Origin of the sequence: Kitasatospora sp. A2-31 (genome assembly GCF_022288725.1) — a bacterium.
Classification (GTDB): domain Bacteria; phylum Actinomycetota; class Actinomycetes; order Streptomycetales; family Streptomycetaceae; genus Kitasatospora.
In genome coordinates this window covers 33400-123315 of sequence record NZ_JAKNTA010000009.1, presented here as the reverse complement: position 1 = coordinate 123315, position 89916 = coordinate 33400, and the positions used below count along the sequence as shown (strand labels likewise).

Genomic DNA, 89916 nt, shown 5'->3' with positions numbered 1-89916 from the left:
CCTGAGGGAACGGCCGTATGGCTGTTGTCTCGGTGCCGGTCCTACTTGAGGTGGTCCGTTGGGGCTGCTGAGGGTGGGTGACTGGTCGTTGTTTGAGAACTGCACAGTGGACGCGAGCATCTGTGGCCAAGTTTTTAAGGGCGCACGGTGGATGCCTTGGCACCAGGAACCGATGAAGGACGTGGGAGGCCGCGATAGGCCCCGGGGAGCTGTCAACCGAGCTTTGATCCGGGGGTGTCCGAATGGGGAAACCCGGCAGTCGTCATGGGCTGTCACCCGCTGCTGAACACATAGAAACAGCCCAGAACACCGACTAAGGTCCCTAAGCGTGTGCTAAGTGGGAAAGGATGTGGAGTCGCAGAGACAACCAGGAGGTTGGCTTAGAAGCAGCCACCCTTGAAAGAGTGCGTAATAGCTCACTGGTCAAGTGATTCCGCGCCGACAATGTAGCGGGGCTCAAGCACACCACCGAAGTCGTGTCATTGCAGCATGAAGGGCTAACGCCTGCTGTGATGGGTAGGGGAGCGTCGTGTGCCGGGTGAAGCGGCGGTGGAAACCAGTCGTGGACGGTATACGAGTGAGAATGCAGGCATGAGTAGCGATACAAGAGTGGGAAACTCTTGCGCCGATTGACCAAGGGTTCCTGGGTCAAGCTGATCTGCCCAGGGTAAGTCGGGACCTAAGGCGAGGCCGACAGGCGTAGTCGATGGACAACGGGTTGATATTCCCGTACCCGCTTTGAAGCGCCAACGCTGAACCTCTTGATGCTAAGCCCGTGAAGCCGGCCCGGAGTCTTCGGACGATGGGACGTGGTGGAGCCGGTGACCCAACGGGGTAGTAGGTGAGCGATGGGGTGACGCAGGAAGGTAGTCCAGCCCGGGCGGTGGTTGTCCCGGGGTAAGGGTGTAGGCCGTGAGGTAGGCAAATCCGCCTCACATTAAGGCTGAGACCTGATGCCGAGCCGATTGTGGTGAAGTGGATGATCCTATGCTGTCGAGAAAAGCCTCTAGCGAGTTTCATGGCGGCCCGTACCCCAAACCGACTCAGGTGGTCAGGTAGAGAATACCGAGGCGTTCGGGTGAACTATGGTTAAGGAACTCGGCAAAATGCCCCCGTAACTTCGGGAGAAGGGGGGCCATTCCTGGTGACGAGTCTTGCACTCTGAGCTGGGGGTGGCCGCAGAGACCAGCGAGAAGCGACTGTTTACTAAAAACACAGGTCCGTGCGAAGCCGTAAGGCGATGTATACGGACTGACGCCTGCCCGGTGCTGGAACGTTAAGGGGACCGGTTAGCTAGAGTTCGCTCTGGCGAAGCTGAGAACTTAAGCGCCAGTAAACGGCGGTGGTAACTATAACCATCCTAAGGTAGCGAAATTCCTTGTCGGGTAAGTTCCGACCTGCACGAATGGCGTAACGACTTCTCGACTGTCTCAACCATAGGCCCGGTGAAATTGCATTACGAGTAAAGATGCTCGTTTCGCGCAGCAGGACGGAAAGACCCCGGGACCTTTACTATAGCTTGATATTGGTGTTCGGTTCGGCTTGTGTAGGATAGGTGGGAGACTGTGAAGCAGCAACGCCAGTTGTTGTGGAGTCGTCGTTGAAATACCACTCTGGTCGTGCTGGATGTCTAACCTGGGTCCGTGATCCGGATCAGGGACAGTGTCTGGTGGGTAGTTTAACTGGGGCGGTTGCCTCCTAAAGGGTAACGGAGGGCCCAAAGGTTCCCTCAGCCTGGTTGGCAATCAGGTGTTGAGTGTAAGTGCACAAGGGAGCTTGACTGTGAGACTGACGGGTCGAGCAGGTACGAAAGTAGGGACTAGTGATCCGGCGGTGGCTTGTGGAAGCGCCGTCGCTCAACGGATAAAAGGTACCCCGGGGATAACAGGCTGATCTTCCCCAAGAGTCCATATCGACGGGATGGTTTGGCACCTCGATGTCGGCTCGTCGCATCCTGGGGCTGGAGTAGGTCCCAAGGGTTGGGCTGTTCGCCCATTAAAGCGGTACGCGAGCTGGGTTTAGAACGTCGTGAGACAGTTCGGTCCCTATCCGCTGTGCGCGTAGGAGTGTTGAGAAGGGCTGTCCCTAGTACGAGAGGACCGGGACGGACGAACCTCTGGTGTGCCAGTTGTTCTGCCAAGGGCATGGCTGGTTGGCTACGTTCGGGAGGGATAACCGCTGAAAGCATCTAAGCGGGAAGCCTGCTTCGAGATGAGCACTCCCACCTCCTTGAGAGGGTAAGGCTCCCAGTAGACGACTGGGTTGATAGGCCGGATATGGAAGCCCTGTGAGGGGTGGAGTTGACCGGTACTAATAGGCCGAGGGCTTGTCCTCAGTTGCTCGCGTCCACTGTGTTGTTCTGAAACAACGACCCCCTACCGCTCTGCGGGTGGGTGGCGGATAGTTTCATAGTGTTTCGGTGGTCATAGCGTGAGGGAAACGCCCGGTTACATTCCGAACCCGGAAGCTAAGCCTCACAGCGCCGATGGTACTGCAGGGGGGACCCTGTGGGAGAGTAGGACGCCGCCGAACAATTCTTCTGAAGAACCCCCATCCGGATTCCCGGATGGGGGTTCTTCGCATTTCTGGACGATCGGGGCTCCGGGTCAGAGCTTGAGTTTGAATCCGAGGTGCGAGGCGACGAATCCGAGGCGCTCGTAGAAGCGGTGGGCGTCGGTGCGGGTCGCGTCGGAGGTGAGCTGGACGAGATCGGCGTCGAGCTCGCGGGAGCGGTCGATCGCCCAGCGGATCAGCTCGGTCCCGAGCCCGCTTCCGCGTTCGTCTGCGTGGATCCGGACCGCCTCGATGATCGTGCGGGTCGAGCCCTTGCGGGAGAGGCCGGGGACGACGGTGAGCTGGAGGGTGCCCACGGCCCGGCCGGCGCGCTCGGCGACGACGAGGTGCTGGTGCGGGTCGGCTTCGATCCGGGCGAAGGCCGTCCGATAGGGGGTCAGGTCGTCGGGGCTCTCGCGGGTGGCGCCCAGGGGGTCGTCGGCGAGCATGGCCACTATCGCCGGCAGGTCGTCGGCGCTGGCCCGGCGGATCGTCAGGTCGGTCATGATCACAGCCTAGGCGGAACCGCGGGCGCCGCTGCAGCCCGCTACCGGCACCCGCACGGCCCGCTCGGACCCTCCCTGCCCGCCCCGAGGGCCCCGCCGGCGCCTGGGTGCCCCTGACGGCCCTCCAGGCCCCGCGAGCCGGGCTGGACGAGGGGCCGAGCGGGTGACCTCCTGTCATCCGCTCGGCGGCGCACTGGTGATGACGGCGAACACGGCACCGTACGGGTCGGCGAGCTGGGCGAGCCGGCCCACGCCGTGCACGTCCGTCGGCGCCGTCCGGACGGTCGCGCGGAGCCGCTCCGCGAGGGCGACGGCCGCGTCCACGTTGGGGACTTCGAAGTAGGGGAGCCAGTGCGAGCCGGTGCCCGCGGCGGTGCGCTCGGGGCTGAGCTGCAGCAGGCCGCCATGGGCGTCGTCGGTGCCGCCGCCGGCCGGGGTCAGGACCGTGTACACCCCCTCGCCGAACGGGACGTCCTGCTCCTGCCAGGCGAAGACGGCGCGGTAGAAGGCCTTGGCCGCCTCGGCGTCGACGCTGTAGCACTCGGCCCAGCAGAACGTGCCGGGCTCGGTGACGGCCTCCAGGCCGGGGGTCCGGCCGGGCTGCCGGACGGCGAACCGGGCCCCGGTGGGGTCGGTGCAGTGGATCGTCCGGGCCTCGGCCAGCGTGGCGAGCGGGACGGCGGCCGCGGCGGCGGTCGCCGCGGCGTCCGACGCGGTGGTGTGGACGAGACCGCCGGCGGCCTCGACCAACTCGGCGGTCCGGTCGACGTCGAGGCTGCAGAAGGAGATCGTCCATGCCGGGTCGCCGTCGTCGGAGCCGACCGGGCCGACGGCGGCGACGGTGCGGCCCTGCTGCCGGAAGAGTCCGTGGCTGCCGTCCTCGAGGTCGGTGGCGACGAAGGTCCAGCCGAGCACGGTGGCATAGAAGGTGGCGGAGTCGGCGGTGTCCGGGCTGGTGAGGTCGAGCCAGTTGGGCGACCCGGGGGTGACGGCGGTGGTGAGCATGGCGGCACGGCTCCTTGGGCGGGCCCGTCGCCGCGGGGGTCGCGGGCCGGGGCGGAGAGATCCCCCTCTACCGGTACCAGCCTGGCATCCGGTCACCGGCTGTCGCACCCGGGCGGTACGGTGCGTAGCGGAAGTGCACCCGTACTGGTAAAGGGGGCCGGGTGGCCGGGCAGTCGCAGCAGCAGTCGCCGGCGGGCCGGGCGGATCAGCCGCGTCAGCTCGCGCAGGTCGAGGGGGTGCTGGAGCGCATCACCTACGCGAACGAGGAGACGGGCTACACGGTGGCCCGGGTGGACACGGGGCGCGGGGGCAACGACCTGCTCACGGTGGTCGGCGCGCTGCTGGGTGCGCAGCCGGGCGAGTCGCTGAGGCTGCACGGGCGCTGGGGGTCGCACCCGCAGTACGGGCGCCAGTTCGTGGTGGAGAACTACACGACGGTGCTGCCGGCCACCGTCCAGGGGATCCGGCGCTACCTCGGCTCGGGCCTGATCAAGGGCATCGGGCCGCGGTTCGCCGAGCGGATCGTGGAGCGGTTCGGGGTGGACACCCTGGAGGTGATCGAGAACGAGCCGGGGCGGCTGATCGAGGTGCCGGGGCTCGGGCCGAAGCGGACGAAGAAGATCGCGGCGGCCTGGGAGGAGCAGAAGTCCATCAAGGAGGTGATGGTCTTCCTCCAGGGCGTCGGTGTGTCGACGTCGCTCGCGGTGCGGATCTACAAGCAGTACGGGGACGGCTCGATCGGGGTGGTGAAGCAGGAGCCGTACCGGCTGGCGTCGGACGTGTGGGGCATCGGTTTCCTGACGGCGGACCGGATCGCGCAGGCGGTCGGCATCCCGCACGACAGTCCGGAGCGGGTGAAGGCGGGGCTGCAGTACGCGCTGTCGCAGAGCAGCGACCAGGGGCACTGCTACCTGCCGGAGGAACGGCTGATCGCGGACGGGGTGAAGCTGCTCCAGGTGGACGTGGGGCTGGTGATCGACTGCCTGGCCGAGCTGGTGGCGGCGGAGGGGGTGGTGCGGGAGACGGTCCCGGCGGACGACGGCGAGCCGATCACGGCGGTGTACCTGGTTCCGTTCCACCGGGCGGAGATCTCGCTGTCCAACCAGCTGCTGCGGCTGCTGCGGGCGGACGCGGACCGGATGCCGTGGTTCGCGGACGTGGACTGGCCGGTGGCGCTCGGCTGGTTGGCGAAGCAGACCGGGGCGGAGCTGGCGCCCGAGCAGGAGCAGTCGGTGCGGCTGGCGCTGACCGAGAAGGTCGCGGTGCTGACGGGGGGCCCGGGCTGCGGGAAGTCGTTCACGGTGAAGTCGATCGTGACGCTGGCGCTGGCGAAGCGGGCGAAGGTGGTGCTGGCGGCGCCGACCGGCCGGGCGGCGAAGCGGCTGTCGGAGCTGACGGGGGTGGAGGCGTCCACGGTGCACCGGCTGCTGGAGCTGAAGCCGGGCGGGGACGCTGCGTACGACCGGGACCGGCCGCTGGATGCGGACCTGGTGGTGGTGGACGAGGCCTCGATGCTGGACCTGATCCTGGCGAACAAGCTGGTCAAGGCGGTGGCGCCGGGGGCGCACCTGCTGTTCGTGGGGGACGTGGACCAGCTGCCCTCGGTCGGTGCCGGCGAGGTGCTGCGGGACCTGCTGGCGGAAGGGAGCCCGATCCCGTCGGTGCGGCTGACCAGGATCTTCCGGCAGGCGCAGCAGTCCGGCGTGGTGACCAACGCGCACCGGATCAACGAGGGGCTGCCGCCGCTGACGGAGGGGATGGCGGACTTCTTCCTGTTCGTGGAGGACGACGCCGAGCGGGCGGCGGGGCTGACGGTGGACGTGGTGGCGCGGCGGATCCCGCAGCGGTTCGGCTACGACGCCCGGCGGGACGTGCAGGTGCTGGCGCCGATGCACCGGGGGCCGGCGGGGGCGGGGAACCTGAACACGCTGCTGCAGGCGGCGGTGACGCCGGCCCGGGAGGGGCTGGCCGAGCGGCGGTTCGGCGGGCGCACGTTCCGGGTGGGGGACAAGGTCACCCAGATCCGCAACAACTACGACAAGGGGCGGAACGGGGTCTTCAACGGCACAGTGGGAGTGGTGACGGCGCTCAGCGTGGACGACCAGCGGTTGACCGTGCTGACCGACGAGGACGAGGAGGTGCCGTACGACTTCGACGAGTTGGACGAGCTGGCGCACGCGTACGCGGTGACGATCCACCGGTCGCAGGGGAGCGAGTATCCGGTGGTGGTGATTCCGGTCACCACGTCCGCGTGGACGATGCTCCAGCGGAACCTGCTCTACACGGCTGTGACCAGGGCGAGGAAACTGGTGGTGCTGGTGGGGTCACGCAAGGCGATCGGGCAGGCCGTTCGGGCCGTCAGCGCAGGTCGGAGGCATGCCGCGCTGGATCATCGGCTGGCCACTGGGTGATTCTCCAACGGATGGTTGCCTCTATTGTTCTCTTGACGTGAAGAGATTTACGGCAGAGCCTGGGGTGGTGCCGATCTTGTCCGGTTCGTACCGGCTGGGGCGGCAGGTTTTGTAGGGGTGGTCCCTTTCGGGCCACCCCGGGTGCGCGGCTGTCCTCCAGATGGGGGATGGTAGAGACAGTCAGGGCACCTTGGAAGAGGATTCATTTCGTCGGTGAGGAAGACGTGAGCGACAACTCGGTAGTACTGCGGTACCAGGACGGCGAGTACGAGTACCCCGTCGTCGAGAGCACTGCGGGCAACGCCGGCTTCGACATCTCGAAGCTGCTCCCGCAGACCGGCCTGGTCACCCTGGACAACGGCTTCGGTAACACCGCCGCGTACAAGTCCGCGATCACCTTCGTGGACGGTGACAACGGCATCCTGCGGTACCGCGGCTACCCGATCGAGCAGCTCGCCGAGCGGGGCAGCTTCATCGAGACCGCGTACCTCCTGATCAACGGCGAGCTCCCGAGGGCCGACCAGCTGTCGGAGTTCAGCCGCGAGATCACCCAGCACACCCTGCTGCACGAGGACGTCAAGCGCTTCTTCCAGGGCTTCCCGCGGGACGCCCACCCGATGGCGATGCTGTCCTCGGTGGTCGGCGCGCTGTCCACCTTCTACCCGGAGAGCCACAACCCGTTCGACGCCGCCCAGCGGCACCTGTCGACGGTCCGCCTGCTGGCGAAGCTCCCCACCATCGCGGCCTACGCGTACAAGAAGGCGATGGGCCAGCCCTTCGTCTACCCGCGCAACGACCTGAGCTACGTCGAGAACCTGCTGCGGATGACGTTCGCCGTCCCCGCGGAGGACTACGAGCTCAACCCGGTCGTGGTCAACGCCCTCGACAAGCTGCTGATCCTGCACGCGGACCACGAGCAGAACTGCTCGACGTCCACCGTGCGCCTGGTCGGCTCCAGCCACGCCAACCTGTTCGCCTCGATCTCGGCCGGTATCTCGGCGCTCTGGGGCCCGCTGCACGGCGGCGCCAACCAGGCGGTGCTGGAGATGCTGGAGAGCATCCAGAAGGACGGCGGCGACGTCGACGCGTTCATCCGCAAGGTGAAGAACCGCGAGGACGGCGTCAAGCTGATGGGCTTCGGCCACCGCGTGTACAAGGCGTTCGACCCGCGCGCCGCGCAGGTCAAGCAGCTGGCGCACGAGGTCCTGAGCCAGCTCGGCAAGTCCGACGAACTGCTGGAGATCGCGCTCAAGCTGGAGGAGCACGCGCTCAAGGACGACTTCTTCGTCTCGCGCAAGCTCTACCCGAACGTGGACTTCTACACCGGCCTGATCTACCGCGCCATGGGCTTCCCGACCAGCATGTTCACGGTGCTGTTCGCCCTCGGCCGGCTGCCGGGCTGGATCGCCCACTGGCACGAGATGATCAACGACCCGACCAGCCGGATCGGCCGTCCGCGCCAGATCTACACGGGCACCGCGATCCGCGACTACGTCGAGCTCGGCGACCGCTGATCCGCGACCGGTCACTGGCGCCTGACCGGTCGCTGACCAGACCCCGCTGAGCGGGGACCGCCGACGTGGGACCACGAAGGGCCCGGCCGCACTGCGCGGCCGGGCCCTTCGCCGTCCCGTCGCGAGGACGGGAGACAGACGGCGCACGACTCCGGGGCGGCCGCAGCCCGGGACGGCCGCTCAAAGCGTCCCAGACCCGCCACACCCCGGCGCCGTGCGCGAAGGCCGCCGAGAGTCGGCGACCGTCCCGGGGCCCGCCGGAGCCCCGTCGGCGGCAGCGGTGGCCGTGCGGTGACGTGAAGCCGTTCACCACGCCGCCGCCCACCGAAAACTGCCGCACTACCAACCTAAGACGTATCAGGGTGCGAGAAGTTACGCCCGGGGGGTGTGAGCTGCCTCTCGCCACGCTCCGTGTGCGCGTGGTGTCCCGCCCATACCACACCTTCCGGCGGCGGCGACGTCACCCTCCCCGCAGTCACGGCAACCGAGCGTGATAGGAATCGTGGCATTCCGGTACGGACCGCCCCGCACCCTCGCAGCGTGGCGGCGGAACTGGGGAGGGAGTGCGCAGATGGCCAGGAACGTGGTTGTCACCGGCGGTGGCACGGGGATCGGGTACGAGGTGGCGCGCCGCTTCGCCGACGCGGGCGAACGGGTCGTGATCGTGGGCCGCCGGCGAGCGGTGCTCGAACAGGCCGCGGCCGACCTGGGGCCCCACGTCACCCCGCTGGTCTGTGACCTCGCGGATCCGGACGCCGTCGAGGCGGCACTCGGCGAACTGCCCGAGCAGATCGACGTCCTGGTCAACAACGCCGGCAGCCGGGAGACCGTGATCGGCGGCGGCCCGCACGCCCTGCTGGCCCGCTGGCGCGGCGACTTCGAGCGCAACGTGCTGACCGTGGTACTGCTCACCGAGTCCATCCGCGACCGGCTCACCCCGGGCTCCGGCCGGGTGGTCACCATCAGTTCGATCGCGGCCCTGCGCGGGGCCGGCTCGTTCGGGGCCGCCAAGGCCTCGCTGCACGCCTGGAACCACTTCCTCGCCGCCCAGCTCGGCACCTCCGGCATCACGGCGAACATCGTCGCCCCGGGCACGGTGGCCGGCACCGAGTTCTTCGGCCCGCGGCTGGACGAGGCGGAGGTCTCCCGCCGGGCGGCCCGGACGCTGCTCGGCCGGATAGGGGAGACCGGCGAGGTCGCGGCGGCGGTCCACTTCCTGGCCTCGCCGGAGGCCGGGTTCATCACCGGCGAGATCCTGCACTGCAACGGCGGTGAGCTGCTCGGCCGCTGAGCCCCGAGCCCCGGACGCGCGGGCCCTGAGACGGGGGCCCTGAGAAGCGGGCCCCGAGGCGTGGGCCCCGAGGCGTGGCCCGACCTCCGAAACCTGGACCCCGAGCCCTGAGCCCGTCATGGCGAAGGCCCGCACCGCGCGGTACGGGCCCTCGCCATGACGGGCTCACGACGGCTGGAAGCGGCGCAGCCGGAGGCTGTTGGTGACCACGAAGACCGAGGAGAAGGCCATCGCCGCGCCGGCGATCATCGGGTTGAGCAGGCCCGCGGCGGCGAGCGGGATCGCTGCGACGTTGTAGCCGAAGGCCCAGAAGAGGTTGCCCTTGATGGTGGCGAGGGTGCGGCGGGAGAGCCGGATGGCGTCGGCGGCGGCGCGCAGGTCGCCGCGGACGAGGGTGAGGTCGCCGGCCTCGATGGCGGCGTCGGTGCCGGTGCCCATGGCCAGGCCGAGGTCGGCCTGGGCGAGTGCGGCCGCGTCGTTGACGCCGTCGCCGACCATCGCGACGACCCGGCCCTGGGCCTGCAGCCGCCGGACGGCGTCGACCTTCTGCTCGGGCAGCACCTCGGCGATCACGTCCTCCGGGGCGATGCCGACCTCGGCGGCGACCGCCTCGGCCACGACGGTGTTGTCGCCGGTGAGCAGCACCGGCCGCAGACCGAGCTTTCGCAGTTGGGCGATGGCCTCGGCGCTGGTCTCCTTGACGGCGTCGGCGACCTCCAGGACAGCACGCGCTACGCCGTCCCAGCCGACCGCGACGGCGGTCCGGCCGGCGGCCTCCGCGGCCCGCTTGGCCTCGGCGAGCGACTCGGGCAGGTACTGCGCCCAGTCGGCGAGCAGTGCCTCGCGGCCGGCGACCACCGCGTGGCCGTCCACCACGCCTTGGACGCCGAGGCCGGGCACGTTCTCGAAGTCCTCGACGGCGGGCAGGGTGCCGGTGCGCTCGGCGGCGGCAGCGGAGATCGCGGCGGCGATGGGGTGTTCGGAGGCGTGCTCCAGCGCGCCGGCCAGCCGCAGCGCCTCGTGCTCGGTGACGCCCTCGGCGGTGCGGACGGCGAGCAGGGTCATCCGGCCGGTGGTGACGGTGCCGGTCTTGTCGAGGACGACGGTGTCGACGCGGCGGGTGTGCTCGAGGACTTCGGGGCCCTTGATCAGGACGCCGAGCTGGGCGCCGCGCCCGGTGCCGACCATCAGCGCGGTCGGGGTGGCCAGGCCGAGGGCGCACGGGCAGGCGATGATCAGCACGGCCACGGCCGCGGTGAACGCCTCGGTGGGGCTGTCGGTGACCAGCAGCCAGCCGACCAGCGTGCCGAGCGCGATCAGGATCACCACGGGCACGAACACGGCGGAGATGCGGTCGGCGAGGCGCTGGGCGGCGGCCTTGCCGTTCTGGGCGTCCTCCACCAGCTGAGCCATCCGGGCGAGCTGGGTGTCCGCGCCGACCCGGGTGGCGGCGACCACCAGCCGGCCGCCGGCGTTCACGGTGGCACCCGTGACGGCGTCGCCCACCGCGACCTCGACCGGGACGGACTCGCCGGTCAGCATCGAGGCGTCCACGGCCGAGGCGCCCTCGACCACCGTGCCGTCCGTGGCGATCTTCTCGCCGGGACGCACCACGAAGCGCATGCCGACGGTCAACCGGTCGACCGGCAGCCGGACCTCGCGGCCGTTCTCCAGGACCGAGACGTCCTTGGCGCCGAGGTCGAGCAGCGCGTGCAGGGCGGCGCCGGCCCGGCGCTTGGAGCGGGCCTCCAGGTGTCGGCCGAGCAGGATCAGCACGGTGACGGCGGCGGCCGTCTCCAGGTACAGGGCGGACGAGGCGTCGGTGGCGCCGATCGAGAGCGAGAACTCGTGCTGCATCCCCGGCATGCCGGCGTGGCCCCAGAACAGGGCCCAGGAGGACCAGCCGAAGGCCGCCAGGGTGCCGAGCGAGACCAGGGTGTCCATGGTCGCCGCGCCGTGCCGGAGATTGGTCCAGGCGGCGCGGTGGAAGGGCAGCCCGCCGTAGACGACCACCGGACCGGTGAGCGAGAAGGCCAGCCACTGCCAGTTGGTGAACTGCAGGGCGGGGACCATCGAGAGCAGGACCACCGGGATGCTGAGCACCGCGCTGATCAGCAGCCGGTCCAGCAGCGGGTCGGCCGGGCGCTGCTCCGCGGCGGGGTCGGCCGCGGTGGCCGGTGCACTCGGCGCCGTGGCGGGCGGCGGGGGGAGCTCCGCGGTGTAGCCGGCGTTCTCGACGGTGGCGATCAGGTCGGCGATCCCCACCCCGGGCCCGAAGTCGATCCGGGCCTTCTCGGTGGCGAAGTTGACGGTGGCCTCGACGCCGTCCATCCGGTTGAGCTTCTTCTCGATCCGGGCCGCGCAGGAGGCGCAGGTCATACCGCCGATCGAGAGCTCGACGCGGTCCCGGACACCCGACCGGCCGTCGCCGTCGGCCGCGGCGTCGGGGGCGGTGGTGCCCGGAGTGGAGGTGCTCATGGCGGATCAGCTCCTTGGTGAGGGCGAAGGGCGGAGGGCGGGAGCCCGGGGTGCGGACCCCCGCCGCGCGGCGCGACCCGGGCTCAGGCGGCCCGGCCGACGAGCTCGTAGCCGGCCTCGTCGACGGCGGCGCGGACCAGCTCCTCGTCGAGCGGGGCGGCGGAGGAGACCGTCACGGTACCGGCCTTCGCGTCGGCCGCCACCTCGGTGACGCCGGCCAGGGCGGAGAGCTCCTTGGAGACCGAGCTCTCGCAGTGGCCGCAGCTCATGCCGGTCACGGTGTAGGTGATGGTGCTGGACATCGGGGCCTCCGGTCTGTGCCGCCCCGGGCGGACTGCCCGGGCACTTTCTTCCTCTGATAACACCATACCCCTGCGGGGTATCACCACGAGGAGGGGGCCGTGTGTTCCGGATCACCGGGCCTGCCGTGCCGCCGCCTGGGCCCCGAGAGCAGAGCGTATGCGGCTGAACACGCGGCGCTCGAATCCGCCGCCGGGTGGCGGGCGGATTCCCTCCTCGCGCAGCCGCTCGGGTCGCGCTGTACGGCCGGGCGGGCGTTCCGGTGCGGGTCGCAGCGGTGGGGAGGCGGCGGACCGGCGCCCGGGGTCGGCGCCTGGTCGGGCGGACGTGCGCGGTCGGGCGGACGTGCGCGGGTGGGCGGACGTGCGCGGGTGGGCGCGCTGAATGTCCGTTATGTTCGATATGTGTTCTCGATCCGCCGGCTCCGGTCGCCCGCGCTCCCCACGGTCGCGGGGCTGTCGCCGGAGCGGCGCCGCGGCGCGCTGCTGGCCACCGACCTCCAGGACGTCCCGTTCTGGCGCCGGGCCACCCCCGCGCTGCTCGCGATCGCCCTGGTCGGCACGGCCGACCTGCTCTCGGGCAAGGACCGCTACCTCGCGCCGCTGATGACTGTGGTGCCCGCCATCGCCGCACTCACCCTGCGGCCGGTCGAGCTGCTGCTCGTCTGCTCGCTCGGCTTCCTCGCGGTCTTCGGCCTCAGCCACTACGACGAGGTCGACAACGTCAACGACGAGCGCTTCCTCTACGGCGCCCTGGTCAGCTACGTGCTGCTGACCCTCTTCTCCGCCTGGGTCGCCAAGATCAGAATGCGCCGCGCGGCGGCCTTCGCGGCCGTCAGCTCGGTCGCCGAGGCCGCCCAGCGGGCGCTGCTCCGGCTCCCCGGCCCGGAGGTCGGACCGCTGCGCCTCGCCGTCCGGTACGTCTCCGCGGCCGACGCCTCGCGGATCGGAGGGGACCTCTACTCCGTGCTGGAGACCCCGCACGGCACCCGGGTGGCGGTCGGGGACGTGCGCGGCAAGGGGCTCGGCGCGGTGCAGACCGCCGCCGTGGTGCTCGGCGCGTTTCGCGAGGCGGCCTACGACGAGGCCGGGCTGCGCGGGGTGGCCGCCCGGATCGAGGCCAGCGTCGAGCGGCACGCCCCCGACGGCGAGTTCACCACCGCGCTGTTCGCCGAGTTCCGCACGCCCGGGGTGATGGAGCTGCTCCAGTACGGACACGTCGCGCCGATCCGGGTGGGCCCGGACGGCGGCGTGCACGTCCTGGACGCGCCCGACCCCTGGGTGCCGCTCGGACTCGGGCGGCTGGCCACGGGCGAGCCGACCGCCTGGGACCAGCCGTTCGGGCACGAGGACGTGCTGGTGCTCTGCACCGACGGCGTGATCGAGGCCCGGCACCGGAAGAACGGGGAGTTCTACCCGCTGGCGGAGCGGGTCGGCCCGCTGGTCCGGGACGCGGCCCGCTCCTCGGCGGAGCTGGAGGCGGCGGTCGGCCGGATCTACGCCGATCTGCTGGAGCACACCGGCGGGGAGCTGCGGGACGACGCCCTGCTGCTCCTGATCACCCGGACCGATCGGGCCTGACGCCGGCCGGGGCTCGACGCGCGCCGGCAGCATGCGGTCGTGCCCCCGGGTCAGGACGCGGTGACGTCGGCGAGAGCCCGGAAGAGCAGGGCGGTGGAGGTCGCGCCCGGATCCTGGTGGCCCACGCTGCGCGGGCCGAGGTAGGAGGCGCGGCCCTTGCGGGCCTGGAGCGGCACGGTGTCCCTGGCACCCTGCTCGGCCGCGTCCGCCGCTGCGGCGGCGGCCCGGGGCAGGTCGGCGCCGGCCGCCACCGCCGCGCGGAAGGCGGCGAGGGCCGGGGTGTAGGCGTCCACGATGGTCTTGTCCCCGGGCTCGGCCTTGCCGAGATCCCGGACCGCCTGCAGGCCGGCCGCCAGTGCGTCGCCGACCCCGGCCGGGTCGGCGGGCCCGGGCAGGGCCGCGCCCAGGGCGCGGAAGGCCTTCCCGTACAGCGGGCCGGCGGCGCCGCCGACCTTGGAGATCAGCGTGGTGCCGGTCCTGGTCAGCACCGCGCCGGGACCGGCCGGGTCGAGCCCGTCCAGCGCCGCCAGCACGGCCGTGAACCCGCGCTGCATGTTGCTGCCGTGGTCGCCGTCGCCGATCGCCGAGTCCAGCTCGGTGAGCCGTTCCTGTTCCTCGCCGACGGCGGCCGCCGCCGCACGGACCCACGCCTCCGCGAGGCGGGTGTCGAAGTCCATGCCCTCTCCTTCCTGCGTTCCTGCGTTCCCGCGTTCCCGCGATCGGCCCCGGCGGCTCGACCGCGGTCAGGCCCGCTTGAGCGCGGGGGTGTCCGCCGGGGCGTCCCAGAGCTCCAGCAGCCGGCTGTCGGCCTTGGCCAGGGTGAGTGAGAAGCCCGCCATGTCCAGGCTGGTCACGTAGTTGCCGACCAGGTTCCTGGCCACCCTGATGCCGCGCTCGGCCAGCCGCGCCGCCACCTCGCCGAAGACGATGTACAGCTCCAGCAGCGGGGTGCCGCCGAGGCCGTTGACCAGGGCGATCACCTCGTCGCCTCGGGTCAGGTGGTGGTCGGCAAGGACGGTCTCCACCACCTCCGCGGCCAGGTCGCAGGCGGGGCGGAGCTTCTCGCGGCGGCGGCCGGGTTCCCCGTGGATGCCGACGCCGACCTCGATCTCGTCCTCCGGCAGGTCGAAGCCGGGCTTGCCGGCGGCCGGGACGGTCGCGGCGGTCAGCGCGATCGCGAAGGACCGGGAGGCGGCGTTCACCTCCTCGCCCAGGGCGACGACCTCGTCCAGCGTGGCGCCGCGCTCGGCCAGGGCGCCGGCGATCTTCTCCACCAGCACGGTCGCGCCGGTGCCGCGGCGCCCGGCCGTCCAGGTCGAGTCCTCGACGGCGACGTCGTCGTCGACCAGCACCGTGCGGACCTCGATGCCCTCCTCGGCGGCCAGCTCGGCGGCCAGTTCGAAGTTCATCACGTCGCCGGTGTAGTTCTTGACCACGAAGACCACGCCGGCACCGGAGTCCACGGCCTTGGCGGCGGCCAGCATCTGGTCCGGCACCGGGGAGGTGAACACCTCGCCCGGACAGGCGGCGTCCAGCATGCCCCGGCCGACGAAGCCGCCGTGCAGTGGCTCGTGGCCCGAACCGCCGCCGGAGACGAGGGCGACCTTCGGCGTGCTCGGGCGGACCGCGCGGGTGATCACCCGGTTGGCGAGGTCCACCGTCAACTCGGGGTGTGCGGCGGCGACTCCGGCCAGCGCGTCCTCCAGGACGCTCTCCGGGGTGTTGATCAGCTTCTTCAAAGCGCTTCGCTCCCTCGGCAGACGCTGCTGACCCGACGCTACGCCAGACGGGGGGCGGAGGGAGGTGCTGCGACACGCGGGCGGGCCGGACGTGGCGGAGGTGGCGGACGTGGCGGGTGCCGGGCCGCGCCGGGAGGCCCGGGCGGCGGGGACACGCCGTCGGGTCACCCTTGCGGAGCAGCCGGTGGGCCGTAGGGTCGGCGGTATGAGCGACTACGTGGGCATCGTCCTGGTCTCGCACAGCCCGCAGTTGGCCGCCGGCCTGCGCCAGCTGCTGGGGCAGCTCGCCTCCGACACGGTGCGGGTGGTGGTGGCGGCGGGGACCGAGGACGGCGGGCTCGGCACGAGCTACGACCTGATCGCCGGAGCGGTCGCGGAGGCGGACGGCGGGGCGGGCGTCGTGGTCGTCCCCGACCTCGGCAGCTCGGTGCTGACCGCCGTCACGGTGCTGGAGGACGAGCCCCGGCCCGGGGTGGTGCTGGTGGACGCGCCGTTCGTGGAGGGCGCGGTCTCGGCCGCGGTCACCGCCGCGACCGGGGCGGGGCTGGCGGAGGTGGTGGCGGCCGCCGAGGAGGCCCGCGGCTTCCGCAAGCTGTAGCGCCTGCGCCGCCGGTGCGCCTGCGCCACCGGTGCGCCTGCCCGCCGGTGCGCCTGGCCGCCCGCCGGCCGGCTGCCCCGCCGCGCCTACTTGGCGTCTGCGTAGCAGTCCACCACCGCGGTGGTCAGCGGGAAGCGGACCGGGGTGTCCCCGAAGACCAGCAGCCGGGCCTCGTCGGCCGCGGCGGCGACGGCGGCGGCCACCTCGTCCGCGAGGTTGGCCGGAGTGTGCACCATCACCTCGTCGTGCTGGAAGAAGACCAGGTGCGGGCGGTCGGCGGGGCCCGCCACCGGCAGGGTGTTCAGCCGGCGGCGCAGCGCGGCGAGCAGGGCGAGGGCCCAGTCGGCGGCACTGGCCTGGATCACGAAGTTGCGGGTGAAGCGCCCCCGGGCGCGGGCCGATCGCCCGCCGGCGTCGCCGGCCGTCTCCGGTGCCTCGGTGAGGTCGAGCCAGTCGGCGGAGGGCGGCGGGCAGACCCGGCCCAGTCGGGAGGCGACCACGCCGCCGTCCTCGCCGGTGCGGGCGGCCGCCTCGACGTAGCCCATGGCGGCCGGATAGCGGTGGCGCAGGGTGTTCAGCAGCGGGCCGATGTCGCCGCTGGTCTGGCCGTACATGGCGCCGAGCAGGCCGAGCTTGGCCTTGTCGCGGTCGCCGTGGAATGCGGTGGCGGCCAGCGCCTCGTACAGGTCGCCGCCGGCGGCGGTGCGGGCCAGGCCGGCGTCCTGGGACAGGGCGGCGAGGACGCGCGGCTCCAGCTGGGCGGCGTCGGCGACGACCAGCAGCCAGCCCGGGTCGGCGACCACGGCGCGGCGCAGGATGCGCGGGATCTGCAGGGCGCCGCCGCCGCGGCTGGCCCAGCGTCCGGACACGACGCCGCCGACCACGTACTCGGGGCGGAAGCGCCCGCCGCGCGCCCAGGCGTCCTGCCAGGCCCAGCCGTGTGCGGCGTGGATCCGGGAGAGCTCCTTGTAGCGGACCAGCAGCCGGGCGGCCGTGTGGTCCACCCCCTTCAGCTCCCAGGAGCGGGTGGAGCCGAGCTGGATGCCGCGATCGGCGAAGGCGCGCAGCACCTGGGTGTGCGAGTCGGGGTTGAACGGGCGCCCGCCGAGGGCCTGCTGGAGTTCGGCGGCGAGGTCGGCGAGGAGCTTGGGCCGGGCGCCGGGGACACTCGGGCGCGGGCCGAGCAGCTCGGTGAGCAGCCGGTCGTGGACGTCGGCGCGCCACGGCAGGCCGTCGTACGCCATCTCGGCGGCCACCAGGGCGCCGGCGGACTCGGCGGCGACCAGCAGCCGGAACCGGGCGCGGGCGCCGTCGTCCCGGATCGCGGCGAGCCGGCGCTGCTGTTCGGCGTGGACGGCGACCACCGCGGCCAGCGGGTCGGCCCCGGGCGGCAGCTGGAGCCGGTCGGGGGCGAAGAGGGTGTCCTGGCCGTCGTCGGACTCGGTGGAGCCGGGTTCGGGCAGGTCCGGCGGGACGGGCAGGCCGCGGAGCCGGGCCCAGGCGGCGCCGAGCGAGCGCGGCGCGCCGAACCGGCCCTCCTGGGCCAGCAGCAGCGCCTCGACCAGCCGCAGGTCGTGGCAGCGGGCGAGCCGGTCGGGCAGCCGGGGGAGCAGGGGTGCGTAGGCGCTGTCGGCGGCGGCCCAGACCCAGCGGACGGTGCCGTCGCGCTCGGCGGCGGCGACGGCGGCCGCGAGGTCGGGGGCGGTGGCCGGCGGGCCGAGCGGGGTGCCGGCGTCGTCGAGGGGCTGCAGCCGGCCGCCCGGGCCGTGCGGGTCGGGGACGAGGGCGATCCGGGGCGCCACGCGGGCTTCTCCTCTCGGGCGGACGGACGGGGACCTCGACGGTAACCGGTCGGTACGACAGCCGGTCGGCGGCGGGGCGCCGCACGTCGGCCGGGGTCGACGGGGCCGGGCACCGGGCGGGGGCGCGTGAGAGAGGTGTGGCCCGGGCGCGTGGCCCGGGCGCGTGGTCCTGGCGGTGCGCCGGGACCGGCCCGTTGCGCCGTCGAGCCGGCCGGGTGGCGTAGGCAGGGCCGGTGCCAACGCGTAGGGTCGGCCGAATGACGGAGAACCCCTTCTTCAAGCCCAGCACCCTGGTCTACGAACTGCCGCCCTTCGCCGAGATCCGGGAAGAGCACTACCTGCCCGCCTTCGAGCGGGGAATGGCCGAGCAGCTCGCGGAGATCGGTGAGATCACGGCCAACCCGGAGCCGCCGACCTTCGAGAACACGCTGGTCGCGCTGGAACGCTCCGGGGCGCTGCTGCGCCGGGTCCGGGTGGTCTTCGAGAACCAGAGCTCCGCGGACACCACGCCCGGGGTGGACCGGGTGGACGCCGAGATCAGCCCGCTGCTGGCGGCGCACCGGGACGCGATCCATCTGGACGCGGCCCTGTTCGCCCGGGTCGACGAGCTGTACGCGCGCCGTGCCGAGCTGGGGCTGGATCCGGAGTCGCTGCGGCTGCTGGAGCGGCGGCACACGGCTTTCGTCCGGGCCGGCGCCCGGCTGGACGCCGACCGGCAGCAGCGGCTGCGCGAGCTGAACGCCGGACTGGCCACGGCCTCCGCGGTGTTCCGGCAGAACGTGGCGGCCGACTCGAAGGCCCGGGCGCTGGTGGTGGACTCCGCCGAGGAGCTGGCCGGCCTCTCGCCGGACGAGATCGCCGCCGCGGCCGAGAACGGCCGGGCGCTCGGGCACGACGGCAAGTACGTGCTCAGCCTGAAGAACTTCTCCAACCAGAGCGAGCTGGCCTCCCTCACGGACCGGTCGGTGCGCGAGCGCCTGCTGGCGGCCTCGCTGGGCCGCGCCGTCGCGACCAACGGGCCGCTGGCGATCCGGATGTCGGCGCTGCGCGCCGAGCGGGCCCGGCTGCTCGGGTACGACACGCACGCCGCCTACGTGGTGGCGGACGAGACCGCGGGCAGTGTGGACGCGGTGGACGCCCTGCTGGCCAGGCTGGTGCCGCCGGCGGTGGCCAACGCTCGCCGGGAGGCCGCCGAGCTGGCCAGGCTGGCCGCGGCCGACGGGATCGAGGAGATCGCCGCGCACGACTGGGCGTACTACTCGGAGCAGGTCCGCCAGTCCTCGTACCAGGTGGACGCGGGGGCGCTGCGCCCGTACTTCGAGCTGGAGCGGGTGCTGCGGGACGGTGTCTTCTTCGCCGCCAACCTGGCCTACGGGGTGACCTTCACCGAGCGCACCGACCTCGTCGCCTACCACCCCGACGTGCGGGTCTTCGAGGTGTTCGAGGAGGACGGCCGCCCGCTGGGGCTCTTCCTCGGGGACTTCCACGCCCGGGCGTCCAAGCGCGGCGGGGCCTGGATGGACGAACTGGTCACCCAGTCGGGGCTGCTGGGGCAGCGGCCGGTGGTGTACAACAACCTGAACGTCGCCCGCCCCGCGCCCGGTGAGCCGGTGCTGCTCTCCTGGGACGAGGTGCGCACGCTGTTCCACGAGTTCGGGCACGCGCTGCACGGGCTCTTCTCGGACGTGCGCTACCCGTACTTCGCGGGCACCGGCGTGCCGCGGGACTTCGTCGAGTTCCCCTCGCAGGTGAACGAGATGTGGATGGTCCGGCCGGAGGTGCTGGCCAACTACGCCCGGCACCACGTGACGGGCGAGCCGCTGCCGGCCGAGCTGGTCGAGCGGATGGCGGCGGCCGAGGGCTTCGGGCAGGGCTTCCGGACCGTCGAGTACCTGGCGGCCGCGCTGCTGGACTGGGCCTGGCACAGTGTGCCGGAGGGCCAGGAGGTCACGGACGCCGAGGAGTTCGAGGCGGCGGCGCTGGCGAAGGCGGGGCTGGCGGTGGCGGCGATCCCGCCGCGCTACCGGACGGCGTACTTCTCGCACATCTTCTCGGGCGGGTACAGCGCGGGCTACTACGCGTACATCTGGTCCGAGGTGCTGGACGCCGAGACGGTGGACTGGTTCGAGCGGAACGGCCGTAGCGTGCGGGAGAGCGGCGAGGTGTTCCGCCGCGAACTGCTCTCGCGCGGGGACAGCCGGGACGCGCTGGACTCCTTCCGCGCGGTGGTCGGCCGCGACCCGCAGCCCGGCCCGCTGCTGGCCCGCCGCGGCCTGGCGTAGGCCCGCTCCCTCGGATCCCTCCGGGCCTGCGACGCTCGGATCCTTCCGGGCCTGCGAAGCCGGCGGCATCCCGGAGCGCGGACCCGGGTGCTCCGGGGCGGCCCGTCCGCGTGCGGCGGGCGGGCCGCTTCCGGGGGCTCAGCGGGGTGTCAGGGTGACCGTGACCGGGGTGCCCGGGCGGGCGTGCGGGAGGCGGATCCGGGCGGTTCCGGCGCGGTCGCCGGCCGGCTGGTCGATCTCGACCCGGGCTCCGGCCGGCACCACGGTGACCCGCACGCCGGTGGGGAACGCCGAGGCGGGCAGGGTGAGTTCGGTGCTGTGGCCGGTGCCGTCGGCGTGGTAGCGCACGGTGTGGCCGGCCGTGGTGGCCGTGGTGGCCGGGTCCGAGCCGGCGACCGCCACCGGGTAGGGGCCGAAGGCGGGCTCGTTCCCGGGGGCGGGCCGCCCGGCCGGGTCGAGCGCGCAGTACCCGCCGTTGCCGCGGCACCAGTACCACATGGCCCAGCCGGCGGCGAAGCCGTCCATGGCCGCGACCTGGCGGCGGACCAGCTGCGTGTTGCCGGGCCTGCGGGAGTCGGGCGGGCCCCATTCGCCCACCAGCACCGGCAGCCGGTGTTCGGCCGGGTACGCGGTGATCGCGGCGGTGTAGTTCTCGACGAAGCCACCGGCCGGGTCCCAGTCGGCGCCGGATTCGACGGCGGTGTCGTAGAAGTGCGGCGCGTAGCCGATCCGGGCCGCACCGGGGCGCGGGTCGGTGAAGCCGGGCAGCCGGGTGGGCACGCCCTGGCCGACCAGGACGGTGGGCTCGACGAACAGCCAGGCGCGGCTGTCGACCCGGCGCACGGCCCGGATCAGCCGGCGGTACATGTCGGCGAGCCGGCCCTGTTCGAGGGCGGCCGCGGAGGCGGCGAGGACGGCCGGGTCGGTCGGGTCGCCGTCCACCGGGCCGAACGGCTCGTTGAACAGGTCGTAGCCCAACAGCGAACGGTGGTCGCGCAGTTCGCGGGCGAGCCGGGTGTAGAAGTCGGCCTGCCAGGTGCGCAGGTCGCAGTCGTCGTAGAGGTGGCGGAAGGCGGCCTGGACGGCGGGCTGGAAGTACCCGGCGAACCAGTCGTCCGGGTCCGGGGTGAACGGCAGGTCGTCGTCGCGGGTGGCCCAGACCGGGATGCCGCGGTCGCCGCCGCCGAACTTCGGCCCGTAGACGTCCTGGTGGAAGTCGACCAGGGCCAGCACGCCGTACCGGTCGGCCCAGCCGAGGACGCGGTGCAGGCGGCGCAGCTCGGCCTCGTCGAGGTGGCCGCGCTGCGGCTCCAGCCTGGTCCAGGAGACGGCGACCCGGATCAGGGTGAAGCCCCGGTCGGCGAGGGCCTTGACGTCCTGCTCGGTGGCCTCGGCGTACTTGTCGAGGTTGAAGCCGCGTAGTCCGAGGCGGCGGCCGGCGGAGTCGGTGAGGCTGGTGCGGCCGTCGGCGGCGGTGGCCGTGCCGGTCGGGAAGGCGGCTTCACGGGGTGCCGACCGGGCCTCGGCCGGGCCGGCGGTGAGCGGGGTCACGGCGGCGGTGGCGGCGAGCAGGAGGGCAACGGCGGTGCGGCGTAAGCGCATCGGGACCTCGGGGGGATCGCTCGGGCTGGGGGTGGGGCCCGATGATGCCCGGATCGCCGTGTACCGCACAAGAGTGCTGCACCGCAGGGGAGTCCTACCGCAGGGGAGTTGCGGCTTCGGCCGGGGCCCGGCCGCCGGTGCGGCCGCAGGGGCGGTCCGCGCCGGGACGGCTCAGGCCGGCGGGGCCTCCGCGGCCGGGGCCGGCAGGACGGCGGTGGGCAGGTCGGCGGCGGCCGCGAGCCGGCCCCAGAGCAGGTCGGCGAGGGCCTGCACCATCCGGGTCCGCGAGCAGGGCTTGGTCTCCAGCCACCAGTCCCCGGCCGCCAGGACCATGCCGGTGATGCCCCGCCCCCAGGCCTCGGCGAGGAGTTCGCGGTCGGCGCCGAGGTCGACCTGGCTGTCCACGGCCCGGGTGATCTCCTCGGCGATCTGCCGCAACGCCGGGGCGAGCGCGTGCCCGGCCCCGCTCGGGTCGCCCGGCTCGGGGTGGGTGAGCAGCCGGTAGACCTGCGGGCGGGCCTCGATGCCGGACAGGTAGGTGTCCAGCACGTGCTCGACCCGGTCGCGCCGCTCCAGCGGCTCGTTGAGCGCGGCCCGGACGGCGGCCAGCAGGCCGCCGGTGTGGCGCTCGGTCAGGGCCCGGATGAGCCCGTTCCGGTCGCCGAAGTGGCGGTACAGGATCGGCTTGGTGATGCCGGCCTCGGCGGCGATGGCGTTCATGCTGGCGCCCGGGCCGTCCCGCTGGATCACCCGGTCGGCGGCGTTGAGCAGCTGCTCCCGGCGTGGTTCGTCGGCGGGCGGCATGGGGGCTCCTGACGGGTCTGGCCGGCGGTGTCGCGGCTGGGGGGCGCGGTCCGGCGCGGTCCGGGCGGCGTTGCGCGGGGCGTTGCCGGGGCTTTGCCGGGGGCGTTGACATTCCTACCTATGAGTAGCAGACTCCGGCGATGTTACCGCCGGTAACACCTGACCGACACCGTTTCAGCGCCCCTGCCGGACTCCGCGGCGGGGGCCGCCGCTCCCACCGGAGGCATCATGAGCACGTTCTCGCTGGACCCGGGCGCGGACCAGCTCGCCGTACGCGACTGGCTGCACGGCTTCGCCGCCGACGTGATGCGCCCGGCCGCCGCCGAGTGGGACGAGCGGGAGGAGACCCCGTGGCCGGTCATCCAGGAGGCGGCCAAGCTCGGCATCTACTCCCTGGACTTCTACGCCCAGCAGTACTTCGACCCCTCCGGCGTCGGCATCCCGATCGCCATGGAGGAGCTGTTCTGGGGGGACGCCGGCATCGGCCTGTCCATCGTCGGCACCACGCTCGCGGCGGTCGCCGTCCTCGCCAACGGCACCGAGGAGCAGATCGGCACCTGGGCCCCGCAGATGTTCGGCACGCCGGAGGACGTCAAGGTGGCCGCGTTCTGCTCCTCCGAGCCCGACGCCGGCTCGGACGTCTCGGCGCTTCGCACCCGGGCCGTCTACGACGAGGCCAAGGACGAGTGGGTGCTCAACGGCACCAAGACCTGGGCCACCAACGGCGGGATCGCCGCCGTCCACGTGGTGGTGGCCACCGTCGACCCGGCGCTCGGGGCGCGCGGCCAGGCCTCCTTCGTGGTGCCGCCGGGCACGCCCGGGCTGAGCCAGGGCCAGAAGTTCAAGAAGCACGGCATCCGCGCCTCGCACACCGCCGAGGTCGTCCTGGACGGCGTCCGGGTGCCCGGCCACTGCCTGCTCGGCGGCAAGGAGAAGCTGGACGAGCGGCTGGCCCGGGCCCGCGAGGGCGCGAAGCGGACGGCCGGCAAGGGCAACGCCGCGATGGCCACCTTCGAGGCCTCCCGGCCGGCGGTCGGGGCCCAGGCGATCGGCATCGCCCGCGCCGCGTACGAGGTGGCGCTGGACTACGCCAGGACCCGGGTGCAGTTCGGCCGCCCGATCATCGACAACCAGGGCGTGGCCTTCCAGTTGGCCGACATGAAGACCCGGATCGACGCCGCCCGGCTGCTGGTCTGGCGCGCGTCCTGGATGGCGGCCAACAACCAGCCGTTCACCGCGGCCGAGGGCTCGATGTCCAAGCTGTACGCAGGCGAGACGGCCAAGTGGGTCACCGCGCAGGCGATGCAGATCCTCGGCGGCAACGGCTTCACCCGCGAGTACCCGGTGGAGCGGATGCACCGGGACAGCGCGATCTACTCGATCTTCGAGGGCACCAGCGAGATCCAGCGCCTGGTGATCGCCCGCGCCATCTCCGGCATGCCGATCCGCTGACCACCCGGCCGGGCCTGCGACGGCCGGGCTCCCGGCGGCCGGTCCCCGGCGGCCCGGTTCCCGGTTCCCGGCTCCGGCCGGGGCCCGGGCCGTCGCCGTGCGCGGTCCGTGCCCGAGGGGTCAGAAACGGGGTGGGCGGCCTTCGAGGAAGGCGGCGAGGCCCTCGTGGGTGTCGGAGGCCTCGCGGGAGCGGCGCTCCCAGGGGCGCAGGGCCTCGGCCGCCTGCTCCGGGGGGACGGCCAGGGCCGCCTTGACCGCCCCGACGGTCTGCGGCGAGCGCTGGGTCAGCAGGCGGGCGAACTCCAGTGCACCTGCGTCGAGTTCGGCATCCGGCAGGGCGCGCTCGGCGAGGCCGAGCACGACGTTCTCCCGGCCGGTCACCAACTCGCCGGAGAACAGCAGCAGTTTCGCCCGGGCCGGGCCGACCAGCCGGGCCAGTCGCAGGGTCGGCACCGCCGGGTAGACCACGCCGAGCTTGGCCGGGGTGATGCCCATCCGGGCGGTCTCGGCGACGAACCGCAGGTCGCACGCGACGGCCAGCTGGCAGCCGCCGCCGACGCAGGCCCCGTGCACCACCGCGATCGTGGGGTGCGGGAAGGCCGCGAGCGCCTCCTCGGCGGCGACGTTGGTGGCGTGGTAGGCGTCGGCGCGGTCCGGATCGCCGTAGACCTCGGACAGCTCGGTGATGTCCGCGCCGGCGCTGAAGGTGCCGCCGGCGCCGGTGACCAGCAGTGCGCGCACGCCCGGCTGCCCGGCCAGCCGCTGCAGCACCTTCGGCAGGGCCTGCCAGATCGCCAGGGTGATCGCGTTGCGCCGGTGCGGCCGGGCGAACTCCAGCACCGCGACGCCGTCCTCGCCGGTCCAGGCGTTGAGGCCGTCGACGTGCGTGGGCAACGGGGAGCGGTCCCGCGTGAGCAGCGGCTTGTCGTCCATGCGCACCTCCGGTGATCGTGGTGCGCCCACTCTCTCAGGACCGCCCGGCGGCACTCCCCGGCGGTCCGGGTGCCGCCCGGCCGGGTGCCGGGGCGTGCCGCCGGCCTGCTGTGGAGGCGGTCGGGTGCTCGGCTGCGCCGATCGTCAGGCGGTCGGGTGCGCCGGTGCGGCGCCGGACCACACCCCGTAGTCGCGGAGCCCGTGCTCGACCGTGTCGTAGGCGCGCCGGGCGTTCTCGAGCGCCTCCGGCAGGACGTCCGCGGCCCGTTCGCCGGCCAGCATCCGGTCCTGGTTGTGGGAGGTCAGTGCCATGCGGGCGCCGAGCAGTTGGGCGGCGGCGACCCTGGCGCGGATCCGGTCGCCCTCCGGGTCCTGCAGGAGCAGCTCCGCGGCCAGCAGTCGGTTCGACTCGTGGCCGACGGTGGTGAGAGCCCGGAGCGCCAGGGTGGGTGTCCGGTGGATCAGCCGGACCACGGAGAGCGTGAACGGCTCGTCGTTGAGGCCCGTGGCCGGGTCGAACTCGGCCAGGGCGGCGAGGAACTGACCGCGCAGCGCGGCCACCACCGACGTGCCGGGCGCCCGTTCGCGCACCACCCGGGCGGACTCGTCGGTGTGGTGCTCCATCGGGGCCATGACCAGGTCTTCCTTGGTCGGGAAGTAGTTGAAGACGGTCATCTTCGAGACCTCGGCGGCGGCGGCGATCTCGGCCACCGAGACCTCGTCGAAGCCCCGCTCGGTGAACAGCCCGATGGCGCTGCGGTAGATCCGGATGGCGGTCTGCCGCTTCTTGCGCTCGCGCAGGCCCAGCCCGGCGTCGGGGTCGGTGGGGGTCGCGGTGCGCTTCGCCATGGCAGCACTGTACCAGGATCAAAGATGTATCCGATCGAAAGATTGGTTCAGCATAAGAATTGACCGAGTCAAAAAGCCCTGCCATGGTGGTGGCGTGCCGCCGAGCCGCCCGGGCCGGTGCGGCCCGCTCCTGCTCGAACTCCCGAACTCCACCGTCCCAGGGGGGACTTCCATGGCCGCGTCCGCGCCGGCAGCAGCTCTGATGACCGAGTCCCAGCGCAAACTGGGCATGCTGCTCTGCCTGATCACGATCATCCTGGCCGTGCTCGACATGAACATCGTGTCGGCGGCCACCGTGCCGATCGTCCGGGACCTCGACCCGGTCCACGGCGTCGACCGGCTGCCCTGGCTGGTCAGTTCGTTCGCGCTGGCCGCCACCGCGCTGCTGCCGCTCTACGGCAAGCTCTGCGACCTCTACGGCGCCAAGCGGGTGCTGCTCGGGGCGGTCGGCACCTTCCTGCTCGGCTCGGCGCTCTGCGGCGCGGCGCAGTCGATGGAGCAGCTGATCGCCTTCCGGGCCGTCCAGGGGATCGGCGGCGGCGGGCTGATGAGCGTGACCATGGTGGTGATGGCCCAGCTCAAGGACCCGGAGGGGGAGCGGGGCGGCGGAGGCGGCATGGGCGGCATCGTCGGCGGCGCCGGCATGGCCGTCGGTCCGCTGATCGGCGCCCTGCTCGCCGACCACCTCGACTGGCGCTGGATCTTCTACGTCAACCTGCCGCTCGGCCTGCTCGTCCTGGTCGGCTCGGCCCTCGTCCTCAAGCTCCCGAGGTCCGCCGGCCGCCGCGGCCTCGACTTCGCCGGGGCGGCGCTGGCGGCGGCGTTCGCCACCGGACTGCTGCTGGTCACCGAGTGGGGCGGCAAGGACTACGCCTGGACCTCCCCGCAGATCCTCGCCCTGGCGGCGGCGACCCTCGCCGCGCTCGGCCTCTTCGTCTGGCGCCAGGCCACCGCCGCCGAACCGGTGCTGCCGCTCTCGCTGTTCCGCGTGCCCGAGATCCGGATCGGCTTCGCGGTGCAGGGGCTGGTCGGGATCGGTCTGATGGGCGCGATCATGTACGTGATGCTGTACCTCCAGGTGGCCCGCGGCGTCGCCGCGACCTCCGCCAGCCTCTACCTGATCCCGATGGCGGTCGGCATGACCGGCGTCGGCCTGGTGATCGGCCGGCTCACCGCGCGGGGCTGGTCGGTCCGCACGGTGCTGGCCTCCGGCGCGGCCTGCGCATCCGTGGCCCTGCTGCTGCTCGGGCTGAGCGGTCCGCAGACCTCGCTCTGGCTGGTGCGGGCGGAGCTGGTGCTGCTCGGCTGCGGGCTCGGCCAGCTGATCGGACAGCTCGTCGGCGTCGTCCAGGACGCCGCGCCGAAGCACCAGCTGGGCGTGGCCACGACCGGTATCCGGTTCTTCCAGACGCTCGGCGGCGCGCTCGGCGCGGCGCTCTTCGGCACGCTGCTGGCACGGGTCTTCGCGGACGGCGAGCCGGGGATGCCGCTCGGCGCGGTGGGCCGTACGGCCGGCGCGGAGCGGGTGCACGCGGTGCAGAGCTTCGTCGACGCGGTGGACGTGGTCTTCTTCACGGCGTCGGGGGTGATGGCGCTGGCGTTGCTGCTGGCGCTGCGGCTGCGGTCGCGCCCGGTCGCGGAGGCGGCGGGGGACCCGGCCGCCGAGCGGCCGGTGCTCGCCGCCTGAGCGAGGCGCGGGGACGGGGCCCGGCGGACGGTCGTCCGCCGGGCCCTTCGCCGTGCCGGTCGGCCGGGCCCCGTGGGCGGCGCCGTCGTCCCGCAGGGGGGCTGCCGAGTCACGGGTGGCGCGGTGTCAGGCGGCGGCCGCCGGCCACTCGCGGGCCAGGATCGACCAGATCTGCGAGTCGTGGAAGACGCCGTTGTTCAGGTAGGACTCCCGCAGGGTGCCGTCCAGCGTCATGCCCATCCGCCGGGCGAGCGCCTGGCTGCGGACGTTGTCGGGGCTGGTGTGCCACTCCAGCCGGTGCAGGCCGCGGACGGTGAAGGCGTACTCGATCAGGTGGCGGACGGCGGCGCCGACCAGGCCGCGGCCCTCACCGGCGGGCTCCGTCCAGACGCCGATCTCGGCGGTGGAGGTGGTGGTGCTGAAGCTCACGAACATCGTGCCGCCGACCAGCGTGCCGTCCAGCCAGATGCCGAAGAGCCGGCCGGCGTCGGCGGCCTGGCGGTCGGCGAAGCCCTGCAGGGTGGCACGGGCCGACTCCAGGTCGGTGGAGCGCCCGGCCCAGCCGATCCACGGGTCCATGTGGGCGCGGGCCCGCTCGATGTGGGCGAGGAACTCGGGAGCCTGCCACGGCTCCAGCGGACGCAGCTCGGCATTGTCGGCCAGTGGGATGGCGAACATGGGTGGGCCTTTCGGAGGAGCGCGGGTCGGTGGTCCCCGCATCCGTAACAAACGTTTGGTATGTACGATAACCCCATGACGCCTGCCCGGGGAGACCATGCCGCCCGACGCCTGGAGGTCTCCGAGGCGGTGTGGCGGGTGCTCTCGTCGCGCGGCTTCGGCGGGCTGACCCTGCGTGCGGTCGCCGCGGAAATGGGCTCCTCCACCGGCCTGTTGACGCACTACTTCCCCAACAAGCGGGCTCTGGTGGCGTACGCGCTGGACGAGCTCGACCGGCGCTCGCTGGACCGCCCGCGGCGCAACGCCCCGGCGGACGGCGCGCCGCTGCCGCCCGCGGGGCTGCCCCGCCTGCGGGCCGCGCTGCTCGACATCCTCCCGCTGGACGACGCGGCCACGGCCGGCAACCGGATCTGGGTCGGCTCCTGGGACGCCTCGCTGGCCGATCCCGACCTGGCCGCCGCCCATGCCGTCCGGTACGCGCGGGCCAGGGAGATGCTGGCGGAGCACGTGGCGGCCGCCCAGCGGCTCGGGGAGCTGCCCGACCGGCTCGCGCCGGGCGAACTCGCGGCCGGGGCGCAGGCCTTCGTTCTGGGGCTGGTGGTACAGGCGCTGCTCGCCCCGTCGGCGTACCCGCCCGAGCGGCAGACGGAGCTGCTGGACGCGTACCTGGCCGGCCTGGCCGCGACCCCGGCGGAGCGCGGCGCCCCCTGACCGTCACCTGCCGGCCGCTGTCCGCCGGCGGGCGCCTGCCGGCGAGGGAGCCCCGGTCGGTGCGGGACCGGCGGCCCCGGGCCCCCGGCCCCCGCCCGCCGGCGCGGGCGCGGGTGCGGGCGCGGCGACTATGCCAAAGGAATTTGCCCCCGGTGTAGTCGAGCGGTGACGCACCGCAAATCACCGTCGATTATCGCTCGGGGTGTTCGGGTATTCACCGTGGGTTCGCACCGGATTCCGGCCGTCTTGTCACCGGGGAGCGGTCGGGAACGGGCGGGAACTCGGCCGTGGATGCGGCGGTGCGAAGGGGGACGCCCGCTCCGGGCGGGTCGATCCCGCCGATGTGTGCCCCCAGCAGGATTCGAACCTGCGACCTACCGCTTAGAAGGCGGGTGCTCTATCCGCTGAGCTATGGGGGCGGGACGGACGGCGCCCTGATGGGCGTGACCGTTGCCGGGATCGGGTGACGGACGCGTGCCGCGCCCGCTGTCCGGCCCCGTACCTGAGGGTGGGGTTGGGGGTTGGCGGGGCCCTCGCCCTGTCGGGGACAGGATAAGGGTGCCCAGTTCCTCGGCCGGTTGTAACGGCACCGTCGCGGGTGTGTCGGCCTCGGTGGAGCGGTCCGATAATCGCAGGTGAAGACCGTGCGTGCAGCGGTCTGGCGGTCTTCGGGGCCGGACGTTGTGCAGTCGTTACGGGGCTGCCGCCTCACCCGTTATGGATTCGGCACGGAGAAAGCGCCACCCCCGGAGCGGGTGGGGGGCCGTATTCGGGTTCGTTCGGTCGGATGACGTGCGGGGACGTCCGATGGACCCACCCGTGGGGGTGTCGGGACGGGGCGGGAGGCGGGTCGATTGTTGTCATGGCCAGCGCAGATCCGGGTGGAGGGAGTGCCGGAAGGCCGAAATTCACCCCTGGGAGTGACAGTGGTTTTCCACATGTCCGAGTTGTCCACAGGATTTTGGATCCCCCTCGGCAAGGATTTCCCGGGAAGTGCACTCTCAACCCGTGTCGCTCGATTCCGTACGGTGCATTGGGGGGAACGGAGCGTGTTCCGGGAAGCGGACCGAAGCGGCGGGATCGGTAAATCCCGCGACCGGAGCGGCCGGAGCGACCGAAGCGGCCCCGCCCCCGGCAGTCGGGCGAGCCGCCGGCCGACTCCGACCGGAGCCGACGGGGCTGCCGTTGCGATCGGGGGTGGGGTCCGGCCGCGACCGGACGCGGAACCGCGGCCACGACCGGCGCCGGGAGAGGTGGGTGGGTGGTGAAACCCCGGGGGTGGCGGCGTCTGTAGAAGGGTGCCGGCCTGACCCGGAGTCGAGCTCAACTGTCGACAAATATGTTGATCGAGACGGTAGTTGTCTCTGCTTGTGCAATCATCCACGGGTTAAGCGAAAGATCCACACTTTCTGGTCGATCGTCAGCTTGTGTGGATACTGGGGCGGTTGATAACGATACAGATACGGAATCGTCCTGATTTCGCATGGGGGTTTGCGGGCCCGCGGGGCTCAATAGGATTCGTCTGGTTCACACACGTGCAGCGGCGCCACAGGGGGCGCGGCAATGCAAGGCGGGTCGCCCTCCGGTGCGGCCCGGCCCGGAGGGATCCCAGATGTTCCAGATGCAGGGGCGGAGTCTTCCGCGCATATCCACTGTCATGCTCACGACTGGCATCGCGCTGGGCGGAAGCCTGCTCGCGACCGGTGCGGCAGTTGCGGCCGACGCGCCCGGTGCGGGTGTCACGGCAGTGATCCAGCCCACGCTGCTGAGCGAGGAGATCGCCATCGAGGGCAGCCACCCCATCCAGGGCGGCCTGTTCACCCTCAAGACGCCCAACGGCGAGATCAAGACGTACTGCATCGACATCGACCACCCGGTCGACATCACCAGCGGTGTCGAGTACCAGGAGTCCGACTGGAAGTCGAGCTCGCTGGGCGGCAAGGACAAGGCCGAGGCCGCCGCCAAGATCCGCTGGATCCTGGAGAACTCCTACCCGCAGGTCAAGGCCGAGGACCTCCCGAAGCTGGCCAAGGCCGCCGGTGTCCAGGGCGAGCTGACCAAGGAGGACGCCGCCGCGGGCACCCAGGCCGCGATCTGGAAGTTCTCCGACGGCAAGACCGCCATCCCGACCGACCCGCAGGCCAAGCAGCTGCGCGACTACCTCGTCAGCGACGCCAACAAGGGCATCGCCGCCGAGCCCAAGCCCTCGCTGAGCCTCACCCCGGACTCGGTGTCGGGCAAGCCGGGCAACAAGCTCGGTCCGTTCACCATCAACTCCAGCGCCAACGAGGTGAAGCTCGCGGTCGCCGGTGACGCCGCGGACAAGGTGAAGCTGGTCGACAAGGACGGCAAGCCGGTCACCGACCTGACCGGCCCGGTGGCCAAGGACACCCAGCTCTTCCTCGACGTGCCGGCCGGCACCCCGGACGGCGCCGCCACCGTGAAGGCCTCGGCCGAGACCGTCGTGCCCAGCGGCCGCGTCTTCCTGAGCAAGGGGTACACCCCCGCGAAGCACAGCCAGACCATGATCCTGGCCGGCTCCACCAAGCTCAGCGTCGTCGACGCCGCCAAGGCCACCTGGAAGCAGGGCAAGGGCGCGCAGGTCGACAGCATCTCCCAGGTCGAGTGCGACAACAACGGAGTCCGCGTCTCCGTCGCCAACGGCGGCGACGAGGCGGCCAGCGTCACGGTGAAGCCGGGCAAGACCCTCACCGTCCAGCCCGGCAAGGTCGAGAGCGTCCTCGTCCCGGTCGCCGAGGACACCGCCTACGACATCACCGTCACCGGCCCGAACGGGTTCACCAAGGAGTTCAAGGGCATCCTGGACTGCAAGGTGACCAGCGGCACCACGCCGACCGGCACCCCGTCGCCGACCAAGAGCGCCCCGGTCACCCCGGCGCCCACCGGCACCCCGAGCGCCACCCCGTCGGCCTCCGCCACCACCACCGCCGCCCACCCGGCTCCGGCCACCACCACTCCGGCCGGCACCACCGGCCTGGCCCAGACCGGTGGTAACGACGCCACCCCGATCATCGCCGCCGTCGCCGGTGGCCTGGTCGTGGCCGGCGGTGCCGCGGTCTTCGTCCTGCGCCGTCGCGGCCGCCACAGCGGCACCGCCGCCTGAGCACGGTCCGGACCGCACCTGAGGTCCCGGACCACGGGGCCTGAGGCCCCCGGCCCGTGAGCGCCGACCCGGCCCGGCTCCCCGCAGCAAGCGGGGAGCCGGGCCGAGTCGCGTCCGGAGCCGGACGGGGGCGCGGTGGGCGCGGGCCGGGCGCGGGCGTCCGCCCGTGGGGAGCGCGGGGGAGCCGGCCGGATACCCCGGTGGGGCAGGGCGGGCGGTCGGGGCTCCGGGCCGGGTGCGGCACAATGGAACGCTGCAAGCCGAATACTCCCGACGACGCCGGAGCGATCTCACGTGGCGGAATACATCTACACGATGCGCAAGGTGCGCAAGGCGCACGGAGACAAGGTCATCCTTGACGACGTGACGCTCAGCTTCCTCCCCGGAGCGAAGATCGGTGTCGTCGGCCCCAACGGCGCCGGCAAGTCCACCGTGCTGAAGATGATGGCCGGCCTGGAGCAGCCCTCCAACGGCGACGCCTTCCTCTCGCCCGGCTTCACCGTCGGCATGCTGCTCCAGGAGCCGCCGCTCGACGAGACCAAGACCGTCCTGGAGAACGTCGAGGACGGCGTCAAGGAGATCAAGGGGAAGCTCGACCGCTTCAACGAGATCGCCGAGCTGATGGCGACCGACTACTCGGACGCCCTGCTGGACGAGATGGGCAAGCTCCAGGAGGAGCTGGACCACGCCGAGGCCTGGGACCTGGACGCCCAGCTGGAGCAGGCCATGGACGCCCTGGGCTGCCCGCCCGGCGACTGGCCGGTCACCAAGCTCTCCGGTGGTGAGAAGCGCCGCGTCGCGCTCTGCAAGCTGCTGCTGGAGGCGCCCGACCTGCTGCTGCTCGACGAGCCCACCAACCACCTGGACGCCGAGTCGGTGAACTGGCTGGAGCAGCACCTGGAGAAGTACAAGGGCACCGTCGTGGCCGTCACCCACGACCGGTACTTCCTGGACAACGTCGCCCAGTGGATCCTGGAGCTCGACCGCGGTCGCGCCTACCCCTACGAGGGCAACTACTCGACCTACCTGGAGACGAAGCAGTCCCGCCTCAAGGTCGAGGGCCAGAAGGACGCCAAGCGCGCCAAGCGCCTCAAGGAAGAGCTGGAGTGGGTCCGCTCCAACGCCAAGGGCCGCCAGGCCAAGTCCAAGGCCCGTCTCGCCCGTTACGAGGAGATGGCGGCCGAGGCCGACAAGATGCGGAAGCTGGACTTCGAGGAGATCCAGATCCCGCCGGGCCCGCGCCTGGGCAACGTCGTCATCGAGGTCGAGAACCTCAACAAGGCCTTCGGCGAGAAGGTCCTGATCGACGACCTCAGCTTCACCCTGCCGCGCAACGGCATCGTCGGCGTCATCGGCCCGAACGGCGCCGGCAAGACCACGCTGTTCAAGATGCTCCAGGACCTGGAGACCCCGGACAGCGGCACGGTCAAGGTCGGCGAGACCGTCAAGATCAGCTACGTCGACCAGAGCCGCTCCAACATCGACCCGAAGAAGACCCTCTGGGAGGTCGTCTCCGACGGTCTGGACTGGATCAACGTCGGCCAGGTCGAGATGCCGTCCCGCGCCTACGTGTCGGCCTTCGGCTTCAAGGGCCCGGACCAGCAGAAGCCGGCCGGGGTGCTCTCCGGCGGTGAGCGCAACCGCCTGAACCTGGCGCTCACCCTCAAGCAGGGCGGCAACCTGCTGCTCCTCGACGAGCCCACCAACGACCTCGACGTCGAGACCCTGTCCTCGCTGGAGAACGCGCTGCTGGAGTTCCCCGGCTGCGCCGTGGTCATCTCCCACGACCGCTGGTTCCTGGACCGGGTGGCCACCCACATCCTCGCCTACGAGGGCGAGAGCAAGTGGTTCTGGTTCGAGGGCAACTTCGAGTCGTACGAGAAGAACAAGGTCGAGCGGCTGGGCGCCGACGCCGCCCGTCCGCACCGGGCCACCTACAAGAAGCTGACCCGAGGCTGACACCCCACTGTCACGACGGCCCGGCAGACCGCCCTCCGGGGCGGCCTGCCGGGCCGCGGCCCGCCGGCCACCACCGGTCGGCGGGAACCGGACGTCGAGGAGAACCCGTGGCCCGCCACATCTACGCCTGCCCGCTGCGCTGGTCCGACATGGACGCCTTCGGGCACGTCAACAACGTGGTCTTCCTGCGCTACCTGGAGGAGGCCCGCATCGACTTCATGTTCACCCAGGCCGCCGAGGCCGGTGCCGGGGAGTTCGCGGGCGGCTCGGTCGTGGCGCGCCACGAGATCGACTACAAGCGACCGCTGGTGCACCGGCCCGAGCCGGTCACCATCGAGACCTGGGTGACCAAGATCGGCGTCGCCTCGCTGACCGTCGCGTACGAGATCAAGGACATCGCCGAGGACGGCACCGAGACGGTCTACGTCCGGGCGTCCACGGTGGTCGTCCCCTACGACCTGGCGGAGGGCCGGCCGCGCCGGATCAGCGCCGTGGAGCGGGACTTCCTCTCCCGTTACGCGGACGACGCCGGTACTGCCGCCGACGCGGACCGGCCGGCCGGGGCGCGCGCCGTCGCGGCCGTCTGACCACCGGGCGCCGCACCGCCGCCGGGGCACCGCCCCGCGACCCCGGAACCACCACCACCGACCCACGGATTCGAGCTGAACGCGTTGACCGGTACCGCCCCCCTCGCCCTCGCCGACGCCGGGGAGGCCGCCGACCTCGCGGCGTTCCTGGTCCGCCTGCTGCGGTTCGACCGGGCGGCGGCGGTGCGACTGCAGGCGGTGCCGGCGGCGGACGGCTCGGACTCGGGCGTGCTGGCGGTCTTCGGACGGCTCCCGCTGGGCGGGGCCGGCGCGCTGGCGATCCGCACCGCGCGGCTGGCCGGGAGCGTCGAGCCGGCCGACCGGACGGTGTCCGCGGGGCAGCTGCTGGACGGTCTGGACGGCGAGGCCGACACCGTCGCGCTGCCCGCCGCCGTCACCGGACCGGCCTGGGCCGGTCTGCTGCCGCCGCGCGCCGGCTGGCGGCCGGTCGGGGAGCCGCCGGTGGCCGAGGTCTACCCCGAACTGATGGCCGGGGTGCGGGAGTTCCGCGAGCGCAGCGAGGCCGTTCCGGAGCACCACCGCACCCGCGCGGTGCTGGACGCGCTCGCCGACGAGATCTGGTCGCGGCCGGTGACCGCGCTGCCCGAACTGCCGCTGCGCGCCGCGCACGCGGCCTACGTGATCGGCTTCCTGAAGCCGGACGCCCCGCTGACCGTGCACCGGGCGGGCGGCTGGCTGCGGCTGAGCGCCCCGGCCGGGTCGGTGGCGGTCCGTACGACGGCCGCGCCCGGCGCGGGCCTGGGCCTCAGCCCCGTCCGCTAGAGCCCCGTCCGCTAGAGCCCCGTCCGCCGGGCCCCGTCCGGACAGGACGCGGCCGGCGCGTGACCCGGGCGCCGCCCCCCTCAGCCCTCGGTGTTGACCATCGAGGCGGCGGCGTACGTCAGGTAGTCCCAGAGCTGTCGCTCGGCCTCGGCCGGCAGCGCCAGCTCGTCCACCGCCGTCCGCATGTGCCGCAGCCAGGCGTCGTGCGCCGCGCGGTCCACCCGGAACGGCACGTGGCGCATCCGCAGCCGCGGGTGCCCGCGCTCCTCGCTGTAGGTGCGAGGGCCGCCCCAGTACTGCATCAGGAACAGCGCCAGGCGCTCCTCGGCCGGGCCCAGGTCCTCCTCGGGGTACATCGGCCGCAGCAACTCGTCCTCGGCGACCCCCTGGTAGAACCGGTGCACCAGTCGCCGGAAGGTCGGCTCGCCGCCGACCTGGTCGAAGAAGGTCTCCTCGCTGAGCGTGCCACGCCGGATCTCGTTCACCCGACCATGGTCGCAGACGGCGGCTGGGCCGTACACCGGGACCCGGGACCCGGGACCGCGGGCGTACGACCCCGCGCACCTCTCGGCGGCGCGGCCGTCGCTACGCGTCCTCCCAGCGGAAGAACCGCCAGGCGATCGCGGTGACGACGGCGGCGAAGGCCAGCAGCCCGCCCATGGCCGGCAGCGCGTCCATCACGCCGCCGCCCCGGGACAGCACCGACTGCGCGGCGGTGACCAGGTGCTTGAGCGGCAGCGCGTTGGAGATCGCCTTGAGCCAGGCCGGCATGTCGTCGGTGGGGAAGAACGAGCCGGAGAGGAAGGACATCGGCAGCACGATGATCTGCGAGATGCCGTTGGCCGCCTCCTCGGTCTTGGCGAGCGACCCGGCCAGCAGGCCGATCGACATGAAGGCGACGGTCGCGCAGACCACCAGCGGGATGATCAGCCACCAGTCGCCGGTCAGCTTGAGCCCGAAGAACGGGGTGGTGGCGACCACCAGGAAGATCGCGGTCTGGGCCAGTGCCGTGATCACCGAGACGGCGATCCGGGAGGAGACGACGGCCCCGGCGCTCACCGGCGCCAGCCGCAGCCGGCGGAGCACCATCTTCTTCCGCCAGGACACCAGGGTCAGCGAGGCGCTGAACACCGCACCGGTGGCCACCGCCCAGCCCAGCAGACCGGGGGTGAGGAACTGGATCGGCTTCAGCGACTCGTCCTCGACCCGGCTCACGTCCAACGAGAAGGCCGGCGGCTTGCCGGTGGCGGCCTGGTTGGCCTGCTGGACGACCGAGTTGACGATGCCCTGCACGGAGCCGGCGCGGACCTGGTCGGCGGCGCTGAACCGCAGCACCACCCGGCCGTCCGGGCCCTGCGTGATCACGGCGTCGAGGTCGCCCTTGCGGACCTTCTCCACCGCTGCGGCCTCGTCGTCGCTGCGGCTGATGGTCAGGACCTTCTCCAGCTCGGCGCGGCCGTCGCCCTGCACCGCGTCCAGCACCTGGACCGGGCCGACCTGCGCCACCTTGGCGTGCGGGCTGCCGGCGCCCTTGAGGAGGGTGCCGAACAGCATCAGGAACATCAGCGGGAAGAGCAGCACGAAGAAGACGGCGGCCTTGTCGCGGAAGAAGGCGACCAGCATCACCCGGGACAGGCTCGCGAAGGCGCTGACCCGTTCGCGCTCCGGCTGCCCGCCGGGCGAGGCCGGGCCGGAGGCGGCGCGCTGGGCCGGGACGGCCGCTGCGCGGGTGCGTTCGTCGGCGGTCATGCGCGGTACTCCCGTCCGGTGAGCTGGAGGAAGACGTCCTCCAGGGTGGCGCCGCGGACCTCCAGGCCACGTAGGGCGTTCTGTTCGGCCAGCACGGAGAGGACCGGGCCCGGCAGGCGGGTGGAGACGGAGAGCGAGACGCCGTCGTCGTCCACCGCGGAGACCTCGGCGCCGACCGCGGCCAGCAGCTCGCGGGTCCGCTCGGCGGTGATCAGCCCGGACTCCACACTGATCCGCACGGTGTCGTCGATCTCCCGGACCAGCGCGGCCGGTGCGCCGGTGCGCAGGATCCTGCCGTGGTCCATCACCGAGACGCGGTCGCAGAGCACCTCGGCCTCGTCCAGGTAGTGGGTGGTCAGGACGACCGTGCGGCCCTCGGCGTTGATGGTCCGCAGCAGGTCCCAGAGGTTGCGGCGGGCCTGCGGGTCGAGGCCGGTGGTGGGCTCGTCCAGGAAGACCAGCTCCGGGTCGTGGACCAGCGCGCACGCGATGGAGAGCCGCTGGGCCTGGCCGCCGGACATCTTGTCGGTCATCACCCCGGCCGACTCGGTCAGGCCCACCCGCTCCAGCATCGCGTCGGCCCGCTTGGGGCCGACGCCGTAGAAGGAGCCGAAGGAGCGGATGGTCTCACGCGCCGTCAGCTTGTTGAAGAAGGCCGAGGCCTGGAACTGCACGCCGATGCGCGGCAGCAGCTTCTTGTTGCGCGGCCAGGGCGCCAGCCCCAGCAGCTCGATGCGCCCTTCGTCGGGCTTGCGGATCCCTTCCAGGATCTCCAGTGTGGTGGTCTTCCCGGCGCCGTTGGGGCCCAGGATCCCGTAGAACTCGCCGGTCTCGACGGTGAGTGACACGCCGTCGACCGCTTGTACGTCCCCGTACCGCTGACGGATCCCGTCGGCGGATATCGCTGCAGTCATGGACCCTGAGACTAGGGGCGGCGGGCCTGCCGGGGCGGCGGTCCGAGCACGATTTGAAGATCATTTTCCCAAAGCGTGCCCGAGCCGTGCCCGAGCCGTGTCCAGCCGTCCCCGGCGTCGTCCCGGCCGGGCCGGACCGGGCGTGCTGCCCGTCCGGCCCGGCCGCGCGGCGGCTCAGGCGCGGTGCACGCTGATGGTGGTCCAGGCGCCGATGTGGATCCGGTCGCCGTCGTTCAGCGGGATCGCGGTGTGCGGGGTGACCGGCTCGGCACCGCCGTTCACCGTGGTGCCGTTGGTGGAGTCCTGGTCGACCAGCACCCAGCTGCCGTCCGCCTGCTCGGCGAGCAGCGCGTGCTGGTGCGAGGCACCCGGGTCCTCCGGCGGGACGGAGAGGTCGATCTCCGGCACCGTCCCGCGGTGCTGGCTACGCCGCCCGATCCGCAGCTGGCCGCGGCCGGTCAGCGGGATGCGCCGCTCGGGGCAGTACGGCGGGAAGAACAGGCCCGCCGCCTCCGGACCGCTGCGGGCCATCATCTCGGTGAAGTAGTCGCGGTCGGCCGCGACCACCGCGATCCAGTTGGACCGGACCGGCTCCGGCGGAGCGGCCTGGGGCTGCTCGGCCTGCTGCCCGGGCACGGGGGGCTGCTGGGCCTGCGGAGGCATCGGCGGGGCCAGGTTGAACGAGGTGCCGAACTCGCCGCCCCGGCCGGTCGGACCGGGCTGGGCGTAGACCGGGCCGGACTCCTCGCGCGGCTGCTGCTCGTGGTAGGCCGACTCGCCGAACCCGGGCTCGCCGAACCCGGACGCACCGTACCCCGGCTCGCCGACAACGGGCTCGCCGTAACCCGGCTCCTGGTAGGGGGCGCCGGGCGCGGGTGCGGCCGGCGGGTAGCCGTAGCCGGACGGCGCGCCGGCCGGGCCCGGCGCCGGCCGGACGGGCTGCGGCTGGGCGTGCGGCTGTGGCTGGGCGTGCGGCTGCGCCGGCGGCTGGGAGTGCGGGGCCGGCGGCTGCGGCCCGCCGTACGCCGCGGGGATGTTCAGCGGGGCCGGAGCCGGGGCGGGACCGGGCGTCGGGGCACCGGCGGCCGGGGGCTGGCGGCGCGAGGGCGTGGAGAGGTCGTAGTCGTACCCGCACTCCTCGCAGAACCGCCCGGTCTGCGGGCTGCGGCAGATCGGGCAGACCACCAGGCCCTCGGTGAGCTCCGGGTAGGCCGGGGCCGGCGGCGGTACGGCACCCGGCGGCGGTACGGCACCCGGCGGCGGGGGGTACGAACCCCCGACCGGACCGGCGTGGCCGTGGCCGTGGCCGGCGGGCGGGGTACCGGGGCCGGTGGCCGGCGGCGGTGGCATCGGCGGAGCCACCGGTGGCGTCATCGGGAAGCCGCAGAAGTCGCACCAGTCCTCGGCCTGCGACTCGTGGCCCCTCGGGCAGATCGGCATCAGGTCCCCCCTACATTCCAGCCAGCTGGGGCGGTGTCCGGCCGGGCCCCGGCCCGGTCAGCTCTTCAGCGGTCACTTCTTCACACGCACTGTCTTGGTGGACCGGGTCTCGAGGGTCATCGAGTCGGCCTCGCTCACGTTCTTACGGAACCGAACCGTACCCTCCTTGGGGTCGACCACGTCCACCACCTTCTGCAGCAGCCTGAACGTGCCCTCGTTGCCGGTCGCGTGGGCGATCCGAACGGCCGCTCCCAGCTTGGCCGTCGCGCGGTCGACGTCCCCGGCGCGGTGCGCCTCCAGGCCCTCCTGGATGGAGGAGGCCAGCTCGGCCTGCCCGGTGTAGTGGGCGACCTGCGGGCTGATCCGGGTGGACGAGGCCAGGTCGTCCGTCCAGACCGCCTTGACCAGACCCTGGGAGAGCACCTCGGCCGTGGCGCCGGTCCGGGGCGGCAGCACCAGGCTGACCCGGGCGGCGAGCATCTCGTTGCCCACGGCGGCGGCCGGGACCTCGACGCAGACGTGGTAGTCCCGGCTCTCGTCCCCCCAGGAACCGGTCGGGTAGTCTCCGGCCCGCGGGCCGGCCTCGGTGCGGCGGCCGGTGAGGTCCTCCACCGAGGGGGCGACCTGCTTGACGAACCTGACCACCGCGTTGGCCGGCGTCCAGATCCGCAGTGCGACGTCGGCGACCTGCTTGCCCATCGCGCCGGTCATCATCGAGCGGAAGTCGTCGGCCAGGCCGGCGGGCTCGGCGACGATGTCGACGGTGCCGAGCAGCGCGGAGGAGATCTTGCGCAGCTCGTCGACCCGCCAGTCGGTGCCGACCCCCCGGCAGTCGGCGGTGAAGTGGCCGGTGACCAGCTCGATGGCGCGCTCCAGCTCGGTCGCCGACTGGTGCTCGTTGTTGCCGTCGGTGAGCAGGATGGCGTGCCGGATGGCGATGTCGGGGCGGGTCTGGGAGAGCTGGTCGGCCTTGGTGAGCCAGGTGCCCATCGCGGTGCCGCCGGCCGCGGTCAGCCGGCGCAGCGCCTCCTTGGCCCGGGACCGGGTGTCCGGCGAGGCGATCGCGAGGGTGCCGTCGCCGGGAAAGACGTCCCGGGCCTCGTGGGTGCCGGCGACCACGGCGAAGGCGACGCCGTCGCGGACGGTGTCGATGGCGGCTGCGGTGGCCTCCCGGGCGCCGCGCATCTTGCTGGCCGGGTAGTCCATCGAGCCGGAACAGTCCACCATGATCACGACGGCGGCGGACTGCGCGTCCGCACCGAACGGGCCGGCGTCGGCCACCCCGAGCGGGCGGCCGCCGGAGGTGCCGCCGCCCGTGGCGGTGACGGTGACGATGGCGTTCACCTCGCGGGCGCCGTCCGCGAGGAACTCGTTCTGGAAGATCTCGACGTCGAACCTGGGCAGGTTCGGCTTCGCGAGTGTGGCCATGGGCCGATGACTCCCGTCGGGTGGTCGGATGGTGCGAGCGGTCGGTGGCGGCGGGCCTCAGCCCACCGGGGGGTGCGGCGGTCGCGGCGGCGCGGCCGGCGGACCGGGCGGGACCGGCGGGAGCGGGGCGGCGGGCGAGCCGATCACCGGGAGGTCCGGCAGCGTCGGGTCGTGGTCCTCCTCCTCGGCCGCGCCGGCCGCGCCGCCGGGCCGGACGACCGGCAGGTCCACGGCGGTGGCGGTCCTGGCGGCGTCGCCGGCGGCCGGGCGCTCCGCGCCGGCGAGCCCGACCGGCGGGTCGATCGGCAGGACGGCGACGGTGATGTTGTCGTGCCCGCCGGCGGCGACCGCGAACTTCACCAGGCTCTGGGCCGCCGCGAGCGGTTCGGTCCGGGCGTCCGGGCGGACGTAGTACGCCAGGTCGGTGGCGGCCTCGGCGTAGTTCCAGAGGCCGTCGGTGCAGATCAGCAGGACCCCGGGGACGTGCGGGGTGAAGTCCAGCGTGTGCGGGACGACCTCCTCGGCGTCGGCGCCGAGCCAGCCGGTGATGGCGTGGGCGCGGGGGTCCGCGTACGCCTCCGCCTCGCCCATCAGGCCGGCCTCGACCATCCGGGCGGCCCAGGAGTCGTCCTGGGTGAGCCGGAACGGCTCGGCCGACACCCGGTCGTCCGGGATCCAGTACGCCCTGGTGTCGCCGACCCAGCCGATGGTGACCCGGCCGCCGGCGGCGACCGCGCTGACGTAGGTGCAGGCGGGCGCGTTGATGTCGGGCCGGCGCGGCGAGGCGCCGTCGGCGGCCAGGCCGGCCACGGCGGCGGCCGCGTCGGCGATCGCCTGCCGCATCGCCGCGTTGGGGTCGCGGCCGGCCTCCAGCGCGGTGAGCAGCGACTCGGAGGCGGCGTCGACCGCGGTCTCGGAGGCCTCGTCCGGCCGGTCGGAGGAGGAGACCCCGTCGCAGACCACGGCCACCACGACCGGCTCGCCGCCGGGCAGCGAGGTGGCCGCGACGGTGAACGAGTCCTCGTTGCGGTGGTGGCGCACGCCCCGGTCGCTGACCCCGGCGACGCCCGCGAGGGCCTTCTCCATGTGGTCGCGGGGGCGCGGCTGGGCACGGCCGCAGGCCTCGCAGTAGCCGCCGGCGGTGACCTGCGGCACGCCGCAGTGCGCGCAGCCGGGCCCGCTCTGGGCGGGCACGGCGAGCGTCGGCGGGTGGTCGGCCCCGCCCGGGGCGGCCGACCAGCCCGGCGGCATGGCGCCGGCGGCGGGTCGGGCGTCCCGGCTGTGGCCGCAGGAGCCGCAATAGACGTCCTCCGGGTCCAGCGGCTCGGAACAGCTCTGGCACACGGTCTGCTGCGGCATCGGCTACACCCACGTCCTGGGGCGGACGCGGTTGGCCCGCTCCACCATCTCGATCCTGGTCTCGGCCCGGTCGGCCAACCGGGCGAGTACCCGGTAGGACTGCTCCAGCGCGAACCGCAGTTCCCGCTCCACCGCAGGTCGTCCCAGCACGGTGACCTCGCCGGTGGTCCGGCCGAGGCCGGTCTCGCCGGGCGAGCCCGCGGCGACCCAGCCGAGCGCGGCGCCGAGCACCTCGACCGAGAGCTCCTCGCGGCGGCGGTCGTCCAGCCGGAGCGCCGTCAGCTGGTCGGAGCCGGCGCCGAGGTCGGGGCCGAGCGGGTCGGTGGACGGCCGCTCGCGCAGCCGGGCCCGGACGGCGGCGATCCGGGCGGCGGTGTACTGGCTGGAGGTGGCCGGCACCGATTCCAGGACGGCCACCGCGCCCGCCCGGTCCCCGTCGGCGAGGCGGACCCGGGCCAGCCCGAAGGCGGCGCTCAGGTAGGCCTGGTCGGTGGTCCACACCAGCCGGTAGAACTCGGCCGCGTCCGCGCCGTCGCCGAGGAGTTCGGCGCAGATGCCGAGGGCCAGCTTGGGGGCGCACTCGCCGGGGAACGCGTCGTAGACGGCGTCGAAAGCCTCGGCGGCGGTGCGCAGCCCGTCCTCGTCGGTGATCTCGCCGGCGGCCGCGACCAGCGCGGCGAGACCGCGGTACCAGACCACCCGCCAGTCGTCCGGGTGGTCCTTCTGCAGGGCGGTCAGGGCCTCCTCGGCCGGAGCCCCGCCACCGCGTTCGAGGTGGGCGCGCAGCTCGCGCAGCCGGCGCTCGACGGAGTCGGCGGGCGCGCCGGCCAGGGCGGCGAGCGCCTCCTCCGGATCGGTGGCGAGCAGGGTGGCCAGGAAGCCGGCGTTCGGGTCGGCCGGGTCGACCCGCGGGACGGGCAGCGCCAGCGCGGCGGCGGCCGGGTCCAGCGCGGTCACCCGCAGTTCGCCGGGGGTGCGGGGCGGTTGCACCAGTTCGGTGTCCACCACCCGCAGCTCCGGGCCGAACAGGGTGGACAGCGCCGGGCGCGGCCGGCCGTCCTGGAGCGCCAGCACCTCCCGGAGCACGCCGGTCAGCTGGTCGGCCATCTCCTCGGCGGAGGCGAATCGGCGGGCCGGGTCGCGGTCGGTGGCGCGGACCAGCAGGCGGTAGAAGGACTCGTACGCGGCGAAGGCCGGGACGGTCTCCGGGCCGGGGAGCGAGTCGCGGTAGGTGGTGCTATAGCCCTGGAAGTCGAAGCTGAGCACCGCCAGGGTGCGGGCCACGGTGTAGAGGTCGGAGGCGGGGGAGGGGCCGTCGGTGGCGATCTCCGGGGCCTGGTAGCCGATGGTGCCGTAGATCGGGCCCTCGTCGTCGAAGCGGCGGACGGCGCCCATGTCGATGATCTTGAGGGTGTCGCCGCTCTGGATCACGTTGTCGATCTTGAAGTCGCAGTAGACCAGGCCGCGGCCGTGCAGGTAGCCGAGCGCCGGCAGGGCCTCCAGTGCGTACGCGATCGCCTGCTCGACCGGGAGCGGCTCGCGCCGGTCGTCCGGGGTGCGGCGCGCGTTGGCGATGTCCTTGAGCGACTTGCCGCCGACGTACTCCATCACGATGTAGCCGTCGGTGGCGCCGGTGCGCAGGTCCGGGTGCTCGGCGAAGTTGATGATGCGGACGATGTTGGGGTGGTCCACCTCGGCCAGGAACCGCCGCTCGGCGACGGCCGCGGCGAGCGCGTCCTCGTCGCCGGTGTCCAGCAGGCCCTTCAGCACCACCCACTTGTCGTTGACCCGCCGGTCCACCGCCAGGTAGATCCAGCCGAGCCCGCCGTGCGCCAGACAGCCCACCACCTCGTACTGGCCGCCGACGAGGTCGCCCCGGCGGAGCTTGGGCGTGAACGAGTACGGCGTGCCGCACTTGGTGCAGAAGCCGTCCGGGCGGCCCTTCCGCTCGCCCTTGGTCCGGCCCACCGGGGAGTCGCACTTGGAGCAGAACCGCTTGCGTTCCGGCACCTGGGGGTCGGCCATCACCGCCTGCAGCGGGTCGGCGCTCGGGACGGTCGGGACGGTCACCAGGCCGGCGCCGAGCCGGTTGCGGGTGCCGGCGCTGGTGCTGCGGCGGGCGCTGACCACCGACACCGAGCGGCTGCCGTCGGTGCGGGTCGAGCGGTGGTCGCGGGAGCGGCCGGACATGGAGCGGGCCGAGCCGGTGCGGGTGGAGCGGGCCGAGTCCCGGGCGACCCGGGCGGAGGGCACGTGGGGCTGCGTGAGGCCGGTGTCGGCGCCGGGGACGGCGAGGCCGCACTCGTCGCAGTAGCCGTCCGGGTCGATGGTGCCGGAGCACTCGCGCGGGCAGGGGGAGCCGGGGGCCGAGCCCGCGCCGGCGCCGCTGCCGCCGGTGCTGGTGCCCGCGCCCGCGCTCGTGCCCGTGCCCGTGGTGCCGGTGCCCGCCGGTGCGAGCCCGCATTCGTCGCAGTAGCCGTCCGCGTCGATCGTCCCGCCGCCGGTGCACTCCGGCCGCTCGCACGCCTCGCCCATGAACCTCAGCCCCCCAGTCCGTGTTCCCGTGCCTGTCCGTCGAACGGCGCGCCGTCGCCGGGCCGTTCGACCTGCGCCGGCCGCAGCGACTGCTGGAAGCGTGACACCGCCGCCGCGGCCGCCCGCAGGTCGCAGGGTGCGCTCCAGAGCAGCCAGCGCGCCTTCTCGTACCGCTCGACCACTTCCGGGTCCTCGGCCACCCGCAGCCGGGCCGCCATCGCCTTGTACGCGTCCAGCCGCCCGCGCAGCTCGGCCCGGACGGCCAGCGGCTGGGTCACCTCGGTCAGCGACTGCCTCGCCCGGGCCAGCTCCTTGGCGGCCGCGTCCTCCAGCGCGTCCAGCAGCGGCGCCAACCGGTGCCACTGGCCGCCCTGGCGCAACTCCAGCGCCACCACGATCCGTTCGCGCAGCGCCGAGGCGGGGCCCGGCACCGCGGGCACCTCGGTGGCGGCTATCTTGGCCAGCACCTCGCCGCGCGCCCGGCGCGCCTCGGCCAGCGTGGCGTCCGCCCGCTGGAGCAGGTCGCCGACGCCCTGGAGCCGCTCCTCGGCGTCGTCGCGCAGCCGCAGGAGGTCCTCCAGCTCCAGCCGGACGCCGTCCAGCGCCCGGCCGGCCCGGTCGAACCGCTCGGTGTCGACCACGCCGGAGGGCGTGGCCAGCGCGGTGCCGTCCGGGACGGTGCCCCGCTGGGCGGGCACCCTGGCCGGCCGCCAGAGCGCCAGCGGGTCCCCGCGCACCTCGGTCCGCAGTCCGGTCAGATCGCCCTCCAGCCCGGCCAGGTCGTCGCCGAGCGGGTGGCTGCCCGGGTGCACGCCGAGCGAGCCGGCCAGCGTCTGCACCCGGCGCAGCTCGGCCAGCAGCAGGTCGATCCGGGCCGGCAGCGCCGACCAGACCGCGTCCGCGGCGCAGACCACCTCCAGCACGGTGGCGTACCAGGAGTTCATCCGGGCCATCAGCTCGTCCAGGCTGACCCGTTCGACCAGCTTGGCGGGCGCGCCGAGCAGCTGCGGGCCGTCCGGCACCGCGCCGCCGGGCACGGTGACCGCGTCGCCGGTCAGCAGCTCGCTCAGCTCGGCGAGTTCGGCCGCGCCGGGCCGGGCCTTGCGGGCCCGCACCGCGCGGGCCGAGGCGAGCGCCTCCGAGTAGCGGTCGAACAGCGCCCAGAGCAGCGGCAGGCCCTGCCCGGCGACGGCCCAGCGCTCCCGGGTGCGCCCGGTCAGCTCGGCGCCGTCGAGCAGTCGCAGCCCCGCGTGGTCCTGGAGCGAGAGCAGCGCCGACTCGACCGCGTCGCGCTCCGCGCCGAGGCGCGCGAGCGCGCGGTCCACCTCCTCCCGGCTCAGCACCGGGCCAGCAGAAGCCGCCAACGCCGTTTCCCCTTCGTCGTCCTGGTGGTCCGTCCCGGACCGGTTCCCGACCCTAGCCTGCGGCCTCCGGGCCCGCTCCGGGCCGGTCGTCGAGGGGTCGTCGAGGCGCTGCCGGGCGCCCCGGCGGCCCGCCGCTCAGTGCTGCACCGGCCAGTAGTGGTCGGCGTCGTTCAGCAGGTACGGCTTGAGCCAGCGGTCGTACGTGCCACGCCAGGCGCCGCTCCCGTAGTAGTCGGCGAGCACCTGGTTGACCCGGGCGGTCAGGTCGGTGCTGGTCTTGAGCATCGCGACGCCCATCACGCCCGGACGGACCTCGCCGTCGACCACCCGCACGGTCTGGTCCTGGGCCGCCTGGCTGGCCGCCAGGGCGTCGTCGGTCATGGTGGCGTCGACCTTGCCCAGCTGCATCAGCACCAGGCAGTCCAGGTTGTTCTCCGGGGAGACGACCTGCTTGACCGGACGGTTCTTCAGCTCGTCCTGGGCCGAGGAGCCGGCCGCGGCGCAGACGGTCGCGCCGTTCAGCGCCTCGTCGAGGTTGCGCGCCGGGGACGACTTCGGCACCACCACCCGCTGGCTGGTGTTGAAGTACGGTCGGGAGAAGGCCACTTGCTCCAACCGGTCGCAGGTGATCGTCATGGTGCGGACGATCATGTCGACCCTGCCCTCCTGGATGAACTTGATCCGCTCGGCGGTGGGCACCGCCTTGAGGGTCACCTTGTCCGGGTCGCCCATGATCGCGGTACCGATCGCCCGCGCGAGGTCGATGTCGAAGCCCTCGAGCTGGCCGGTGTCCGGGTTGCGCGCGCCCCAGCGGTAGCTGTTCAGGTCGATGCCGATGACCAGGCTGCGCCTGGCCTTGATGGCCTTCACCGCCGGGCCGTCCTCGGCGCTCGGCGGGACGCTCTTGTAGACGTCGCAGTCGCCGCCGGCCTGCTCCTGCTGCCCCCGTTGCGGTGCCTGTGCCGTCCGTTGCGCCTCGGGCAGCACCGCGCCCTGCGGGCTCCCGGCGCCGAGCACCGCCGCGCAGCAGGCCAACAGCGCCACCGCCGCCACCGATCGGGCCCGTCCGTTCCTGCCGCTCATGCCGCGCATCATGTCCGTCCCCCTCTACCGGTACTCGGCCAGCCGCCGGCCGAGGCCGCGGACCGCCGCGGCGGCCGCCACCAGGGCCAGCACCGCGACCGCCACGGCGGCGGTGCGCAGGTCCCCGTCCGTTCCCTCGGCCGCCCGGCGGAACTGCTCGAGCTCCGCCCCGGCCGCCTCCGCCAGCTTCCGGTCGGTGGCACTGAACGAGGCGTCGGCCGTCTTCGCCGCGTCCTCGGGCTTGGCGGCCACCGTGGCGTTCAGCGCCGCCTGGTAGTCCCCGTCGACGGTCTCCAGCTTGCTCGCCGCGGTGTGCTGGTCGCGCCAGTGCCGGTACTGCTCCCCCGCAGCGGCGACGGCGGCGCCCGCCTCGGCAGGGGCCAGCAGCCGGGCCTCGCCCAGGGTGCCGGTCGGCTCGCCCCGGGAGCCGGTACCGGAGAGGTGCTCGGTCGTCCCGGACCAGAGCTCGGCGTACTTGGTGCTGGAGCCGCGGGCGACGAAGTGCAGGTTCTCCGCCAGCCGGGCGGTCAGCACGTCGATCCGGGCCGCGTTGAGCGCCCGCAGCGGGGCGGCGCCGCGCTGCTCGCTCCGCTGCAGGGCCGCGTCGGCGGTGGTGCCGGCCACCGTCAGCCAGAGCACGGCGGACAGCACGGCGGCGGTCGCGGCCACCAGCCCGACGTTGAAGACCCGGTTGGTCCGCCGGAACAGCACCACCTGGACCCAGACCAGCACGGCGAGCGCCAGCGCGCCCAGCCCGTACGCCGCCCACGGCACCGACCGGGCCGCGGCGTAGTCGTCCGCCAGCTCCTGGTTCTCGGCGGCGCCGAGCTGCGCGGCGGCCGGCAGCAGCACGGTGCGCATCTGGTCGGAGGCGTACCGCAGGTAGGCGCCGCCGAGCGGGTAGCCCAGCCGGTTGTCGGCCCGCGCCGTCTCCACCAGGCCGGCGTAGACCGGGACCTGTTGATTGAGGGTGGCGAGCCAGCCCTGGGCGGGGGAGGCGGCGGTGGTCCGCGCCGCCGCCTCGGCGATCAGCCGGGACACCGTCGCGAGGTCCTGCTCGTAGCGCTCCCGGACGGCCTTCGGCTCGGCGCCGGCCAGCAGGAAGCCGGTGGCCGCCGTGGTGTCCGCGTCGGCCAGCGAGCGGTGGATGTCGGCCGCCGCCTGGCTCAGCGGCTGGCTGTACGAGACCACCCGCTCGGCCGCCCGCGCCCGGGCGTCGACCTGCCAGGCCGTGAGCGCTCCGAACGCGACGGTGACCACCGCCAGCAGCGCCCCGGCCAGCCGCAGCCGGCCCGGCGCGGTCCGGGTGGCCCGGTTCAGCCGGGCCACCGGACGTGGGCGCCCCGCCGCGACCGGGCCGTCCGACCGTGCCGGTGCGCCCGCCCCCTCCGTACGTACTGGTGTCGCCACCCCGCCTCACCCTCCCCTGTGGCCCGCCCCGTGGCGACGGAGCCCGGCCGTTGCCAGCAGTATGGCCGTCACTCCCCGCGGCCACACCCGACTTGCGCCGATCTTGAGCATCTTCGAGCCCGTCCGGGACCGGGGGGCGGCCGCGTTCCCGCGGGCGCCGCCGGGAGCCGTTCCGGGCGCGTGGTCGAGCACCGTGGTCGAGCACTTCCAGGGCCCGCCGCCCCGGTGCGGGGCGGGCGGCGATCGGGTCGACGCCGGATGCACCCTATGCGGTTCCCCCCACAGTCGGAGGGGAGGGGTCCGCTTGTGTGCGGCCGGGGCGGGCGGTGCTGCGGTGGGCCCCCGCGCGCCGCCGTCCGCGGCCGCGCGCCGCCGCACCGCCCGTGGTGCCCGTGTCGCCGGTGTTGCCGCGATGCCGCCGCCGACCGGACACCCGCTCCGTACCATGGCGGTATGCGCCTGATGGGAACGATCTCCGCCGACCGCCCGCTCGTCGTCGTCGCCGTCCGGGAGGAGGCCGCCCACCTCGGGGACAAGCTCCCGGTGCTGCTCACCGGTATCGGCAAGGTCAACGCGGCCGCCGCGCTGGCCACCGTGCTGGCCCGCGGGGAGCACCCCTCCGAGGTGCTCAACCTGGGCACCGCCGGCGCCCTGCGGCCCGGCTGGGAGGGCACCCACACCGTCACCCAGGTGATCCAGCACGACCTGGACAGCCCGGCCCTGCAGGAGCTCACCGGCCGCGTCTACGGCGCCCCGCTGGTCGTGGGCAAGGGCGAGGGCCCGATCCTGGCCACCGGCGACCTCTTCGTCTCCTCCGCCGCCGCCCGCGAGCGGCTGGCCGAGCACGCCGACCTGGTCGACATGGAGGGCTACGCCGTCGCCTCCGTCGCCCACCGGGCCGGGGTGCCGGTCCGGCTGGTCAAGCACGTCAGCGACGAGGCCGGCGACGGCGCCGCGCACACCTGGCGCGAGTCGGTCGACGACTGCGCCCGCCACCTCGCGGACTGGCTGCACGGCCAGGGGTGGTGACGGTTCGTCAGGAGTCGTGACTAGGCTGGCGGGTATGACCGGGAACACCGCCGCGCGCAAGCGCTCCGACGTCCGCCCGCCAGGCCTCAACGCCGACGAGCTGACCACCCTGCTGACCTTCCTCGACTACCTGCGCGAGGCCGTCATCGGCAAGACCGCGGACCTCTCCGACGAGGACGCCCGCCGCCCCGGCGTCGCCTCCGGCACCAGCCTGCTCTGGCTGGTCCGCCACCTCACCGCGGTCGAACTCAACTGGTTCCTCTGGGCCTACCGGGGCGACGACGTCGAATTGTGGGACGACGACGCCCCGTCGCCCGGCGACGAGACCGTCGCGGCCTCGGTCGCCGCCTACCGCGCGGCGATCGCCCGCGCCAACGAGGTCGTCGCCGCGGCCGCCGGCGATCTCGACAGCCCCGGGGTCCGCTCGCTGCGCCCCGACGCCGAGGCCCCGTCGATGCGTTGGCTGCTGGTCCACATGATCGAGGAGACCGGCCGGCACGCCGGCCACGCCGACATCATCCGCGAGCAGCTGGACGGCGCGGTCGGGCGCTGACGCCGCGCCACCCGGGGGCGGGTGGCAGGCGTGCTGACGGTCAGTGGAATACTCCCCCGCGCACCGCGGTGCCGCCTCGAACGGCCGCGCCGCGAGTTTTCCAACAGGGGGATCAGAAGTTCATGTCATCGTCAGCCAGAAACACGGGTCGTTCCGCCGTGCGCGCCACCCGCTCCGCCCGGACCGTCCTCGGCGCCTCGGTCCTCGCCCTCACCCTGCTCGGTACCGCGGCCTGCGGGCCGGACAACGAGGGCTCGGCCGACACCGCTGCCGCCGCTGCGGCAGCGCCCAACCTCGGGCTGCCGGCCAACCTCGACGACCTGAAGAAGTGGAAGTTCGAGGACTGGGAGAAGTGGGCGAAGGACTACGCCCTCCCGGCCGCCGCCAAGGGCTTCTGGACGCTGGAGAAGCTGCTCCAGGCCAAGCCGGACGAGCCGATCGCCCCGCCGGCCGCGCCCGCGCAGCCCTCGCAGCCGGGCCAGCCGCCGGCGCAGCCCTCGCAGCCCTCGCAGCCCGGCAAGCCGCCGGCCCCGGCGCCCGCCACCACCACGCCGGGCGCCAAGCCGCCGGCCGGCCAGCCGACCACGCCGGCCGCGCCGAAGCCGTCCACCACCCAGCAGCCGGCCTCCCAGGCCCCCGCGCCGCCCAAGTCGCAGCCGCCGGCCCAGCCCGCCCAGCCGCCGGCCCCGCAGCCGTCGCAGCCGGGCCAGGCCCCCGCGCAGCCGCCGGCCCCGCAGCCGTCGCAGCCGGGCCAGGCCCCCGCGCAGCCGCCGGCCGCGCAGCCGTCGCAGCCGGGCCAGGCCCCCGCGCAGCCCGCCCAGCCGGGCGACAACGGCAACGACCCGCTGCCGAAGACCGTCGACGCGCAGCCGGTCCAGCACCCGTACACCAAGTTCGCCGTGCACGGGAAGCTGTTCGCGGACGCGCCGGGCGCCGGCGCGGACGCCGCCGGCGGCCTCAACCACAACCAGTGCTCGGCGACCGTGGTGGCCGACCCGGCCCACCCCGGCAAGAGCAACCTGGTGTGGACCGCCGGCCACTGCGTCCACCAGGGCAAGGGCGGCTCGTTCTACAGCAACATCACCTTCATCCCGGCCTTCAACAGCAACGCCGCCCTGAGCGGCGGCAAGCAGGCCGACGAGTCCCAGTACGCGCCGTACGGCATCTGGCCCGGGACGCAGGCCGTCACCTCCCCGCAGTGGAAGGCCGAGGGCGGCAGGACCGGTGACGCGGCCACCCACTACGACTTCGCGATCATCCGGGTGAAGCCCGCGGACAACGGCAAGTCGCTGGAGGAGACGGTCGGCGGTGCACTGCCGGTCTGGTTCAACGCCCCGCGCGACCAGCTCAGCATCTCCGAGTTCGGCTTCCCGGCGGCCCCGCCGTACGACGGCATGGAGCTCAACCACTGCGAGAGCGGCAAGCCGACCCGGATGTCGTTCGACCCGAGCCGCCCGCCGATGCTGGCGATCGGCTGCACCATGACCGCCGGCTCCAGCGGCGGCGGCTGGCTGGCGGTGAAGGACGGCAAGCCCGCCCTGGTCAGCAACGTCTCGGTCGGCAAGCACACCGGGGACCCGAAGTTCCAGGCCGGCCCGTACCTGGACGACGTGGCCGCGGGCGCGTACGACTTCCTGTCGAAGAAGGGCTGATCCCGCCCCCGCCCACCGCCGACGCGACCGCCCCCGCACGGAAGTCCGTGCGGGGGCGGTCGTGCGTGCGCCGGCTCAGTCCTCGAACGGCGTCACGTCGAGCGTGCGCAGCTGCTCGGGGTCGGTCAGCACGTCGATGGCCGCGATCGTGCCGTCGACCACGGTGAACGCCATGATCGACACCAGCTTCCCGTTGGCGCCGATCACCACGACGCCGGCCGCGCCGTTGATCAGCGCCGGGCGGACGTACGGGGCCAGCGAGCGGTACAGGACCGCCTGGCTCGCCACCGTCTCGGCGCCGGAGAGCACCACGGTCCGCCGGATCCGGCCGACGTCGCCGTCGGCGCGCAGCACGACCTCGGGATCGAGCACCGAGAGCAGCGCCTCCAGGTCCCCGGTCCGGGTGGCGGCGAAGAACGCGTCCACCGCCGCCCGCTGCCGGGCGAGGTCCCGGTCGGGCGCCGGCGCCTGCCCCTGGACCTTGCGGCGGGCCCGGCTGGCCAGCTGCCGGGTGGCGGCCGAGGTCTTCTCGATGAGCGGGGCGATCTCCTCGAACGGCACCTGGAACATGTCGTGCAGCACGAACGCCACCCGCTCGGCCGGCGACAGCGACTCCAGCACCACCATCAGCGCCAGCCCGACCGAGTCCGCGAGCAGCACCTCCTGCTCCGGGTCCACCACGCCCTCCCGTCCGAGCACCGGGTCCGGCATCCGCGACTCCAGCGATTCCTCGCGCCGCTGCGCACGGGAGCGCAGCAGGTTCAGGCAGACCCGCCCGACCACCGTGGTGAGCCACCCGCCGAGGTTCTCCACCTCGGAGGTGTCGGTCCGGTCGTAGCGCAGCCAGGTCTCCTGGACCGCGTCCTCGGCCTCGCTGAGCGAGCCCAGCATCCGGTACGCCACGGCGCGCAGATGCGACCGGTGCTCCTCGAAGAGCCCGGTCCGTACCTCGGCCGCTCCGCCGGCCGGCAAAGAATCTTCGATCACCGTGTCACATTCCTCCGTCGCCCCGGGTCATCGCTGCAGAACCACGTACTGCAGGACCACGACACCCAACGGTCGAGGCCGGAGATCCGCTCCCGGCCGGACGAATCGGAGACGACCATGGCGAACTCCCTGCTCCTCGTGACCGGCGGCACCGGCACCCTCGGCGGCCACGTCCTCCCGCTGCTGCGCGCGGCCGGCCGCGACGTCCGGGTGCTCACCCGTTCCGCACGCCCGTCCGCCGACGGCGTGACCTACGTGAGGGGCGACCTGCTGGGGGACGAGGGGATCGACGCGGCGGTGGCCGGGGTCGGGACGGTGCTGCACCTCGCGGGCGGCGCCAAGGGCGACGACGTGGCCACCCGCAACCTGGTGCGCGCCGCTCGGCGGTCCGGCGTGGAGCACCTGGTCCACATCTCGGTGATCGGGGCGGACAGGCTCCCGCTCGGCTACTTCCGCTCCAAGCTGGGCGCGGAGCAGGCCGTCGCCGACTCCGGTCTGCCCTACACCACGCTGCGCGCGGCCCAGTTCCACGACCTGGCGCTCAAGGTGGCCACCGGGATGGCGAGGATGCCGGTGGTCCCGGCGCCCGGCGGGATCCGCTGGCAGCCGGTCGACTCGCGCGAGGTGGCGGCCCGGCTGGTCGAGCTGGCCCTGGACGAACCGGCCGGCCTGGTACCCGACCTCGCCGGGCCGACCGTGTACCCGATGGCCGAGATGGTCCGCGGCTACCTCCGGGCGAGCGGCCGGCGCCGGCCGATGCTGCCGGTCCGCGTCCCGGGCAGGGTCGGCCGCGCCTACCGGGCCGGCGACAACCTGACCCTGATCGGCGCGCAGACCGGTCGGCGCACCTGGGAGGAGTTCCTGGCCGAGCGGGTCGGCTGACGTGACGGCGGGACGGCGCCGACGGCGGCGACCACGTCCGTCCGATCGGGCCGCGGCGAAGGAGGGCGGCCCGCAGGCCCGCCGTCCGGGCGGGGTACACGTCGTTGCCGGGTGGTGGAGCCGTACGGAATACGCTTCCTGAGTCGGGAGTTGACGGTGTGTATGACGATCAGCATTCGCTACCTCGGTGGTCCCACCGCCCTCATCGAGTTCGGCGCGACCCGGATTCTCACCGACCCCACCTTCGACGCCCCCGGCAACTACCCCATCGGCACCCGAGCCCTGGTGAAGACCGCCGGGCCGGCCCTCACCGCCGCCGAGGTCGGCGCCGTGGACGTCGTGCTGCTCTCCCACGACCAGCACCCTGACAACCTGGACGCGGCGGGACGTGCGTACGCCCTCGACAGTCGCCTCGTTCTGTCCACGGCATCCGCCCGGGAGCGCCTCGGCGGCCCCGTCCAGGCGCTGGCCAACTGGGACTCCTACGACCTCGGCGACGTGCGCATCACCGGCGTGCCGGCACAGCACGGGCCCGATGGCAGCGAGCACCTCGTCGGCGAGGTCAGCGGCTTCGTGATCCAGGGCGACGGCCGGCCGACCGTGTACGTCAGCGGGGACAACGCCTCACTCGGAGTCGTCCAGCAGATCGCGGACCGCTTCGACCGGATCGACATCGCCGTCCTGTTCGCCGGCGGGGCCCAGACGCCGCTGGTCCCCGATGCCTACCTCACTCTGCCGAGCGAGGACGCGGCGAAGGCGGCCGGGATCCTCGGCGCGCGCCACGTCGTCCCGCTGCACTTCGAGCACTGGGGCCACTTCACGCAGGGCCCCGACACTCTCGCGCCGGCCTTCGAGCGGGCAGGGCTCGCGGACCGCCTCCGCCTGCTCAAGCCTGGCGAGCAGGTCGGTCTCTGACCGGCGTGCCCACCCCCCGCCGCACCTTCCGGGGGCGGGAGGCCGGGTAGCGGGCCCCGGGCCCGGCGGGCCCCCGGGCAGGTCGGGGGGCCGGTCAGGCCGGGGCGGGTCCGGCGCCGGCCCGCTCGATGCGGGCGGTCAGGCCGTCCAGCAGGTTGGCCAGCCCGAACTCGAACAGCGCGTCCAGGTCCAGGTCGTAGCCGTCCGGCAGGCCGGCCATCAGCCGGGTGTAGGCCGGGAAGCGGCCAGAGGCGACGAGCGCGCCCAGGGCCGGGGTCCGGCTGTCCATCCACTCCTGCTCGGTGAGGCCGGTGGTGGCCTGAGCCTGGGCCTCGCGCTCCAGGTTGACGGCGATCCCCTCGATGTAGCTGTAGAGCAGCACATGGGTGTCCAGCACGGTGGTGGCGTCCAGTCCGTGCCCCTCCAGCGCGGCGAGCGCCCACTCCGCGTGCGCCATCAGGTTCGGCAGCACCAGCGGCCGGGTGACCGGGCTGAGCTGCGCCAGCCAGGGGTGCCGGCGGAACAGCGACCAGAGGGTGCGCGCCCCCAGCTCCAGCCGGGCCCGCCAGCCGGCGGGCGGTTCGGCGGGGTAGGCCGCCTCGCCGAAGGCCAGGTCGGCGGTCAGCAGGACGAGCTCGTCCTTGCTGGTGACGTACCGGTACGGGGACATCGCGGAGACGCCGAGCCGGGCGGCCACGGCCCGCATCGACAGCGCGGCCAGTCCCTCGGCGTCGGCCAGCTCCAGCGCGGCCCGGAGGATCCGCTCGCGGTTCAACTCGCCCTCGGGCGCGGCGGGGGAGCGGTGCCGCTGCCCGGGGGCGGTGTCCGTGGGGGCGCCGGGCGCCGCCGGCGTGCCGGCCCGCGGCCCGGCGGGTGCCGCCACCACCGTGCCGACCCGCGGCAGGGCCTCCACCAGGCCCTCCAGGCGCAGCACGGTGAGGGCCTTGGTGGCGGTGGCCAGCGCGACACCCCAGTCCTGGGCGATCCGCCGGGTGGAGGGCACCCGCTCGCCGGGCGCCAGCTCCCCGGTGGCGATGCGCCGGCGGAGCTCGGCGGCGATGCGCTGGAAGGGCGGCTCCGTCTCCGGTGCCATGGTGCCGACTCCTCGGAGGATCGCTCTGTCGCCGGTCGCTCTGCACTGGTCCGTACTGGACCGGTCCGGACTGGCTCAGACCCTACCAGCGCGGATTCGCGCCGCAGCTGCTCGCGCGGTGGCGGCCGGCGGCCCGGGGCGGTCCGGCGCGCCTACGGCACGGACGCCCCTGCGGTCCGGCCGGGTGTGGCGCTCTGGCCGGGTGTGGCGCTCTGGCCGGGGATCGCGTCCGGGGTGGGCGGCCCGGTGAGCAGCGCGCCGGTCTCGGAGTAGGGCCACCCGTTGGGCACGCAGCCGTTCAGGCCCTTGATCTGCTGCTGCATCACCGGTGCCGGCGCACCCTGGCCCGGGCAGTCGACGTGCCCGTTGCCGAGGATGTGGCCGACCTCGTGGTTGACGGCGAGGGCGTGGTAGAGCTCGGGGCGGCCGACGTAGAACTCGGAGAGCTCGGTCCAGCGCTTGACGTTGATGACCACCTGGTGGCCGGCGCCGCAGTTCACCCAGCCCCCGGTGTCCAGGCCGTACTGGCCGCATATCCGGTCGGTGGACTTCGGGGTGGCCAGGTAGACGGTGAAGTCCACCGGGTCGGCGGCCACTCGCTGGAAGGACACCTCACCGCCCGCGGCCCAGCCGAGCTTGACGTTCCCGAGGACGGCGTCCACCTCGGCGGCGAACTGCTCGGGCCGCTCGGAGAGCCCGTCCTCCACCCGCACCTTGTAGCGGTAGAGGTGCGCTCCGGTGCCGAACTGGGCGGACCCGCCGGTGGCGGTGGTGAACTGCAACGGCTTCGGCGCGGCGGCCTTCTTCCCGCTCCACGGGTGCCACCACAGCAGGCCGGTCGCCACGGCCGCGACCAGCAGCAGCGCGAGCGCGCCCTTCAGGAGCCCGCCCCGGAAGGGCTTCTCCTGTCGGGCGTCTGTTCGACGCGCCTCTTCCTGGCCTGCTTCCCCGTGCTGGGCTGTCCCGTGGCGGTGGCTGGTGTCGTGGACGGACATGGCGATGGCAACTCCTGGACGTCGGCGATCGGCCTCGGCGGACGATCGGGATCCATCTGAACCACGCTCAGGAAGCGTCGGAGGTTCACTCCTTTTCGTACCGAATTGATCCTGAACGCTCCCTCCCGGGTGGAGGGGGCGGGTGCGCCGTCGCGACTCCCGCGCGAGCTGTACTAGTACAGCTCTGCTCTGTATGTGCTGCTTAGAGCCCTTGTCGTTCCTGAATGTACGTCGTACATTCAGGACGTCGCTTACGGCGTACAGGCAGAATCGCACCGACCGAACCAGGGAGTCCCCGTGAACACCGTGCTCATCTCCGGCGGCGGCATCGCCGGCACCGCGCTCGCCCACCTGCTGCGCCGTCAGGGCTTCACCCCGACCGTCGTGGAACTCGCCCCCGGCCCGCGCCGCGGTGGCCAGGCGGTCGACATCCGTGGCGTCGCCCTCGACGTGATCGACCGGATGGGCCTGACCGAGCAGGTCCGTGCCGTCCGCACCCGGATGCGCGGCATGTCCGTGCTCGACGGCGATGGCACCGAGGTGCACCGCTCCACCGAGGCGACCTTCAGCAGCGGCCGGCTCGACAGCGGGGACGTCGAACTGCTGCGCGAGGACCTGGTCACGATCCTGGCCGAACGGGTGGCAGGCGAAGCCGAGTTCATCTGGGGAGACGCCGTCACCGGCCTGCGGGAGGACGAGCGCGGCGTCCACGTCACCTTCCGGCACGCGCAGCCCCGCACCTTCGACCTGGTGGTCGGCGCGGACGGCCTGCACTCCCGCGTCCGCCGGCTGGTCTTCGGCCCCGAGGAGCGGTACCTGAGCCGCCTCGGGATGCACGTCGCCATCTTCGGCGCAGACAACTTCCTCGGCCTGGAGGACTGGCAGGTCTGGCAGCGCGACGGCGACGCCGGTTACGGCATCTACCCGGTGCGCGGCAACAGCGAGCTGCGGGTCACCTTCGGCTGGGCGAGCGAGGAGCCGGCCGTCCGGGACGCCGGCGAGGCCAGGGCCCGGGTCGCCGAGCGGATGGCGGCGCTGCGCTGGGAGACGCCCCGGCTCCTCGAGGCGCTGCACCGCGCCCCCGACTTCTACGCCGACGAGATGGCCCAGGTCCGCATGGACCGCTGGTCCGCCGGCCGCGCCGTCCTGGTCGGCGACGCCGGCTACTGCGCCTCCCCGCTGTCCGGGCAGGGCACCGGCCTCGCCCTGGTCGGCGCCCACCTGCTCGCCGACGAGTTGGGCCGGGCCGCGTCCGCCGGCGAGGGTCACCGGGCAGCGTTCGAGCGCTACGAGGAGCGGATGCGCCCCTTCGTCGCGCTCAACCAGGCTCTGGCCACCGAGAACCCCGGCGGTCCGGCTTCGGAGGAGTCGGTGGAGAAGGCCAAGAACGCGATCAGCCTCGACCGTTGAGCGGGGCCCCGCGCGGTGGAGGGGGTCTGCGGAAGTGGAATGGTCGGACGTGCCCCGGCCGCGGGCGAGGCCGGTGAACCCGGCTCGGTCGAGCCGGTGTTCGGGGCGGCGGCCCTCAGCTCCGCCGCCCCGGCCGGGACTTGCGTCGGATGGGGCATCGGCACCCCCACGCCGATCGGTTGAGCCAAACCCCACGTTGGGGGGAAGTCGGTGTGTGGAGGCGAGGGACGCACCGGTCTGCGCCCGCCGTCCGCCGCCTGCCTGCGCGGAGCAGAATTGACCCACGGAGATGACGGCGGAATGAACCAGGATTCGGGTCTTTCAGACCCATAGGGTGGTGGACACGAGGCCACGGCGGAACGCCGAGAGCCGTCACTGACCAGGGGGATCCACTGTGAGCGCCACCGCCGGCAAGCCCGTTCTGACCCGCGCCGCCACCGCCGAGACCACCAGCGACCCGAGCAGCGTGATGACCCTGCTGGCCGACTGCGGCACCGGCGGCAGCCCGATCACCAGTTACCGGTCCACCTTCGCCGAGGGGGCCGTCGGCGCGCCGGCCCACTTCCACACCCGGGCCTCGGAGCTGTTCTTCGTCATCGGCGGCTCGCTCCAGGTCCTCGTCGACGAGGAGGTGACGGTGCTCGGCGAGGGCGACTTCCTGCTCGTCCCGCCGCACACCCCGCACGCCTTCGCCGCCGCCCCCGGCTCGACCGCCGACGTGCTCTTCACCTTCACCCCCGGCATGCCCCGCTTCGACTACCTGCGCCTGCTCGGCCGGGTGATGCGCGGCGAGGCGAGCCCGCAGGAGATCAAGGACTCCTCCGAGCTGTACGACAACCACTACGTCGACAGCCCGCTCTGGCGCGCCACGCTGGAGGCGGCCGCGAAGTAGCCGGGGGCCGGAATCCGCGGCCGGGCCCCGGTGCTGCGAACCGGGAGCGGCGCCCGCCCGGCGTGAGCACGGCGCCGGTCACGCCGCCCGGTCATGTATGGGCGGTCACGTATGGGCGGTCACGCCCGCCCGGTCACGTATGGGCGGTCACGCCCGCCCGGTCACACGTGGGCGAAGAGCGTGCTCGCGAGGACCACGTGCACGGCGGTCCCGCCCAGGATGCTCAGCACCGCGTTGCGCCGCCACAGGTGCAGGCCGAGGGTGGCGGCCAGGGCGAGCAGGGTGGGCGTGGCCCGGAGCGGACTTGCGAGGGGCAGGTCGCGCAGCGAGTAGACGGTGAGGATGACCATCACTCCGACCGGCATGCGCACGCTCAGGAAGTGCAGTACGGCACTGGCGCGCAGCGGGGCGAGGGCGGCGAACGGCAGAGCGCGCAAGCCCCAGGTGACGGCGGCCGAGACGCCGATGGCGGCGAGCAGGTAGGGCGTGTCAGGCACGGGCCGGCTCCTCCGGGTTCGCGGTCGCCGTTGCGGCGTCCGGCGCGCGGTGCCCGGCGCGGGTGTACCGCACCAGCAGCCCGGCGGTGAACAGGCCGGTGGCGGCGAGCAGCATCTGTCCCGGCAGGACGAAGCGCGCGGCCAGTGCGCAGACCAGGGCCAGCGCCGGGGTGGCGATGTCCCGCCGGGCCCGGAAGGCGTCGACGGTGAGGACGACGAACAGTGCGGTGAGTGCGAAGTCCAGGCCGACCAGACGGGCGGGCACCAGCGCTCCGAACAGCGCGCCGGCCGTGCCGCCGGCCACCCAGTAGACCTGGCACAGCACCTGGAGCCAGATGATCCGCCGGCCGTTCCAGGACCGGGCGCCCGCGCCGGTGGTCAGCGCATAGGCCTCGTCCGTCATGCCGAAGGTGCTGTACGCCTTGCCGAGGCGGCCCGGCACGCGGTGCAGCGGGAAGGACAGCGCGTAGAACACGTGACGGAAGTTCACCAGGAACGCGGTGAGCGCGATCTGCGCGAGCGGGGTGACGGCGACGACCAGCCCCACGAGCAGGAACTCCAGCGACCCCGCGTACACCAGGGCCGTGAACGCGGTGGCCCACCACCAGTCCAGGCCCGCGTGGACGACGAGCACGCCGAACGCGATCCCGAGCGGGAACAGGCCCAGGCCCACCGAGCTGGAGTCCCGCAGCGCCGCCACCAGGTCGGCCCGCGGGGCGGGAGACCGGGCCGGAGCCGGAGCAGGTGGGGGCGGCGCGGGCGGGGACGGGGGCGGTGAGTCGAGGCGCGTGAGCGTCCCGGTGGATGCGGAGGCCATGTCCGCAATTCTAGGGCGAATTGCGGGTAATATGGTTTCCAATCATTGCCCCGGAATCGCGGAATGAGCAACAGAGAAATGCTGGATGGCATCGATCGTGAAATCTTGTTTCATCTACGCCGGGACGGTCGGCTGACCAACGTCGAGTTGGCCAAGCGGGTCGGGCTCACGCCACCGCCCTGTCTGCGCCGGGTGAAGCGGCTGGAGGAGGCCGGGATCATCGCGGGCTACCGGGCCCGGATCGACCCCGCGGCGGCCGGTCGCGGCTTCGAGGTGGTGGTCGCGGTCGAGATCGGCGTCAACGACCTTCAGACGGTGGAGGAGTTCGAGTCGACGGTGGCCTCCTACGAGGAGGTCGTCGAGTTCCGCCGGCTCTTTGGCCGGCCCGACTACTTCGTCAGCGTCGCGGTCGAGGACCATGCCGCCTACGAGAGCTTCCTCACCGCTCGGCTGATGGCGTTGCCGGCCGTCACCCGGGTGGACTCGCACCTGACCATGAAGATCATCAAGAACGACGGCTGAGCGGGCTGCGGCCGAGTGGACGGCGGGGTGGCGGCGGGCAGCGCCGCCACCCCGTTCGTCCCGCTGGGGGTCGGGGCTCAGGCGTTGGCGCAGATCACGTACACGCTGATGCCCACGGTGCTGTAGGCGTTCTGGCGGCCGAGGGCGACCCAGCCCCTTCCGTCGTCCGTCGGGAAGCTGCCGGCCAGGACGGCGTCGTTGCCCTGTGCCTCGGCGCCTCCGCCCACGGCGACCTTGCCGCTCGGCAATAGGCGGTGCGAGCGCGCTTGCTCCGCAGCATCATGTGATCCTTCGCGCCGGCGGATCCGCCGGCGCGGACCCGTGTCGACGGCGGCATCGGTCGTGGACGGACGGCCGGTTGAGCCAAACCCCACCTTCGAAGGAACACGGCGCGGGTGGTGGTGCGCAGTGCGCCGGTCGGCGCCCTGTCGTCAGACGGCGACGGCCGCCCGGGCCGCGTCGAAGGCCGGTTCGGCCAAGCCGGGCACGGGGGCGATCAGCGCCCAGACGAACTTGCCGACCCCACCGGCGCGCGGGCAGCAACCCCAGCGCTCGGCCAGCTCGTCGACCAGGAAGAGCCCGCGGCCGCGCTCGTCCTCGGAGGAGGAGACGCGCGGAGTAGGCCGCCCGCTGCCGGCATCGTGCACCTCGATGCGCAGGCGGCCGGCGATCAGGGCGAACCGGAGCTCGACCAGCCGGTCCGGCGGCGCGTCGCTGTGCTGGACGGCGTTGGCGACGAGCTCGCCGAGGAGCAGTTCGGCGATGTCGGCATAGCGTTCGCCCTGCGGCATGCCGGCGAGGTAGGCGCGGAGGAGGAGCCGGGCCAGCGGGGTGGAGTCGGGCCGCGAGCGCAGCCGGGCGGCGAACTCGCGGGGCCGGGGGTGGGTACCGGTGGTGGGCATGGCGGGGCTGCCTCCGGGCGTGACGGGTGAAGGGGGTGGTGGAAGCGGCTCGCGGCAGGGGCGCACACCTCACGCTGCGCAGGCAGACGATCGCGTTCCGGTCTCAATCATGGTCCTCCGGAGGTACGGTGACGGCCGATTCGAGGTGGAGCGATCTGCGGCACATGAGGGGGACGGACGTGTCACATCGGAAAGCCGGCGCTGGTCCCACGTCGAGCCCGGCCGTGATGTTCGGCGAGGCCCTGCGATTTGCCCGGGAGCAGTCGGGCTACACGCAGGCTGAACTCGGGAAGCTGCTCCATTGCGATCGAACCGTGGTCACCCGCGCCGAGGGTGGCCAGCGGCCGATGCGTGCCGAGACCGTGGCGAGCTGCGACGACCTCCTGCAGATGGGTGGCCTGCTGCTGAAGCTGTTCGAGCGGGTGGACTGGCAGGCGGACATCGAGCACCCGGACTGGTTCCAGAAGTACGTGGACCTCGAAGCCGAGGCGATGTCGGTCAGGGCGTTCCAGTTCAACCGAGTCAACGGGCTGTTGCAGTGCGAGGAGTATGCGCACGCGCTGTTCTCCCTCGGTAATGCTCGTGACAACCCGGGGCTGGTCAAGGAGAGGGTGATGGCTCGGCTCAGCAGGCAGGCGCGCTATTTCCAGCCCGGCGGCCCACTGCTTCTGGTGGTCCTCCATGAGAGCGTCATCAGGAGCGTGGTAGGCGGGCCGCAAGTGATGCGATGTCAGATGGAGCACTTGCTTGCCGCAGGTGAAAGGTCCAACATCACCATTCAGGTGGCGCGCTTCGATGCCTACACGAGGCTTCCGGCGACGTCCATGTTCCTTCTGGTGATGCCCGATGGGAAGGAGTGGCTCTACTCGGAAAGCCTCTATAGGGGCCACTTCAGCGATGCTCCGGCGATCGTCGAGGAGCATCGGGCCGACTTCGATGTCATGCGCGGGGATGTACTGTCGGTCCGCGACTCTCGCGCGCTGATTGCCGATGCGATGGAGGAATACCGGTATGAAGAGCGTCGATCCTCATGCAGCGACCTGGCTGAAGAGCAGCTACAGCGCGGACAACGCCGGCGAGTGCATCGAAGTGGCCCCCGGATTCCCCGGCGTCGTTCCGGTGCGTGACTCCAAGGACCCTGGCGGGCCAGCCCTGGTGTTCTCCGATGCGGCTTGGCGGTCCTTTGTCGCGGGCGTTCGGGCCGGCGACTTCTCGGCTTAGGTCTCCTGGAGGTGCTCATGGTGACGACGATCGAGCTTGTAGCCGCCGCCTGGCGCAAGAGCAGCTACAGCGGCGGCAACGGTGGCAACTGCATCGAAGTGGCCCCCGGATTCCCCGGCGTCGTTCCGGTGCGTGACTCCAAGGACCCCGAGGGCCCGGCCCTCCTCTTCTCCGCCACGGCCTGGGAGTCCTTCCTCACCGCCGTCCGGGCCGGAGACTTCGGCTGACCGATCGGGTTCCGTCACTCCACGTCGCACCCGGACACTTTCGACCACTCTCGGTCACGGTCTGGTGCCCTCCGTAACCGAACCGATACCGTCGCCCTGCGCGCGCTGATGATCGCTCCTCACCACCACAGAGGCGGTACTCATGGCACAGGAACCCCGGATCGACGTCGCCCTCACGCTCCTCGGGCGCGAGACCGAGCCTACGGAAGCCGAGCGGGCCGAGCTGGCCGCGTCGCTGCAGCCGGAAGTCTGGTTCGCCACCCCGCAGCGCATCGACGTCGGAGCGTCGCGCCCGGCCGACTTCACCTGGGACTTGGTCGGCGACCCGTACAAGGGCGAGATCCCGACCGGCCAGACGGCCGTCTACCTCGCCAAGCCGAAGCTGGGCCTCCAGCGCCCCTTCCTCTTCGCGGACGGCTTCAACTACGGCCCCAGCGACCTCCCCGGCCTCTTCGCCCACTTCAACACCCCGTACGAGGCCGGCACGCCCGGCTTCTTCGACCAGCTGCTCGCCCGCGGCATCGACGTCGTCCTGATCGGCTTCGAGAAGCGCCACACCCACATCCAGGCCAACGCCGGCGTCGCGATCAACGCCATCACGCGGGTCATCGACGAACGCATCGGGGACGCCCCGCTCACCGTCGGCGGCGTCAGCATGGGCGGCATCGTCACCCGCTACGCGCTCGCCAAGCTCGAGCACGACGGTGTCGACCACCAGACCGCCACCTACCTCTCCTACGACTCCCCGCACAACGGCGCCTGGATCCCGCTGGTCCTCCAGCAGATGGCGTACTTCTTCGAGGACTTCACCCCGGCCGCACCCGGCCAGCCCAAGCAGGCCGAGCTGATCCGCAGCGAGGCCGCACAGCAGCTGCTCTGGGCCTGGGTGGAGAACTCCAAGTACTCCGGACCGGTGGCCACCTCCAGCCCGCTGCGCAAGGAGTTCCTGGCGGACCTCGCGCGGGTGGGCAACTTCCCGCAGCGCCCGCTCCGGCTCGGCGTCTCCAACGGCCGCCGGGACGGCATCGGCCTCCCGCTGCCCGCCGGCGAGGTGGCCTTCGACTGGCAGGCCCTGATCGCCAGCGCCACCGCCCGCTTCCAGCCGGAGCGCGGCGAGGCACAGAAGATCGGCGGCATGCACCTCGGTCTGGCGGTGCGGCGCAGCACCACCACCGAGGTCCCGGCGTTGGACGGCGCCCCCGGCGGCACCCTGGACTCCTTCGGCAGGGTCGCGGACGCGCTGAAGGCGAAGATCTCCGACGAGTACCGCAGCGGCACCTTCGTGCCGTCCGTCAGCGCGGCCGCGCTGGACTTCGACCCGGTCCGGTGGAACATCGAGACGACCCTCTCCATCACCGACGCGGACCTCGCCGCCGGCCACCTGGACGAGGTCGCCTTCGACACCGACAACACCGAGCACAGTCACGTCTCCGGCGCCCTGATCGAGTGGATCCTGGAGCGCGTGGCGCGCTGACGTCGCCCGTTCCGCGGGGGTGCCCGTAAACCTGGTTCGGAGCACCCCCGCGGATGGGCTAAGCTTTAGCCCATCACCAGATGCGCGGGTGGCGGAATAGGCAGACGCGCTGGATTCAGGTTCCAGTGCCCGAAAGGGCGTGGGGGTTCAACTCCCCCCTCGCGCACCAGGTGAAGAGCCCCTCACGGCTTCGTGAGGGGCTCTTCGCATGTCTCCGCGGCGTGCCGAGGGCCCGTCGGCTACGCGGCCAGGTTGAGCTCCTTGGTGTCGACCTGCTCCTTCACGCCGGTCAGCAGGTCCCGGACGGTGTCCGCGGTCTGGGGGCGTCCTTCCCCTCGGCCTTGCCGGTGCCGCCGAATTCCGCCCACGACAGCCGCCGCCCCGGACGCACCGCGTACCGCCACCTGCCCGCGCCCACCCGTGACCTGAGGGGCGAGGACCGGCGTCAGGGCCGGCCGATGCCGGCGGAGTGTCCGGTGGGCCGGTCGGTGTCCGCCTTCGGCCGCGGACGGGGGCGGGCCCGGCCGGCGGCCAGCGGCGCCAGGGCGAAACCGATGCCGGCGGCGACGAGGTGGCCGACCGTCGTGAAGTCCGGCAGAGGTCCGCTCCAGTCGGCGCCGCCGAGCGGCCAGCCGAGCACGAAGGCCGCCCAGGGCAGCCGGGCGCGGCGCGGCAGCAGGGCCGTGGCGGCCCCCATGACGGCCTGGGCGCCGTAGCTGACGCCGAAGTCCCAGGCCTGACGCACGCTCTCCGGGTACCAGCCCTGTCCGAGCGCGGCCATGATGACCAGGGCGGTGAGCAACGTCGCCCCGATGTGCCCGGCGAGGAAGGCCCCGAACGCCCGTGCGGTGCCCAGCCGGTACTCCAGCCAGGCCAGGCAGCCGGCGACGCCGATGCCCAGGGTGATGAACGTGCTCGCGAAGCTGGACGAACCGACGTCGGTCAGGGTGCCGTCGAAGAACAGGGCGCTGCCGAACAGGGCGGCGAGCGGATGGTCGGCGAGGTTGTCCAGGTTGGTGCTGACGTGGTGCAGCAGGACGGCCGAGTTGTCGGCCGGCAGCACGGACTCGACCCAGACGTGGGTGAGCAGCAGCAGGCACACATAGGCGAAGGTCAGCGGCGACCGCCTCGGGTAGGCCCGGACGGCGAGCGGGAGGCGGCCCATGGCTTCGGTTCCGTTCTCTTGCGGGTGGGGCGTCGGCCCCGGGGAGGTCGTCCCCGGGGCCGACGCCCCACCCCTGGTGCGGGGGAGGGGTGGGGAAGCTGCGTGTTCCGGTGCTCAGCCGGCCTCGGCGGCCAGCGCCGCGGCGCGGTCGGCCCGGCGGGTGCGGTCGGCCGGGTCGCTCCGGTGGGTCCGGTCGGCCGGGGTGGGGGTCAGGCCGGCGACCAGCTCGGCGATCACGTCCAGCGCACGATAGGCCTCCAGTTCGGTACGCAGCTCCTCGGCACGCCGACGGTACCCGGGGTCGGTCAGGACCCGCTCGACCGCGGCCGCCACGGCCTCGGCGGACGGCCGGCCGGTGCGCAGGTTGACCCCGGTGCCGGTCCACTCCACCCGGGCGGCGACCTCCGGCTTGTCCTCGCTCCCGCCGGCGACCACCAGCGGCACGCCGTGTCCGAGCGCGGTGTGCACGCCACCGTAGCCGCCGTTGCTGACCAGCACGTCCGCGTGCGGGAGCAGCGCGTCGAACGGGACGTACCCGGCCGCCCGGACGTTGGCGGGCAGTCGGGACACCGCGGCGGTCAGCAGCCGCTCCCCGTCCCGGCGGCCGGTGGCCGCGACGACCAGCAGGTCCGACCGCTCGCCCAGCGCACGCACCGTCGGTGCCAGCAGCGCCGTCACATCGCCGTTGGCGGCGGTGCCCTGGGTGACCACGACGACCTTGCGGCCCTCCGCCCGGGCCCGGGTCAGCTCGGGCCACCACGGCGGCAGCGGCGCGCCGTCCGGTGCGGGCAGCGGCAGGGCGCCGACGAATCGCACGTTGGTGGGCAGGTCGCCGCGCGGGTACTCGAAGCCGGGCACGGTCAGCTGCAGGAAGTGGTCGGCGGCCTCGGTGACGGCCCGGGCCCGCTCGCCGGCGGGCAGTTCCACGCCGGCGGCGGCGAAGGCCCGGCGCACGTGTTCGGTCACCGGCCGGCCCCGCTCGGCCAACTGCTCGGTGAGCGCCGCGTAGCGGGCCCGCTCGGCGTCGTCCGCCGGTGGGAGCAGGCCCGGGCCGAACGGTGCGGTGTCCCGGCTGCCCACCATCACCGGGAACGTGCCGACGGCCACCACGACCGGGCGGTCACCGGCCTTCCGCTCGAGCGCCAGGGCGGCCCCGCCCAGGAAGAGACTGTCGTAGATCAGGGCGGCCGTCGGGAACTGTGCCAGCAGCTCGTGCAGGGCGGCGAGTTGGGCCGGCACCGGGTCGCCGAAGATGTGCATGGCGTCCCAGGCGGTCCGTTCCGGGCCGGGCGGTACCAGCTCCCGCTCGGGGAAGGCGACGGCGAGGTCGCGATCGTCGAAGTCGGCCTCCGCGGGCAGCGCGCGGAAGCCGAGGCCCGCCGCCGCCACCGGCTCGGCGAAGCGGGCGCCGCCCAGGAACACCACGTCGTGGCCCAGTCCGGCGAGGTGGCCGGCGATCCGCAGCAGCGGACCGGTGTGCCCGGCGGCGGGGGTGGCCGCGACGATGACCTTGGGCATGGGGGGTTCCCTTCGGGGAGTGCGGCGGCCGAGGGGGAGACGGCGCCGTCGGCAGGGGGACGACGGCTCCGGGGCCGTCGGCACCACCGTGGCCGAACGGAATGAACATCCGATCAACGTCCGATCGCCATCGCGGGAGCCGACCGGCTCGCGGATGCCGTGGCGCGCACACCATGCTGACGGATGCCCGGCGGTCGCGTCACCATGTCACCGGCACGGTCCGCCGGGTGATCTGCCGGTGTGTCGGGCACGCCCTAAGGCAACTCCTGCTCGGCCCAGATGGTCTTGCCGTGCCGGGTGTAGCGGCTGCCCCAGCGGTCGGTGAGCTGGGCGACCAGGTAGAGGCCGCGGCCGCCCTCGTCGGTGACCCGGGCCCGGCGCATCCGGGGCTGGGTGGCGCTGGGGTCGGAGACCTCGCAGGTCAGCCGCTCGGCGTGGATCAGCCGGACCTCCACCGGGCCGCCCGCGTAGCGGATGGCGTTGGTGACGAGCTCGCTGAGCACCAGCTCGGTGGTGAAGACCAGGTCCTCCAGCCCCCAGGCGGTCAGGTGCTCCGCGGTCCGCTCGCGGACGGCGGCGACGGCGGCCGGGTCGGCCTCCACCGACCAGGTCGCGGTGGACTCGGGCGGCACGGCCCGGGTGCGGGCCAGCAGCAGCGTGACGTCGTCGGCGAGCCGGTCCGCCGGCCGGCCGTCGACCAGCTCCCGGCCGAGCTCCGGCAGTGCGGCGGTGGTGGTGCCGGGCCGGGCGAGGCGGCGGCGCAGCTCGGCCATGCCCTCGTCGAGGTCGGTCTCGCCGTCGCGGCCGTGGATCAGGCCGTCGGTGTAGAGCGCGAGGAGGCTGCCGGGGACGACCTCGACCTCGGCCACCTCGAACGGCAGTCCGCCGACGCCGAGCGGCGGCCCGGGGCGCACCGGCACGTACTCGACGCTGCCGTCCGGCGCGGCGACGGCGGGCGGCGGGTGGCCGGCCGAGGCGACCGCCAGCCGCCGGGACACCGGGTCGTAGACGGCGAAGACGCAGGTCGCGCCGAAGGCGACGGCGCGGCGGGGAGGGGGCCACTCGTCGCCGTCCGCGGGACCGCCCGGCGCGGACGCTCCGGCGCCGGGGCGGGACACCTCGCCGTCACCGGCCGCACCCCCGCTCCACCGGCTCCCGCCGTGGTCGGGCGCGTGCCCCCAGCCCTGGTCGAGGCCGCCGCCGGGCACCTCGGGGGCGTACGGCTCGTCCTCGTCGGCCAGCAGCCGGGAGACCAGGTCGTCGAGGTGGACGAGCAGTTCGTCCGGCTCCAGGTCGAGGTCGGCGAGCGTGCGGACGGCGGTGCGCAGCCGGCCCATGGTGGCGCTGGCCTCCAGCCCGTGGCCGACCACGTCGCCGGTGACCAGGGCGACCCGGGCGGAGGACAGCGGGATCACGTCGAACCAGTCGCCGCCGACGCCGGTGGCGGTGTCGGTCGGCAGGTAGACGCTCGCGGTGCTGACCGCGGAGGTCTCGGTCTGCGCCGGCGGCAGCAGGCTCCGCTGCAGGCCGACGGCGGCCCGGCGCTCGCGGGTGTAGCGGCGGGCGTTGTCGAGCGCCAGCGCGGCACGGGCGGCGATCTCGCGCAGCAGGTCGTGGTCGGCCGGCCCGTACGGCGGGCGGTGCGGGCCGCGGCGGACGGTCACCCGGCCGAGCAGGGCGCCGCGGGCGCGCAGCGGCGCGGTCATCACGGTGGCCGGGTCGTCGCTGGTGGCCGGGGCGTCGTCGGGGGCCTGGGCGGAGGCCCCGGCAGGGGGTGCGGCAGGGGGTGCCGCCAGGTCGTGGCCGCCCGGCGGGTCGGTGGCGTCGACCAGGACCTGCTCGGCGGCGGCCGGCACGGCGAAGGCGTCAGCGCCGGAGCCGGGGTGCTGGTCGACGGCGACGGCGGCCCGCCGGAGCAGCAGCCGGCCGTCGCGGTCCGGTACCGGCTCGTCGCCGCTGAAGACCGCCTCGGCGACCTCGACCACCGCGAGGTCGGCCAGTCCGGGCGCGAGCACCGCGGCCAGCTCCTCGGCCGTCCTGGCGACCGAGAGGGAGCTGCCGACCGCGGCGGTGGCGCGGTGCAGGACGGCGAGGCGTTCACCCGTCCGGTGGAGCTCGGTGACGTCCGTGAACAGCGCGGTGACGCCGATCGCGTTGCCGTCGGGCGCCTGCAGCCTGAAGGCCGAGACGGCCATCACCGCGCCGCGGCCCGGGTCGTCGATCGTGCGGACCAGCTCCTCGGCCAGCACCAGCGGCCGGCCGGACTCCAGCACCTCGTGCAGGTGGCGCTCGACCGCCGCCGCGTCCGCGGCCTGCAGGAAGTCGCCCAGGCGGTGGCCGCCGAGGTCGGGCGGGAGGCCGGTGTAGGGGAGCAGGTGGGTGTTGGTCCTGACCAGCCGGAGCCGGTCGTCGAAGACGGCGAGACCGACCCGGTCCTGGAGGAACAGCTCGCGGGTGAACGCCTGGTCCTGGCGCCACTGGGCGACCAGGCCGGCTGGGGCGGCGAGCACGAAGTAGCGAGGCTCCGCGTCGCCGGGGGCACCCGGGTCGGCAGTGGGGTCGCCCTGGTCGGCAGCGGGGTCGGCTCCGGCGTCGGGCGTCGCAGCAGGACCGGGCGCGGCGAGCGGGAGCACCTGGAAGACGACCCCCAGGTCGTCGCCGTCGCCGGAGCGCACCACGGCCTGGCCGGACCAGGCGCCCGACGCCCGGGCCGCCAGCAGCGCGGGCCAGGTGGCCGGGTCCGCGAGCAGCGCCCGGACCGACCGGCCACAGACCTGGTCCGCCCGCAGGGAGAGCAGTCGCTCGGCCTCCGACGTCCAGCGGGTGATCCGGCCGGCCGCGTCGAGCAGCGCGCCGGCCGCGCGGTCGACGTAGGGGAACCGCCGGCTGTCCATGTGCACCCCTCGGATGTGTCTCGCCCGTGTCCCGCCGACCGGCCGTTCGCCGCCCGGCGGTCGTGACCGCGACCGACCCGCGACCGACCGTGGTGCTCGGGCCGCCCGTCCGCTCCCGGCCGTGCAGGCCCACCCCGCCATCATCCCTCCGACGGGCGCAGCCGCCAGCGGTACGGAGCAGCGCGGGTACGGCGCGCAGTGCGGCGGGCGCGCGGAGTGGCGGTACCCGCGCACCCGAGGCGCGCTGTCGCGAGGCGCGCAGTGGCTGCGCGAGGGGTTCTCGGGCCCGGCCTCTTATTGTACTCTCCGTCAATAAGCGGGGTCGGCGGGGACCCCGCAGGCCACGCACCTGGAGGCAGCCATGACCCGGACCGGTACGGCGGCACGGTTCCACGGCCACACCGCGGCCGACGACGACGTCTCGAAGCGGCTGCTGGAGTCGGCCGCCACCCTCTCCTACGACCCGGCGACCGAGATCGACTGGGAGGCCCCGCTCCCCGACGGCCACTACGGCCTCAACCCCGAGTGGAGCACCCTGTACGGCACCCGCCTCTGGGGCGAGATGTCGGAGGAGCAGCGGGTCACCCTCACCCGGCACGAGGTCTGCTCGATCATGACGACCGGGATCTGGTTCGAGATGATCCTGCAGCAGATGGTGCTGCGCGACCAGTACCTGAAGGACCCGGGCAGCGCCGAGTTCCGCTTTGCGCTCACCGAGATCGCCGACGAGTGCCGGCACTCGATCATGTTCGCCCGGGCCTGCGAGAAGATGGGCGTCCCGCAGTACAAACCGAACCGGCTGATCGCCCAGGCCGGCCGCCTCTACAAGGCCACCGCCCGCGGCGAACTCGCCTACGGCGGCATCCTCGTGGCCGAGGAGGTGCTCGACGTCATGCAGCGCGACTGGATGCGCGGCGAGAACGTCCTGGAGATCGTCCGCGGGACGTCCCGGATCCACGTGGTCGAGGAGTCCCGGCACATGAAGTTCGCCCGCCAGGAGATCCGCGAGCGGCTGCGGGACGCGGGCCCGGCGCGGCGGCGGGCCGCGGCGACCGGCATCGCCGCCGGCGCGTTCGTCATCGTCGGCAGCATGGTCCACCCCGGCGTGTACCGGGCCGCGGGCCTGGACGTCGAGCGGGCGGTCGCCGAGGTGCGCGGCAGCGAGCACCGCCGGGCGATGATGCGCACCAGCTCGCGCCACCTGATGGCGTTCCTGGCCGAGGCCGGGCTGCTCACCCGTGCCTCGACGGCGATCTACCGCCGCATCCACATGCTCTGAGCCGGCAACTGCCCCGAGCCGGGCGACTCCCCGGACCCGGCACCGTGCCCCGAGCCCGGCACGCACGCCGAGCCCGGGCCGCGCTGCCGGCGGCCCGGTACCGCAGCCCGCCCCGATCGACCCTCCCTCCCCCACGCAGCGAGGACCCCACCCCGGCCATGGCCTACGCGATCACCCAGACCTGCTGCAACGACGCCTCCTGCGTCTCCGTCTGCCCGGTCAACTGCATCCACCCGACACCCGACGAGCCCGCGTTCGGCAGCACGGACATGCTCTACGTCGACCCGGCCGCCTGCATCGACTGCGGCGCCTGCGCCGACGCCTGCCCGGTCGACGCGGTCTTCCCGGTCGACCGGCTCGCCGGCCCCGACACCGTCTTCGGCGACCTCAACCGGCAGTACTTCCAGGACCACCCCGGTGACCACGCCTGGAGCGCGCCGACCTTCCCGCGCAGCCTGCCCGACGGCCTCGGCGCGCTGCGCGTCGCCATCGTCGGCACCGGCCCCTCCGCGAGCTACACCGCGCAGTCGCTGCTCCGCACCACCGGCGCCGACATCACGATGATCGACCGCCTGCCCGTGGCCGGCGGGCTGCTGCGCCACGGCGTGGCCCCCGACCACCAGGCCACCAAGCGGATCGCCGAGAGCTTCGCCTCCCTCTTCCACCACCCCCGGCTCACCGTCCACCTCAACGTGGAGGTCGGCCGCGACGTCAGCCACGCCGAACTGGCCGCCCACCACCACGCGGTGGTCTACGCGGTCGGGGCCGCCGGCGACCGCCGGCTCGGCCTGCCCGGCGAGGACCTGCCCGGAAGCCTGCCCGCGACCACCGTCGTCGGCTGGTACAACGCCGACCCCACCGTGCCGGCCGACGCCGTCGACCTCTCCGCCGAACGGGTCGTCGTGATCGGCAACGGCAACGTCGCCGTGGACGTCGCCCGGATCCTGCTGCTCGACCCGGACCGGCTCGCCGCCACCGACATCGCCGACCACGCGCTGGCCGCGCTGCGCGGCAGCCGGGTACGCGAGGTGGTGCTGCTGGCCCGCCGCGGGCCGGAACAGGCGGCCTGGACCAGGCCCGAGTTCCTCGCCCTGCGGCAGCTGCCCGGCGTCGAGGTGGTGGTGCAGGACCATCCGGAGGTCCGGGCCGCGCTCGCCGACGCCGCCCCCGGCTCCAAGGCGGCCCTGCTGGCCGGGCTGCCGCTGGAGACGGTCGACACCGCCGCGCCGCCGCGCCCGGGGAAGCGGATCGTGCTGCGCTTCCTCGCCACGCCCGCGGCCCTGGCCGGCGACGGCCGGGTGGAAGGGCTCCGGGTCGAGGACGGCCGGGGTGGCGGGGGGACCGTCGCGGCCGGCCTGGTGGTGCGGTCCATCGGCTACCGGGGCGTGCCGGTGCCCGGGCTCCCCTTCGATGTGGACACCGCGGCCGTCCCGCAGCGCGTCGGCCGGGTGGTCGACCCGGCGACCGGGGAACCGCTGCCGGGGACGTACGTGGTGGGCTGGGCCAAGCGGGGCCCCTCGGGCGGGATCGGCGCCAACCGGGCCTGCTCCCAGGAGACCGTGGACGCCTTCCTGGACGACGCGGCCGCCGGCGTGCTGCCCGTGCCGACCGGTGGCGGCAAGGAGCTCGCCCGGCTGGTCCGCAGCCGCCGGCCGGACGCCCTCGGACTCAAGGAACTGCGCGCCATCGACCGCACCGAGCGCGAGCTCGGCCGGGCCGCCGGCCGGCCCCGGATCAAGCTCACCACCGTCCCCGCCCTCCTCGCCGCCACCCGCCGCCGCCCCCGCTGACCCGCGGGCCGCGGGTCACCGGTTGCCCGCGCAGAAGGTCGACGGGGCCGACTTCGTGTGGGGAAGGGAGGTGGTGGGTCGGTGGCCGCCGGAGGGGCGGCCACGGGCACCCGCCGCCCTCAGGTCGACCACCGTCCCGCTCTCGACGGCCTCTCGTATCCGCTGCTCCGGCCCGCCCGACTCCGCCACGCCGCCGCCCCTCCCGCCGCTGTCCGAACCGCAGCACCCTACCGACCGGGCTCGTTGCACGAAGAGCCGCCCGGGAGACCTGCGCCCGTGCCGCGGGAGGCCCGGGCGCCGGTCTCCGCCACGCCGGTGCTCCCGGTGGCTCGACGCCTGCCGGAGCCGCCCGCGGCTGCACGGGAAGTCGGACCGGCCGACGTCCCGTGCAGCGCCGGTGACGCCGGTGGCACCACCGCTGCGGCCACCAGCGGGAACGCCACCACCAGCGCGTACGCCGTGCCGTAGCCGGCCGCTGCGATCAGCGCGCCCATCGTCGGGGCGACGCAGGCCGCGACCGCGTTCTGCACGGTGGTGTGCACGCCCAGCGCCCGGCCGGCCCAGGCCGAACCCGCGTACTCGGCCACGGCCGTGAACGACAGTCCGTTGGTCGACACCGTCAGCACGCCGGCCGCCACCAGCGCCGCCACCGCGACCGCCGAGCCGGTGGACGCGCCGGCCGCGAGCACCGCCAGCGCGCCGGCCGCGGTCAGCGCCAGCCGCCGCATCGGGCCCACCCGGCTGCCGGCCACGTCCGACCAGCGCCCGGCCGCGAGCCGCGTGCCCGCCCCGGCCACCTGCACGCAGGCCAGCAGCGGACCGGCCGCCGCGGGCGGCCACCCGCGCGCGTCCACCAGGAAGACCAGCGCGAACACCGACACCGTGAACTGCGGCACCACCAGCAGCGTCGCCGCCCCATGCAGCCGCCACAGCACCGAGGTCCGGTACGGGTTGCCGGCCCGCCTCCCGTCGCCGGCCGCCGGCCGCGCCGGATCCCGGACGGCCGCCACCACCAGGAGCGCCGCCCCCAGGCTCGCCCCGCCCAGCACGACCAGCGCGGTCGCCCGCCCGTGCCCGGCCAGCGGCGGCAGCAGCAGCGCCGCGACGGCGACGCCCAGCGGCAGCGAGGTCTGCCGCAGGCCCATCGCCAACCCGCGCTGCCGCGCCGGGAACCAACCGAGGATCAGCCGCCCGCTGGAGGCGTGCGCGGACGCCCCGGCCGCGCCCGCCAGCAGGAAGCAGGCGCCGAGCCCGACCGTGCCGTCCACCCGCGCCGCCCCCAGCAGCACCAGCCCGCCGAGCCCCAGGCCGGACGCCAGCACCCACCGCTCACCCCACCGGTCCGCCGCCGCTCCCCACGGGGTGAGCGTCAGCACCAGGCCGATCGTCGGGCAGGCGGCCATCAGGCCCGCCTGCGAGAGCGACAGCCCCTCGTCCCGCAGCGCGGGGATCAGGTACGGCAGCCCGAACTGGAACGCGCACCCGGAGGTCATCGCGAACATCCCGACCGCCAGCACCAGCCAGCGCCGCCGGTCGCCCTGCTCCTCGTCCATGCGGGGCAGCTCATCAGATGAACGGGTGATTCAGTAGGGCCGCCCACCTGACGGACGGCGGCTTCCCGCTGCCCGCGGGTGAGCGGGTTCGGCGATGCGGACGGTGCGGCCTGCGCGTCCTGGACGAGGTCGGACGTGCCGCCGTGGCGGCCCTGCGGTGCGGCCGGGGTGCGCCTGGCGGGGCAGCCTCGGCGTCAGGGGCGGGGGTCCCCCGGGAGACGTGCCCGGGGATCCGCACCGGAGTGCACGCCGTGGACCGCCGGCGCAATCCCGTTCCCGCCGGGCGTGCGGACCCGGCGGGAACGGAGTCGGGGAGGAGGCACGGGAACGCGCCGCGGCCGCTACGCCGCTACGCCGCCACGCGTCGCGCCGGGTCGTACGCCTCCCGGACCCGCGCCTGGGCGGCCGGGCCGGCCCCGAGGTGGTCCAGGCCGAGCAGGGCCGCGCCCAGCACGGGCGGCGCGACCACGACGCGCGGCTCGGCCAGCGGCGCCGCCGCGGCCAGCCGGGCGGTGACGTTGTCCAGCAGCAGGGGCTGCCGGGAGGCGAGCACCCCGCCGCCCAGCACCACCGGGGTCGGCTGGTCCAGCAGGTCCAGCCGTCTCAGCGCGACCACGGCGAGCCGGACGATCTCGTCGGCCTGCCGGTCGATCAGCTCCCGGGCCACCTGGTCGCCGTCCCCGGCCACCGCGAACAGCACCCGGACGATCTCGTGCAGCCGGGCGAACGGGAGCTGCCCGAGGTGGACGGCCTCGGCGACGGCGCCGGTGCTGGGCAGCGCGAAGTGCTCGGCGATGGCCCGGGCCAGCGCGGTGGGGCCACCGCGGCCGTCCTCGGCGCGCACGGCGTGCCACATGCTGCTGACGGCGAGGCCGCTGCCGCCGCCCCAGTCGCCGGTCAGCTCACCGAGGGCGGGGAACCGGGCCGTGCGGCCGTCGGGCAGCAGCCCGACGCAGTTGATCCCGGCGCCGCAGACGACGGCGATGCCGCGCGGGCCGTCGGTGCCGGCCCGCAGGAGCCCGAAGGTGTCGTTGGCGACGGTGGTGCTGTGCCCCCAGGGGTGGGACTCCAGGGCGGCGCGCAGCGCCTCCTCCTCGACCGGCAGGTCGGCGTTGGCCAGGCAGGCGCTGACGTGGCTGGTGAGCACGCCGCTGCGGAGGGAGAGGCCGGCGGCGGCAGCCGCCTCCTCGACCAGGGGCGCGAGGCCGGCGACGGCGGCCGCGCCGCCGATGGTCTGCGGGGCGAAGCCGCCGCCCCGGGCCGAGCCGTGGACGGTGCCGTCGGCGCCGATCAGGGCGACGTCGGTCTTGGAGTTGCCCGCGTCGATGGCGAGGACGCCGGGCAGGAGTGGTTCGGGCTGGTGGGTCATGAGGTCCCCGCGGCTCGTCAGTGGCCCGGCCGTGGTCCCCGGCCGGGGGTGGTGGGTCTCCTCGCGACCCGGCCCGCGGGGCCCTCCGCGCAGGGGCGGGCGGGGCGCGCGGGCCGGGTGCGGCGGGCCGTCAGGCCCAGGCGAGGTGCTCGCGGTTGTGGGCGAGCAGCCGGTCCGTCAGCTGGTCGGCGAGTTCGATCTGGCCGACCAGCGGGTGGGCGAGGAGGGCGTCGAAGACGCGGTCGCGGCCGCCGTGCAGGGCGGCGTCGAGGGCGAGGTGCTCGTAGGCGGTGACGGCCGCGATCAGGCCGGCGTACAGGGGCTCGACCGGCCGCTGCGGCAGCGGGCGCACGCCCGCCGCATCGACCTCGGCCGGCACCTCGATGACGGCGTCGTCGGGCAGGAACGGCAGCACGCCCTCGTTGCGGGCGTTCACCACCTGCACCGACGTCCCGCCGCCGGTGCCCAGCAGGGCGGCGATCAGCTGCACCGCGGCCTCGGAGTAGAAGGCGCCGCCGCGCTTGCCCAGCAGCTCGGGCTTGGTGTCCAGGGTGGGGTCGGCGTACAGCTCCAGCAGCTGCCGCTCGATCGCGGCGACCTCGGAGGCCCGGGAGCCCTTGGCCTTCGACTCGGCCACCACGGCGTCGTGCTGGTAGAAGTAGCGCAGGTAGTAGGAGGGGACGACACCGAGGCGCTCGATCACCCGCTGCGGCAGCAGCAGGTCCTCGGCGATCTCCTTGCCGAAGCCGCCGAGCAGCTCGGGCAGCACCTCCCGGCCGGTGGCCGCGCCGGGGGCGTCGAGCAGGGTGACGCCGCGCTCCCAGGTGAGGTGGTTGAGGCCGACGTGGTCCAGGCGGATCAGCTCCGGGTCGACGCCGAGGTGCCCGGCGAAACGCCGCTGGAAGCCGATGGCGACGTTGCAGAGGCCGACGGCCCGGTGCCCGGCGTTCCGCAGCGCGCGGGTGACGATGCCGACCGGGTTGGTGAAGTCGACGATCCAGGCGTTCGGGTTGGCGCGGCGGACCTTCTCGGCGATGTCCAGCACCACCGGGACGGTGCGCAGCGCCTTGGCGAGGCCGCCGGCCCCGGTGGTCTCCTGCCCGACGCAGCCGCACTCCAGCGGCCAGGTCTCGTCCCGGTCGCGGGCCGCCTGGCCGCCGACGCGCAGCTGCAGCAGCACCGCGTCGGCGTCGGCGACGCCGGCCTCGACGTCGGTGGTGGTCGTGACGGTGGCGCCGTGGCCCTGCTTGGCGAAGATCCGCCGGGCGAGGGCGGCGATCAGCTCCAGCCGGTCGGCCGCCGGGTCGACGAGCACCAGCTCGCCGATCGGCAGGGTGTCCCGCAGCCGGGCGAAGCCGTCGATCAGCTCCGGGGTGTACGTCGAACCTCCGCCGACGATGGCCAGCTTGAGTGAGGACATCAGCCCTTGACCCCTGTCAGTGTCACGCCTTCGATGAAGGCTTTCTGCGCGAAGAAGAAGAGGACGATCACCGGCGCCATCACCAGCAGGGTGGCGGCCATGGTGAGGTTCCAGTTGGTGTGGTGGGCGCCCTTGAACGACTCCAGGCCGTAGGAGAGGGTCCAGGCGCCGGGGTTGTTGCTGGCGTAGATCTGCGGGCCGAAGTAGTCGTTCCAGCAGTAGAAGAACTGGAACAGCGCGACCGCGGCGACGGCCGGCCTGGCCATCGGCAGGACCACCCGGAGCAGGGTGCGCAGGTCGCCGCAGCCGTCGATCCGGGCGGCCTCGATGTACTCCTTGGGGATGGTCAGCAGGAACTGGCGCAGCAGGAAGATCGAGAAGGCGTCGCCGAAGGCCATCGGGACGATCAGCGGCCAGAGCGAGCCGCCGAGGCCGAGCTGCTTCGCCCAGAAGAGGTACATCGGGATGACGGTGACCTGTGGCGGCAGCATCATCATCGCGATCACGGCCATCAGGGCGAGGTTGCGGCCGCGGAAGCGGAACTTGGCGAGCGCGTAGGCGACCGGCAGGCTGGAGACGATGGTCAGCAGGGTGCCGAGGCCCGCGTAGAGCAGGGTGTTGCGCCACCAGGTGAGGAAGCCGGGCGTCTCCCAGACCTCGGCGAAGTTGCCCCACTCCCACGAGGTCGGCCAGTAGTCGGTGGTGAGCGCCTGGCTGTCCGTCATCACCGCGGTGAGGAAGGCGAAGACGAACGGCAGCAGGAAGAACAGGGCGGCGGCGATCGCCAGCGCGTGGACGGCCACCCAGTTGAGGATCGCGCGCCGGCGGGCGGCGCGGGCGGCGGCGGTGGGCGCGCGGCGGGCGGGCCGCCGGGCGGGCGCCTCGGTGGCGAGGGTCGGGCTGAGAGTCATGATCGGTTCCTCACTGTCCGCTAGTCGTCGCTCGCCATGAAGCCGGACTTGCGGCGGAGCAGGATCGAGGTGACGGCCATCGCTAGGGCGAACAGCACCAGGGCGACGACGCACGCCGCGCCGTAGTTGAAGCGCTGGAAGCCGAGGTTGTAGACCATCTGGGGCAGGGTCCAGGTGGAGCCCTGCGGGTAGCCGGGCTCGAACTGCTGCCCGGAGTTGCCCGCGATGCCGCCGGCGACCTTCCCGGCGACGATCGCCTGGGTGTAGTACTGCATGGTCTGGATCACCCCGGTGACCACCGCGAACATGATGATCGGCGAGATGTTCGGCAGGGTGACGTACCGGAACCGCTGGAGCGGGCCGGCCCCGTCGAGTTCGGCGGCCTCGTACTGCTCCTTGGGGACGTCCAGCAGCGAGGCCATGAAGATGACCATCAGGTCGCCGATGCCCCACAGGGCGAGCATGGTGAGCGCGGGCTTCGACCAGTCCGGGTCGGCGAACCAGCCCGGCTGGGGCAGGCCCAGCTCGCCCAGGAGGTGGTTGAGCGGGCCGGTGCCGGGGTTGAGCAGGAAGGCGAAGGCGACCGTGGCGGCCACCGGCGGGGCGAGGTAGGGCAGGTAGAACACGGTGCGGAAGAAGCCGACGCCGGTCTTGATCCTGGTGATCAGCAGGCCGATGCCGAGGCCGAACGCCACCCGCAGGCCCACCATGACGACGACCAGCCAGAGGGTGTTCCGCAGGCCCTGCCAGAACGCCGGGAGGTCGTTGAGGACGTAGTCCCAGTTCTTCAGGCCGTTGAAGGCGGGCGCGCCGAAGCCGTTGTACTTGGTGAACGAGAAGTAGACGGTGGAGATCAGCGGGTACAGGAAGAAGACGCCGAAGCCGATCAGCCAGGGGGAGAGGAAGGCGAGGGTGCGGGCCGCCTCCCGGCGGCGCTTCCGGCGCAGCAGGTGCTGCGTGGAGGGCGCCGCCGGGTCGGTCGGTCCGGTGGCCCTGCGGGTGCCGAACGCGAGTGACATGGGAGCTCCGTGGGCCGTTCCCGCTACTTCGCCTGGGCGATGGCGGCGTCGATCTCCTTGGCCGTGGCCGCGAGGCCGGCCTGGAGGTCGGGCTGCTTGCCGGACTCGTAGTCGTAGCCCAGGTTCTGCAGGGAGACGATGTAGCCGCCGCCGTTGACGCTCGCCGGGGTGGTGCCCGAGTGGGGGTTCCTGGCGACGTCCAGGAAGGTCTTGAAGTTCGGGTCGCTGACCAGCTTGGGCGAGTTGAGCGCCTCGAAGGTGCTGGGCACGTTGTGGATCGCGTTGGCGAAGGAGACCACCGCGTCGGTGTCGGTGGTCAGGTACTTGACCAGCTCCCAGGCGGCGGCCTGCTTCCGGCTGGTGCTGGCGATGCCGACGATGGTGCCGGTCTGGTAACCGCGGCCGTAGGTGTCGGCCTGGTCGTCCGGGACGGGGAACGGCGCGGTGGCCCACTCGAAGTCGGGCTTGTTCTCGGCGAGCGAGGCGGTGCGCCACTCCCCGTCGATGGCCATCGCGACCTGGCCGGTGTGGAAGGGGTTCTTGGCGCTGAACTCCTCGCCGAAGGTGGCCCGGTACTTGTCCAGCTTGGCGTAGCCGCCGAGCTTGTCGACCAGGCCCTTCTGCCACGTCAGCATCGCCGCGACCTTGGGGTCGGTGGCGAGGCTGGACTTGCCGTCGGTGCCGAAGTAGGTCGGGCCGTACTGGCCGAGGAAGTGCTCGGTGGTGGACTCGTAGCCGTGGTACAGCGGCATGAAGCCCAGCTGCTTGTAGGAGTCGCCGTCGGCGACGGTCAGCTTGGCGGCGGCGTCGGCGAACTCGCTGAAGGTCTTCGGCGGCGCCGTGATGCCGGCGGCGGCGAAGGCCTTCAGGTTGTAGTAGAGGCCGTAGGCGTCGCCGAGCAGCGGCAGCGAGCACTGGTTGCCCTGGAACTGCGTGTAGCCGAGCATCGCGGCCGGGAAGGTCTTGGCGGTGTCGATGCCGCTCTTGGCCAGGAACGGCTTGAGGTCGACGAAGGCCTTGGTCGAACAGAACATGCCGACGTTGTTGGTGGTGAAGGAGGAGACGACGTCCGGGGCGTCGTCGCCGCCGGCCCGCAGGGACTGGTTGATCTTGTCGTCGGCGATGTTGCCGACGGTCTTCACGTGGATGTTCGGGTGGGCCTTCTGGAAGGCGGCGATGTTCTCGTCGATCGCCTTCACCTCGGACTCCTGGCTCCAGCCGTGCCAGAAGGTGATGGTCACGTCCTTGCCGCTCGCCGAGTCGTCGTTGCCCCCGGCGTCGCTGCTGCCGGTGCAGGCGGAGGCGAACAGGGCCAGGACGGCGGTGCCGGCGACGGCGGCGAGCGTGCGGCGGCCTCTGCGGGGGGTGTTGGCGTGCACTTCGAGGTCCTCCTGGGGGTGCGCGGGCAGGCGTCAGCGCCTCCGGGCCCGCGTTCGGGGGTTGGGGGAGAGGAGAGGTGTGCAGGTGCGGGTCGGTGGTGTCGGCGGATGCGGTGCGGTGCGGGCGGTGTGCGGGTGCGGTGCGGGCGGTGGTGCGTGGTGCCGGTGGACTCCGGGCGGTCAGTGGGTGGAGAAGACCGCCTCCCGGGCGGCCGACAGCGCCCGTTGCAGCGCGCCGAGCAGAACGGGGGAGCCGGTCAGGCCGCTGCTGCGGACCTCCGGCCGGGCGATCGAGATCCGGGCCAGCTCCTCCTCGACGAGCGTGCGCAGCCGTTCGCCGCCCGCCGTCGGCACTCCGCCGGAGACCACCACCAGCTGGGGGTCGACGACGGCGACGATGACGGCCAGGCCGACGGCGAGCCGCCCGGCCAGCGCCGCGAGGAAGTCGTCCCCGGCACCGGGGGTCTCCAGGGCCTTCGCGAGCGACTCCTCCGCGGTGGGCGCGCCGAGCCCGTGCTCCCGGGCCAGGGCGCGGACGGCGGGTGCGCCGACCAGCTCCTGGAACCCGCCGGAGTTGCGCCGCCGGACGTCCCGCATGACCGGGGCACCGGGCACCGGCATGTAGCCGACCTCCCCGGCGCCGCCGGTGAAGCCGCGGTGCAGCCGGCCGGCGATCACGATCGCGGCGCCGGTGCCCTCGCCGGCCCAGAGCAGGACGAAGTCCTCGGAGCCCCGGGCCGCTCCGGAGGCCTGCTCGGCGACGGCGGCGAGGTTCACGTCGTTCTCGATCGACACCGGGGCGCCGATCGCCGCGCTCAGCTCCTGGAGCAGTCTCGGCGCGTGCCAGCCGGGCAGGTGGGAGGCGTAGCGGAGCTTGCCGGTGACCGGATCGGGCGCGCCGCCGACGCCGATGGTCACGGTGTGCAGGCTGCCCTCGGCGAGCCCGGCGGCCCGGACGGTCTCGGCGACCGCCCCGGCCACCCGGGCCACCGTCTCGGCGGCCGGCCAGCCCTTGGTGGGTGCGGTGTGCTCGGCCAGGGTGGTGCCGGTGATGTCGGCGACGGCGACCCGCACCTCGCTGGTGGTGACGTCCAGCCCGGCGACGTACCCGGCGGCCGGATTCACCTGGTACAGCTGCGCGTTGGGGCCGGGTCCGCCGGCGGTGGTGCCGACCGGCAGGACCAGCCCGGCCGCCTCCAGGCGGGCCAGCAGCTGGGAGGCGGTGGGCTTGGAGAGCCCGGTGAGGGTGCCGATCTGGGTCCGGGAGAGCGGTCCGTTCTCCAGCAGCAGTTCGAGGGCGGCGCGGTCGTTGATGGCGCGCAGCAGGCTGGGGGTCCCGGCGAGGGGGGCCTTGGCGGTCGACTTGGTCACGCGGAGATCCTCCCTCCTCCCGCTGGTCGCGGCGGCCGTCGGGCCGACTCGCGCGAACTGTTAGGAAACTTTCCAGTCGCTTGCCAAGGACCGTACGGCGCTCCTCCGGAGGGTGTCAATGGCCCTTCCGGCGGAGGTTGCCGAAGCGTTACCGCGCAGCACGAAGCCCCGCTCCCCCGAGTGTTCGGGAGGCGGGGCTCTCGTCCGGTTCCGCCGCGGGCTCCGCGGGCCGTCAGGGCGTCCTGGCGCCGTCGTCGGCCGGCTTGACCGGGGCCGGTATCGGTGCGGTCGCGAGGTAGCGGGGCGAGGCCGGGTCGGCCAGCGCGGACGGCGGGGCGGCGTCGGTGGGCGCCGCGGACACGGCCGCCGTGAGCACCGCCGCGGCGGCGGCCGTACCGGCGGCGGCAGCGGCGGCCCCGGCCGGCGCGGCCTCCTCCTTGACCTTGATCCCGGCCAGGTCGAACGCCGCCTTCAGGCGCTGCCGCAGCGCCCGCGCCACGCTCAGCGACTTGCCCGGCGCCGTCCGGGCCTCCACCCGCAGCACCACCGAGTCCGCGGCGACCGACTCCATGCCCAGGATCGACATCGGCGCCCAGACCAGCTCGTCGAACGGGGCCTCCTTGGCCATCGCCTCCGCCGTCTCCCGGATCAGTGCCTCGGCCCGGTCGAGGTTCTCCTTGTAGGCGATCTGGACGTCCACCGTGGCGGTCGACCAGCCCTGGCTCATGTTGGCGATCCGCTTCACCTCGCCGTTGCGGATGTACCAGATCTCACCGTTGGCGCCGCGCAGCTTGGTGACCCGCAGGCCGACCTCCAGCACCGTGCCGGTGGCCACCCCGGTGTCGATCTCGTCGCCGACGCCGTACTGGTCCTCCATGATCATGAAGACCCCGGAGAGGAAGTCGGTGACCAGGTTGCGGGCGCCGAAACCGATGGCCACACCGGCCACACCGGCGCTCGCCAGCAGCGGCGCGAGGTTCACCCCGAGCGCGGAGAGGACCATCAGCGCCGCGGTGCCCAGGATGGTGAACGAGGCGACGCTGCGCAGCACCGAGCCGATCGCCTCCGAGCGCTGCTGCCGGCGCTCCGGGTTGACCACCCCGGTGTTGGCCAGCAGCCCGCCGAGCACGCCCGGCTCGTCGTGGCTCTCGGCCGGCTTGATCATCCGCGCTATCAGCTGGGTGATCAGCTTGCGCACCACGGCGCGCAGCACCAGCGCCAGCACGACGATGAAGACGATCCGGACCCCGCTCGCCAGCCACTCCTGCCAGTGCGAGTCGAACCAGCTGGCGGCCTGCTTGGTGGTGTCGCTGACCTCCTGCGCGCTGGTCGGGATTCTGAGGTCGAGCTGCGGCACCGCCGGGGCCGTCGGGCTCGGCGACGGGCTCGACGGCGTGGAGGTGAGCGTCGTCGTGGACGTACCGGCCAGGAGACCGGCGTCACCGGAGCTGAACACAGGCGGGACCTTCCTGCAGGGTGCGTGGCACAGCCCGCCGGCGCGGAAGCATGCCGTGGCCTGCGGACCGTCCGCCTTAGCCTATCGGCCGCCGGAGCGCCCCCCGGACACGCCGCGAGGGCGCCCGGAGGCGGAACGCCCGCAGGTCGGGCGCGGTTGCCGGGCGCTTCCGGGACCCTTCGGCGGCGCGCGGAGAAGGCCCGAACGCCCCGTCAACGCCTCTGCACGCCCCTGTGGCGCCCCTGGACAGGGCCCGGGTCCGCCCCGCCCCCGGACTGCTCCGACCGGCCGAGCCGTCCCCCGGGCGGGCGCGGGAAGGCGCCACCGGGCTTCCGCGTGCAACCCGTCCCTCCCCCGGGCATACGGGGTATGACAGAAGCCACACCCGGAGTTCACGTCAGGTCCGTTACACAGGAGTGGTGGCGCCGTACGAAGGCGTAAGGCGACACTGGGGGAGATCACGCACCCGTTGTGTGATCCAACCGCTCGTCCCGGCGCGAGCCACGCGCCGCAGGCGTCCAAGGAGGCATCCGTGCCGCATGTCCTGGTCCTCAACGCGTCCTACGAGCCACTCGGCGTCGTATCGATGCGCCGCGCACTCATCCTGGTCCTCAACCACAAGGCGGTCAGCCTGGAGGACTCGGGAGTCACTCTGCACAGCGCCACCAGCGCCCTTCCGGCGCCGTCCGTCGTCCGCCTGACCCGCTTCGTCCGGGTTCCGTTCTGCGGGCCCGTCCCGCTCACCCGCCGGGCGCTGTTCGCCCGCGACCACGGCCGCTGCGTCTACTGCGGGGCCGCCGCCACCAGCGTCGACCACGTCATCCCGCGCAGCCGGGGCGGCCAGCACCGGTGGGACAACGTCGTGGCGGCCTGCCGCCGCTGCAACCACACCAAGGCCGACCGCCACCTCACCGAACTCGGCTGGCGCATGAAGCGCCAGCCGGCCCCGCCCAGCGGCCTCGCCTGGCGCATCATCGGCACCGGGATCAAGGACCCGCGCTGGCGGCCCTACCTGGAGCCGTACGGCGGCGCGGACCAGCTGCGCGCCCCGCAGTGGGGCGAGTACGAACACCACGACCATACCGAGGCGCACCCCGTCCCGCTCGGGCGGGCCCACGCCGCCCACCCCGCCCCCGTCCGCCGCGGCGAGCAGCCCGAACCGCTCTCCGCCTGACCCCGCTCCACAAGGGCCTGCCCTCACGACTTCCGGTACGCCTCATGGGCCGCCGCGCACCCCGCCCGGGGAGCGCGGCGGCCCGCCGTCGTGCGGGGCCCGTCAGGGCTTCTGCGGCGGCGCGCTCGGGGCGGTCGTCGGCTGCGCGGCCGGCGGCTGGGCGGCCGGGGCGGCCGGCTGCTGCCCGGCCGGCGGGGTCGTCGCCGAGGTGACGGCGTAGACCTCGATGCCGTAGAGCGAGTAGCCGAACTTGGTGGCTCGGGCGACGCCCTGCATCCGGAGGAACTTCGCCCCCGGCGCGTCGAAGCGCACCGTCTCGTTGCCGCCCTTGCCGTCGTCCACCGTGGCCACCGTGGTCCAGGAGACGCCGTCCGCCGAGGTCTGGATCTTGTACGAGGAGGCGTACGCGGACTGCCAGTGCAGCACCGCCGAGCCCAGGTGGGTGGCCTTCGGCAGCTCCAGCTGCACCCAGGCGTCGTCCTTGGCCGGCGAGGACCAACGGGTCTTCGGGTCGCCGTCGGCCACCGCGGAGGCGGGGAAGGTCGGCGTCTCGTCGGCCGAGGAGCTCGCCTGCGCGGTGGTGGCCAGGTCGGGACCGCCGGTCGGCGGCACCACGTGCACCTGCAGCACCTGCCGGACCGTGGTCGAGCCGGAGACGAACAGCACCGGCACCTGGTACGTCCCGGCCGGCGTGTCGGCGGCGGCGCTGACCTGCAGCGGCACGCCCACCTTGCCGCCGCGCGGCACGGTCACCCCGCCGACCGGGGCGACGGTCAGGCCCTTGGCGGCGGCCGGCACCTCGGTGCGCAGCTCGCCGGTCGCGCCCTCCGGCCGGCCGGCCTCGACCACCGCGCGGGCCTGCGCCGGCGCGGCCGCGCCGGTCACCACGTCCAGCGAGGCGTCGGCCAGGCTGAGCCGGGCGGCCGGGACGTCCGCGTACCAGGGGATCACCTGGTTGACCACCGGCGGCTCGCCGCCGGCCTTCCAGGCCATCCGGAACGCGTCCGCGCTCTGGCCGCCGGCCGCCAGCTCGTTGTAGCCGGGCTGGACGGTGCCGATCTCCACCCACGTCCCGTCCGCGCGGCGCAGCGAGACGGTGGCGCTGGCCCGCACGGACGGGTCGGTGAGGATGGTCAGCCGGTCCAGCGGCCGGGCCGCGCCCAGCTCCACGGTGAGCGGCTCGTCGGCGACGGTCGGCGCGGTGGCCGCCCGGTACGCGGTGTCGGGGTTGCCGTCCAGGACGGCGGAGGCCGAGGCGCCGGGCAGCGCGGCCGGTCCGCCGGAGACGCTGGCCGGGGCCTCGTCCGGCGCGGTCACGGTGAACTCGCGCACCGCCACGGCGGTCTTCTGGGCGGCGGTGGCACGCAGCCGCACCCCCCGTACCACCGTGCCGGCGGGCACCTGGGCGCTGATGTTCTTCTGGTTCCTCACCACCGCGAGCTGCTTCCAGCCGCCCTCGCCGGTGGAGTACTCCAGCACGCCGTCGCGGATGTAGTCGTCCATCGCGGTCCGGCCGTCCGGGCCGCTGCCCCAGGAACCCATCAGTACGGTGACGGTGCCGACCGGGCGGCCGCCGCCGAGGTCCAGGCCGACCGAGTCGCCGGGCTGCGGGGGTGCCGAGCTCCAGTAGAAGGTGTCGGCCACGCCGTCGGTCATCAGCGCGGGCAGGTGGTCGTGGGCGGTGCCCATGCTGGTGGTGGCCGTGATGCCGCCGCCGACCACGCCGGCCCAGTTGTCGGCGGCCTGCACGGCGCGCTCCAGGAACGGGCCGAGCACGCCCGCGCCGACCGTCGCCGGGCTCTGGCCGAGCTGCTCGCGCAGCCTGTTCAGCTCGACCCGGGCCTTCCAGGCGGCCGCGCCGTCGCCGCCGCGCTGGGCGAGCAGCATGTCCAGCGCGGACTGGCCGGCCAGTCCGTAGTCGTGCAGCGAGGCCAGCCACGGGCCGGACTCGGCGGCCAGCGCGGCGGTTGCCGGGGTGGCGGCCAGCGTCCGCTGGGCGTTCGCCATGGCGGCGAAGGCCTCCCGCAGCGGGGCCGCGGCCTCTATCAGCTTGGCGAGGTCCGGCGCGGCGCCGGAGTTCGGCTCGGCGGCCGCCCAGAAGCGGTCCAGCAGCGGCGCGAGGTAGCCGGACTCCTGCTTGGAGAGCGGGGAGGAGGAGCTGTTGCCGGCCAGCGCGGTGACGGCGGCCAGTGCCTCCCCGGCGGGCGTGGCGGAGGTGCCGGTCGGGCCGGCGAGCGAGCGCAGCGCGGCCTGCCAGGACTCCTCCGGCTTGTAACCGGCCGGGTTCCAGGCGAAGTCGCCCGCGGTGGCCAGCGCGATCCGGGAGGCGACCGGCTGCTGCATCGCGCCGGTCAGCAGCACGGCCGAGCGGGTGGCGACCTCGGTGTCGCGCCCGCCGTACGCGCCGAGGAAGAGCCGGTCCGGATTGGCGTCGTTGACCGGGTAGTTGTCCATGGTGACCAGCGGACGCCCGTACAGGCCCGCGGTCTCCGAGGTCTGGGCGCCGGTGACCTTCTCCGGGATCACCCCGCCACCGCTCCAGGCCACCTGGACGGCGTCCGGCAGCGCCGCCGCCAGCGCCTTGCGGTACGGCGTGGCGCCCTGCTTGTGGTACTCGGTCGGGACGATCGACAGCGGCGCCAGCCCCGGGTTCCGGGCGATCAGGCGCTCCTGCACCTTGGCCACCAGCTCGGCCTGCGCCTTGGCGGCGGCGGCCGGGCCGGTGCCGTACGTGGAGCGGTCGTCGCCGCAGTGCCACTCGTCGTAGGAGACGTCCAGGAACTGCAGCTGGAAGGCGGTGAAGCCGAGCTTGCGCAGCCCGTCCAGCTTGGCCACCAGCGCGTCCGCGTCCTTGGCCGAGCTGTAGCAGAAGGCCTGCCCGGGGTCGATCGCGTACCCGAGCGTGACGTGGTTCCTCCGGGCGCGGGCGCCCAGCGCCTTCAGCTCCTCCGCCTTGGCGGCCGGGTAGCCGTCGCGCCACCGGGAGAGCCGGTACGGGTCGTCGCCCGGGGCGTACAGGTAGAAGTTCTGCTTCGACCGGCCGAGGAAGTCGACCTGGTCCAGCCGCTGCTGCTGGGTCCACGGGGTGCCGTAGAAGGCCTCCGCCGTCCCGCGCACCGGCGCGCCGGTGGGCCAGTCGCGCAGCGTGATCCCGGGCAGCCCGAGCCCGGCCGCGCCGGAGTCCGTGCCCTGGCCGGCCGGCACCGCGGCCAGCAGCTGGCGCATGGACTGCGCCGCGTAGAAGGTGCCCGCGGCGTCCGTGCCGGCCAGCACCACCACGCCGTACGTGCCGCCGCCCTGGGCCGGCAGCTGGCCTGCCGACAGCACGTAGCCGCCGGCCGGCATCCCGGCGGCGGACGGCGCGGCGCCGTCCTTGCCGGCCGCGGCGGCCAGCTCGCCCAGCACCCGGTCCACCTCGCCGCCGGCGCCCTCGGCGGTCCCCCCGACGTACACCACCAGCGAACCGGCGGCCGGCGTGCCCGCGTCCGCCTGCGGCGTCACCGACGTCGCCCCCGCCACGCCCAGCACCTCGCGCACCGCGTCCACCGCGCCGAGGTCCGCCTTCGGGGCGGTCACCAGGGTCACCGCGGCGGGCACCGCGACCGGCTTGCCGGCCACGGTCTGCTCCTGCGGCCGCGGGAACACCTGCGGGTTGCTCATGCTGCCCAGCGGCGTCTGCGACGCGGTGCTCACCACGTCGGGCGCCGGGCTGTACGCGTACGCGGGCGGTCCGCTCACCAGCAGCCCGCCGACCACGGCCGCCGCCGACAGCGTCGCGGCCATCTGCAGGGTGCGCCGGCTCGGCGCTCCCGGCCGTGCGGCCGCGGCCCGTTCCGCCCGGACCGACGCCAGCAGCGGCTCGGTCCCCTTGAGGTCCGCGATCAGCCGGTCCGCCGTCCTGGGCGCCAGCTGACGGCACGTCCGGGCGGTCGCCCGGCGGGCCGCGATCGCCGCCGGGTGGTGCAACACGTCACGCAGCGCAGGGCTCTGTTCCAGCTGCTGCCGCAGCCGTCGACCTGCCGCGACGGACACTCGGGCTTGCACAGGAGCCTCCTCGCAGGCGGATACGACATCGCCGCCAAAGCCCACCAGTTGACCCAGCCGGTGTCAACGCCGTCGACTGGTATGACGAGTTTGTCTGCTTTGTCGCCCGGTTGGCCCAGGAAGCGCCGCGGGCCCGCTCCTGCCGGTCGGCAGGAGTGATGCCGTGGCGTCACGCCCCGGTGCCGGTCACGGTGGTGGCGATCGGCGCCAACTCGGCGTGGTCACCTGGCCCCTTCGCGGCTACACGGCGGTCGGGGGGCGAGCAGCGAACACCGTCATCATGAGTGTCACGCCCCACGATGACGATCCGGGGGGGGCGCTCGCCGTCTGGGGGGACGTCGAGGTGGGCGACGACTTCGGCCGGTCCGTCAAACACACCCTTTCCAACCTGTGAGGTCCTTCGTGAACGAGCTGCAGAGCCTGTTGGCCCTCTGCCCGGCGTCCGGGCCGAGGAACGCCGTCCTGCCGACGGCGCCGGCGGGGTTCGCCGTCCCGCCGAACCACCGGGCGCTGATCGGCGCCTACGGGCCGGGCTGCTTCGACGAGTTCCTCTGGGTCTACGCGGAGGGATCGGCCCAGCCCGGGCTGGACCTGGTCCGGCAGACGGAGGAGGTGCGCCGCCTCCTGCGGGAGTATCCGGAGCCCGACCTGCCGGCGCTGCTCGCCGAGGACGGCCTGACCACGGACGACCTGGTGCAGTGGGCGGGGACCGACAACGCCGACATGTTGTTCTGGCTGCCCGTGGGCGAGCCGGACGACTGGCCGACGCTGGCGGTCCAGGCCGGCCGGCTGAGGTTCGCCCGGCTGCCCCTGAGCTCCACCGGGGTGCTGCTCGCGCTGCTCTCCGGCGAGGTGCGGCTGGACCTCTTCCCGGACGACTTCCCGAGTGAACGTCCGGAGTTCTCGATCAGTCCGTACGCCTAGCGGCCGGAGGGGCCGGACAGGCGAGGGAAACGGCGGGGGCCGCCCCTCGGCGGGGCCCCCCCCCCGGGCGGG

Annotated in this window: 71 protein-coding genes, 2 tRNA genes and 2 rRNA genes; 32 read left to right on the top strand and 43 right to left on the bottom strand. The window is 73.6% G+C overall.

Features of this window, described 5'->3' with window-relative positions:
* Positions 1–124: 124 nt before the first annotated feature.
* Both MCM47_RS42650 and rrf read left to right on the top strand, forming a co-directional pair.
* Positions 125–2334, top strand: a 23S ribosomal RNA gene (locus MCM47_RS42650).
* An 81-nt stretch (positions 2335–2415) separates the two neighbouring features.
* Positions 2416–2532, top strand: a 5S ribosomal RNA gene (rrf, locus tag MCM47_RS24795).
* Positions 2533–2606: 74 nt separating this feature from the next.
* Here the strand turns inward: rrf and MCM47_RS24790 are convergent.
* Entirely contained in the window at positions 2607–3059 is a 453-nt protein-coding gene (locus MCM47_RS24790) for a GNAT family N-acetyltransferase (protein ID WP_238863904.1), read from the bottom strand.
* Positions 3060–3233: 174 nt separating this feature from the next.
* Positions 3234–4064, bottom strand: coding sequence for a VOC family protein (locus MCM47_RS24785; RefSeq protein ID WP_238863903.1), 831 nt, complete (start codon positions 4062–4064; stop codon positions 3234–3236).
* A 161-nt stretch (positions 4065–4225) separates the two neighbouring features.
* Between MCM47_RS24785 and MCM47_RS24780 the strand changes: the two genes are divergently transcribed.
* The 3 genes from MCM47_RS24780 to MCM47_RS24770 all read left to right on the top strand — a co-directional run bounded on the left by MCM47_RS24780 (position 4226) and on the right by MCM47_RS24770 (position 9280).
* Positions 4226–6475 carry an ATP-dependent RecD-like DNA helicase gene (locus MCM47_RS24780; protein ID WP_238863902.1) on the top strand — a complete coding sequence of 750 codons (2250 nt, stop codon included), beginning with the start codon at positions 4226–4228 and terminating at the stop codon, positions 6473–6475.
* A gap of 224 nt (positions 6476–6699) precedes the next feature.
* Entirely contained in the window at positions 6700–7989 is a 1290-nt protein-coding gene (locus MCM47_RS24775) for a citrate synthase (RefSeq protein WP_238863901.1), read from the top strand.
* Between the two features lie 571 nt (positions 7990–8560).
* The gene (locus MCM47_RS24770; protein ID WP_238863900.1) at positions 8561–9280 is read left to right on the top strand and encodes an SDR family NAD(P)-dependent oxidoreductase; all 720 of its coding nucleotides are present in this window, start codon (positions 8561–8563) and stop codon (positions 9278–9280) included.
* 165 nt (positions 9281–9445) lie between these two features.
* Here the strand turns inward: MCM47_RS24770 and MCM47_RS24765 are convergent, their stop codons facing one another.
* Positions 9446–11758, bottom strand: a complete 2313-nt coding sequence (locus tag MCM47_RS24765) for a cation-translocating P-type ATPase (protein ID WP_255752759.1) — start codon at positions 11756–11758, stop codon at positions 9446–9448.
* Between the two features lie 83 nt (positions 11759–11841).
* Positions 11842–12060, bottom strand: a complete 219-nt coding sequence (locus MCM47_RS24760) for a heavy-metal-associated domain-containing protein (RefSeq protein ID WP_238863899.1) — start codon at positions 12058–12060, stop codon at positions 11842–11844.
* A 402-nt stretch (positions 12061–12462) separates the two neighbouring features.
* On the opposite strand from MCM47_RS24760, the gene MCM47_RS24755 reads away from it, so the two are divergent.
* Positions 12463–13638, top strand: a complete 1176-nt coding sequence (locus MCM47_RS24755) for a PP2C family protein-serine/threonine phosphatase (protein WP_238863898.1) — start codon at positions 12463–12465, stop codon at positions 13636–13638.
* 50 nt (positions 13639–13688) lie between these two features.
* On the opposite strand, the gene dhaL is transcribed toward MCM47_RS24755, so the two are convergent.
* Positions 13689–14315: a dihydroxyacetone kinase subunit DhaL gene (gene dhaL / locus MCM47_RS24750; RefSeq protein WP_238863897.1), complete on the bottom strand. Its 627-nt coding sequence runs from the start codon at positions 14313–14315 to the stop codon at positions 13689–13691.
* A gap of 66 nt (positions 14316–14381) precedes the next feature.
* Positions 14382–15377 (bottom strand): dihydroxyacetone kinase subunit DhaK, encoded by a 996-nt coding sequence (gene dhaK, locus MCM47_RS24745; RefSeq protein WP_238863896.1) that lies wholly within the window; start codon positions 15375–15377, stop codon positions 14382–14384.
* 205 nt (positions 15378–15582) lie between these two features.
* On the opposite strand from dhaK, the gene dhaM reads away from it, so the two are divergent.
* A complete protein-coding gene (dhaM, locus tag MCM47_RS24740) occupies positions 15583–15975 on the top strand; it encodes a dihydroxyacetone kinase phosphoryl donor subunit DhaM (RefSeq protein ID WP_238863895.1) in 393 nt (130 codons plus the stop codon).
* An 86-nt stretch (positions 15976–16061) separates the two neighbouring features.
* Here dhaM and MCM47_RS24735 read toward each other — a convergent pair whose 3' ends face one another.
* Complete coding sequence (locus tag MCM47_RS24735) at positions 16062–17777, bottom strand: bifunctional 3'-5' exonuclease/DNA polymerase (RefSeq protein ID WP_238863894.1); 1716 nt, start codon at positions 17775–17777, stop codon at positions 16062–16064.
* Positions 17778–18034: 257 nt separating this feature from the next.
* Here MCM47_RS24735 and MCM47_RS24730 point away from each other — a divergent pair, with 257 nt between their 5' ends.
* The gene (locus MCM47_RS24730) at positions 18035–20059 is read left to right on the top strand and encodes a M3 family metallopeptidase (RefSeq protein WP_238863893.1); all 2025 of its coding nucleotides are present in this window, start codon (positions 18035–18037) and stop codon (positions 20057–20059) included.
* Between the two features lie 138 nt (positions 20060–20197).
* On the opposite strand, the gene MCM47_RS24725 is transcribed toward MCM47_RS24730, so the two are convergent.
* Together MCM47_RS24725 and MCM47_RS24715 are read right to left on the bottom strand one after the other, a co-directional pair.
* Positions 20198–21661: a cellulase family glycosylhydrolase gene (locus MCM47_RS24725; protein ID WP_305068017.1), complete on the bottom strand. Its 1464-nt coding sequence runs from the start codon at positions 21659–21661 to the stop codon at positions 20198–20200.
* A gap of 171 nt (positions 21662–21832) precedes the next feature.
* Entirely contained in the window at positions 21833–22465 is a 633-nt protein-coding gene (locus tag MCM47_RS24715) for a TetR family transcriptional regulator (RefSeq protein ID WP_238863892.1), read from the bottom strand.
* A 228-nt stretch (positions 22466–22693) separates the two neighbouring features.
* Between MCM47_RS24715 and MCM47_RS24710 the strand changes: the two genes are divergently transcribed.
* On the top strand, positions 22694–23917 hold the full coding sequence (locus MCM47_RS24710; protein ID WP_238863891.1) for an acyl-CoA dehydrogenase family protein: 1224 nt from the start codon (positions 22694–22696) through the stop codon (positions 23915–23917).
* Between the two features lie 120 nt (positions 23918–24037).
* Here MCM47_RS24710 and MCM47_RS24705 read toward each other — a convergent pair whose 3' ends face one another.
* On the bottom strand, positions 24038–24850 hold the full coding sequence (locus tag MCM47_RS24705; protein WP_238863890.1) for an enoyl-CoA hydratase/isomerase family protein: 813 nt from the start codon (positions 24848–24850) through the stop codon (positions 24038–24040).
* Positions 24851–24994: 144 nt separating this feature from the next.
* Positions 24995–25699 (bottom strand): TetR/AcrR family transcriptional regulator, encoded by a 705-nt coding sequence (locus tag MCM47_RS24700; protein ID WP_238863889.1) that lies wholly within the window; start codon positions 25697–25699, stop codon positions 24995–24997.
* A gap of 202 nt (positions 25700–25901) precedes the next feature.
* Between MCM47_RS24700 and MCM47_RS24695 the strand changes: the two genes are divergently transcribed.
* A complete protein-coding gene (locus MCM47_RS24695) occupies positions 25902–27386 on the top strand; it encodes an MFS transporter (protein WP_238863888.1) in 1485 nt (494 codons plus the stop codon).
* Between the two features lie 126 nt (positions 27387–27512).
* On the opposite strand, the gene MCM47_RS24690 is transcribed toward MCM47_RS24695, so the two are convergent.
* Complete coding sequence (locus MCM47_RS24690; protein WP_238863887.1) at positions 27513–28064, bottom strand: GNAT family N-acetyltransferase; 552 nt, start codon at positions 28062–28064, stop codon at positions 27513–27515.
* Positions 28065–28139: 75 nt separating this feature from the next.
* On the opposite strand from MCM47_RS24690, the gene MCM47_RS24685 reads away from it, so the two are divergent.
* Positions 28140–28775, top strand: coding sequence for a TetR/AcrR family transcriptional regulator (locus tag MCM47_RS24685; RefSeq protein WP_238863886.1), 636 nt, complete (start codon positions 28140–28142; stop codon positions 28773–28775).
* Positions 28776–29121: 346 nt separating this feature from the next.
* On the opposite strand, the gene MCM47_RS24680 is transcribed toward MCM47_RS24685, so the two are convergent.
* A tRNA-Arg gene (locus tag MCM47_RS24680) sits at positions 29122–29194 on the bottom strand.
* A 1238-nt stretch (positions 29195–30432) separates the two neighbouring features.
* Here MCM47_RS24680 and MCM47_RS24675 point away from each other — a divergent pair.
* The 4 genes from MCM47_RS24675 to MCM47_RS24660 all read left to right on the top strand — a co-directional run bounded on the left by MCM47_RS24675 (position 30433) and on the right by MCM47_RS24660 (position 35228).
* Positions 30433–31899: a Cys-Gln thioester bond-forming surface protein gene (locus tag MCM47_RS24675; RefSeq protein ID WP_238863885.1), complete on the top strand. Its 1467-nt coding sequence runs from the start codon at positions 30433–30435 to the stop codon at positions 31897–31899.
* Between the two features lie 294 nt (positions 31900–32193).
* The gene (ettA, locus tag MCM47_RS24670; protein WP_238863884.1) at positions 32194–33858 is read left to right on the top strand and encodes an energy-dependent translational throttle protein EttA; all 1665 of its coding nucleotides are present in this window, start codon (positions 32194–32196) and stop codon (positions 33856–33858) included.
* Positions 33859–33965: 107 nt separating this feature from the next.
* On the top strand, positions 33966–34445 hold the full coding sequence (locus MCM47_RS24665) for a thioesterase family protein (protein WP_238863883.1): 480 nt from the start codon (positions 33966–33968) through the stop codon (positions 34443–34445).
* A gap of 84 nt (positions 34446–34529) precedes the next feature.
* Positions 34530–35228 carry a hypothetical protein gene (locus MCM47_RS24660; protein WP_238863882.1) on the top strand — a complete coding sequence of 233 codons (699 nt, stop codon included), beginning with the start codon at positions 34530–34532 and terminating at the stop codon, positions 35226–35228.
* Between the two features lie 80 nt (positions 35229–35308).
* Here MCM47_RS24660 and MCM47_RS24655 read toward each other — a convergent pair whose 3' ends face one another.
* The 10 genes from MCM47_RS24655 to MCM47_RS24605 all read right to left on the bottom strand — a co-directional run bounded on the left by MCM47_RS24655 (position 35309) and on the right by MCM47_RS24605 (position 48429).
* Positions 35309–35713, bottom strand: a complete 405-nt coding sequence (locus MCM47_RS24655; RefSeq protein WP_238863881.1) for a globin — start codon at positions 35711–35713, stop codon at positions 35309–35311.
* A 100-nt stretch (positions 35714–35813) separates the two neighbouring features.
* Positions 35814–36977, bottom strand: a complete 1164-nt coding sequence (locus MCM47_RS24650; protein WP_238863880.1) for an ABC transporter permease — start codon at positions 36975–36977, stop codon at positions 35814–35816.
* On the bottom strand, positions 36974–37891 hold the full coding sequence (locus tag MCM47_RS24645; protein WP_238863879.1) for an ABC transporter ATP-binding protein: 918 nt from the start codon (positions 37889–37891) through the stop codon (positions 36974–36976). Before MCM47_RS24645 ends, MCM47_RS24650 begins: the two co-directional genes overlap by 4 nt.
* A 174-nt stretch (positions 37892–38065) precedes the next feature.
* Complete coding sequence (locus MCM47_RS42645; protein WP_305068016.1) at positions 38066–39331, bottom strand: FHA domain-containing protein; 1266 nt, start codon at positions 39329–39331, stop codon at positions 38066–38068.
* A 72-nt stretch (positions 39332–39403) separates the two neighbouring features.
* Entirely contained in the window at positions 39404–40759 is a 1356-nt protein-coding gene (locus MCM47_RS24630; RefSeq protein ID WP_238863878.1) for a VWA domain-containing protein, read from the bottom strand.
* Positions 40760–40816: 57 nt separating this feature from the next.
* Complete coding sequence (locus tag MCM47_RS24625) at positions 40817–42118, bottom strand: serine/threonine-protein phosphatase (protein ID WP_308222435.1); 1302 nt, start codon at positions 42116–42118, stop codon at positions 40817–40819.
* Positions 42119–42121: 3 nt separating this feature from the next.
* Positions 42122–44653 (bottom strand): serine/threonine-protein kinase, encoded by a 2532-nt coding sequence (locus tag MCM47_RS24620; RefSeq protein ID WP_238863877.1) that lies wholly within the window; start codon positions 44651–44653, stop codon positions 42122–42124.
* Positions 44654–44658: 5 nt separating this feature from the next.
* Positions 44659–46017: a hypothetical protein gene (locus tag MCM47_RS24615; protein WP_238863876.1), complete on the bottom strand. Its 1359-nt coding sequence runs from the start codon at positions 46015–46017 to the stop codon at positions 44659–44661.
* 135 nt (positions 46018–46152) lie between these two features.
* On the bottom strand, positions 46153–47100 hold the full coding sequence (locus tag MCM47_RS24610; RefSeq protein WP_238863875.1) for a glutamate ABC transporter substrate-binding protein: 948 nt from the start codon (positions 47098–47100) through the stop codon (positions 46153–46155).
* A 24-nt stretch (positions 47101–47124) separates the two neighbouring features.
* A complete protein-coding gene (locus MCM47_RS24605) occupies positions 47125–48429 on the bottom strand; it encodes a hypothetical protein (RefSeq protein WP_238863874.1) in 1305 nt (434 codons plus the stop codon).
* Positions 48430–48963: 534 nt separating this feature from the next.
* On the opposite strand from MCM47_RS24605, the gene MCM47_RS24600 reads away from it, so the two are divergent.
* The 3 genes from MCM47_RS24600 to MCM47_RS24590 all read left to right on the top strand — a co-directional run bounded on the left by MCM47_RS24600 (position 48964) and on the right by MCM47_RS24590 (position 51744).
* A complete protein-coding gene (locus tag MCM47_RS24600) occupies positions 48964–49539 on the top strand; it encodes a nucleosidase (RefSeq protein WP_238863873.1) in 576 nt (191 codons plus the stop codon).
* A gap of 34 nt (positions 49540–49573) precedes the next feature.
* Complete coding sequence (locus tag MCM47_RS24595; RefSeq protein WP_238863872.1) at positions 49574–50092, top strand: DinB family protein; 519 nt, start codon at positions 49574–49576, stop codon at positions 50090–50092.
* 158 nt (positions 50093–50250) lie between these two features.
* On the top strand, positions 50251–51744 hold the full coding sequence (locus MCM47_RS24590; protein WP_238863871.1) for a serine protease: 1494 nt from the start codon (positions 50251–50253) through the stop codon (positions 51742–51744).
* 75 nt (positions 51745–51819) lie between these two features.
* Here MCM47_RS24590 and sigJ read toward each other — a convergent pair whose 3' ends face one another.
* Positions 51820–52731 carry an RNA polymerase sigma factor SigJ gene (gene sigJ / locus MCM47_RS24585; RefSeq protein WP_238863870.1) on the bottom strand — a complete coding sequence of 304 codons (912 nt, stop codon included), beginning with the start codon at positions 52729–52731 and terminating at the stop codon, positions 51820–51822.
* Positions 52732–52848: 117 nt separating this feature from the next.
* On the opposite strand from sigJ, the gene MCM47_RS24580 reads away from it, so the two are divergent.
* On the top strand, positions 52849–53613 hold the full coding sequence (locus tag MCM47_RS24580) for an SDR family oxidoreductase (protein WP_238863869.1): 765 nt from the start codon (positions 52849–52851) through the stop codon (positions 53611–53613).
* A gap of 162 nt (positions 53614–53775) precedes the next feature.
* Entirely contained in the window at positions 53776–54528 is a 753-nt protein-coding gene (locus MCM47_RS24575) for an MBL fold metallo-hydrolase (RefSeq protein ID WP_238863868.1), read from the top strand.
* A gap of 94 nt (positions 54529–54622) precedes the next feature.
* Here the strand turns inward: MCM47_RS24575 and MCM47_RS24570 are convergent, their stop codons facing one another.
* Both MCM47_RS24570 and MCM47_RS24565 read right to left on the bottom strand, forming a co-directional pair.
* Positions 54623–55621, bottom strand: a complete 999-nt coding sequence (locus MCM47_RS24570) for a TetR/AcrR family transcriptional regulator C-terminal domain-containing protein (RefSeq protein WP_238863867.1) — start codon at positions 55619–55621, stop codon at positions 54623–54625.
* 152 nt (positions 55622–55773) lie between these two features.
* Positions 55774–56616, bottom strand: coding sequence for a DUF3152 domain-containing protein (locus MCM47_RS24565; RefSeq protein WP_238863866.1), 843 nt, complete (start codon positions 56614–56616; stop codon positions 55774–55776).
* Between the two features lie 297 nt (positions 56617–56913).
* Between MCM47_RS24565 and MCM47_RS24560 the strand changes: the two genes are divergently transcribed.
* Together MCM47_RS24560 and MCM47_RS24555 are read left to right on the top strand one after the other, a co-directional pair.
* Positions 56914–58026, top strand: coding sequence for an FAD-dependent monooxygenase (locus tag MCM47_RS24560; RefSeq protein WP_238863865.1), 1113 nt, complete (start codon positions 56914–56916; stop codon positions 58024–58026).
* A 394-nt stretch (positions 58027–58420) separates the two neighbouring features.
* Positions 58421–58918 (top strand): cupin domain-containing protein, encoded by a 498-nt coding sequence (locus MCM47_RS24555; RefSeq protein WP_238863864.1) that lies wholly within the window; start codon positions 58421–58423, stop codon positions 58916–58918.
* A 161-nt stretch (positions 58919–59079) separates the two neighbouring features.
* Here the strand turns inward: MCM47_RS24555 and MCM47_RS24550 are convergent, their stop codons facing one another.
* Together MCM47_RS24550 and MCM47_RS24545 are read right to left on the bottom strand one after the other, a co-directional pair.
* Positions 59080–59415, bottom strand: a complete 336-nt coding sequence (locus MCM47_RS24550) for a branched-chain amino acid transporter permease (protein WP_238863863.1) — start codon at positions 59413–59415, stop codon at positions 59080–59082.
* Positions 59408–60232, bottom strand: a complete 825-nt coding sequence (locus MCM47_RS24545) for an AzlC family ABC transporter permease (RefSeq protein WP_255752758.1) — start codon at positions 60230–60232, stop codon at positions 59408–59410. The genes MCM47_RS24550 and MCM47_RS24545 overlap by 8 nt, the downstream gene beginning before the upstream one ends.
* A gap of 63 nt (positions 60233–60295) precedes the next feature.
* On the opposite strand from MCM47_RS24545, the gene MCM47_RS24540 reads away from it, so the two are divergent.
* Positions 60296–60754, top strand: coding sequence for an Lrp/AsnC family transcriptional regulator (locus MCM47_RS24540; RefSeq protein ID WP_305068015.1), 459 nt, complete (start codon positions 60296–60298; stop codon positions 60752–60754).
* 77 nt (positions 60755–60831) lie between these two features.
* Here MCM47_RS24540 and MCM47_RS24535 read toward each other — a convergent pair whose 3' ends face one another.
* Together MCM47_RS24535 and MCM47_RS24530 are read right to left on the bottom strand one after the other, a co-directional pair.
* Entirely contained in the window at positions 60832–61002 is a 171-nt protein-coding gene (locus tag MCM47_RS24535; protein ID WP_238863861.1) for a hypothetical protein, read from the bottom strand.
* Positions 61003–61185: 183 nt separating this feature from the next.
* Positions 61186–61656 (bottom strand): ATP-binding protein, encoded by a 471-nt coding sequence (locus MCM47_RS24530; protein ID WP_238863860.1) that lies wholly within the window; start codon positions 61654–61656, stop codon positions 61186–61188.
* A gap of 227 nt (positions 61657–61883) precedes the next feature.
* Here MCM47_RS24530 and MCM47_RS24525 point away from each other — a divergent pair, with 227 nt between their 5' ends.
* The 5 genes from MCM47_RS24525 to MCM47_RS24505 all read left to right on the top strand — a co-directional run bounded on the left by MCM47_RS24525 (position 61884) and on the right by MCM47_RS24505 (position 64747).
* A complete protein-coding gene (locus MCM47_RS24525) occupies positions 61884–62783 on the top strand; it encodes a helix-turn-helix transcriptional regulator (protein WP_238864068.1) in 900 nt (299 codons plus the stop codon).
* A complete protein-coding gene (locus MCM47_RS24520) occupies positions 62746–62877 on the top strand; it encodes a DUF397 domain-containing protein (protein WP_308222434.1) in 132 nt (43 codons plus the stop codon). The genes MCM47_RS24525 and MCM47_RS24520 overlap by 38 nt, the downstream gene beginning before the upstream one ends.
* Positions 62878–62894: 17 nt before the next feature.
* Positions 62895–63104 (top strand): DUF397 domain-containing protein, encoded by a 210-nt coding sequence (locus MCM47_RS24515; protein WP_238863859.1) that lies wholly within the window; start codon positions 62895–62897, stop codon positions 63102–63104.
* A gap of 142 nt (positions 63105–63246) precedes the next feature.
* Positions 63247–64578 (top strand): hypothetical protein, encoded by a 1332-nt coding sequence (locus MCM47_RS24510; RefSeq protein ID WP_238863858.1) that lies wholly within the window; start codon positions 63247–63249, stop codon positions 64576–64578.
* 82 nt (positions 64579–64660) lie between these two features.
* Positions 64661–64747: transfer RNA gene (locus MCM47_RS24505), tRNA-Leu, on the top strand.
* 70 nt (positions 64748–64817) lie between these two features.
* Here the strand turns inward: MCM47_RS24505 and MCM47_RS41865 are convergent.
* The 4 genes from MCM47_RS41865 to MCM47_RS24490 all read right to left on the bottom strand — a co-directional run bounded on the left by MCM47_RS41865 (position 64818) and on the right by MCM47_RS24490 (position 70155).
* Entirely contained in the window at positions 64818–64946 is a 129-nt protein-coding gene (locus tag MCM47_RS41865) for a hypothetical protein (RefSeq protein WP_255752757.1), read from the bottom strand.
* A 77-nt stretch (positions 64947–65023) separates the two neighbouring features.
* Complete coding sequence (locus MCM47_RS24500) at positions 65024–65743, bottom strand: rhomboid-like protein (RefSeq protein WP_238863857.1); 720 nt, start codon at positions 65741–65743, stop codon at positions 65024–65026.
* Between the two features lie 114 nt (positions 65744–65857).
* The gene (locus MCM47_RS24495) at positions 65858–67261 is read right to left on the bottom strand and encodes a glycosyltransferase (RefSeq protein WP_238863856.1); all 1404 of its coding nucleotides are present in this window, start codon (positions 67259–67261) and stop codon (positions 65858–65860) included.
* A gap of 254 nt (positions 67262–67515) precedes the next feature.
* Entirely contained in the window at positions 67516–70155 is a 2640-nt protein-coding gene (locus tag MCM47_RS24490) for a SpoIIE family protein phosphatase (RefSeq protein ID WP_238863855.1), read from the bottom strand.
* A gap of 361 nt (positions 70156–70516) precedes the next feature.
* On the opposite strand from MCM47_RS24490, the gene MCM47_RS24485 reads away from it, so the two are divergent.
* Positions 70517–71434 (top strand): diiron oxygenase, encoded by a 918-nt coding sequence (locus MCM47_RS24485; RefSeq protein ID WP_238863854.1) that lies wholly within the window; start codon positions 70517–70519, stop codon positions 71432–71434.
* 158 nt (positions 71435–71592) lie between these two features.
* Complete coding sequence (locus MCM47_RS24480; RefSeq protein ID WP_238863853.1) at positions 71593–73224, top strand: FAD-dependent oxidoreductase; 1632 nt, start codon at positions 71593–71595, stop codon at positions 73222–73224.
* Between the two features lie 227 nt (positions 73225–73451).
* Here the strand turns inward: MCM47_RS24480 and MCM47_RS24475 are convergent, their stop codons facing one another.
* The 8 genes from MCM47_RS24475 to MCM47_RS24440 form a co-directional block, all read right to left on the bottom strand.
* Entirely contained in the window at positions 73452–74777 is a 1326-nt protein-coding gene (locus tag MCM47_RS24475) for an MFS transporter (RefSeq protein ID WP_238863852.1), read from the bottom strand.
* A 349-nt stretch (positions 74778–75126) separates the two neighbouring features.
* Positions 75127–76146, bottom strand: coding sequence for an N-acetylglucosamine kinase (locus MCM47_RS24470; protein ID WP_238863851.1), 1020 nt, complete (start codon positions 76144–76146; stop codon positions 75127–75129).
* A gap of 130 nt (positions 76147–76276) precedes the next feature.
* The gene (locus tag MCM47_RS24465; protein WP_238863850.1) at positions 76277–77566 is read right to left on the bottom strand and encodes a 6-phospho-beta-glucosidase; all 1290 of its coding nucleotides are present in this window, start codon (positions 77564–77566) and stop codon (positions 76277–76279) included.
* A complete protein-coding gene (locus MCM47_RS24460; protein ID WP_238863849.1) occupies positions 77566–78477 on the bottom strand; it encodes a carbohydrate ABC transporter permease in 912 nt (303 codons plus the stop codon). Before MCM47_RS24460 ends, MCM47_RS24465 begins: the two co-directional genes overlap by 1 nt.
* A gap of 20 nt (positions 78478–78497) precedes the next feature.
* Positions 78498–79496, bottom strand: a complete 999-nt coding sequence (locus MCM47_RS24455; RefSeq protein ID WP_238863848.1) for a carbohydrate ABC transporter permease — start codon at positions 79494–79496, stop codon at positions 78498–78500.
* 23 nt (positions 79497–79519) lie between these two features.
* Entirely contained in the window at positions 79520–80875 is a 1356-nt protein-coding gene (locus MCM47_RS24450; RefSeq protein WP_238863847.1) for an ABC transporter substrate-binding protein, read from the bottom strand.
* Between the two features lie 180 nt (positions 80876–81055).
* A complete protein-coding gene (locus MCM47_RS24445) occupies positions 81056–82246 on the bottom strand; it encodes an ROK family transcriptional regulator (RefSeq protein ID WP_238863846.1) in 1191 nt (396 codons plus the stop codon).
* A 232-nt stretch (positions 82247–82478) separates the two neighbouring features.
* Entirely contained in the window at positions 82479–83603 is a 1125-nt protein-coding gene (locus tag MCM47_RS24440; RefSeq protein ID WP_374209205.1) for a mechanosensitive ion channel family protein, read from the bottom strand.
* 631 nt (positions 83604–84234) lie between these two features.
* Here MCM47_RS24440 and MCM47_RS24435 point away from each other — a divergent pair.
* Positions 84235–84876, top strand: coding sequence for an HNH endonuclease (locus MCM47_RS24435; protein ID WP_238863844.1), 642 nt, complete (start codon positions 84235–84237; stop codon positions 84874–84876).
* A gap of 102 nt (positions 84877–84978) precedes the next feature.
* Here MCM47_RS24435 and MCM47_RS24430 read toward each other — a convergent pair whose 3' ends face one another.
* Positions 84979–88920: a beta-N-acetylglucosaminidase domain-containing protein gene (locus tag MCM47_RS24430; protein ID WP_238863843.1), complete on the bottom strand. Its 3942-nt coding sequence runs from the start codon at positions 88918–88920 to the stop codon at positions 84979–84981.
* A 402-nt stretch (positions 88921–89322) separates the two neighbouring features.
* Between MCM47_RS24430 and MCM47_RS24425 the strand changes: the two genes are divergently transcribed.
* Positions 89323–89844, top strand: coding sequence for a hypothetical protein (locus MCM47_RS24425; RefSeq protein ID WP_238863842.1), 522 nt, complete (start codon positions 89323–89325; stop codon positions 89842–89844).
* Positions 89845–89916: the final 72 nt, after the last annotated feature.

Coding starts and splice junctions, on each gene's coding strand:
- MCM47_RS24790 (WP_238863904.1), bottom strand. CDS start 3,059: ATGACCGACCTGACGATCCGCCGGGCCAGCGCCGACGACCTGCCGGCG.
- MCM47_RS24785 (WP_238863903.1), bottom strand. CDS start 4,064: ATGCTCACCACCGCCGTCACCCCCGGGTCGCCCAACTGGCTCGACCTC.
- MCM47_RS24770 (WP_238863900.1), top strand. CDS start 8,561: ATGGCCAGGAACGTGGTTGTCACCGGCGGTGGCACGGGGATCGGGTAC.
- MCM47_RS24765 (WP_255752759.1), bottom strand. CDS start 11,758: ATGAGCACCTCCACTCCGGGCACCACCGCCCCCGACGCCGCGGCCGAC.
- MCM47_RS24760 (WP_238863899.1), bottom strand. CDS start 12,060: ATGTCCAGCACCATCACCTACACCGTGACCGGCATGAGCTGCGGCCAC.
- dhaL (WP_238863897.1), bottom strand. CDS start 14,315: ATGGACTTCGACACCCGCCTCGCGGAGGCGTGGGTCCGTGCGGCGGCG.
- dhaM (WP_238863895.1), top strand. CDS start 15,583: ATGAGCGACTACGTGGGCATCGTCCTGGTCTCGCACAGCCCGCAGTTG.
- MCM47_RS24730 (WP_238863893.1), top strand. CDS start 18,035: ATGACGGAGAACCCCTTCTTCAAGCCCAGCACCCTGGTCTACGAACTG.
- MCM47_RS24725 (WP_305068017.1), bottom strand. CDS start 21,661: ATGCGCTTACGCCGCACCGCCGTTGCCCTCCTGCTCGCCGCCACCGCC.
- MCM47_RS24715 (WP_238863892.1), bottom strand. CDS start 22,465: ATGCCGCCCGCCGACGAACCACGCCGGGAGCAGCTGCTCAACGCCGCC.
- MCM47_RS24710 (WP_238863891.1), top strand. CDS start 22,694: ATGAGCACGTTCTCGCTGGACCCGGGCGCGGACCAGCTCGCCGTACGC.
- MCM47_RS24705 (WP_238863890.1), bottom strand. CDS start 24,850: ATGGACGACAAGCCGCTGCTCACGCGGGACCGCTCCCCGTTGCCCACG.
- MCM47_RS24700 (WP_238863889.1), bottom strand. CDS start 25,699: ATGGCGAAGCGCACCGCGACCCCCACCGACCCCGACGCCGGGCTGGGC.
- MCM47_RS24695 (WP_238863888.1), top strand. CDS start 25,902: ATGACCGAGTCCCAGCGCAAACTGGGCATGCTGCTCTGCCTGATCACG.
- MCM47_RS24690 (WP_238863887.1), bottom strand. CDS start 28,064: ATGTTCGCCATCCCACTGGCCGACAATGCCGAGCTGCGTCCGCTGGAG.
- MCM47_RS24685 (WP_238863886.1), top strand. CDS start 28,140: ATGACGCCTGCCCGGGGAGACCATGCCGCCCGACGCCTGGAGGTCTCC.
- MCM47_RS24675 (WP_238863885.1), top strand. CDS start 30,433: ATGCTCACGACTGGCATCGCGCTGGGCGGAAGCCTGCTCGCGACCGGT.
- MCM47_RS24650 (WP_238863880.1), bottom strand. CDS start 36,977: ATGACCGCCGACGAACGCACCCGCGCAGCGGCCGTCCCGGCCCAGCGC.
- MCM47_RS24645 (WP_238863879.1), bottom strand. CDS start 37,891: ATGACTGCAGCGATATCCGCCGACGGGATCCGTCAGCGGTACGGGGAC.
- MCM47_RS42645 (WP_305068016.1), bottom strand. CDS start 39,331: ATGCCGATCTGCCCGAGGGGCCACGAGTCGCAGGCCGAGGACTGGTGC.
- MCM47_RS24630 (WP_238863878.1), bottom strand. CDS start 40,759: ATGGCCACACTCGCGAAGCCGAACCTGCCCAGGTTCGACGTCGAGATC.
- MCM47_RS24625 (WP_308222435.1), bottom strand. CDS start 42,118: ATGCCGCAGCAGACCGTGTGCCAGAGCTGTTCCGAGCCGCTGGACCCG.
- MCM47_RS24620 (WP_238863877.1), bottom strand. CDS start 44,653: ATGGGCGAGGCGTGCGAGCGGCCGGAGTGCACCGGCGGCGGGACGATC.
- MCM47_RS24610 (WP_238863875.1), bottom strand. CDS start 47,100: ATGAGCGGCAGGAACGGACGGGCCCGATCGGTGGCGGCGGTGGCGCTG.
- MCM47_RS24600 (WP_238863873.1), top strand. CDS start 48,964: ATGCGCCTGATGGGAACGATCTCCGCCGACCGCCCGCTCGTCGTCGTC.
- MCM47_RS24595 (WP_238863872.1), top strand. CDS start 49,574: ATGACCGGGAACACCGCCGCGCGCAAGCGCTCCGACGTCCGCCCGCCA.
- MCM47_RS24580 (WP_238863869.1), top strand. CDS start 52,849: ATGGCGAACTCCCTGCTCCTCGTGACCGGCGGCACCGGCACCCTCGGC.
- MCM47_RS24575 (WP_238863868.1), top strand. CDS start 53,776: ATGACGATCAGCATTCGCTACCTCGGTGGTCCCACCGCCCTCATCGAG.
- MCM47_RS24570 (WP_238863867.1), bottom strand. CDS start 55,621: ATGGCACCGGAGACGGAGCCGCCCTTCCAGCGCATCGCCGCCGAGCTC.
- MCM47_RS24565 (WP_238863866.1), bottom strand. CDS start 56,616: ATGTCCGTCCACGACACCAGCCACCGCCACGGGACAGCCCAGCACGGG.
- MCM47_RS24545 (WP_255752758.1), bottom strand. CDS start 60,232: ATGGCCTCCGCATCCACCGGGACGCTCACGCGCCTCGACTCACCGCCC.
- MCM47_RS24540 (WP_305068015.1), top strand. CDS start 60,296: ATGAGCAACAGAGAAATGCTGGATGGCATCGATCGTGAAATCTTGTTT.
- MCM47_RS24530 (WP_238863860.1), bottom strand. CDS start 61,656: ATGCCCACCACCGGTACCCACCCCCGGCCCCGCGAGTTCGCCGCCCGG.
- MCM47_RS24525 (WP_238864068.1), top strand. CDS start 61,884: ATGTTCGGCGAGGCCCTGCGATTTGCCCGGGAGCAGTCGGGCTACACG.
- MCM47_RS24515 (WP_238863859.1), top strand. CDS start 62,895: ATGGTGACGACGATCGAGCTTGTAGCCGCCGCCTGGCGCAAGAGCAGC.
- MCM47_RS24510 (WP_238863858.1), top strand. CDS start 63,247: ATGGCACAGGAACCCCGGATCGACGTCGCCCTCACGCTCCTCGGGCGC.
- MCM47_RS24500 (WP_238863857.1), bottom strand. CDS start 65,743: ATGGGCCGCCTCCCGCTCGCCGTCCGGGCCTACCCGAGGCGGTCGCCG.
- MCM47_RS24495 (WP_238863856.1), bottom strand. CDS start 67,261: ATGCCCAAGGTCATCGTCGCGGCCACCCCCGCCGCCGGGCACACCGGT.
- MCM47_RS24490 (WP_238863855.1), bottom strand. CDS start 70,155: ATGGACAGCCGGCGGTTCCCCTACGTCGACCGCGCGGCCGGCGCGCTG.
- MCM47_RS24485 (WP_238863854.1), top strand. CDS start 70,517: ATGACCCGGACCGGTACGGCGGCACGGTTCCACGGCCACACCGCGGCC.
- MCM47_RS24480 (WP_238863853.1), top strand. CDS start 71,593: ATGGCCTACGCGATCACCCAGACCTGCTGCAACGACGCCTCCTGCGTC.
- MCM47_RS24475 (WP_238863852.1), bottom strand. CDS start 74,777: ATGGACGAGGAGCAGGGCGACCGGCGGCGCTGGCTGGTGCTGGCGGTC.
- MCM47_RS24470 (WP_238863851.1), bottom strand. CDS start 76,146: ATGACCCACCAGCCCGAACCACTCCTGCCCGGCGTCCTCGCCATCGAC.
- MCM47_RS24465 (WP_238863850.1), bottom strand. CDS start 77,566: ATGTCCTCACTCAAGCTGGCCATCGTCGGCGGAGGTTCGACGTACACC.
- MCM47_RS24460 (WP_238863849.1), bottom strand. CDS start 78,477: ATGACTCTCAGCCCGACCCTCGCCACCGAGGCGCCCGCCCGGCGGCCC.
- MCM47_RS24455 (WP_238863848.1), bottom strand. CDS start 79,496: ATGTCACTCGCGTTCGGCACCCGCAGGGCCACCGGACCGACCGACCCG.